112 protein-coding genes (2 of these 112 running past the window's edge) are annotated in these 112,525 nt (G+C 69.9%); 73 read left to right on the forward strand and 39 right to left on the reverse strand.

The window, feature by feature from the left end; translation table 11 throughout:
• The 4 genes in view from ACFUTX_RS05620 to ACFUTX_RS05635 are tightly spaced (at most 43 nt apart) and all read left to right on the forward strand, a layout consistent with a single transcriptional unit that may run on beyond the window.
• On the forward strand, nt 1-363 hold the 3' end of the coding sequence (locus tag ACFUTX_RS05620; RefSeq protein ID WP_378861307.1) for a hypothetical protein. Its footprint begins 606 nt before the window's first position; only the last 363 of its 969 coding nucleotides appear in the window; its start codon lies off the left edge, out of view; its stop codon occupies nt 361-363.
• Between the two features lie 5 nt (nt 364-368).
• On the forward strand, nt 369-1,670 hold the full coding sequence (gene hisD / locus ACFUTX_RS05625; protein ID WP_378861309.1) for a histidinol dehydrogenase: 1,302 nt from the start codon (nt 369-371) through the stop codon (nt 1,668-1,670).
• Nucleotides 1,671-1,701: 31 nt separating this feature from the next.
• Nucleotides 1,702-2,190, forward strand: a complete 489-nt coding sequence (gene nrdR, locus ACFUTX_RS05630) for a transcriptional regulator NrdR (protein WP_378861311.1) — start codon at nt 1,702-1,704, stop codon at nt 2,188-2,190.
• A gap of 43 nt (nt 2,191-2,233) precedes the next feature.
• Nucleotides 2,234-3,277 (forward strand): quinone-dependent dihydroorotate dehydrogenase, encoded by a 1,044-nt coding sequence (locus ACFUTX_RS05635; RefSeq protein WP_378861313.1) that lies wholly within the window; start codon nt 2,234-2,236, stop codon nt 3,275-3,277.
• Nucleotides 3,278-3,289: 12 nt separating this feature from the next.
• Here ACFUTX_RS05635 and ACFUTX_RS05640 read toward each other — a convergent pair whose 3' ends face one another.
• Nucleotides 3,290-3,877, reverse strand: a complete 588-nt coding sequence (locus ACFUTX_RS05640; RefSeq protein WP_378861315.1) for a DUF3043 domain-containing protein — start codon at nt 3,875-3,877, stop codon at nt 3,290-3,292.
• A gap of 48 nt (nt 3,878-3,925) precedes the next feature.
• On the opposite strand from ACFUTX_RS05640, the gene ACFUTX_RS05645 reads away from it, so the two are divergent.
• From ACFUTX_RS05645 to ACFUTX_RS05670, 6 genes are all read left to right on the forward strand, one after another.
• Nucleotides 3,926-5,329 (forward strand): dipeptidase, encoded by a 1,404-nt coding sequence (locus ACFUTX_RS05645; RefSeq protein WP_378861317.1) that lies wholly within the window; start codon nt 3,926-3,928, stop codon nt 5,327-5,329.
• Between the two features lie 85 nt (nt 5,330-5,414).
• The gene (locus ACFUTX_RS05650) at nt 5,415-5,780 is read left to right on the forward strand and encodes a HesB/IscA family protein (protein ID WP_378861319.1); all 366 of its coding nucleotides are present in this window, start codon (nt 5,415-5,417) and stop codon (nt 5,778-5,780) included.
• A gap of 159 nt (nt 5,781-5,939) precedes the next feature.
• On the forward strand, nt 5,940-6,833 hold the full coding sequence (gene coxB, locus ACFUTX_RS05655; protein WP_378861320.1) for a cytochrome c oxidase subunit II: 894 nt from the start codon (nt 5,940-5,942) through the stop codon (nt 6,831-6,833).
• Between the two features lie 2 nt (nt 6,834-6,835).
• Nucleotides 6,836-8,599, forward strand: a complete 1,764-nt coding sequence (gene ctaD, locus ACFUTX_RS05660; RefSeq protein ID WP_378861322.1) for a cytochrome c oxidase subunit I — start codon at nt 6,836-6,838, stop codon at nt 8,597-8,599.
• 1 nt (nt 8,600) lies between these two features.
• Nucleotides 8,601-9,065: a cytochrome c oxidase subunit 4 gene (locus tag ACFUTX_RS05665; protein ID WP_378861323.1), complete on the forward strand. Its 465-nt coding sequence runs from the start codon at nt 8,601-8,603 to the stop codon at nt 9,063-9,065.
• Nucleotides 9,066-9,136: 71 nt separating this feature from the next.
• Nucleotides 9,137-9,880 (forward strand): PP2C family protein-serine/threonine phosphatase, encoded by a 744-nt coding sequence (locus ACFUTX_RS05670; RefSeq protein WP_378862843.1) that lies wholly within the window; start codon nt 9,137-9,139, stop codon nt 9,878-9,880.
• Nucleotides 9,881-9,887: 7 nt separating this feature from the next.
• Here the strand turns inward: ACFUTX_RS05670 and ACFUTX_RS05675 are convergent, their stop codons facing one another.
• From ACFUTX_RS05675 to ACFUTX_RS05695, 5 genes are all read right to left on the reverse strand, one after another.
• The gene (locus tag ACFUTX_RS05675; protein WP_378861324.1) at nt 9,888-10,307 is read right to left on the reverse strand and encodes a rhodanese-like domain-containing protein; all 420 of its coding nucleotides are present in this window, start codon (nt 10,305-10,307) and stop codon (nt 9,888-9,890) included.
• Nucleotides 10,308-10,464: 157 nt separating this feature from the next.
• Nucleotides 10,465-12,273, reverse strand: coding sequence for a cytochrome bc complex cytochrome b subunit (locus ACFUTX_RS05680; RefSeq protein WP_378862846.1), 1,809 nt, complete (start codon nt 12,271-12,273; stop codon nt 10,465-10,467).
• Nucleotides 12,274-12,314: 41 nt separating this feature from the next.
• Nucleotides 12,315-13,394 carry a Rieske 2Fe-2S domain-containing protein gene (locus tag ACFUTX_RS05685; RefSeq protein ID WP_378861326.1) on the reverse strand — a complete coding sequence of 360 codons (1,080 nt, stop codon included), beginning with the start codon at nt 13,392-13,394 and terminating at the stop codon, nt 12,315-12,317.
• Nucleotides 13,395-13,428: 34 nt separating this feature from the next.
• Entirely contained in the window at nt 13,429-14,232 is an 804-nt protein-coding gene (locus tag ACFUTX_RS05690; RefSeq protein ID WP_378861328.1) for a c-type cytochrome, read from the reverse strand.
• 20 nt (nt 14,233-14,252) lie between these two features.
• Complete coding sequence (locus ACFUTX_RS05695; RefSeq protein WP_378861330.1) at nt 14,253-14,897, reverse strand: heme-copper oxidase subunit III; 645 nt, start codon at nt 14,895-14,897, stop codon at nt 14,253-14,255.
• A 186-nt stretch (nt 14,898-15,083) separates the two neighbouring features.
• Between ACFUTX_RS05695 and trpD the strand changes: the two genes are divergently transcribed.
• The 4 genes from trpD (at nt 15,084) to ACFUTX_RS05715 (ending at nt 19,063) form a co-directional block, all read left to right on the forward strand.
• Nucleotides 15,084-16,145 carry an anthranilate phosphoribosyltransferase gene (gene trpD / locus ACFUTX_RS05700; RefSeq protein WP_378861331.1) on the forward strand — a complete coding sequence of 354 codons (1,062 nt, stop codon included), beginning with the start codon at nt 15,084-15,086 and terminating at the stop codon, nt 16,143-16,145.
• An 83-nt stretch (nt 16,146-16,228) separates the two neighbouring features.
• A complete protein-coding gene (locus ACFUTX_RS05705; RefSeq protein ID WP_378861333.1) occupies nt 16,229-16,729 on the forward strand; it encodes an aromatic ring-opening dioxygenase LigA in 501 nt (166 codons plus the stop codon).
• Nucleotides 16,730-16,757: 28 nt separating this feature from the next.
• Entirely contained in the window at nt 16,758-17,753 is a 996-nt protein-coding gene (locus tag ACFUTX_RS05710) for a PHP domain-containing protein (RefSeq protein WP_378861335.1), read from the forward strand.
• 23 nt (nt 17,754-17,776) lie between these two features.
• Nucleotides 17,777-19,063, forward strand: coding sequence for a CynX/NimT family MFS transporter (locus tag ACFUTX_RS05715; protein ID WP_378861337.1), 1,287 nt, complete (start codon nt 17,777-17,779; stop codon nt 19,061-19,063).
• Nucleotides 19,064-19,114: 51 nt separating this feature from the next.
• On the opposite strand, the gene ACFUTX_RS05720 is transcribed toward ACFUTX_RS05715, so the two are convergent.
• Nucleotides 19,115-20,050: a 5'-3' exonuclease H3TH domain-containing protein gene (locus ACFUTX_RS05720; RefSeq protein WP_378861339.1), complete on the reverse strand. Its 936-nt coding sequence runs from the start codon at nt 20,048-20,050 to the stop codon at nt 19,115-19,117.
• A 152-nt stretch (nt 20,051-20,202) separates the two neighbouring features.
• Here ACFUTX_RS05720 and ACFUTX_RS05725 point away from each other — a divergent pair, with 152 nt between their 5' ends.
• Genes ACFUTX_RS05725 through ACFUTX_RS05740 form a run of 4 tightly spaced genes read left to right on the forward strand, consistent with a single transcriptional unit; the run spans nt 20,203 to nt 24,417 of the window.
• The gene (locus ACFUTX_RS05725; RefSeq protein WP_378861341.1) at nt 20,203-21,114 is read left to right on the forward strand and encodes a hypothetical protein; all 912 of its coding nucleotides are present in this window, start codon (nt 20,203-20,205) and stop codon (nt 21,112-21,114) included.
• Nucleotides 21,111-22,307, forward strand: coding sequence for a cytidylyltransferase domain-containing protein (locus ACFUTX_RS05730; RefSeq protein ID WP_378861343.1), 1,197 nt, complete (start codon nt 21,111-21,113; stop codon nt 22,305-22,307). Before ACFUTX_RS05725 ends, ACFUTX_RS05730 begins: the two co-directional genes overlap by 4 nt.
• Nucleotides 22,304-23,176: an N-acetylneuraminate synthase family protein gene (locus ACFUTX_RS05735; RefSeq protein ID WP_378861345.1), complete on the forward strand. Its 873-nt coding sequence runs from the start codon at nt 22,304-22,306 to the stop codon at nt 23,174-23,176. The genes ACFUTX_RS05730 and ACFUTX_RS05735 overlap by 4 nt, the downstream gene beginning before the upstream one ends.
• Nucleotides 23,173-24,417, forward strand: a complete 1,245-nt coding sequence (locus ACFUTX_RS05740) for a DUF6716 putative glycosyltransferase (RefSeq protein ID WP_378861347.1) — start codon at nt 23,173-23,175, stop codon at nt 24,415-24,417. The genes ACFUTX_RS05735 and ACFUTX_RS05740 overlap by 4 nt, the downstream gene beginning before the upstream one ends.
• 15 nt (nt 24,418-24,432) lie before the next feature.
• On the opposite strand, the gene ACFUTX_RS05745 is transcribed toward ACFUTX_RS05740, so the two are convergent.
• Together ACFUTX_RS05745 and ACFUTX_RS05750 are read right to left on the reverse strand one after the other, a co-directional pair.
• A complete protein-coding gene (locus ACFUTX_RS05745) occupies nt 24,433-25,215 on the reverse strand; it encodes a hypothetical protein (protein WP_378861349.1) in 783 nt (260 codons plus the stop codon).
• The gene (locus ACFUTX_RS05750; protein ID WP_378861350.1) at nt 25,215-25,742 is read right to left on the reverse strand and encodes a hypothetical protein; all 528 of its coding nucleotides are present in this window, start codon (nt 25,740-25,742) and stop codon (nt 25,215-25,217) included. Before ACFUTX_RS05750 ends, ACFUTX_RS05745 begins: the two co-directional genes overlap by 1 nt.
• A 398-nt stretch (nt 25,743-26,140) precedes the next feature.
• On the opposite strand from ACFUTX_RS05750, the gene ACFUTX_RS05755 reads away from it, so the two are divergent.
• The 6 genes from ACFUTX_RS05755 (at nt 26,141) to ACFUTX_RS05780 (ending at nt 31,224) form a co-directional block, all read left to right on the forward strand.
• Nucleotides 26,141-26,539 carry a TraR/DksA family transcriptional regulator gene (locus ACFUTX_RS05755; protein ID WP_378861352.1) on the forward strand — a complete coding sequence of 133 codons (399 nt, stop codon included), beginning with the start codon at nt 26,141-26,143 and terminating at the stop codon, nt 26,537-26,539.
• A gap of 1 nt (nt 26,540) precedes the next feature.
• Nucleotides 26,541-27,020, forward strand: coding sequence for a YchJ family protein (locus tag ACFUTX_RS05760; RefSeq protein ID WP_378861353.1), 480 nt, complete (start codon nt 26,541-26,543; stop codon nt 27,018-27,020).
• The gene (locus tag ACFUTX_RS05765; RefSeq protein ID WP_378861355.1) at nt 27,017-27,793 is read left to right on the forward strand and encodes an isocitrate lyase/phosphoenolpyruvate mutase family protein; all 777 of its coding nucleotides are present in this window, start codon (nt 27,017-27,019) and stop codon (nt 27,791-27,793) included. Before ACFUTX_RS05760 ends, ACFUTX_RS05765 begins: the two co-directional genes overlap by 4 nt.
• 41 nt (nt 27,794-27,834) lie before the next feature.
• Entirely contained in the window at nt 27,835-28,932 is a 1,098-nt protein-coding gene (locus tag ACFUTX_RS05770; RefSeq protein WP_378861357.1) for an FAD-dependent oxidoreductase, read from the forward strand.
• 128 nt (nt 28,933-29,060) lie between these two features.
• Nucleotides 29,061-30,503 carry an APC family permease gene (locus tag ACFUTX_RS05775; RefSeq protein WP_378861359.1) on the forward strand — a complete coding sequence of 481 codons (1,443 nt, stop codon included), beginning with the start codon at nt 29,061-29,063 and terminating at the stop codon, nt 30,501-30,503.
• Nucleotides 30,504-30,579: 76 nt separating this feature from the next.
• A complete protein-coding gene (locus ACFUTX_RS05780; protein WP_378861361.1) occupies nt 30,580-31,224 on the forward strand; it encodes an SDR family oxidoreductase in 645 nt (214 codons plus the stop codon).
• Between the two features lies 1 nt (nt 31,225).
• On the opposite strand, the gene ACFUTX_RS05785 is transcribed toward ACFUTX_RS05780, so the two are convergent.
• Nucleotides 31,226-31,519: a DUF503 domain-containing protein gene (locus ACFUTX_RS05785; protein ID WP_378861362.1), complete on the reverse strand. Its 294-nt coding sequence runs from the start codon at nt 31,517-31,519 to the stop codon at nt 31,226-31,228.
• A 69-nt stretch (nt 31,520-31,588) separates the two neighbouring features.
• On the opposite strand from ACFUTX_RS05785, the gene ACFUTX_RS05790 reads away from it, so the two are divergent.
• The 6 genes from ACFUTX_RS05790 (at nt 31,589) to ACFUTX_RS05815 (ending at nt 38,642) form a co-directional block, all read left to right on the forward strand.
• The gene (locus ACFUTX_RS05790; protein ID WP_378861364.1) at nt 31,589-32,638 is read left to right on the forward strand and encodes a zinc-dependent alcohol dehydrogenase family protein; all 1,050 of its coding nucleotides are present in this window, start codon (nt 31,589-31,591) and stop codon (nt 32,636-32,638) included.
• Between the two features lie 236 nt (nt 32,639-32,874).
• A complete protein-coding gene (rpsA, locus tag ACFUTX_RS05795; protein WP_378861366.1) occupies nt 32,875-34,323 on the forward strand; it encodes a 30S ribosomal protein S1 in 1,449 nt (482 codons plus the stop codon).
• Between the two features lie 123 nt (nt 34,324-34,446).
• Nucleotides 34,447-34,998 carry a GIY-YIG nuclease family protein gene (locus tag ACFUTX_RS05800; protein ID WP_378861368.1) on the forward strand — a complete coding sequence of 184 codons (552 nt, stop codon included), beginning with the start codon at nt 34,447-34,449 and terminating at the stop codon, nt 34,996-34,998.
• A 78-nt stretch (nt 34,999-35,076) separates the two neighbouring features.
• Complete coding sequence (locus ACFUTX_RS05805) at nt 35,077-35,736, forward strand: hypothetical protein (RefSeq protein ID WP_378861370.1); 660 nt, start codon at nt 35,077-35,079, stop codon at nt 35,734-35,736.
• A gap of 54 nt (nt 35,737-35,790) precedes the next feature.
• Nucleotides 35,791-37,479, forward strand: a complete 1,689-nt coding sequence (locus ACFUTX_RS05810) for a sensor histidine kinase (RefSeq protein WP_378861372.1) — start codon at nt 35,791-35,793, stop codon at nt 37,477-37,479.
• Nucleotides 37,476-38,642 (forward strand): hypothetical protein, encoded by a 1,167-nt coding sequence (locus ACFUTX_RS05815; protein ID WP_378861374.1) that lies wholly within the window; start codon nt 37,476-37,478, stop codon nt 38,640-38,642. The genes ACFUTX_RS05810 and ACFUTX_RS05815 overlap by 4 nt, the downstream gene beginning before the upstream one ends.
• A 25-nt stretch (nt 38,643-38,667) precedes the next feature.
• On the opposite strand, the gene ACFUTX_RS05820 is transcribed toward ACFUTX_RS05815, so the two are convergent.
• A complete protein-coding gene (locus ACFUTX_RS05820) occupies nt 38,668-39,411 on the reverse strand; it encodes a response regulator transcription factor (protein ID WP_378861376.1) in 744 nt (247 codons plus the stop codon).
• Between the two features lie 424 nt (nt 39,412-39,835).
• Between ACFUTX_RS05820 and coaE the strand changes: the two genes are divergently transcribed.
• Complete coding sequence (coaE, locus tag ACFUTX_RS05825; protein ID WP_378861378.1) at nt 39,836-40,450, forward strand: dephospho-CoA kinase; 615 nt, start codon at nt 39,836-39,838, stop codon at nt 40,448-40,450.
• A gap of 56 nt (nt 40,451-40,506) precedes the next feature.
• Complete coding sequence (gene uvrB / locus ACFUTX_RS05830) at nt 40,507-42,585, forward strand: excinuclease ABC subunit UvrB (RefSeq protein ID WP_378861380.1); 2,079 nt, start codon at nt 40,507-40,509, stop codon at nt 42,583-42,585.
• An 88-nt stretch (nt 42,586-42,673) separates the two neighbouring features.
• On the opposite strand, the gene ACFUTX_RS05835 is transcribed toward uvrB, so the two are convergent.
• Entirely contained in the window at nt 42,674-42,940 is a 267-nt protein-coding gene (locus tag ACFUTX_RS05835) for a hypothetical protein (protein ID WP_378861382.1), read from the reverse strand.
• A gap of 43 nt (nt 42,941-42,983) precedes the next feature.
• Here ACFUTX_RS05835 and ACFUTX_RS05840 point away from each other — a divergent pair, with 43 nt between their 5' ends.
• From ACFUTX_RS05840 to whiA, 6 genes are all read left to right on the forward strand, one after another.
• Nucleotides 42,984-43,418 carry a MarR family winged helix-turn-helix transcriptional regulator gene (locus ACFUTX_RS05840; protein ID WP_378861384.1) on the forward strand — a complete coding sequence of 145 codons (435 nt, stop codon included), beginning with the start codon at nt 42,984-42,986 and terminating at the stop codon, nt 43,416-43,418.
• 178 nt (nt 43,419-43,596) lie between these two features.
• Nucleotides 43,597-45,879 carry a 5'-nucleotidase C-terminal domain-containing protein gene (locus tag ACFUTX_RS05845; protein WP_378861386.1) on the forward strand — a complete coding sequence of 761 codons (2,283 nt, stop codon included), beginning with the start codon at nt 43,597-43,599 and terminating at the stop codon, nt 45,877-45,879.
• A gap of 59 nt (nt 45,880-45,938) precedes the next feature.
• Nucleotides 45,939-48,839: an excinuclease ABC subunit UvrA gene (gene uvrA, locus ACFUTX_RS05850; RefSeq protein WP_378861388.1), complete on the forward strand. Its 2,901-nt coding sequence runs from the start codon at nt 45,939-45,941 to the stop codon at nt 48,837-48,839.
• Nucleotides 48,840-48,844: 5 nt separating this feature from the next.
• Nucleotides 48,845-50,752 carry an excinuclease ABC subunit UvrC gene (gene uvrC, locus ACFUTX_RS05855; protein WP_378861390.1) on the forward strand — a complete coding sequence of 636 codons (1,908 nt, stop codon included), beginning with the start codon at nt 48,845-48,847 and terminating at the stop codon, nt 50,750-50,752.
• 22 nt (nt 50,753-50,774) lie between these two features.
• The gene (rapZ, locus tag ACFUTX_RS05860; protein WP_378861392.1) at nt 50,775-51,656 is read left to right on the forward strand and encodes an RNase adapter RapZ; all 882 of its coding nucleotides are present in this window, start codon (nt 50,775-50,777) and stop codon (nt 51,654-51,656) included.
• 65 nt (nt 51,657-51,721) lie between these two features.
• A complete protein-coding gene (gene whiA / locus ACFUTX_RS05865; RefSeq protein ID WP_378861394.1) occupies nt 51,722-52,699 on the forward strand; it encodes a DNA-binding protein WhiA in 978 nt (325 codons plus the stop codon).
• A gap of 3 nt (nt 52,700-52,702) precedes the next feature.
• On the opposite strand, the gene ACFUTX_RS05870 is transcribed toward whiA, so the two are convergent.
• Nucleotides 52,703-53,542, reverse strand: coding sequence for a PhzF family phenazine biosynthesis protein (locus ACFUTX_RS05870; protein WP_378861396.1), 840 nt, complete (start codon nt 53,540-53,542; stop codon nt 52,703-52,705).
• A 160-nt stretch (nt 53,543-53,702) separates the two neighbouring features.
• Here ACFUTX_RS05870 and ACFUTX_RS05875 point away from each other — a divergent pair, with 160 nt between their 5' ends.
• From ACFUTX_RS05875 to ACFUTX_RS05900, 6 genes are all read left to right on the forward strand, one after another.
• Complete coding sequence (locus ACFUTX_RS05875; RefSeq protein WP_378861398.1) at nt 53,703-54,329, forward strand: superoxide dismutase; 627 nt, start codon at nt 53,703-53,705, stop codon at nt 54,327-54,329.
• Nucleotides 54,330-54,432: 103 nt separating this feature from the next.
• Complete coding sequence (gene gap, locus ACFUTX_RS05880; RefSeq protein ID WP_378861400.1) at nt 54,433-55,437, forward strand: type I glyceraldehyde-3-phosphate dehydrogenase; 1,005 nt, start codon at nt 54,433-54,435, stop codon at nt 55,435-55,437.
• Nucleotides 55,438-55,446: 9 nt separating this feature from the next.
• Nucleotides 55,447-56,664: a phosphoglycerate kinase gene (locus ACFUTX_RS05885; protein WP_378861402.1), complete on the forward strand. Its 1,218-nt coding sequence runs from the start codon at nt 55,447-55,449 to the stop codon at nt 56,662-56,664.
• The gene (gene tpiA / locus ACFUTX_RS05890; RefSeq protein WP_378861404.1) at nt 56,652-57,443 is read left to right on the forward strand and encodes a triose-phosphate isomerase; all 792 of its coding nucleotides are present in this window, start codon (nt 56,652-56,654) and stop codon (nt 57,441-57,443) included. The genes ACFUTX_RS05885 and tpiA overlap by 13 nt, the downstream gene beginning before the upstream one ends.
• 59 nt (nt 57,444-57,502) lie before the next feature.
• Complete coding sequence (gene secG, locus ACFUTX_RS05895; protein ID WP_374312711.1) at nt 57,503-57,751, forward strand: preprotein translocase subunit SecG; 249 nt, start codon at nt 57,503-57,505, stop codon at nt 57,749-57,751.
• On the forward strand, nt 57,751-58,107 hold the full coding sequence (locus ACFUTX_RS05900) for an RNA polymerase-binding protein RbpA (RefSeq protein ID WP_378861406.1): 357 nt from the start codon (nt 57,751-57,753) through the stop codon (nt 58,105-58,107). Before secG ends, ACFUTX_RS05900 begins: the two co-directional genes overlap by 1 nt.
• A gap of 81 nt (nt 58,108-58,188) precedes the next feature.
• Here the strand turns inward: ACFUTX_RS05900 and pgl are convergent, their stop codons facing one another.
• From pgl to tkt, 6 genes are read right to left on the reverse strand one after another with little or no spacing between them, the layout of a single operon-like run.
• Nucleotides 58,189-58,968: a 6-phosphogluconolactonase gene (pgl, locus tag ACFUTX_RS05905; protein ID WP_378861408.1), complete on the reverse strand. Its 780-nt coding sequence runs from the start codon at nt 58,966-58,968 to the stop codon at nt 58,189-58,191.
• Between the two features lie 18 nt (nt 58,969-58,986).
• Nucleotides 58,987-59,946 carry a glucose-6-phosphate dehydrogenase assembly protein OpcA gene (locus tag ACFUTX_RS05910; RefSeq protein ID WP_378861410.1) on the reverse strand — a complete coding sequence of 320 codons (960 nt, stop codon included), beginning with the start codon at nt 59,944-59,946 and terminating at the stop codon, nt 58,987-58,989.
• Nucleotides 59,943-61,535, reverse strand: a complete 1,593-nt coding sequence (zwf, locus tag ACFUTX_RS05915; protein WP_378861412.1) for a glucose-6-phosphate dehydrogenase — start codon at nt 61,533-61,535, stop codon at nt 59,943-59,945. The genes ACFUTX_RS05910 and zwf overlap by 4 nt, the downstream gene beginning before the upstream one ends.
• Before the next feature lie 15 nt (nt 61,536-61,550).
• Nucleotides 61,551-63,173, reverse strand: a complete 1,623-nt coding sequence (locus ACFUTX_RS05920) for a glucose-6-phosphate isomerase (protein ID WP_378861414.1) — start codon at nt 63,171-63,173, stop codon at nt 61,551-61,553.
• The gene (gene tal / locus ACFUTX_RS05925) at nt 63,170-64,291 is read right to left on the reverse strand and encodes a transaldolase (RefSeq protein WP_378861416.1); all 1,122 of its coding nucleotides are present in this window, start codon (nt 64,289-64,291) and stop codon (nt 63,170-63,172) included. The genes ACFUTX_RS05920 and tal overlap by 4 nt, the downstream gene beginning before the upstream one ends.
• Before the next feature lie 12 nt (nt 64,292-64,303).
• Nucleotides 64,304-66,412 (reverse strand): transketolase, encoded by a 2,109-nt coding sequence (tkt, locus tag ACFUTX_RS05930; RefSeq protein ID WP_378861418.1) that lies wholly within the window; start codon nt 66,410-66,412, stop codon nt 64,304-64,306.
• Nucleotides 66,413-66,658: 246 nt separating this feature from the next.
• On the opposite strand from tkt, the gene ACFUTX_RS05935 reads away from it, so the two are divergent.
• Complete coding sequence (locus ACFUTX_RS05935; protein ID WP_378861420.1) at nt 66,659-67,600, forward strand: heme o synthase; 942 nt, start codon at nt 66,659-66,661, stop codon at nt 67,598-67,600.
• 15 nt (nt 67,601-67,615) lie between these two features.
• On the opposite strand, the gene ACFUTX_RS05940 is transcribed toward ACFUTX_RS05935, so the two are convergent.
• From ACFUTX_RS05940 to ACFUTX_RS05950, 3 genes are all read right to left on the reverse strand, one after another.
• Nucleotides 67,616-69,190, reverse strand: a complete 1,575-nt coding sequence (locus ACFUTX_RS05940; protein ID WP_378861421.1) for a Na+/H+ antiporter — start codon at nt 69,188-69,190, stop codon at nt 67,616-67,618.
• A gap of 81 nt (nt 69,191-69,271) precedes the next feature.
• Entirely contained in the window at nt 69,272-69,670 is a 399-nt protein-coding gene (locus tag ACFUTX_RS05945) for a dinucleotide-utilizing enzyme (RefSeq protein ID WP_378861423.1), read from the reverse strand.
• An 81-nt stretch (nt 69,671-69,751) separates the two neighbouring features.
• Nucleotides 69,752-70,756, reverse strand: coding sequence for a heme A synthase (locus tag ACFUTX_RS05950; RefSeq protein WP_378861425.1), 1,005 nt, complete (start codon nt 70,754-70,756; stop codon nt 69,752-69,754).
• A gap of 228 nt (nt 70,757-70,984) precedes the next feature.
• Here ACFUTX_RS05950 and sufB point away from each other — a divergent pair, with 228 nt between their 5' ends.
• The 12 genes from sufB to ACFUTX_RS06010 all read left to right on the forward strand — a co-directional run bounded on the left by sufB (nt 70,985) and on the right by ACFUTX_RS06010 (nt 82,551).
• A complete protein-coding gene (gene sufB / locus ACFUTX_RS05955; RefSeq protein ID WP_378861427.1) occupies nt 70,985-72,403 on the forward strand; it encodes a Fe-S cluster assembly protein SufB in 1,419 nt (472 codons plus the stop codon).
• A complete protein-coding gene (gene sufD / locus ACFUTX_RS05960) occupies nt 72,403-73,593 on the forward strand; it encodes a Fe-S cluster assembly protein SufD (protein WP_378861429.1) in 1,191 nt (396 codons plus the stop codon). The genes sufB and sufD overlap by 1 nt, the downstream gene beginning before the upstream one ends.
• A complete protein-coding gene (locus ACFUTX_RS05965) occupies nt 73,590-73,919 on the forward strand; it encodes a non-heme iron oxygenase ferredoxin subunit (RefSeq protein WP_378861431.1) in 330 nt (109 codons plus the stop codon). The genes sufD and ACFUTX_RS05965 overlap by 4 nt, the downstream gene beginning before the upstream one ends.
• A 14-nt stretch (nt 73,920-73,933) precedes the next feature.
• Complete coding sequence (sufC, locus tag ACFUTX_RS05970) at nt 73,934-74,728, forward strand: Fe-S cluster assembly ATPase SufC (RefSeq protein WP_378861433.1); 795 nt, start codon at nt 73,934-73,936, stop codon at nt 74,726-74,728.
• Between the two features lie 9 nt (nt 74,729-74,737).
• Nucleotides 74,738-75,067 carry a metal-sulfur cluster assembly factor gene (locus ACFUTX_RS05975; protein ID WP_194395576.1) on the forward strand — a complete coding sequence of 110 codons (330 nt, stop codon included), beginning with the start codon at nt 74,738-74,740 and terminating at the stop codon, nt 75,065-75,067.
• 74 nt (nt 75,068-75,141) lie between these two features.
• Complete coding sequence (locus tag ACFUTX_RS05980) at nt 75,142-76,299, forward strand: MalY/PatB family protein (protein ID WP_378861435.1); 1,158 nt, start codon at nt 75,142-75,144, stop codon at nt 76,297-76,299.
• Nucleotides 76,296-77,669, forward strand: coding sequence for an MFS transporter (locus tag ACFUTX_RS05985; RefSeq protein WP_378861437.1), 1,374 nt, complete (start codon nt 76,296-76,298; stop codon nt 77,667-77,669). The genes ACFUTX_RS05980 and ACFUTX_RS05985 overlap by 4 nt, the downstream gene beginning before the upstream one ends.
• A gap of 31 nt (nt 77,670-77,700) precedes the next feature.
• Nucleotides 77,701-78,645: a siderophore-interacting protein gene (locus ACFUTX_RS05990; RefSeq protein WP_378861439.1), complete on the forward strand. Its 945-nt coding sequence runs from the start codon at nt 77,701-77,703 to the stop codon at nt 78,643-78,645.
• Entirely contained in the window at nt 78,642-79,652 is a 1,011-nt protein-coding gene (locus ACFUTX_RS05995) for a FecCD family ABC transporter permease (RefSeq protein WP_378861441.1), read from the forward strand. The genes ACFUTX_RS05990 and ACFUTX_RS05995 overlap by 4 nt, the downstream gene beginning before the upstream one ends.
• A complete protein-coding gene (locus ACFUTX_RS06000) occupies nt 79,649-80,668 on the forward strand; it encodes a FecCD family ABC transporter permease (protein ID WP_378861442.1) in 1,020 nt (339 codons plus the stop codon). Before ACFUTX_RS05995 ends, ACFUTX_RS06000 begins: the two co-directional genes overlap by 4 nt.
• On the forward strand, nt 80,665-81,486 hold the full coding sequence (locus tag ACFUTX_RS06005) for an ABC transporter ATP-binding protein (protein ID WP_378861444.1): 822 nt from the start codon (nt 80,665-80,667) through the stop codon (nt 81,484-81,486). Before ACFUTX_RS06000 ends, ACFUTX_RS06005 begins: the two co-directional genes overlap by 4 nt.
• A gap of 24 nt (nt 81,487-81,510) precedes the next feature.
• The gene (locus ACFUTX_RS06010; RefSeq protein WP_378861446.1) at nt 81,511-82,551 is read left to right on the forward strand and encodes an ABC transporter substrate-binding protein; all 1,041 of its coding nucleotides are present in this window, start codon (nt 81,511-81,513) and stop codon (nt 82,549-82,551) included.
• A gap of 84 nt (nt 82,552-82,635) precedes the next feature.
• Here ACFUTX_RS06010 and ACFUTX_RS06015 read toward each other — a convergent pair whose 3' ends face one another.
• Entirely contained in the window at nt 82,636-83,268 is a 633-nt protein-coding gene (locus tag ACFUTX_RS06015; protein WP_378861448.1) for a biotin transporter BioY, read from the reverse strand.
• A gap of 157 nt (nt 83,269-83,425) precedes the next feature.
• Between ACFUTX_RS06015 and ACFUTX_RS06020 the strand changes: the two genes are divergently transcribed.
• Complete coding sequence (locus ACFUTX_RS06020; protein WP_378861450.1) at nt 83,426-85,024, forward strand: ABC-F family ATP-binding cassette domain-containing protein; 1,599 nt, start codon at nt 83,426-83,428, stop codon at nt 85,022-85,024.
• Between the two features lie 27 nt (nt 85,025-85,051).
• On the opposite strand, the gene ACFUTX_RS06025 is transcribed toward ACFUTX_RS06020, so the two are convergent.
• The 4 genes from ACFUTX_RS06025 to ACFUTX_RS06040 form a co-directional block, all read right to left on the reverse strand.
• On the reverse strand, nt 85,052-85,942 hold the full coding sequence (locus tag ACFUTX_RS06025; protein ID WP_378861452.1) for an SURF1 family protein: 891 nt from the start codon (nt 85,940-85,942) through the stop codon (nt 85,052-85,054).
• Entirely contained in the window at nt 85,939-86,163 is a 225-nt protein-coding gene (locus ACFUTX_RS06030) for a hypothetical protein (protein WP_378862849.1), read from the reverse strand. The genes ACFUTX_RS06025 and ACFUTX_RS06030 overlap by 4 nt, the downstream gene beginning before the upstream one ends.
• Nucleotides 86,163-86,531 (reverse strand): DUF3099 domain-containing protein, encoded by a 369-nt coding sequence (locus ACFUTX_RS06035; protein ID WP_378861454.1) that lies wholly within the window; start codon nt 86,529-86,531, stop codon nt 86,163-86,165. The genes ACFUTX_RS06030 and ACFUTX_RS06035 overlap by 1 nt, the downstream gene beginning before the upstream one ends.
• 84 nt (nt 86,532-86,615) lie before the next feature.
• A complete protein-coding gene (locus ACFUTX_RS06040) occupies nt 86,616-87,068 on the reverse strand; it encodes a DUF4190 domain-containing protein (protein WP_378861456.1) in 453 nt (150 codons plus the stop codon).
• A gap of 111 nt (nt 87,069-87,179) precedes the next feature.
• Between ACFUTX_RS06040 and fabG the strand changes: the two genes are divergently transcribed.
• Complete coding sequence (gene fabG, locus ACFUTX_RS06045; RefSeq protein ID WP_378861458.1) at nt 87,180-87,890, forward strand: 3-oxoacyl-ACP reductase FabG; 711 nt, start codon at nt 87,180-87,182, stop codon at nt 87,888-87,890.
• Nucleotides 87,891-87,906: 16 nt separating this feature from the next.
• Here the strand turns inward: fabG and ACFUTX_RS06050 are convergent, their stop codons facing one another.
• The 3 genes from ACFUTX_RS06050 to glgC are packed head-to-tail and all read right to left on the reverse strand — an operon-like array spanning nt 87,907 to nt 90,567.
• Nucleotides 87,907-88,599 carry an alpha/beta fold hydrolase gene (locus ACFUTX_RS06050; protein ID WP_378861460.1) on the reverse strand — a complete coding sequence of 231 codons (693 nt, stop codon included), beginning with the start codon at nt 88,597-88,599 and terminating at the stop codon, nt 87,907-87,909.
• A gap of 37 nt (nt 88,600-88,636) precedes the next feature.
• Nucleotides 88,637-89,278 carry a phosphoserine phosphatase SerB gene (gene serB / locus ACFUTX_RS06055; RefSeq protein ID WP_378861462.1) on the reverse strand — a complete coding sequence of 214 codons (642 nt, stop codon included), beginning with the start codon at nt 89,276-89,278 and terminating at the stop codon, nt 88,637-88,639.
• A 44-nt stretch (nt 89,279-89,322) separates the two neighbouring features.
• Nucleotides 89,323-90,567: a glucose-1-phosphate adenylyltransferase gene (gene glgC / locus ACFUTX_RS06060; RefSeq protein ID WP_378861464.1), complete on the reverse strand. Its 1,245-nt coding sequence runs from the start codon at nt 90,565-90,567 to the stop codon at nt 89,323-89,325.
• Nucleotides 90,568-90,644: 77 nt separating this feature from the next.
• On the opposite strand from glgC, the gene glgA reads away from it, so the two are divergent.
• The 3 genes from glgA to ACFUTX_RS06075 all read left to right on the forward strand — a co-directional run bounded on the left by glgA (nt 90,645) and on the right by ACFUTX_RS06075 (nt 93,007).
• Complete coding sequence (gene glgA / locus ACFUTX_RS06065; RefSeq protein ID WP_378861466.1) at nt 90,645-91,838, forward strand: glycogen synthase; 1,194 nt, start codon at nt 90,645-90,647, stop codon at nt 91,836-91,838.
• A 9-nt stretch (nt 91,839-91,847) separates the two neighbouring features.
• Nucleotides 91,848-92,633, forward strand: a complete 786-nt coding sequence (locus tag ACFUTX_RS06070) for an ABC transporter ATP-binding protein (RefSeq protein ID WP_378861468.1) — start codon at nt 91,848-91,850, stop codon at nt 92,631-92,633.
• A 122-nt stretch (nt 92,634-92,755) separates the two neighbouring features.
• The gene (locus ACFUTX_RS06075; RefSeq protein WP_378861469.1) at nt 92,756-93,007 is read left to right on the forward strand and encodes a type B 50S ribosomal protein L31; all 252 of its coding nucleotides are present in this window, start codon (nt 92,756-92,758) and stop codon (nt 93,005-93,007) included.
• Between the two features lie 53 nt (nt 93,008-93,060).
• On the opposite strand, the gene ACFUTX_RS06080 is transcribed toward ACFUTX_RS06075, so the two are convergent.
• Nucleotides 93,061-93,792 (reverse strand): 3'-5' exonuclease, encoded by a 732-nt coding sequence (locus ACFUTX_RS06080; protein WP_378861471.1) that lies wholly within the window; start codon nt 93,790-93,792, stop codon nt 93,061-93,063.
• 76 nt (nt 93,793-93,868) lie between these two features.
• Between ACFUTX_RS06080 and ACFUTX_RS06085 the strand changes: the two genes are divergently transcribed.
• Complete coding sequence (locus ACFUTX_RS06085) at nt 93,869-94,768, forward strand: alpha/beta fold hydrolase (protein WP_378861473.1); 900 nt, start codon at nt 93,869-93,871, stop codon at nt 94,766-94,768.
• On the opposite strand, the gene ACFUTX_RS06090 is transcribed toward ACFUTX_RS06085, so the two are convergent.
• Nucleotides 94,728-95,282, reverse strand: coding sequence for a CGNR zinc finger domain-containing protein (locus tag ACFUTX_RS06090; RefSeq protein ID WP_378861475.1), 555 nt, complete (start codon nt 95,280-95,282; stop codon nt 94,728-94,730). The genes ACFUTX_RS06085 and ACFUTX_RS06090 overlap by 41 nt on opposite strands.
• A 74-nt stretch (nt 95,283-95,356) precedes the next feature.
• Here ACFUTX_RS06090 and ACFUTX_RS06095 point away from each other — a divergent pair, with 74 nt between their 5' ends.
• Complete coding sequence (locus ACFUTX_RS06095; protein WP_378861477.1) at nt 95,357-96,352, forward strand: DMT family transporter; 996 nt, start codon at nt 95,357-95,359, stop codon at nt 96,350-96,352.
• Nucleotides 96,353-96,356: 4 nt separating this feature from the next.
• On the opposite strand, the gene ACFUTX_RS06100 is transcribed toward ACFUTX_RS06095, so the two are convergent.
• Complete coding sequence (locus ACFUTX_RS06100; protein WP_378861479.1) at nt 96,357-96,830, reverse strand: Lrp/AsnC family transcriptional regulator; 474 nt, start codon at nt 96,828-96,830, stop codon at nt 96,357-96,359.
• Nucleotides 96,831-96,997: 167 nt separating this feature from the next.
• Between ACFUTX_RS06100 and pdhA the strand changes: the two genes are divergently transcribed.
• The 3 genes from pdhA to ACFUTX_RS06115 are packed head-to-tail and all read left to right on the forward strand — an operon-like array spanning nt 96,998 to nt 100,553.
• The gene (gene pdhA / locus ACFUTX_RS06105; RefSeq protein WP_378861481.1) at nt 96,998-98,131 is read left to right on the forward strand and encodes a pyruvate dehydrogenase (acetyl-transferring) E1 component subunit alpha; all 1,134 of its coding nucleotides are present in this window, start codon (nt 96,998-97,000) and stop codon (nt 98,129-98,131) included.
• Nucleotides 98,128-99,189, forward strand: coding sequence for an alpha-ketoacid dehydrogenase subunit beta (locus ACFUTX_RS06110; protein WP_378861482.1), 1,062 nt, complete (start codon nt 98,128-98,130; stop codon nt 99,187-99,189). Before pdhA ends, ACFUTX_RS06110 begins: the two co-directional genes overlap by 4 nt.
• Complete coding sequence (locus tag ACFUTX_RS06115) at nt 99,186-100,553, forward strand: dihydrolipoamide acetyltransferase family protein (RefSeq protein WP_378861484.1); 1,368 nt, start codon at nt 99,186-99,188, stop codon at nt 100,551-100,553. The genes ACFUTX_RS06110 and ACFUTX_RS06115 overlap by 4 nt, the downstream gene beginning before the upstream one ends.
• A gap of 4 nt (nt 100,554-100,557) precedes the next feature.
• Here ACFUTX_RS06115 and ACFUTX_RS06120 read toward each other — a convergent pair whose 3' ends face one another.
• Nucleotides 100,558-102,399, reverse strand: a complete 1,842-nt coding sequence (locus ACFUTX_RS06120) for an alkaline phosphatase family protein (protein ID WP_378861486.1) — start codon at nt 102,397-102,399, stop codon at nt 100,558-100,560.
• A 28-nt stretch (nt 102,400-102,427) separates the two neighbouring features.
• Entirely contained in the window at nt 102,428-103,024 is a 597-nt protein-coding gene (locus ACFUTX_RS06125; RefSeq protein ID WP_378861488.1) for a TetR/AcrR family transcriptional regulator, read from the reverse strand.
• Between the two features lie 104 nt (nt 103,025-103,128).
• On the opposite strand from ACFUTX_RS06125, the gene ACFUTX_RS06130 reads away from it, so the two are divergent.
• From ACFUTX_RS06130 to ACFUTX_RS06150, 5 genes are read left to right on the forward strand one after another with little or no spacing between them, the layout of a single operon-like run.
• Entirely contained in the window at nt 103,129-104,733 is a 1,605-nt protein-coding gene (locus ACFUTX_RS06130; RefSeq protein WP_378861490.1) for a carboxyl transferase domain-containing protein, read from the forward strand.
• A 5-nt stretch (nt 104,734-104,738) separates the two neighbouring features.
• Nucleotides 104,739-106,709, forward strand: a complete 1,971-nt coding sequence (locus tag ACFUTX_RS06135; RefSeq protein WP_378861492.1) for an acetyl/propionyl/methylcrotonyl-CoA carboxylase subunit alpha — start codon at nt 104,739-104,741, stop codon at nt 106,707-106,709.
• A gap of 16 nt (nt 106,710-106,725) precedes the next feature.
• Nucleotides 106,726-107,877: an acyl-CoA dehydrogenase family protein gene (locus tag ACFUTX_RS06140; RefSeq protein WP_378861494.1), complete on the forward strand. Its 1,152-nt coding sequence runs from the start codon at nt 106,726-106,728 to the stop codon at nt 107,875-107,877.
• 5 nt (nt 107,878-107,882) lie between these two features.
• Nucleotides 107,883-108,377: a MaoC family dehydratase gene (locus ACFUTX_RS06145; RefSeq protein WP_378861496.1), complete on the forward strand. Its 495-nt coding sequence runs from the start codon at nt 107,883-107,885 to the stop codon at nt 108,375-108,377.
• Nucleotides 108,374-109,186: an HpcH/HpaI aldolase/citrate lyase family protein gene (locus ACFUTX_RS06150; RefSeq protein ID WP_378861498.1), complete on the forward strand. Its 813-nt coding sequence runs from the start codon at nt 108,374-108,376 to the stop codon at nt 109,184-109,186. The genes ACFUTX_RS06145 and ACFUTX_RS06150 overlap by 4 nt, the downstream gene beginning before the upstream one ends.
• A gap of 38 nt (nt 109,187-109,224) precedes the next feature.
• Here the strand turns inward: ACFUTX_RS06150 and ACFUTX_RS06155 are convergent, their stop codons facing one another.
• From ACFUTX_RS06155 to ACFUTX_RS06165, 3 genes are read right to left on the reverse strand one after another with little or no spacing between them, the layout of a single operon-like run.
• The gene (locus ACFUTX_RS06155; RefSeq protein ID WP_378861500.1) at nt 109,225-109,599 is read right to left on the reverse strand and encodes an iron chaperone; all 375 of its coding nucleotides are present in this window, start codon (nt 109,597-109,599) and stop codon (nt 109,225-109,227) included.
• Nucleotides 109,600-109,609: 10 nt separating this feature from the next.
• Nucleotides 109,610-110,212 (reverse strand): histidine phosphatase family protein, encoded by a 603-nt coding sequence (locus ACFUTX_RS06160; RefSeq protein ID WP_378861502.1) that lies wholly within the window; start codon nt 110,210-110,212, stop codon nt 109,610-109,612.
• A 26-nt stretch (nt 110,213-110,238) separates the two neighbouring features.
• On the reverse strand, nt 110,239-111,090 hold the full coding sequence (locus tag ACFUTX_RS06165; RefSeq protein ID WP_378861504.1) for a Sir2 family NAD-dependent protein deacetylase: 852 nt from the start codon (nt 111,088-111,090) through the stop codon (nt 110,239-110,241).
• A gap of 81 nt (nt 111,091-111,171) precedes the next feature.
• Here ACFUTX_RS06165 and ACFUTX_RS06170 point away from each other — a divergent pair, with 81 nt between their 5' ends.
• Nucleotides 111,172-111,969 (forward strand): TrmH family RNA methyltransferase, encoded by a 798-nt coding sequence (locus tag ACFUTX_RS06170; RefSeq protein ID WP_378862851.1) that lies wholly within the window; start codon nt 111,172-111,174, stop codon nt 111,967-111,969.
• A gap of 9 nt (nt 111,970-111,978) precedes the next feature.
• On the opposite strand, the gene ACFUTX_RS06175 is transcribed toward ACFUTX_RS06170, so the two are convergent.
• Nucleotides 111,979-112,525, reverse strand: the 3' portion of a protein-coding gene (locus tag ACFUTX_RS06175) for an SGNH/GDSL hydrolase family protein (protein WP_378861506.1). The gene runs 308 nt beyond the window's last position; only the last 547 of its 855 coding nucleotides appear in the window; the start codon falls outside the window, past its right edge; it ends in the stop codon at nt 111,979-111,981.

Genomic DNA, 112,525 nt, shown 5'->3' on the forward strand with positions numbered 1-112,525 from the left:
ACCGCGACCGGCCCGGCGCCCGTATCGTCGCTCTACGAGACGGCGCCGTTGACCACCCAGCGCGACTCGACCGTCGCGGCCGTCCCGTGGGAGCCCGCTCACTCGCGCGACACGTTCGAGCGCGTCGAGGAGCCGTCCACGACGGTCGAGCCCGCCGCCGAACCGTCGGCGCGCCATCAGGCCTTCTGGGCCCTGGTTCCCGAGGAGCGCGACGTCGTCGACGAGATCGGCATCCCCGTCTTCCGGATCGGCCCGACCGCGTGGGCGCTCGTCATCGAGGATCGCGGCGAGGCGTTCGTCGTGCGTCACGAAGACGGCCGCATCGGGTACCTCCACGACGTCTCCGACGTCACGCGCGGCTGATCCGGATGCTGCGCACCATCGACCTGCGTGGGCAGGTCCTGACTCCTGCCGAGCTTCTCGCGACCGTTCCTCGCGCCGTGGCAGCGCGCGAAGAAGCGCTGAGCACGGCGGCCCGCATCGTGGCCGACGTCGCCTCGCACGGTGAAACGGCGTTGCGCGACCAGGCGGAGCGGTTCGACGGCGTGACCGGGCACGACATCCGGGTTCCGGCGAGCCACCTCGACGAGGCCGTCGCACAGCTCGAACCGGCGGTGCGAGAGGCGCTCGAAGAGGCCATCGCGCGCGTGCGCGAGGCATCCGCGGCCCAGGTGCCGCCTCCGGCAACGACCGACCTCGGACCGGGGGCGCGCGTGACCCAGCGCTGGCAGCCCGTTCGCCGCGTGGGACTGTACGTGCCCGGTGGCAAAGCCGTGTACCCGTCCAGCGTCGTCATGAACGTGGTGCCCGCGCAGGTCGCCGGCGTCGCCGAGATCGTGGTGGCGTCTCCGCCGCAGCGCGAGCACGGCGGGCGGGTCCACCCCGTCATCCTCGGCGCGGCGCGGCTGCTCGGCGTCCAGGAGGTCTACGCGATGGGCGGCGCCGGCGCGATCGGCGCTCTCGCCCACGGTGTGAGCGCGATCGGACTCGAGCCGGTCGACGTGGTGACCGGCCCGGGCAACAATTTCGTCGCGGCGGCCAAGCGTGCCGTCGCCGGACAGGTGGGGACGGATGCCGAGGCCGGCGCCACCGAGATCCTCATCGTCGCCGACGACTCGGCCGACCCCCGCCTGGTCGCCGCCGACCTCATCAGCCAGGCCGAGCACGACGAGCAGGCGTCGGCCGTCCTCGTCACCGACTCGACACGCCTGGCCGAGTCGGTGGCCGACGCCGTCGACGCGCGCGCACGGTCCACACGTCATGCCGCTCGAGTCGCGGCCGCACTGGCCGGGCCGCAATCGGCCATCGTGCTCGTCGATGACATCGCCGCAGCGACGGCCTTCAGCAACGCCTACGCGCCCGAGCACCTCGAACTCCACCTGGCGGAGCCCCGCCCGCAGGACTTCGTCCATGCCGGCGCCGTGTTCGTCGGCCCCGACTCCCCGGTGAGCCTCGGGGACTACCTCGCGGGGAGCAATCACGTCCTTCCGACGGGAGGCCAGGCGCGTTACGCCGCAGGACTCTCGGCCTCGACCTTCCTCCGCCCCCAGCAGGTCATCGAGTACGACCGGACGGCGCTCGAGGCCGTGCGCGACGCGATCATCACGCTCGCCGAGGCCGAAGCGCTCCCGGCGCACGGCGAGGCCGTCGCCGCGCGGTTCGAGGCGTAGCCCCGACGCCGAGGCGTAGTCTGTCCCTGCCATGCACTGTCCTTTCTGCCGCCACCCTGATTCGCGCGTCATCGACTCCCGCACGAGCGACGACGGTCTCAGCATCCGCCGCCGGCGCCAATGCCCCCAGTGCGGCGGGCGCTTCACGACCATCGAGACGGCGAGCCTGAACGTGATCAAGCGCTCGGGGGTGATCGAGCCGTTCAGCCGCGAGAAGGTCATGTCCGGCGTCCGGAAGGCATGCCAGGGGCGGCCCGTCACCGAGGCCGACCTCGCCGTGCTCGCGCAGACCGTCGAAGAGACCGTGCGTCAGACCGGAGCGTCGCAGCTCGACACCAACGAGATCGGCCTGGCGATCCTCGGGCCGCTGAGAGAGCTCGACGAGGTCGCCTACCTGCGGTTCGCGAGCGTCTACCAGGCGTTCGATTCGCTGGAGGACTTCGAGTCGGCGATCGAGCAGCTCCGAGCCGATCATCACCGGCCGGAGCCCGCGGAGGCGGTGGCCGGTCCGGCGGACTGAGCCGCGGCGGGTCGGTGAGAACGGACCCGATACCCTGGACGGGATGTATCCCCTCCTCTTCCGGACCGTGCTCTCGCGCATGGATCCCGAGACCGCCCACCACGCGGCGATGGCCGTCATCCGCCTTCTCGGCGTCGCTCCGTTCTCGTGGCTGGCGCATGCCGTCGCGAAGCCCGACCCGGCGCTGGAGACGCGAGCCCTCGGTCTGCGATTCGACTCTCCGTTCGGCGTCGCAGCGGGCTTCGACAAGGACGTGAAGGGGGCAGCGGGCCTCTTCGCGCTCGGGTTCGGGCACGTCGAGGTCGGCACGCTCACCGCGATCCCGCAGGAGGGCAATCCGCGTCCGCGACTGTTCCGCTTGATCCCCGACCGGGCTGTCGTGAACCGGATGGGCTTCAACAACCACGGGGCACAGGCCGCCGCGGTCCGCCTGGAGCGGCTGCGCCGACGCCGCACACGGGGGATCATCGGCGTGAACATCGGCAAGAGCCGGATCGTCGACGTCGATCGAGCCACGGCCGACTACGTCACGAGCGCCTCTCTCCTCGCACCGCTCGCCGACTACCTGGTGGTGAACGTCTCCTCGCCGAACACCCCGGGTCTTCGCGGCCTGCAGGCGGTCGCGACACTGCGTCCGCTGCTCGAAGAGGTCCACCGGGCCGCCGGCGAGACGCCCCTCCTGGTGAAGATCGCACCCGATCTCCCCGACGACGAGGTGACGGCTGTCGCCGGGCTGGCTGTGGAACTGGGCTTGGCGGGACTCATCGCCACCAACACCACGATCTCGCGCGAGGGGCTGGTCACCGATCCCGCCGTCGTCCGAGCCGCGGGGGAGGGCGGCCTGTCGGGAGCCCCGTTGAGGTCGCGGGCCATCGCCGTGCTGCGCCTCGTGCGCGAGGCCGTGCCGTCGGACTTCTGCGTCATCTCCGTGGGCGGAGTCGAGACGGCTGAAGACGTGAAGGAGCGGCTCGATGCCGGCGCCACCCTCGTCCAGGGGTATACGGGCTTCCTGTACCGCGGACCGCTCTGGGCTCGCCAGATCAATCGCGGGCTGCGTAGAACGAGCGTGCCCGCCGGCGCACGCTAGCGACGCCGGGGCTCAGCTCGGACGCTGTCCGCGCTTCACCTGCGGCTTCGGCAGGCGCAGGAACCGCATCTGCACGGTCCGCATCGCCGCGTACCAGCCGAGGCCCTTCTCCATCCGGTCAGCGCCGAACTTCTGCTTGACGGCGCGCTTGGCCATGATCGACGTGAGGATCATGTCGCCGATCACGAAGAAGATGAAGATCCACAGCGCCACGAACGAGTAGAACTGCACCTCGCGCACGGGGATGAAGGTCGCCAGGATGACGACGACCATCGCCGGCATGACCGCTTCGCCGAGGTGCCAGCCCGCGTCTACGAAGTCCCGGACGAACTTGCGCTGGGGGCCCTGATCGCGAGCCGGGAGGTACCGCGGATCGCCTGCCGCCATCCCGACGCGGGCTTTCTCGCGGGCCGCCTGCAGCTCGGCGCGGGCACGGGCCTTGGCCTCCTTGGTGTCGGCGACGAGGGGGCGCTTGCGCGCGGCCTCGCGCTCGGCACGAGTCGGCGTCGCGCGGCCCTTGCCCGCATTCACCGGCGCCCCGTTGAGCGTCGTGCCTTCGGACGGTGCGTCGTTGGGCGCGGGTGCTGAGTTCTTGGCCACGGTGATCCTCGGAAGGTGCGGGAGATGGGTGCACTTAAGATTACCCGCATGACCTCTGAGCTCTCCCGACAGGATGCTGTGCGCGACGCGGCGGCATCCGGCATCCCCTCTGCCCTCGCCGACTTGGGCGCCCTTGTGCGCATCCCGTCCATCGCCTTCCCGGGATTCGACGAGGAGCAGGTGCAGCGCAGCGCCGAGGCGGTGGCCGCACTCGTCACCGGGACCGGGCTCTTCGAGTCGGTGGAGATCCGCCGTGCCGTCGTGCCGGGCACGGGGGAGCAGGGCAAGCCGGCGGTGCTCGCCACTCGGGCTGCCCGCAACGGACGGCCGACCATCCTGCTCTACGCGCACCATGACGTGCAGCCGGTCGGCGACGAGTCCCTGTGGGAGTCCGCGCCGTTCGAGCCGACCGTCCGTGGGGGACGGCTCTACGGGCGCGGTGCCGCGGACGACAAGGCGGGTGTGATGGCGCACATCGCCGCGCTGCGCGCGTTCCGCGACGCCGCGGGGGAGGACTTCGATCTCGGCGTCGCCCTGTTCTTCGAGGGGGAGGAGGAGGCGGGGTCCAAGTCGTTCGCGCAGTTCCTCTCCGACAACGCCGAAGCGCTCGAGGCCGACGTGATCGTCGTCGCGGACTCGGGGAACTGGGACGCGGAGACGCCCGCGCTGACGGTGTCCCTCCGTGGGAATGCGCGATTCACCCTCCGCGTGAAGACGCTCGAGCACGCATCCCACTCGGGCATGTTCGGCGGGGCGGTCCCCGACGCCATGATGGCGACGATCAAGCTCCTCGCGACGCTGTGGGACGACGATGGCGCGGTGGCGGTCGAAGGCCTGAGCGAGCGGGATGCCTCGACCCCGCCCTACACCGAGGAGACGTTGCGCGACGAGGCCGGGCTTCCGGCAGGAGTGTCGCCGATCGGCCGCGGCACCATCCTGAGCCGCATCTGGAACAAGCCCTCCATCACGGTGACCGGCATCGATGCGCCGAGCGTCGCGAACGCCTCCAACACCCTGAGCCCGGAGATCGCTGTGGTGATCAGCGCACGCATCGCGCCCGGGCAGTCCGCGCGCGACGCCTACGCGGCCATCGAGGCTCACCTGCGCAACCACGCGCCCTTCGGCGCTGAGCTCACCTTCAGCGATCAGGACTTCGGGGACGGGTTCCTCGTCGACACGTCGGGTTGGGCCGTCACGGCGGCGCGAGAGGTCCTCCACGAGGGCTATGGCGTGGAGCCCGTCGATATCGGAGTGGGCGGGTCGATCCCATTCATCGCCGACCTCGTCCGAGAGTTCCCCGCCGCTCAGATCCTCGTCACGGGGGTCGAGGATCCGCACGCGCGCGCGCACAGCCCGAACGAGTCCCTCCACCTCGACACCTTCCGCAAGGCGGTGCTGTCGGAGGCGCTCCTCCTCGAGCGCCTCGATCGGCGCGCCGAAGGTTCGGCGTAGACACGCCCCGGACGGAGCCCCCTTGCCGGCGGGCGGCGTAGAATCGCAGCATCCGCCGCTATCGCGGCCCGTCCCGAGGAGTGCCATGACCGACACCGCACTGTCGACCGATCAGTCCGTTCGCGAGCACGGCGTTCTGCTGACCGATGCCGCATCGCTCAAGGTGAAGAGCCTGCTGGAGCAGGAAGGCCGCGACGACCTGCGGCTGCGCGTCGCCGTCCAGCCGGGCGGATGCAGCGGTCTGATCTACCAGCTCTACTTCGACGAGCGCTACCTCGACGGCGACAAGACGGCCGACTTCGGCGGCGTCGAAGTGATCGTCGACGACATGAGCGTCCCGTACCTCGACGGAGCGACGATCGACTTCAAGGACACGATCTCCGAGCAGGGGTTCACCATCGACAATCCGAATGCCGCCGGCAGCTGCGCATGCGGCGACAGCTTCCACTGATCGGACCGGATTTTCCGCAGGCCCGGCGTGCTTCTCGGAGCGCCCGGGCCCGCGGTTTCTGCGCCCTTCGGGCGCGCTCCTACCTGGGCGGTTGGCCTGAATCGCCTGGGCGCTTGCCCTAGACTGACAGAGTCCGCTTCACGACCCGAAAGGTGCACCGTGCCCTCGAAACGTCGAATCCGCTGGGCCGTTCTCCCCATCGGGATCGCAACGGCCGCAGTACTGGCCGGATGCACCCCGACGGAGCTCCACGGTTACCTGCCCGGCTTCGTCGAGGACGGCACTCCGGCCACCGACCGCGTCGACATGGTCGCCGGTCTGTGGGTCAACTCCTGGATCGTCCTGCTCGCCGTGGGCGTCATCACGTGGGGCCTCATGGGCTGGGCGGCGATCGCCTACCGGCGTCGCCGCGGCCAGGTCGGCCTGCCCGTGCAGCTGCGCTACAACATGCCGATCGAGATCTTCTACACGGTCGTGCCGCTGATCCTGGTGATCGGGTTCTTCGCCTTCACCGCACGCGACCAGACGATCCTCGAGACGCAGTACGACGACCCCGACGTCGAGATCACCGCGATCGGCAAGCAGTGGTCGTGGGACTTCCAGTACGACGGCGACACCGAAGACGAGACCGTCTGGACCATGGGCGTCCAGGCGCAGACCGATGAGCGCGGCAACATCACCAGTGAGCTGCCCACCCTCGTCCTCCCGGTCGACCAGACAGTGAAGATCAAGCTGCAGTCGCGCGACGTGATCCATTCCTTCTGGATCATCGACTTCCTGTACAAGAAAGACATGTACATCGGCAAGGACAACTACTGGTCCTTCACGCCGACCCGCGAGGGCGAGTACGCCGGCAAGTGCGCCGAGCTGTGCGGTGAGTACCACTCGATGATGCTCTTCAACGTCGAGGTGGTCAGCCAGGCCGAGTACGAGGACTATCTCGCCGACCTGCGCGCCGCGGGTCAGACGGGCGACATCAACGACGAGTACGACCGCCTCCAGAACCTGCCGGGCACCGGCGGTACGCCCGAGGACGAAGAGGGAGACAACTGATCATGGCGACGACGCTTCCGCTTCAGGAGACGACACCGGGTCGCCCGACGACACTGCCGCCTCGCCAGGCAGCTCTGCTCAGCGCGTCGCGCGTCGAGCACAAGGGCAACATCATCGTCAAGTGGATCACCTCGACCGATCACAAGACGATCGGCTACCTGTACTTGATCTCCTCGGTGCTGTTCTTCCTGCTCGGCGGCGTGATGGCGCTGATCATCCGCGCTGAGCTCTTCGAGCCGGGGATGCAGGTCATCCCGACGAAGGAGCAGTACAACCAGCTGTTCACGATGCACGGCACGATCATGCTGCTGATGTTCGCGACGCCGCTGTTCGCCGGTTTCGCCAACGCGATCCTGCCCCTTCAGATCGGCGCTCCGGACGTCGCGTTCCCCCGTCTGAACGCCTTCGCCTTCTGGCTCTTCCTCTTCGGCTCCACGATCGCCGTCGCGGGCTTCCTGACCCCGCAGGGCGCGGCGTCGTTCGGCTGGTTCGCGTATCAGCCGCTCGCGAATGCCAGCTTCTCGCCCGGGGCCGGGGGCAATCTGTGGATGCTCGGCCTCGGCATGAGCGGTTTCGGGACGATCCTCGGTGCCGTCAACTTCATCACCACGATCATCACGATGCGTGCTCCTGGCATGACGATGTGGCGCATGCCGATCTTCTCGTGGAACACGCTGGTCACCAGCATCCTGGTGCTCATGGCCTTCCCGGTCCTCGCGGCGGCCATCCTCGCCGCGGCGGCCGACCGCGTGCTCGGCGCTCACATCTACGACCCGCAGAACGGCGGCGTGCTGCTCTGGCAGCACCTGTTCTGGTTCTTCGGTCACCCCGAGGTGTACATCATCGCGCTGCCGTTCTTCGGCATCGTGTCCGAGATCTTCCCGGTGTTCAGCCGCAAGCCGATCTTCGGCTACAAGACGCTCGTGTACGCCACGATCGCGATCGCCGCGCTGTCCGTGGCCGTGTGGGCGCACCACATGTACGTCACGGGGGCGGTGCTGCTGCCGTTCTTCGCGCTGATGACGATGCTGATCGCCGTGCCCACCGGAGTGAAGATCTTCAACTGGATCGGGACCATGTGGCGAGGCTCGGTCACGTTCGAGACGCCGATGGTCTTCGCGCTCGGATTCCTGGTCTCGTTCGTGTTCGGCGGGCTGACCGGCGTGATCCTGGCGTCGCCGCCGCTCGACTTCCATCTCTCCGACTCTTACTTCGTCGTGGCGCACTTCCACTACGTGGTGTTCGGCACGGTGGTGTTCGCGATGTTCGCGGGCTTCTACTTCTGGTGGCCGAAGTGGACCGGGAAGATGTTGAACGAGCGGCTCGGCTACGTGCATTTCTGGCTGCTGTTCATCGGTTTCCACATGACGTTCCTGATCCAGCACTGGCTGGGCGTGGACGGCATGGTCCGCCGCTACGCCGACTACGCCGATCAGGACGGATTCACCTGGCAGAACCAGGTATCGACGATCGGGGCGATGATCCTGGGCGCGTCCATGATCCCGTTCCTGCTCAACGTGTGGATCACCTCTCGCAAGGCACCGCGCGTGACGGTGAACGACCCGTGGGGGTACGGTGCTTCGCTGGAGTGGGCGACCTCCTGCCCGCCGCCGCGGCATAACTTCACGTCGATCCCGCGCATCCGCAGCGAGCGGCCCGCGTTCGACCTCAACCACCCCGAGGCCGGGCTTCCGGTGGGTGTGGGTCCCGCGAAGGATGCGCCTCAGGCTCCGGTTGTCGACCTCGCCGAGGGAGAGGTGAAGTAAGTTGCGCACCAATACCGGACTGTGGTGGCTGCTCAGCGGGTTCTTCCTGCTGATGGCGGTCGTCTACACGGCGTGGAACCTGCTCTCTCACTGGGACACCAACCTCACCGGCAGCCAGTCGTACTGGGACACGATCACACTGTCGATCGAGTGGGTCGGAAGTGTGGCGCTGCTGTTCACCGCCCTGATGGCAGCGCTGATCGCGTTCTACATCGGCAAGGTCCACAAGGCCCAGCGGGGCGAGCTCCCCGAAGACATCCTCACGGCCGACATCGATGACGGCGACCCCGAGCTGGGCGAGTTCAGCCCCTGGTCGTGGTGGCCCATCGTCCTCGCCTTCTCGGCGGCGATCGGCATGATCGGGCTGGCGGTCGGCGCGTGGATGTTCCCGATCGGCTTGGCGATCTTCGTGGTCGCGATCGTCGGCTGGGTCTACGAGTACTACCGCGGGTATTTCGCTCGCTGATCGTGCCGTTGAGGCATGCCCGCGTGCGGCTGCGCTCCGCAGCCGTCTCTGAAACCGGCGCGTACCGCGCCGTGAATCAGGACGCTGCGTTCGTAGCTCCGTGGGGATGTGCGGTTGCCGACGGTGTGGGTGGCGGACCTGCCGGCGACCTCGCGTCGGCGGCACTCGTCCACCGCCTCGCGGCGGGGCGTGCGGGACCCGTCGATGCCGAGAGCCTGGCTGTGAGTGTCCGCGCCGCGAACTGGGACCTGCGCGCACATGTAGAGAGGGATCCCTCCCTCCATGGAATGGCGACGACCTTCACGGGGCTCTTCGTATCGGACGACGACAGTCTGCTGTTGGCTCACACGGGCGACTCACGGGCGTATGTGCTTCGGGGTGGCCTGCTCACGCAGCAGACACGCGATGACTCGTACGTGCAGGTTCTGATCGACCGCGGGCTGGTGGCCCCGGACGCCGCGGCATCCCACCCTCGACGCAACCTCATCACTGCGTCGCTGAGCGGATCCGAGCGCGATGGGGTCGTCGTGGCCGAGCATGCGGCGTCCCACGGCGACCGTTGGGTGCTGTGCAGCGACGGGCTGAGCGACTATCTGCCGCAGGACGCCATCGCGGCCGCTGTGAGGGGCGGGGACGCCGCCGAAGCCGCCTCCGCGGCTGTCTCGCTCGCCCTGGAGTCCGGCACGCGCGACAACGTTACCGTGGTGGTCTGCGACGTCGAGCTCGGTCCTGCGCCCAGCCTCGGGTCGTCGCGCACCGTGTCGTTCTACGGGTCAGCGGCGGCGCGATTCACGGAGGACCTGGAGTCCGCCTGAGCGCCCGTCAGACGGTGAGCTGCGGGCGCACGACCATCACTCGGGGGTCGAACTCGCGGGGGAGCTGTCCTTCGTCGTTCTCGATCGGCTGGCCCTCTCGGATCCAGTACTCGTAGCCGCCGATCATCTCCTTGACGGTGTAGCCCAGTTTCGCGAACTCGAGGGCGCCGCGCGCACCGCCGTTGCAGCCGGGGCTCCAGCAGTAGACGACGACCGGGACGGCGGGGTCCAGCTCGGATTCTGCGCGGGCTGCGATCTCGCGGTGGGGGAGGTGGACGGCTCCCACGATCCGGCCCTGCGCCCACGCGTCGTCTCCGCGAACGTCGACGAGGACGAAGCGGTCGCCGGCCTTCTGGGCGGCGTACACGTCGGAGGCGTCGGTTTCGAGGGCGAGCTTCGCGGTGAAGTAGTCGAGCGGTGAAGTCATGCCCTTACGCTATGGCCGCGACGAACCCGCACCGAGATGCTCGCTGGTCATCGGGCGCGCTTTTCCTGCCGTTTCCTGCTGCCGAGGCTCGGTGCGGAACGACGAATGCCCCAGCACCACCCGCGAGGGTGAGCGCCGGGGCATCCGGTAGACAGGCTCAGCTGCCGCGTTCCTTCTCTCGGTTACGCGGCTTCTTCTCGTCGTCCTCGCGGACGATGACGTTCGACGGGCGAACCGCCGTCTCGGAGTTGGTGCCGTCATCGATCGGACGGTGGGGGGCGTCGGGCACACCGGCTCGCTCGTGCGCGCCCTGAAGCTCGGCGTCCTCTTCTTCGGCGATGTGCTCGAGGGCGTGCTGCTGGTGGGCCAGCGCGGCGTCGAGCTCGGCCTGGGTGACAGGCGACAGGCGGTCTTCGAAGAACCAGCGCGAGAGCGCGGCGCGCACGTTCTGGTGCCACGGGATGCGTCCCTGTGCGTTCGGGCGCACCACGAGGGGCTCATAGGTCTCGAAGTCGACCAGCTTGTACCGCTCGTACTCGTCGACGGGCTGGTGGACCTCGATGTACTCGCCGCCGGGCAGACGCACGATGCGTCCGGACTCGTAGCCGTGCAGTGCGATCTCGCGGTCCTTCTTCTGGAGCGCGATGCAGATCCGCTTGGTCACGAAGTACGCCACCACCGGGCCGACGAACAGCAGGGCCTGCAGCGTGTGGATGACACCTTCCATCGTGAGCCAGAAGTGGGTCGCGATGATGTCGGACGACGCGGCCGCCCAGAGCACCGCGTAGAACGTCACACCAGCGGCGCCGATCGCCGTGCGCGTGGCGGCGTTACGAGGGCGCTGCGCGATGTGGTGCTCGCGCTTGTCGCCGGTGACCCAGGCCTCGATGAACGGGTAGATCAGCACCACGAGGATGAACAGACCCAACCCGACGAGGGGAACGAGGATGTTGAACGACCAGGTGTGGCCGAGGAACACGACCTCCCAGCCCGGCGGGATGAGGCGGAGCGCGCCGTCGGCGAATCCGATGTACCAGTCGGGCTGCGTGCCCGCCGACACCGGCGACGGGTCGTACGGGCCGTAGTTCCAGATGGGGTTGATCGTGAACAGGGCGGCGATCAGGGCGATGAAGCCGAACGTGATGAACAGGAACCCGCCCATCTTGGTCATGTAGACCGGCATCATCGGGTAGCCCACCACGTTGCTGTTCGAACGGCCGGCGCCGGCGAACTGGGTGTGCTTGTTGATGACCATCAGCATGAGGTGGACCACGAGCAGGCCGACGAGGATCGCGGGGAGCAGCAGGATGTGCAGCGAGTACAGGCGACCCACGATGGCGGTGCCGGGGAACTCGCCGCCGAACAGGAGGAACGACGTCCACGTGCCGATCAGCGGGATGCCCTTGATCATGCCGTCGATGATCCGCAGACCGTTGCCCGAGAGCACATCGTCGGGGAGGGAGTAGCCCGTGAAGCCTTCACCCATCGCCAGGATGAACAGGACGAAGCCGATCACCCAGTTGAGCTCGCGGGGCTTGCGGAACGCACCGGTGAAGAACACGCGGAGCATGTGCACGCCGATGCCGGCGATGAAGACCAGCGCCGCCCAGTGGTGCATCTGGCGCACGAGGAGGCCGCCGCGCACGTCGAACGAGATCTCGAGGGTCGACGCCATGGCCGCCGACATCTCGATGCCCCGCATCGGCATGTACGCGCCGTCGTAGTGGGTCTCTGCCATCGACGCCTGGAAGAAGAACGTCAGGAAGGTGCCGGTGAGCAGCACGACGACGAAGCTCCACAGAGCGATCTCGCCGAGCATGAACGACCAGTGGTCGGGGAAGATCTTTCGACCGAGCTCTTTGACGAAGCCCGAGAGGCTCGTGCGCTCGTCGATGTAGTTCGCGGTCGCCCCGACGAACCGTCCGCCGAGCGGCTTGTCACGAGCTGCCAGCGGTGCATCTGTGATTGCCGGCTCCCGAGTGAGATTCTCGGTGGGATGTGTAGTGCTCAATGTCGCTCCCAGAAGCTCGGGCCGACGGGCTCGGTGAAGTCGCTGCGCGCGATCAGGTAACCCTCGTCGTCGACGGTGATGGGCAGCTGCGGCAGGGGCCGGGCCGCGGGGCCGAAGATGACCTTCGCGGCGTCGGTGACGTCGAACTGCGACTGGTGGCAGGGGCACAGCAGGTGGTGCGTCTGCTGCTCGTAGAGGGCGACGGGGCAGCCCACGTGGGTGCAGACCTTCGAGTAGGCGACGATCCCGTCGTAGGACCAGTCGGCGCGGTCGGGCGCCTCCTTGAGCTGCTCGGGGAGCAGACGCATGAGGAGGACGATCGCCTTCGCCTTCTCTTCGAGGTACCCCTCGCTGTGCGACAGGTCGGCGAGATCCTGCGGGATCACGTGGACGGCGGACCCGAGGGTGACATCCGCGGCGCGGATGGGCTCGCCGGTCGGGTCGTGTGCGAGCCGCGTGCCCTCCTTCCACATGGTGTGGCTGAGGAGGTAGACCGGGTCGCCCCCGTGGGGGTGCTCCGGGGAGTTCTGCGGCGCCAGGCCGCGGAACAGGATGATCGCGGGCGCCACCGAAGCGACGAGCGCGGCGATCATCGAGTTGCGGATCATGGTGCGGCGGCCGAATCCGGACTCCTCGTTCGCTTCGGCGAACGCCTGGATGGCGGCTGCCCGCGTGGAGTCGCGGCCGCGCGTCGCGTGACGCGGCTCGACGAACTCCTTGTCGGACATGACGGCCTTGGACCAGTGGATCGCGCCGATGCCGATAGCCAGGAGCGCGAGCGCGATCCCGAGACCGATGAAGAGGTTGTTGTTCCGGATGTCGATCATCCGGCCGCTCTCGATCGGGAAGAGCCAGTAGGCGGCGATCGCCCAGATGCTCGCGGCGACCGAGATGTAGAAGAGCGTGTAGACCGTGCGGACGGCGCGCTTCATCGCGTCCGGGTCCTTGTCGGTCATCCGCTCGCGGTGCGGCGGGAGCTCGGGACTGCGGACCGGGTCGGGGACCGCGACGGCGAGCCCGGGGGAGGGCTTCCAGGAAGCCCTCTCGTGCTCGAGCGGGTCGTCCTCGTGGGCCATGCTGCTCCTCGTCAGTTCTTGCGTGTCAGTGTGTTCAGTTGGATTTCGCCGTGATCCACACGGTGATGGCGATCAGAGCGCCGATGCCGAAGATCCAGATGAAGAGCCCTTCCGAAACCGGACCCAGCGAGCCGAGCGTGAAGCCGCCGGGCGACGTGGTGTCTTGCAGGAAGAGCAGGTACGTGATGATGTCCCGCTTCTCTTCGGTCGTCAGCGTCATGTCGTTGAAGACCGGCATGTTCTGCGGGCCGGTGACCATCGCCGCGTAGATGTTGAGCGGAGAGGTGTCGTAGAGCGCGGGTGCGTACTTGCCCTCGGTCAGGGCGCCTCCCGCGCCGGCGACGTTGTGGCACATCGCGCAGTTGATGCGGAAGAGCTCGCCGCCTTCGGACGCGTTGCCCTCGCCGTCGAGCACTTCCGGCTCGGGGAAGGTGGGGCCGGGAGCGATGCTCTGGATGTACGCGCCGATCGCGGCGATCTGCTCGTCGGTGAACTGCACCGGCTTCTGGGGCGCCTGCGGTCCCTGCATCTGCAGGGGCATGCGGCCGGTGCTCATCTGGAAGTGGACGGAGAGCTCGCCGACGCCGTAGAGCGAGGGGCCGTCGTCGGTGCCCTGCACGTCGAGGCCGTGGCAGGTCGCGCAGTTGGCCTGGAAGAGCTTCTCGCCGTCCTCGACGGTCGCGGCGCTGACGACGGTCGACTCGGTGCTCGTGGCGGCGACGGCCGCCGAAGCGCCGGCGTACACGCCGCCGGTGATCAGGAGTCCGATGCCGATGAGCGCTGCCGCAGCCCACGGACTGCGCCGGCCCTTGGAGCGGCTCGGGGTCTCACGTGCCATGTCGGGAATCAGCTCCGCTCTTATTTCAGGAAGTAGATGACGAGGAAGAGGGCGATCCAGACCACGTCGACGAAGTGCCAGTAGTACGACACCACGATCGAGGAGGTCATCTCTTTACGCCCGAAGTTCTTGACCGCGTAGGCCCGGCCGATGACCAGGAGGAACGCGATGAGGCCGCCGGTGACGTGGAGGGCGTGGAACCCGGTCGTCAGGTAGAACGCCGAGGCGTAGGCGTTGGCGTCGATGGGCATGCCCTCGGCGACGAGCTGGGCGTACTCCCACACCTGGCCGGACACGAAGATCGCGCCGAGGGCGAAGGTCAGCCAGAACCACTCCACCATGCCCCAGCGCTGCCAGAACGAGTTGGACTTCACGCTGTACGGCTGGAAGCGCTCCGCCGCGAAGACGCCCATCTGGCACGTCACGGAAGAGAGCACGAGGATCAACGTGTTCACCGTGGCGTACGGGATGTTGAGCAGCTGCGTCTCTTGCGCCCACAGGTCGGGGGACGTGCTGCGCAGAGTGAAGTAGATCGCGAAAAGACCCGCGAAGAACATCACTTCGCTGCCGAGCCACACGATGGTGCCGACGGCGACCGGATCGGGCCGCTTGACGGACCGCATGGCCTGGGCGTAGGTCGCTGAGGAGGTCGTCACGCTCCCCATTATGGCCGATCCGGAGGGGTCGGATTCGCATCGGCGGCATGTATTTGACCGCCTGCTCATTTAGGTCCACCTAAGAACCACCGGCGAATGACCCGTGAACACGCGGGGAAGACGCCGAACCGGCCGCCGCGGGACGCCGTGTCACGAAAATGTTCCGATTCGTGCACGCGGCTAGGCTTTCTCGGTATGGCGGAGCTGTACACCTGGCCGGGCATCCTCTCGACGCTGCTGGAGCGGCGCGACCTCAGCGTCTCGGAGTCGACGTGGGCGATGCGGCAGATCATGTCGGGCTCCGCGACGCCTTCGCAGCTGGGCGGATTCCTCATCGCGCTGCGGTCCAAGGGCGAGACGGTCGACGAGATCGTCGGCTTCCGCGACGCGATCCTCGAGGCGGCGCTGCCGCTGAACGTCGACCCGGCGGTGCTCGACATCGTGGGAACGGGCGGCGACCGGTTCGGGACCGTGAACGTCTCCACCATGTCGGCGCTCGTGGCCGCGGCATCCGGAGTTCCCGTCGTCAAGCACGGCAACCGGGCGGCCAGTTCGTCCTCCGGCTCGTCGGACGTGCTGAGCGCTCTCGGCGTCGACCTGAGCCTTCCCCCCGAGGCGGTGGCCGAAGCACTCTCGCGGGCGGGGATCACCTTCGCGTTCGCCGCGGCCTTCCACCCGGGATTCCGACACGCCGGTCCGACCCGCAGCGAGCTCGGAGTGCCGACGGTCTTCAACTTCCTCGGGCCGCTGTGCAACCCGGCCCGGGCCGAGGCCAACGCGGTGGGCGTGGCGCACCTCGATCGCGTGCCCCTCATCACGGGCGTCTTCCGCACCCGGGGGGCGACGGCGCTGGTCTTCCGCGGCGATGACGGCCTCGACGAGCTCACGACCACCGGTCACAGCCGCCTCTGGGAAGTCAGCCGCGGCGACATCCACGAGCACGACCTCGACCCCCGCGACCTCGGCATCCCGCTCGCGGAGATCGATGATCTCCTCGGGGGCGATCCGGCCCACAACGCGGGGGTGGTCCGGAGGGTGCTGGCAGGAGAGGAAGGTCCGGTGCGCGACATCGTCCTCCTCAATGCCGCCGCCGGCATCGTCGCCTACCGCCTGTTCCGCGACGCCGCCGAGGTGCAGCGGCCGATCCTGGAGCGTCTCGCCGAGGCGCGCGATGTCGCTGCCGAGGCGATCGACTCCGGCGCGGCGATCGCCACGCTCGACCGCTGGGTGGATGTCACCCGACAGCTGGCGCCCTGACGCGCGTCCGGATCGTCGGGGTACCGGAGCCCGGGGGCCGGCGCTAGCGTTGCGCCGTACGCCCTACTCGCCAGGAGGTCGCCATGAGCCAGGAAACCGTCCCCGCCACCGCGGATGTCGTCGAACCGCCGGTGAAGAGCGTGGGGATCGTGAAGGCCGCGGGCATCCTGGGCATCGTCGGCGGCATCCTGCTGATCGTCGTCGCGATCATCGCCTGGATCGCCGTGACCGCCCAGCTGACGGCCGAGAACATCACGATTCCGGACGATGCCGCGGCCTTCGCGGGGGAGCAGGTCACCGGACCGGTGACGGCGTACATCCAGGCCGACGTGATCAACAAGCACGCGCTCGAGGCGTCGGGCGGTCAGACCTACGCCGAGCTGCCGCAGGACGACCCGGTCCGCGCGACGGTGATGCAGGCGTCCTTCCTCCGCGCCTCGCTCTTCACCTCGGTGGTCGCGTACGGCGTCGCCCTCTTCGCGGCGGGCGTCGGCGTGCTGTCCGTCCTCTTCGGCTGGGCGCTTCTCCGGCTGGCGAGCGTCCCGGTCGTGGTGCGCAGATCGACCGTGGCGGCCGCTCCGTGATGCCGTCGGCGACGGGCTCCGCAACCCGATGAAGCCCCACGACGCCCTCACCGAGATCGCGACGCTCCTCGAGCGCGAACGCTCGTCGCGGTACAAGTCGAAGGCATTCCGGGCGGCCGCGGACGCGATCGCGGGTCTGTCCGACGAGCAGTTGCGGGATGCCGCATCCCTGCGCCGCCGCAAGGGAATCGGCGACTCGACCTTCGGCGTGATCCAGGAGGCTCTCGCCGGAGACGTGCCGCAGTACCTGGCCGACCTGCGCGAGCGGGCGGGTGTGCTGGTGTCGTCGACCCTGCGAGCCGCACTCCGCGGCGACCTCCACTCGCACAGCGACTGGTCGGACGGCCTCACGTCGATCGACTTGATGGTGGACGCGGCGCGGTCGCTCGGTCACGACTATCTGGCGCTGACCGATCATTCGCCGCGACTGAGGGTCGCGAACGGGCTCTCGTCCGAGCGGCTCCTCGAACAGCTCGGCGTTGTGGCGACGATGAGCGGCGACGGGTTCACGCTCCTGTCCGGCATCGAGGTCGACATCCTCGACGACGGCGCGCTCGACCAGTCGCCCGAGATGCTGGACCGGCTGGACATCGTGGTCGCGTCGGCGCATTCCAAGCTCCGCATGGAGAGAGCCCCGATGACGCGGCGCCTGGTCGCCGCGGCCTCGAATCCGCACGTCGACGTGCTGGGCCATGTGACCGGGCGGCTCGTCGAGGGATCGCGCGGCACGAGGCCGCAGTCGACCTTCGACGCGCGAGCCGTGTTCGAGGCCTGCGAAGCGCACGGGGTCGCCGTCGAGATCAACTCGCGTCCGGAGCGGCAGGATCCGCCCGACGAGCTGCTGGCGATGGCGCTGGAGATCGGATGCCTCTTCTCGATCGATTCGGACGCGCACGCGCCCGGTCAGCTTTCGCTCATCGACCACGGGGCGGCCCGAGCCGAGCGGATCGGCGTGCCGCCGGAGCGCATCGTGACGACGTGGCCACTCGAGCGCCTGCGCGAATGGACGAACCGGCCGCGCTGATCGGCTGCGCCTAGACTCGACGGGTGACGCCGGACCCCGCCAGAGCAGCGAGGTCGCCGATTCCGTGGCTGGTGATCGCCGGGGTGATGACGGCGGCGCTGAGCCTGCGAGGTCCGATCGTCGCCCCGACGCCGGTGCTCGCCGAGATCGAGGCCGACCTCGGAATCGGCTCTGCGACCGCGGGCCTGCTGACGACCGCACCGGTGCTGATGTTCGCCCTTCTCACGCCGGTCGCGGCCCTCGTGATCCGCCGTGCTGGCGCCGAGGTCGCCCTGCTGGTCTCACTGTGCGGTGTGCTCGTCGGCACCTTCGTGCGCGCGCTGCCGGGGTTCGGCTGGATGCTCGCCGGGATGCTCGTGATCGGCGCTTCGATCACCATCGGCAACGTCGTGATCCCCGTCATCATTCGGCGGGATGTCGCGCCCGCACGCGTGGCGCTCGTGACCGCGGCGTACGCCGCGATGCTCAACGCCGGATCGCTCATCACCTCGCTCCTCACCGCTCCGCTCGCGGCGTGGATCGGCTGGCCGGCCGCGCTGCTGACGTGGTCGACGATCACGGTCGCGGGCATCCTCGTCTGGGGCGCTCACCTGCGGCGGACCCGCGGAGGCGGGGACGACGTCGATCGCTTCTCCGGTCCCGCGCCCGAGGCGTCGGCGAACCGTCGCCCGGGGGAGCTGGATCCGACGACGATCACGGGACCGCTTCCCGTGGTCGCCGGCGGCCGACGCGAGCGGGCGATCCTGAGGAGGCCGGTGGTGTGGCTCCTGCTGGTCGCCTTCGGCCTGCAGTGCCTGATGTACTACGGGCTGTCGACCTGGCTGCCCACGTTCGCCGCCGAAGAGCTCGGCCTCGGTCCGTCCGCGGCGGGGGCGATGGCGTCGGTGTACCAGGGCGTCGGGATCGCGGGCGCGTTCCTCGTTCCGGTGCTCCTGCGCTTCACCCCGCGGATCGTCACCCCCGTGGTGATCTGCGTGTCGTGGCTGACGGTGACCGCAGGACTCGTGTTCGCTCCGGGGCTGCTCTGGGTCTGGCTGGCGGTGGGCGCCATCGGACATGCCGGCGGCTTCGTGGTGATCTTCTCTGCCCTCGTCTCCGTCGCGCGGAACGACGCCGAGGCGGCGGGCATGTCCGCGCTCGTCCAGGGCGGCGGCTACGCGATCGGTGCGGTCGGAGCGCCCCTGATGGGCGCCCTGCACGAGTCGACGGGCGGGTGGGAGGCGCCCCTCGTCGTGGTGCTCGTACTGGCGCTGGTGTACTGCGGTGCGCTCCTCGCCGCCGTCGCCGCGTCCTGGCGCGCCGCCCGCTGACGAGGTCGAACGGGTGACCCCGGGAGCCGCTCAGACCGGTCCCCGGCGCTGTCAGGCCGAGTTGCCCGTCCGGTCGAGCGCTTCGACGATCCTCGTCATCGCGGTGCCCAGGGCCCACCGTTCGGCGATGGCCGCGGCATCCGTCTTCGCTTTCTCATCGAGCGGTCGCAATCGTGAATCCACCGCGGGCAGCGGAAGGTCGCGGACGACGGCGACCACGCGCGGTGCGACCTCGAGGTACGGAGCGCCGGCGAGGATCTTGTTGCGGATGCCGGCGGTCATGCCCTCGCCGGCCTCTGCGGCGGCGATGATGCCCGCAAGATCGCCGTGGGCCGCGAGCAGTCCGGCCGCGGTCTTCTCGCCGATCCCCGCGACACCCGGGAGACCGTCGGACGAGTCGCCGCGCAGGGTGGCGAAGTCCGCGTACTGGGAGGGCAGGACCCCGTACTTCGTCGCGACCGTGCTGTCGGTGACGATCTCGAGATTGCTCATGCCGCGAGCGGTGTAGATGACGCGGACGTCGCGCGCGTCGTCGACGAGCTGGAAGAGATCCCGGTCGCCGGTGACGATGTCGACCGGAGCGGTCGCGGTGGTGGCGAGAGTGCCGATCACGTCGTCGGCCTCGTGGTTCGCGGCCCCGACGATGACGATGCCGAGGGCGTCGAGGGTCTCGCGGATGATCGGCACCTGCGCCTCGAGCGGGTCGGGGACGACCTCGACATCCGGACCGACCTCGACGACCTCGGCGACCCGGTGCGTCTTGTAGGTGGGGATGAGGTCGACCCGCCACTGCGGCCGCCAGTCGTCGTCCCAGCAGGCGACGAGGTGCGTGGGCCGGTAGGTCGTGACGAGCTTCGTGATGATGTCGAGGAATCCGCGGACCGCGTTCACGGGCGTGCCGTCGGGCGCCTTCACGGTGTCGGGGACCCCGTAGAAGGCCCGGAAGTACAGCGAGGCGGAGTCGAGCAGCATGAGGCGGTCGGTCACGGCCTTCATCCTGGCACGTCCGCCCGACGTCGCGGAGAGTGCGCCGGCGCCACCACTCGTTCACCTTCTCGCCCCCAGCCGGACGCCGAGGGGTTCCCGGCTCGTTCACCCCCGAGGCTCACCGTGAGGAGACGGTCTGAGCAGGAGGTGTCATGGCCCGCAACGATGTGCTCGCGTGGGTCGAGTCGCCGCTGCAGCTGGTCGGCGCCGCCGAATGGGCCCACGCCCACGGTGTGACGGTGCCCGTGGCGGGTCGTCTGACGCCCCAGATGGGCGAGACCGCCGACGCGCTGCTCGCCCGCGGTGCGCGCTTCCGCGACCTCGAGCCCTACCTGGGCGTGCCGTTCTCACTGCTCGCCCGTCACGGTCACTGGCTGGTCGGCGACGGCTTCTCGGGACAGTTCCGTCTCGCCGCGACGCTGCTCCGCCCGCACCGCGTCACCTTCCTCGACGACGGCGCCAACACCCTCCCGTACGCTGACGCGCTTCTGGGACGCCGCCCCTACGCCCGCCCGGCCGTCGCCGAGCGGGGCTGGACGACCCGGCTCGCACCCCTGGCCCACGAGCTCGTCCTCCGGCGGGCCGCCGCCCGCCGCGCCTCGTTCTTCACGGCGTTCGACCTCGGACCCGACCGCGCCGACGCGCTCGGCGACCGCGGCTTCGAGATCCGTCGGCACCGGTTCGAGTGGACGCGGGCCACGGCGCCTCTCAACCCCGACGTGCAGGGACGGGTGGTGCTGGGCAGCGCGCTGCCGGTGGACGGCCGTCTGCCGCTTGCGGACTTCCTGTCGTGGGTGACGGATGCCGCAGCCCCCGGTCCCGCGCTGTACCTGCCGCATCGCCGCGAGACGCGCGAGCAGCTCGACGCGGTGGCGGCGATCCCCGGGATCAGGGTGCTGCGCACCGAACTGCCGGTCGAGCTCGTCCTCGCCGGCGCGCACGGGCCGCTCGACATCCGCACGCTCCCGTCGAGCACGACGACCACGCTGCCGCTGGTGCTGGAGGGCACCGGCTCCAGCCTGCGGGTCGGACAGCCCCGGGCCGTCACGGGGGCCGCCGCATGAGCGAAGCAGTGGCGATCATTCCCGCCCGAGGCGGGTCCAAGGGCGTCCCCCGCAAGAATCTGCGTCGAGTCGGGGGCATCCCGCTCGTCGCGCGCGCCGTAGACGCGGCGCGCCGATGCCCGTCGATCGACCGCGTCGTCGTGTCGACCGACGATCCGGACATCGCCGCGGTCGCCGCGGAATGGGGCGCCGAGATCATCGTGCGACCCGCGGAGCTCGCCGGCGATTCGGCGTCGTCTGAGAGTGCGCTGCTCCACGCCATGGCGGTGCTCGAAGAACGCGGGGTCGACGTCGGCGTGATCGCCTTCCTGCAGGCGACGTCGCCCTTCATCGACTCGGAGGCGCTCGACGAGGCCGTGCTCCTGGTGCGCTCGCGGCGCCGCGACAGCGTCTTCTCCGCCGTGGAGACGTACGGGTTCCTGTGGGCGAAGGCCGCGGGAGACGCCGCCGAGGCCGTGAACCATGACGCCGAGGTGCGCCCCCGCCGGCAGGATCGCGACCCCCACTACCTGGAGACCGGTGCGTTCTACGTGATGAGGGCGGCCGGCTTCCGTGCCTCCGGTCACCGCTTCTTCGGCAGCATCGGCATCGCGGAGGTGCCGGAGCGCACTGCGATCGAGATCGACACGCCGAGCGAGTTGCAGGTGGCTCGCGCCATCGCGCCACTGATCGACGTGCCCGGCCCGGTCCTGGTCGACGCGGTGGTGACGGACTTCGACGGCGTGCACACCGATGACTCCGTCACGGTGGGCGAAGACGGCACCGAGTCCGTCGTGGTGAGCCGGTCCGACGGCATGGGGGTGGCGCGACTTCGCGAGGCCGGCGTTCCCGTCCTCATCCTCTCGACCGAGGTGAATCCGGTCGTCACCGCGCGGGCTCGCAAGCTCCAGGTCGATGTCGTGCAGGGGCTGACCGACAAGAGCGAGGCTCTGCGCGAATGGGCCGCGGACCGAGGCATCCCGCTGTCACGCATCGCCTACCTGGGCAACGACGTCAACGACCTCGCGTGTCTCGAGCTGGTCGGGTGGCCGGTCTCCGTTCCCGAGGCCCATCCTCTCGTGCTCGCCGCCGCCCGGGTCGTGCTGAACCGCCCCGGCGGCGCCGGCGCCGTGCGCGACCTCGCCGAGCGCGTGCTCTCCGGCCGGGCTGCAGCATCCGTCCACCCTCGCATCGCCACACAGGAGGCACAGTGACCGTCACCATCGGATCCCGCGTCGTCGGAGGCGGTCGTCCCGCCTACGTGATCGCGGAGATCGGCCTGAATCACAACGGCGACGTCGAGCTCGCCAAGCAGCTCATCGACGTGGCCGCGGATGCCGGCGCCGACGCCGTGAAGTTCCAGAAGCGCACTCCCGAGATCGCGACTCCGGAGCACATGCGCGATGTGCCGCGCGAGACGCCGTGGGGCACGATGAGCTACCTCGACTACCGGCGCCGGGTGGAATTCGACCGCGACCAGTACATCGAGATCTCGGACCATGCTCTGCTTCGCGGGCTGGAGTGGTTCGCGTCGCCATGGGATGAGCCCAGCGTCGCTTTCCTGGAGGACCTCGGTGTGACGGCGCACAAGGTGGCGTCGGCCGCTCTGACCGATCTCGGTCTGCTGCGTGCGCTCCGCGACACCGGCAAGACCGTGATCCTGTCAACGGGGATGTCGACGATCGAGCAGATCGACACCGCCATCGACGTGCTGGGGACCGAGCGACTCCTCCTGATGCACGCGACGTCGACGTATCCGATGGAGCCCGCGGAGGCGAACCTCCGCATGATCCCGGCTCTCCGCGACCGCTACCCGGGGGTCCCCGTCGGCTACTCGGGGCATGAGCGGGGGTTGCAGATCTCGCTCGCGGCCGTCGCGCTCGGCGCCGTGGCGGTCGAGCGGCACATCACCCTGGACCGGACGATGTGGGGATCGGATCACGCTGCGTCGCTCGAGCCCGCGGGGCTGCAGCATCTTGTCCGCGACATCCGCATCATCGAGGCCGCGCTGGGCGACGGTGTGAAGCGCGTTTACCCCGGCGAGCTCGCACCGATGGCGAAGCTGCGCCGCGTCCCCGCGTGAGTCCCCGGCGGCGACTCGTCGCGCTCGCCGACACCGACTCGTACGTGAAGTGGGCCGCGGCCCTGATCTCGACGCTCGACCCGGAGTGGCAGGTGTCGCTGCTGGTCGTGCAGACGCCGCTCGCGGTGTCGGATGCGCAGCTGGACGCGGCGCTGAACGGCAGCGACCTCGACGTGTCGGGTGTCGAGCGGGTGGGCTGGTCGGATCTGCGGGACCGGCTCGAACGGGAGCGCCCCGATGCGGTGCTGCTGGCCGCGCGGGGACCGCTCGTGCGCGTGCTCGCCCGGGAGGTCGCCACGCTCTCGCCCCGGCCGGTGCTGGCAACGGGTCTGCCCGGCATCTCGATACCGGCGACTCGCAAGGCGATCGCCTACCGCACCCAGTGCGACTTGTTCGTGCTGCATTCGCGCCGCGAGCGTCGGGACTTCACCGCGTTGGCCGAGGAACGGGGGATGCCGCAGCTATTCGGGCTCGCGACGCTTCCGTTCGCGCGGGGCGGGGCGGTTGCGCCTGCCCGGGCGGCAGGCCGGGACCTGGTGTTCGCGGCGCAGGCGAAGGTTCCGGCGGAACGGAGGGATCGCGAGCGGATCGCCGCCCTGCTCGTGAGGGCGGCGCGGGCCGATCCTGCCCGCCGAGTGGTCGTGAAGCTGCGGGCCGCGACCGGAGAGCATCAGACGCACCTCGAGCGCGACGCGTACCCGGACCTGCTCGAGGCGTTCGCGCCGCTCCCCGAGAACCTCGTGATGTCGACGGCGCCCATGGGACGCGCGCTCGCGTCGGCCGAGGGGCTGGTGACCGTCAGCTCGACGGCGGCGATCGAAGCGGTGGCGCGGGGCGTGCCGGTCATCGCCCTCGATCTGTTCGGGGTGTCGCCCGAGCTGATCAACGAGGTGCTCGCGGAAGCGGGACTGCTCGGAGGCGAGGAGGATGTCGTGCACCGCCGCTTCCGGCGGCCCGACGCCCGCTGGATGGACGACAACTACTTCCACGATCCCGCGCAGGACGACTGGTCGGCGGCGCTCGCCGATCTGGTGGAGGCTCGGCGGGCCGGCTCGCTGCCTTCGAAGCCGCCCCTCGCGCGCCGGGGAGGAGCGCTGCGCGACGTGTGGGAGCGAAAGTCGGTGCTCGGGGCGGAGGACCGGTCGCTTCGCGGCTTCGTCGCGCTCGCCGTCGCGGTGCCGGCCAGGGCGGGGCTGCGTCTGGTCCATCGCCTGCGCCGCAGGAGTGCGGTCGCTCGCTGACGGCTCCGGTCGTGGTCAGCATCCCGGACCGTCCGGCCTCTCCGTGCAGGTCCGCTCGACGAGCGCCGTGAGCGCCTCGACGACGCGCACCTGATAGGCGCCGGCTGACGCGGTGATGTGTCCCGGGATCTGCCGCCACCTCCCGCTCCCGAAGTCGACGGCCGCCTCGTAGCGCACGGTGACCGTCGCGCGGAACGTGCCGCGCTCGCGGTAGGTGTGACTCGTGGCGGTCGGGGTGAACTGGGGCTGACCGAGCCCACCCCACGACGTGCCCCCGGAGGTGGTGACCGTCGACGTCCCGTCGCCGTAGGCGAACTCGAACGCGACCGGGGTGAAGCGCACGCGCACGTCCCAGTCGAGGACCGTGCCGGTGAGCACCTGCTCCGACGCCGTCGCCACGATGTTCGCCGGCATGCCCACCACCGCGAAACCTTCCGGTTCTCCGGACAGCGTCGGCGTCGTCGGCCGGAACGACGCGAGGTCTTCAATGGTCAGCTCCGGTGGCATCGCGACGGTGTAGTTGCCGCGGCATCCGAGTCGCCCGCACTCCTGCGGTTCGTCGTCGCCGTCACCCGACGTGGAGGCGCCGGGGCCGGAGGGTCCAGCCCCCGATGAGCCACCGGCCGGCGGACCGCCGTGGTCCTGGCGGCTGGCGCCGATGTCGACCTGAGAGACAGTTGACCCAATCGTGCACTTGTCCTGCCATCCGCTGAACCCGCAGTCATCGCTAGCAGAGGCAGGGCTGGTGTGGCTCGAGATCAGGATCCCGACGATCAGCGCAACGCGAAGGTGACCCATTAGGCGCATTTAGGTTCTCCCTCTCGCCCAGCGAAGTCGCTAATGAGCAGGTCTGATCCCCGCGACTTCGATGCTTGTAGCGTGATGAGCATGCTCTGGATATCGGGGCGGTCCTCGCTCACCGCAGACTGCCGAGAGTGATCCAGGAGGAGCACTTTAGACACGTCAAGGCACACGGCAAGGCGCACCATCCGGTCCGAAACGTCCTCCAGCTCCACAGCCGTTACCGTGCTCGTTCCCGAGACATTCCAGTTGTCCGCGTGCATTCGACTGAATGTTTCCCTTGCTTCCGCGTTCGCGTCGCCCGTGGTCCAGGCGTACACCGCCTCGAACGTCTCCGGGTCGCTCAGATCGACCTCGTTCAGAGCATCGACGTACGCGCGGTAGGTCTTCTCGGCGGCGGCGAAGGCCTCCGCCTCCGTGGCGAACGCGGGCTCGGGATCAGGGGCGGCGGGGGGCGCGCAGCCGGTGAGGGCGAGGGCGAGCAGCGCGGACAGGGCCGCCGGCCACCGGTGTGTGGAGGTCATGGCCTCACGGTAACCAGAGTGGCGGGAGGGCCCCTCGGGTTATCCACAGGCCCCCAGGCGGACCGCGGCGATGGCGGATCGGAGGTGTGCCGTGGAGGAGCCGACGATCGCGTGGGGGGCCGCGACCGCCGGCTCTGGGCGACTCGGATGAGGCCGCCCCTCGTGCCCCTGGGGGTGGGCACGAGGAGGGGTCCCGGTTCGGGTGCCTTCGGCGGGTCCGCGTCGCCGGCCGGGGGGTGGCCGACCCGCCGCGCGGAGCCCCTCCAGGATCCCACCCGGACCTGGGAATCGCCTGGCGTCACGTCCCGGCGCGAACCTTTCGCCCGACGCTGGAAGGGGGCGCCGCTGCCTCAGCGTGCAGCGTCCCGGTGGGGTTGGCCGAAGGTACGGTCGTCGGTATGCCCGAATCCGCTCACGACGCGCCCGACTCCCGACCTCCGGAGGCGGACGCAGGCGACAGGCGCGCGCAGCTCGCCCACCTGCGGGCCGACGCGCTGGCCCGGGCGGACCGTCTCGATGCCGAGATCCGTGCGCTTCGCGTCGACCGCGGCTCCGACAACGCCGACGACGAGCACGACCCCGAAGGGGTGACGCTCTCGACGGAGTGGGCGCGGCTCGCCGGCCTGCGCTCGGCCGCGGACCGCGAGCTCGCCGAGGTCGATGCTGCCCTGGCACGCGTGGCGGACGGCGACGACGGCCGGTGCGTCGACTGCGGCCGAAGCATCCCGGCAGCCCGTCTGCTCGTCCGACCGTCAGCAACCCGGTGCGTCGAGTGCGCCACCCGAGCGGGGGTGTGAGGTGTCCTCCGCAGGCTCCTCCGCGCCGCGCGGCTTCGTCCGCCCCGCAGGCCACGCGCCGTGCCCGTGCGGCAGCGGGGATCGCTTCGACGGATGCTGCGCCCCACTGCTCGCCGGAGAGGCGGCCGCGTCGGCCGAGATTCTCATGCGTTCCCGGTACACGGCGTTCGTCGTGGGGGACCGGCGCTACCTGACGGAGACGTGGCACCCGGGCACGCGACCGCCTGACCTGCAACTCGATCCGTCACTGCGCTGGAGCGGACTCGACGTCGTCGCCGTCGAGGCGGGGACCGGGGACTCGAAGCGGGGGATGGTGGAGTTCCGCGCGCGATGGCGCCAAGGCCGAGAACGCGGGGAACTCCACGAGAGGAGCCGATTCGTGCGTCAGAGCGGGAGGTGGTGGTACGTCGACGGCGTCGTCCGTGAGCCGCATGACGACACCGCCCCGCCCGTCTCCAGCGCCGATAGCGTGGAGCCATGACCACGCAGGTTGAGAAAGCCCAGTCCCTCGAAGCCCTCCACTCCGCACCCGAGATCCTCCAGGTCGTCAACGTGTGGGATGCCGTGTCCGCCCGCACGATCGCCGCTCTCCCCGAGACCCGGGCCATCGCCACCGCGGGCCACTCCATCGCGGCGACCTACGGGTACGCCGACGGGCAGATCCCCATCGAGACGATGCTCGACATGGTCGGCCGGATCGTGGAGGCCGCGGGCGATCTGCCGGTCACCGCCGACCTCGACGACGGTCACGGCGACGCGGGCGAGACCGTCCGCCGGGCGATCGGCAAGGGCGTCGTCGGCGCGAACGTCGAGGACCGGCTCAAGCCTCTCGACGAATCCGTGGCGGTCGTGCGGGCCATCGTCGCGGCGGGGGAGGCCGAGGGGGTTCCGTTCGTGCTCAACGCGCGCACCGACGCCTTCGTGCGGGCAGGTGGGCGGCCCCTCGCCGAATCTGTCGCCGACGCGATCGAGCGCGGCCGGGCATACCTCGACGCGGGGGCAAGTCTCGTGTTCGTCCCCGGCATCCTGGATGCCGAGGTGACACGCCAGCTCGTGGAGGGCATCGGAGAGCGCAAGATCAGCGTCATCGGCCTGCCGGGTGCCCTCAGCGCCCGCGAGTACGAGAGCCTCGGTGTGGCCCGGATCTCGTACGGCCCCACGACGCAGCGGGTCGCGCTCACGGCGCTCCAGGATGTCGCGGCCGACCTCTACGGCGGGGGCGTCATCCCTTCCTCGACGCGCGCGCTGAACTGACCGCCGGGAATCACTCGGCACGCGTCCGCGTTACCGCCGGCATGGATCCGGTGCCCGTCGACGTGGTCGTGATCGGCGCCGGGCAGGCGGGCCTCTCGGCCGCCTATCACCTCCGGCGGCGTGGCTACGAGCCCGTCAGCCGCGCCGCCGGAGAGTCGCCCTCGTTCGTCGTGCTCGACGGCGAAGAGCGCCCCGGCGGAGCGTGGCAGCACCGTTGGGCGTCGTTGCGCATGGCCACCGTCAACGGCATCCACGAGCTTCCCGGCTACCCGGTGCCGCCGGCGGACCCGACGGCCGCCAGCCGCGACGTCCTGCCGGCCTACTTCGCCGAGTACGAGGAGCGATTCGCCCTCGACGTGCGGCGTCCCGTGCGGGTCGCGGCCGTGCGCCGCGCCGACGATGATCCCGCCGGTCGCCTCATCGTCGAGACGCGCGAGGGATCGGCGTGGGCGGCGCGATACGTCATCAACGCCACGGGGACGTGGACGCGCCCGTTCTGGCCGCGCTACCCCGGTCAGGAGCGGTTCCGCGGACGCCAGCTGCACGTGGCCGACTACGTGTCGCGCGACGAGTTCGCGGGCAGACGCGTCGTCATCGTCGGTGCGGGGGTCTCGGCCGTGCAGCTGCTCGACGAGATCTCCCATGTGGCGGACACCTACTGGGTGACCCGTCGCGAGCCCGAGTGGGTCGAGGAGGACTTCGACATCCCGGCGCGCGTTGCCGCGATCGCCGGTGTCGAGGAGCGCGTCCGGCAGGGTCTGCCGCCCGGGAGCGTCATCTCGGTCACCGGGATGCACTGGACGCCGTGGGCGCGGGCTGCGGCCGCGCGCGGGGTGCTCACGAGGCATCCGATGTTCTCGGCGATCGAGGAGGACGGCGTGCGCATGCCGGACGGCACCTTCGTCGCCGCGGACGTCATCCTCTGGGCGACCGGGTTCCGTCCCGCGCTCGACCACCTCGCTCCGCTGCGATTGCGCACGTCGGCGGGCGGCATCCGCGTCGCCCAGGGGCGAGCGCTCGACGAACCGCGGCTGTTCCTCATCGGGTACGGTCCGTCGCAGTCCACCGTGGGCGCCAACCGGGCCGGGCGCGACGCCGTCCGGGCGATCCTCGCGGACACGGCCGCCCTCGCCGCCTGAAGCGTCGGTGCTCGCCGCCTGAAGGGCCGGCGAAGACCGTCCCACCGGCAGAGCTGCCCGGCCGGGGCGGGCCGAGCGGGTAGCGTGGCTTGACGGCCGGGCCCCCACTGCCGGCCGGAGGGATCCCCATGAGCACGACGAGCCAGCTGTTCCGCCGCAAGCCGGTGAGCGCGCCGGACACCGAGCCGAGCGGCCTCACCCGCCGGATCGGCACCTTCCAGCTCGCGATGCTCGGCGTCGGAGCCACCATCGGAACCGGAGTGTTCTTCGTGATGCACGAGGCGGTGCCGCTTGCCGGCCCCGCCGTCGTGCTCGCCTTTCTGGTCGCGGCGCTCGCCGCGGGTCTCTCGGCGGTGTGCTACGCCGAGATGGCGTCGGCCGTGCCGGTCTCGGGCTCGACGTACTCCTACGCCTACGCGACTCTGGGTGAGATCGTCGCGGTCGGCGTGGCCGCCTGCCTCGTCCTCGAGTACGGCGTCTCGACAGCGGCGGTGGCGTCGGGGTGGAGCGGATACCTCGACCGGCTCGTCGGCGACCTCTTCGGGTGGCACATCCCGGCGGCGCTGACCGTGGGCCCGCTCGAGGGCGGCATCGTCAACCTCCCCGCCGTCGTGCTGGTCGGCGCATGCGCGCTGCTGCTGATCGGGGGAACCCGCGAATCGGCGACGGTCAACACGATCATGGTCATCATCAAGATCGGTGTGCTGCTCATGTTCGGCGCGATCGCGATCACGGCCTTCCAGGCCGACAACTTCGCCGACTTCGCGCCGCACGGAGCGGCGGGTGTCACCGCGGCCGCCGGGACGATCTTCTTCACCTTCATCGGCCTGGACGCGGTCTCGACCGCGGGCGACGAGGTCCGCGACCCGCAGCGGTCGCTGCCGCGCGCCATCCTGGTCGCCCTGGCCGTTGTGGTCGCCGTCTACCTGTTCGTCGCCGTCGCGGCGGTCGGGGCGCAGCCATGGCAGGCCTTCGAGGACCCCGATCAGCAGAGTGCAGGTCTCGCCGTCATCCTCGGCGATGTGCTGGGTGCGACGTGGCCCGCCACGGTCCTCGCCGCCGGCGCCGTCATCTCGATCTTCTCGGTCACGCTCGTGACGCTGTTCGGGCAGAGCCGGATCCTCTACTCGATCGGCCGAGACGGACTGCTGCCGCGGGCGTTCGCGCGAGTCGCGCCCCACACGCACACCCCGGTCTTCTCCACCGTGGCCGCCGCCGTGGTGATCGCCCTGCTCGCGGGATTCATCCCGCTGTCGAACCTGTGGGACATGGTGTCGATGGGGACGCTGGTCGCCTTCATCGTGGTGTCGATCGCCGTGATGGTGCTGCGCCGCACCCGCCCCGACCTGCCGCGGGCGTTCCGTGTGCCCGGCTACCCGGTGACACCCATCCTGTCGATCCTGGCGTGCGGGTACCTCATCACCGGGCTCGGGTGGGAGACGTACGGCTGGTTCGCCGCGTGGCTGCTCGTCGTCCTCGCCTTCTACCTGCTGTGGGGGCGCCATCACAGCCATCTGAACCACGCGAGCACAGCGGATGCCTCGACCACAGGGTCCGGCGAGAGCCGCTGATCCGCTGTCGGGCGTCAACCCCTCGGTGGCTCCGCGTCGCGCGGGTTAGCGTGGAGGCTGCGACGGAAGGAAACCCATGGCGCGCATCCTCATCTTCGGCGGACACGGCAAGGTCGCGCTCCTGCTCGAGCCGCTGCTCGCGGCCGCGGGGCACACGGTCACCGCGGTGATCCGCAATCCCGAGCACGAGGCCGACGTCGCGGCCACCGGTGCGCAGCCCGTCGTGGCCGACATCGAGACGTTCGACCTCGACCAGCTCACCAACCTCGTGAGCGGCAACGACGTCGTGGTGTGGTCGGCGGGAGCGGGCGGCGGCAACCCCGCGCGCACGTACGCCGTCGACCGGGATGCCGCGATACGAGCGATGGACGCCGCCGAGGCGGCCGGCGTGGACCGCTTCGTCATGGTCTCGTGGATCGGCTCGCGCGCCGATCACGGCGTCTCGACGGATTCCTCGTTCTTCCCGTACGCCGACGCCAAATGGGCCGCCGACCAGCACCTCGCCGCCAGCGGCCTCGACTGGACGATCCTGGCGCCGGGAACGCTCACTCTCGACGAGCCCACGGGCCGGATCGAGATCGATCCCCAGGGCCGTGGCGAGGTCTCTCGCGCGGACGTCGCCAGTGTCATCGCCGCGGTCATCGACGACGACTCGACGATCGGCCGCACCATCCGCTTCGGCGCGGGCGACGAGCACATCGGTCACGCCATCGCGGGCTGAGTCAGTCCTCACTCGAGTGCAGGCCGCGGCGCGCGGACAGCAGCGTCACGTCCGGCCGGTCGGCCATCACCCGTTCCGCCCGATCGATCACGTCGCGGACGTGCGACGAGCCGGACGCGACGACGGCCACCCCGATGGTGGCCCGCCGGTGCAGGTCGTGATCGCCCACCTCGGCGACGGCCGCTTCGGTGCGTCGGCTGAGTTCCGCGACGATCGGGCGCAGCACCCCGCGCTTCTCCTTCAGCGAGTGGACGTCACCGAGCAGCAGGTCGAACTCGATCCATCCGATCCACATGTCTCCATCGTGCCAGCGCGGTCGGGTTGGTGCGGGCCACCCGGTCGCTTCGCGCCGTAGGCTCGACCCATGCTCGCAACCGTCATCCACGCTCCCCGCGACATCCGCGTCGAGGAGGTCCCGGAACCCGCGCTCTCCACCGGAGCCGATGCGATCGTCCGCGTCGTCGCGGCCTGCGTGTGCGGTTCCGACCTCTGGCCCTACCGCGGCGTCACGCCGACCGACCGCCCTCACCGCATCGGACACGAGTTCGTCGGGGTGGTCGAAGAGACCGGCCCCGACGTCCGCACGGTGAAGGCCGGCGACTTCGTGATCGCGCCGTTCTACGTCTGCGACGGAACCTGCGCGAACTGCCGCAACGGCGTCAGCACCTCCTGCCTATCGGGCGGATGGTGGGGCAGCGACGATCGATTCGGCGGCTTCGCGGACGGCGGGCAGGGCGAGCGCGTGCGCGTGCCGCTGGCGGACGGCACGCTGGCCGTCGTCCCCGGTCCCGTCTCCGACGAGGAGATCCCGGGGTTGCTCACACTGAGCGATGTGATGGGCACCGGTCACCACGCCGCGGTGTCCGCGGGCGTCGGACCGGGCGACTCGGTCGTCGTCGTCGGCGACGGCGCCGTCGGGCTGTGCGCCGTCATCGCCGCGCACCGGCTCGGCGCCACGACGATCATCGCGATGTCCCGTCACCCGCAGCGCCAGGCACTCGCCCGCGAATTCGGGGCGACGCACGTCGTGGCGGAGCGCGGCGACGACGGTGTCGAGCGGGTGCGCGAGCTGACGGGCGGCATCGGCGCCGACCGCGTGCTGGAATGCGTCGGCACCAAGGAGTCCATGGATCAGGCGCTGCGCTCGACCCGTCCGGGGGGCCGGGTGGGGTTCGTCGGAGTCCCCAACGGAGGGCCCGAGCTGCCGATCCGCCCGATGTTCAACAACAACGTCGGCGTCGCCGGCGGCGTCGCCCCGGTGCGGGGGTACATCGAGGAGCTCCTGCCCGACGTGCGGTCGGGCGCGATCCGTCCTGGTCGGGTGTTCGACCTCGAGCTGCCCCTCGCGGAGGCGGCCGAGGCCTACGCCGCGATGGACGAGCGCCGCGCGATCAAGGTCCTGCTGCGCCCCTGATCCCCCGTAGGCGGGCGTCCGGCGGCCTGTGCAGGAATATCGCGGGCCCCCGCCCCGTTCTGTTACCCTGGAGTGTCACTCGTGTGGCTATCTCGTCACGCCTCGGCTCCGGCCGGTGACATCGCATCACAGACAATCCGCTTCGCTTCGGCCTGAGGCATCCGTTCACCATCGCGCGCGCGGGAGTCGACGAAGGCCGAGCCCGAGACCCCAACCCAACAAGGACAACCCACTACATGACTACCGCAACGACCGCCCCGGCCACCAAGCAGGTCGCGATCAACGACATCGGATCTGCCGAGGACTTCCTGGCAGCGGTCGAGAAGACCCTCAAGTTCTTCAACGACGGAGACCTCATCGAAGGCACCGTGGTGAAGATCGACCGCGACGAGGTCCTCCTCGACGTCGGCTACAAGACCGAGGGCGTCATCCCCTCGCGCGAGCTCTCCATCAAGCACGACGTCGACCCCAACGAGGTCGTCAAGGTCGGCGACGCCGTCGAGGCGCTGGTTCTCCAGAAGGAGGACAAGGAAGGCCGCCTCATCCTGTCGAAGAAGCGTGCGCAGTACGAGCGCGCGTGGGGCGACGTCGAGAAGATCAAGGAGAACGACGGTGTCGTCACCGGCTCCGTGATCGAGGTCGTCAAGGGTGGCCTCATCGTCGACATCGGCCTCCGCGGCTTCCTCCCGGCCTCCCTCATCGAGCTGCGTCGCGTCCGCGACCTCACGCCGTACCTCGGCCAGGAGATCGAGGCGAAGATCCTCGAGCTCGACAAGAACCGCAACAACGTCGTGCTCTCGCGCCGCGCACTGCTCGAGCAGACGCAGTCGGAGTCGCGCACCACGTTCCTCAACAACCTGCACAAGGGCCAGGTCCGCAAGGGCGTCGTCTCGTCGATCGTCAACTTCGGTGCGTTCGTCGACCTCGGCGGCGTCGACGGTCTCGTGCACGTCTCCGAGCTCTCGTGGAAGCACATCGAGCACGCGTCCGAGGTCGTCGAGGTGGGCCAGGAGGTCACCGTCGAGATCCTCGAGGTCGACCTCGACCGCGAGCGCGTCTCGCTGTCGCTGAAGGCCACGCAGGAAGACCCGTGGCAGGTCTTCGCCCGCACCCACGCGATCGGTCAGGTCGCCCCGGGCAAGGTCACCAAGCTCGTTCCGTTCGGTGCGTTCGTGCGTGTCGCCGATGGCATCGAGGGTCTCGTGCACATCTCGGAGCTCTCCGGCAAGCACGTCGAGCTCGCCGAGCAGGTCGTGTCGGTCGGCGAAGAGGTCTTCGTCAAGATCATCGACATCGACCTCGAGCGTCGCCGCATCTCGCTGTCGCTGAAGCAGGCGAACGAGTCGGTCGACCCCTTCGGCACCGAGTTCGACCCCGCCCTCTACGGCATGGTCACCGAGTACGACGAGAACGGCGAGTACAAGTACCCCGAGGGCTTCGACCCCGAGACCAACGCCTGGCTCGAGGGCTTCGATGCTCAGCGCGAGAAGTGGGAGCAGGAGTACGCCGCCGCCCAGGGTCGCTGGGAGGCTCACAAGGCCGCCGTCGCCAAGGCTCTCGAGGCCGAGGCTGCCGCCCCGGTCGAGACCGGCGCGTCGACCTTCTCGTCCGACAGCGGTCCCGCGGGCACGCTGGCCGACGACGAGGCCCTCGCCGCTCTGCGCGAGAAGCTGTCGGGCCGCTGATCCGTCAGCGGTGACCGGGGGCGCGCGGCGCTCCCGGCATCCGGTTCGAAAGGGCCGGGACCTTCGGGTCCCGGCCCTTTCCGCGTCCACGGGCATGTCGGCACCTGCTCGTACACTCGCGGTGTGCCCGGTTCCTGTGTCATCGCGAGCGGATGCCGCGGCACAGTGCCGCCCGAAGCCCCGGTGCCGCTGTGCGAGTGGCATCTCGCCGCGGCATCCGAGTGGGACCAGCGGCTCAACGGCGTGACGGATGCGCTGCCGTCGCCGTGCGTGCTGTGCGGATCCCGGCTGGGCACGAGATACCCCAGCGGATGGCTGTGCGCGGTGTGCGAGTGGCGTCATGGAGACGTCGTCGACGGCGAGCTCCCGCCGCCCCGCGTCGACGTCGTGTACTACCTGCGCTACGACGACCGCATCAAGATCGGCACCACCGCCAATCCGCGGCAGCGACTCGGTGCGATCTGGCACGAGGAGCTCCTCGCGTTCGAGCGAGGGGATCGAACGGTCGAGCGCCGTCGGCACGAGCAGTTCGCGGCCGACCGGTTCGGCGGCACCGAGTGGTTCCGGCGGTCGGATGCGCTGCGGTGCCACGTCGCCGGTCTCGCGGCCGGCGTCGACGACCCCTGGGCTCTTCATGCCCGGTGGGTCAGCGAGGCGGTGGCCCGCTCGGTCTGACGGCCGCAGCAACTCCGCTCAGGCCGCTCCAAGGATCGACGTCTACGTTCGGAGTCCCATTCGGACGGAGGAACGCACATGGGATTCCTTGACCGCCTGTTCGGCGGGGACGACGCCGGCCGTCAGTCGCCGCCCGTTCCGCAGCACGGTTCCGCGCCGGGCCTGCAGCCACCGCGCAGCGAGGACGAGGTCGCGATCGAGCGGTACCGATATCTGCTTCGCACCGCGCCGCCCGAGACCATCGAGCAGGTGCACGCCGAAGCGTTCGCCAAGCTCACTGAAGCCCAGCGCCAGCAGGTGCTCGCCGACCTCTCCGCGGGGCTCCCCGCATCCGAGCGACCGCAGTCCTCCGACCCGCAGGCGCTGGCGCGGGCGGCGACCCGCGGCGAATACACCCAGCCCGGATTCATGGAGCGGACGCTCGGCGGGCCCCGGCAGCAGGGCGGGCCGTCGTTCGGGGCGATGGTCGGTTCGTCCATCCTCGGCACCGTCGCGGGATACGTCATCGGGTCGGCGCTGGTCAGCGCCTTCCTCGCTCCGTCCCTGGCATACGACCAGGGATACGACGACGGGTCGGGGGATGCCTCCTCCGACGGTTCGACGACCGAGGGGGACGCGGGCGGCGGCGACGCCTGGGGCGATTCGGGATCCGGCTGGGGCGGCGACGCAGGCTCGGCGGACGCGGCCGGCGACTTCGGCGGGTTCGGGGGAGACTTCGGCGGCGACTTCGGGTTCTGATCCGCCGCGCGAGCCGCCCGGGCGCGGGCCGCGGCATCCGTTACCGTCTCGACTATGGTCGGCGCGGTCAACGAGCGGCGTCGTGCCCTGCGCGCACCCGACGCGCGGTCGGCACGAGCGCGCGCGACGTGGTTGCGCGAAGACTTCTCCGATCGCACGCGGGCACGCACCGCGACGCTGAACCAGCTGCTGCTGGCGTCGGTCGTCTTCGTGCTGGGCGCCCTCGTGGCGGTGGGTCCGTTCGGCGGGGATCACGTTCTCTTCTTCGCCGGGGTGGTGATCATCATCGTCGTGACCGGCGCGACGTTCGTCATTCCGTGGAATCGGATGCCGTTCGGGTGGGTCGCCGTCGTGCCCGCGGTCGACATGGTCGCGATCACCCTGCTGCAGCTCGCCGCCCCCGGGTCGGCGATGGGCCTGCTGTGGATCTTCCCGACCACGTGGCTCGCCTCGGGATTCGGGCTCCTGGGGCTGTTCGCCGTGATCGCCGCGATCGCGGTCATCCTCGGGCTGCTCGTCGCCATCACCCCGCAGCCCCTGACCTACACCACGTTCCTGCTGCCGCTCGTGCTCGTCGCCCTCGCGGCCACGAGCCACCTCACGGCGCGTCGCTCCGACGCCCAGCGCACTCTTCTCGCGAAGCAGGCTCTTCTGCTGCGGCGTGTCCTCGAGCACACGCGGCGCCAGGAGCAGGTCGTCACCGAGGTGCTCGACGCGGTCGACTTCGGCGTCGTCCGCATCGACCCGGACGGCAGCGTCTCGGTCACGAACGAGGCTCACGGCAGACTTCAGCAGGCGATCCGGGCGGGTGACGGCGGGGGCGCCTCGGCCTTCCGCGACGATGGGGTGACACGCCTTCCGCCGGACGAGCTTCCGGTCGAGCGGGCACTGCGGGGCGAGGCCTTCGACTCGCAGATCGTGTGGTTCGGCGAGGACCCGGATCCGCGCCAAGCGCTGAGCGTCACAGCGAGACGGCTCATCGACCCCGACGGCCGCGATGCCGGTGCCGTCGTCATCTCGCGCGACGTCACGAGCGAGCTGGAGGCGCTGCGCGCCCGCGACGAGCTCGTGGCGTCGGTGTCGCACGAGCTGCGCACTCCGCTGACGTCGATCCTCGGCTACCTCGACCTGGTGATCGAGGAGCCCGACATCCCCGACCACGTCCGGGCCAATCTCGACATCGCGGAGCGGAACGCCGAGCGCCTCCTGCGGATCGTCGCCGACATCCTCGCGGCGTCGAGCTCGTCGTCGTCGTCGATCGAGGCGACCATGACCCCGCAGCTCCTCGACGCCCGCGACATCGTGCGCGCGTCCGGCGTCGCCCTCGTGCCCCGTGCGGCCAGCCGGGCCGTGACCATCGACACGACCGGACTCGAGGAGGCCACCGCGTGGGCAGACCCGGTGAGGCTGCGCCAGGTCGTCGACAACCTGGTCTCGAACGCCATCACGTACAACAAGGACGGCGGGACGGTCTTCCTCGGCACCACCACGGACGGCACTTCGACGTGGATCCTCGTGCGCGACACCGGCATCGGGATCAGCGAGGCCGACCGGTCGCGCCTGTTCCAGCGCTACTACAAGGCCGGGGCCGAGCGTCGTGCCGGCACCGGTCTCGGACTCGCCATCACCCGCGACATCGTCCGCGCCCACGGCGGTGAGCTGGGGCTCCACACCTCGCCCGGGGTCGGTTCGACGTTCATCGTCAAGCTTCCCGCCGTCCCTCCGGAAGGACTCCCCACGTGAACCTCGACCTCGCCAGCGTCGTTCTCATGACCGCACTCGTCGTGAACGTCAGCGGAGTGCTGTTCATCCTCGAGACGCTGCTGCGCCGCGACGAGGGCGCGGGCCGCATCTGGGCCCTGGGCTTCCTCGCCGCCATGCTGACCACCCTGGCCTACACGATGTGGGCGCAGGAGCCGGAGGCCTGGTGGGCGATCGCCGTCGGGAATGCCGCCTTCGTCGCGGGAACCGGCTGCATGTGGCTGGGATGCCGCCGGTTCAACCGTCGCAGGATGGACTGGGCCGCGGGGCTCGTCGCCGCGGCTGTCCTGGCAGCAGCGCTGTCCGTGACGCTCGAAGGGCCGGGGGGAGGCGACTGGGCCGGCGCGCTGTGGATGTTCGTCCCGCTCGTCGGATTCGCCGGCGCGGGGGCGGTCGAGTGCCTCCGCGGCGCGATGCGCGAGTCGCGCACGGCGTGGGTGCTCGGCGCCGTCCTCGGCGTGCAGTCGCTGTACTACGTGTCGCGCACCACCGCCTTCCTCACGTCCGGTCCCGACAGCCCGCTGTTCCAGAACGTCTTCGGGAGCATCCCGATGAGCTTCCTGACGGTGATCCTCACGATCGTGGCCGTGGTCGTGACCTCCGTGCTGCGGGCGTCGCGCGCGCCGATGCGGGGCGAAGTCCGCCCGGCGCCGTCGCCGAGTTCGGGAGACGCAATCCTCGGGCGGGAGCAGTTCGCGCAGGACCTCGCCGCGCTGTGCGAACGGGCGTCGTGGCGGTCCGAGCTGGTGGGGGTCATCGCCGTCCGCGTCGACGACCTTGATCAGATCTCGACCGCGTTCGGCAGCGAGGTGGCCCGCTCGGTGACCGAGACCTGGCGCACCGGGGTGCGTCGTCACGCGCCCGCCGACGCGCTGGTCGCCGAGGACGGCCCGAACGGCCTGTTCGTCGGCGTCCTGGTCGATTCCGCCGCCGACGCCCGGCGCCAGGCGGGCGCCATCTACCGCGGTCTGTTCGAGGATCTCGGGAAGGTGGGCGGGGGAGTGATCCCCGTGGTCGGCGTGGGCATCGGGCTGAGTGACGCCGCGGGATACGACGCCGACGCGCTGAAGAGCCTGGCCCGCGAGACTGCGCGTCGGGCGGCCGCGAACGTCGAGACGTCCGTCCTGCTCGGCGACGCCGAGTAGCGGCATCCGCTCTTCTGCGGCGGGATCAGGGAGCGGTCAGGCGGTAGCCGACGCCGCGCACGGTCTCGATCCACCGCGGGTTGGTGGGCGACTCGCCGAGCTTGCGCCGCAGGTTGGCGACGTGCACCTCGATCGCGCGCGCGTCGCTGTCGCTGACGAACTCCACGCCGGTGAACTGCTCGCCGCGGAGCATCAGGGCGAGATCCGACTTGCCCCGGACGCGGCGGCCCGCCGCCAAGAGGTCGGCCAGGATGTCGAACTCGCTGCGGGTGAGATCGAGGTCCTCTCCGTCGACCGTGACGACCCGCATGTCGGTGTTCAGGCGCAGACCCTGGTGCTCGAGCCACGTGGGTGCGCCGTCGGATGCCTCGGGCGTCGCCGGCGGTGCGGCCACGTGGTGGCGCGGACGACGGAGCATCGCGTCGATTCGCGCCCGCAGCTCGCGCGGACGGAACGGCTTGGCCACGTAGTCGTCGGCGCCCGCCTCGAGTCCCTGCAGTGCATCGATCTCCTCGGTGCGGGCGCTCAGCATGACGATGTAGGTGCCGCTGAACGCGCGAATGCGCTTCGCGGTCTCGAAACCGTCGATCCCCGGCATGTTGACGTCCAGGGTCGTGACGAGCGGGTCGTGCTGGCGGACCAGTTCGAGGCCGTCATAGCCGTTCGCCGCGCCGTGGACCTCGAACCCGGCCTGCGTGAGGACGGCAGAGAGGAGCGAGCGGATGTCTTCCTCATCCTCGATCACGACGGCAACGCGCGCTTCTTCCACCGATTCACCCTCCGGTGCCGGTGAGAGGACGGCCGGCTCCTGGACGACGGTCAGAATATCCCAGAATGCAGTCTGAAAGCCGCGTCCCGCGCCGGTCATCAGGGCGTGTCCGCGGTCGGAACCCCGCGGGATGCGCGGGGAGGGGCGGCGGTCGCCCCCACGGCCGCCACCCCACCGCACCGAACACGGGCCCACGTGCGTCGCGTCGCGAGGATGCGGAGCGAGGCGGATGGGTGGCTCGGCGACGTTTCGGGTTGCCGTCGCTTCACGCCCCATCCTCCCCACACGCCCCTTGCACGGGCCCCGTTTTCACTTTCGGGTAGCTCCGACGGTAGCGGGACGGCCTCAGCCCGGGCTCAGGTCGACCTCAGGAAAGCCCAAGGTTCGGCGGCCGGGCCGGGGAGGCTCGTGGCATCCTCGATGCATGCCTCTCGTCGCTCTCACCGGGGGAATCGCCTCGGGCAAGTCCACGATCGCCCGGCGCCTCGCCGAGCACGGCGCCGTGGTCGTCGACGCGGATCAGATCGTCCGCGACGTCCAGCAGCCCGGGTCGCCCGTGCTGGTCGACATCGCCGAGGCGTTCGGGTCCGACGTCATCGGGCCGGACGGGAGCCTGGACCGCGCCGCTCTGGGCGCACGGGTGTTCGGCGACCCGGATGCGGTGACACGGCTGAACCGCATCGTCCATCCGGCGGTGCGCGCGGAGTCCGCCCGACGCTTCGCCGAGGCGTTCGCCGCCGATCCGGGGGCGGTGGTGGTCTACGACGTGCCCCTGCTCGCCGAAGCGCGCCTGAACGACCCGTGGGAGCTGGTGGTGGTCGCCCACGCTCCCGCCGAGGTGCGCAGGCAGCGGCTGAGGGACCTGCGGGGCATGAGCGAGGCGGATGCCGAGGCCCGCCTCGCCTCTCAGGTCTCGGACGAGGCGCGACTGGCGATCGCCGATGTCGTGATCGACACCGCGGGGACGATGGCCGACACGCAGCGGCAGGTCGACGACCTCTGGGAGTCGCTGCCGGATCGGGTGGGCCGACGGGCGTAGCGTCCGCCGCGCGCGAACGCGCCCCCGGTGTCGGAGGGCCCGCCTACGCTGGAATGGTGCAAGCCACCCGTTCCGTCCGTCCCTTCGAGGTCGTCAGCGAATACGCGCCGTCGGGCGACCAGCCTCAGGCGATCGCCGAACTGGCTGCCCGCATCAACGCCGGCGAGACCGATGTCGTCCTGCTCGGCGCCACCGGCACGGGCAAGTCGGCCACGACCGCGTGGCTCGTCGAGGCGGTGCAGCGCCCGACACTGGTGCTCGCGCACAACAAGACCCTCGCCGCGCAGCTGGCCAATGAGTTCCGCGAGCTGATGCCGAACAACGCCGTCGAGTACTTCGTCAGCTACTACGACTACTACCAGCCCGAGGCGTACGTCCCGCAGACCGATACGTTCATCGAGAAGGACTCCTCGATCAACGCCGAGGTCGAGCGCCTGCGTCACTCCACCACCAACTCGCTGCTGAGCCGACGCGATGTGGTCGTGGTCAGCACGGTGTCGTGCATCTACGGCCTCGGCTCGCCCGAGGAGTATCTGCGCGCGATGGTGGCGCTGCAGGTCGGCGAGCGGTACGACCGCGACGCGCTGATCCGCAAGTTCATCGCCATGCAGTACAACCGCAACGACGTCGACTTCTCCCGCGGCAACTTCCGCGTGCGCGGCGACACGATCGAGATCATCCCGGTCTACGAGGAGTACGCGATCCGGGTCGAGATGTTCGGCGACGAGATCGAGGCGCTGTACATGCTGCACCCCCTGACGGGCGACGTGATCCAGCGCATGGACTCCGTGCCCATCTTCCCGGCGACGCACTACGCCGCCGGTACTGAGACGGTGCAGCGGGCGATCGGCACCATCGAGCACGAGCTGGAGCAGCGGCTGAAAGAGCTCGAGTCTCAGAACAAGCTGCTCGAGGCGCAGCGGCTGCGGATGCGCACGACGTTCGACCTCGAGATGCTCCAGCAGCTCGGGTTCTGCTCGGGCATCGAGAACTACTCGCGACACCTCGACGGCAGAATGCCCGGCGAGCCCCCGCACACGCTCCTCGACTTCTTCCCGGACGACTTCCTCATGGTGATCGACGAGTCCCACGTCACGGTGCCTCAGATCGGTGCCATGTACGAGGGGGATGCCTCGCGCAAGCGCACGCTCGTCGAGCACGGGTTCCGGCTCCCCAGCGCACTCGACAACCGCCCGCTGCGGTTCGACGAGTTCAAGGAGCGGATCGGGCAGACCGTCTATCTTTCGGCCACCCCCGGGCGGTACGAGATGGGGATCGCCGACGGCGTCGTCGAGCAGATCATCCGTCCGACCGGCTTGGTCGACCCGCAGATCATCGTCAAGCCCTCGAAGGGCCAGATCGACGACCTGCTCGAAGAGATCCGCGTGCGCGTGTCGCGCGACGAACGCGTCCTCGTGACGACGCTGACCAAGAAGATGGCCGAAGAGCTCACGGACTTCCTCGGCGAGCACGGCGTCCGAGTGCGCTATCTCCACTCCGACGTCGACACGCTGCGCCGCGTCGAGCTGCTGAGCGAGCTGAGATCGGGGGTCTACGACGTCCTCGTCGGCATCAACCTCCTCCGAGAGGGTCTCGACCTTCCCGAGGTCTCGCTGGTCTCGATCCTCGACGCCGACAAGGAAGGCTTCCTGCGTAGCGGCACGTCGCTCATCCAGACGATCGGTCGCGCCGCCCGAAACGTCTCGGGCGAGGTGCACATGTACGCCGACACCATCACCGACTCGATGCGGAACGCCATCGAAGAGACCGATCGTCGTCGCGAGAAGCAGATCGCGTACAACACCGCCAACGGGATCGATCCCCAGCCGCTGCGCAAGCGGATCGCCGACATCACCGAGGTGCTCGCACGCGAGGCATCCGACACCAACGCGATGCTGTCCCGCAAGGATTCGCGCCTCAAGTCCGGCAAGGGCAAGTCACCGACTCCGCAGCTGCGTCGCGAGGGCATCGCCGCAGAGGGCGCCGAGCAGCTGGAGGCGACGATCAGCGACCTCAGCAACCAGATGCTGGCGGCCGCCGGCGAGCTCAAGTTCGAACTCGCTGCCCGGCTGCGCGACGAAGTTCAAGACCTGAAGAAAGAGCTCCGAGCGATGGAGCGCGCCGGTCACGCGTGATCGCCGGCGCCGGCGTCTGGCTTGTGAGTGTCCTTCGGAGACCATCGAGCCGACGATCGCGTGGGCATCGCACGGGACCGTTTGGGTGTCACTCTCCGCGCGCGGGTGCCGGGCAGTGCATGAGCGGCTTCGGGCCGGACCGGTCGAACGTGTGCGACGCGATCGGGGCGCCGCACAGCGGACACGCCCTCTCGGCGCGCTCCTGGGCCGAGGGCGGGGGAGTCGCCTCGTAGGGCCCGACCGCGGCCGGGCCGGCCATCCGGATGAGGCGCGAGTTCCAGTACGCGTACCAGCCGCCGGCCTCGCGAATCCGCTCGCGCAAGGGGCGGCGGGCAGCGGCATCCTTCTCGGTCATGTTTCTTAGTGTACTAATGATTCGCGCACGATAGACTCGCCCGGTGACCACTACGCCCGACGACCTTCTCGCGCTCGACAACCAGGTGTGCTTCGCCCTGGTGACAGCGGCGCGCAACGTGGTGTCGATCTACCGGCCCGTCCTCGAGCCGTTGGGACTGACGCACCCGCAGTATCTCGTGATGCTCGCACTGTGGGAGGAGTCGCCCCGCTCGCTGCGCGAGCTCGCCGCGGAACTCGCCCTCGATTCGGCGACGCTCTCGCCCCTCGTGAAGCGGCTCGAGTCCCAGGGGCTCGTCACCAGGCGGCGCCGCGACGACGACGATCGGGTGCTCGCGGTCGCGCTCACCGAGGCCGGCACCGCTCTCCGCGAACGCGCTCTCGAGGTGCCAGGTCAGGTCATGGCGAGCGTGGGGACGGATGCCGCCGCTTTGGTCGCGCTGCGCGACGCTCTGGCGCCCTTCGCCGGCCGACGCTGAGCCCGGTCGGTCGACCTGGTTCGCCGACCCGGACGCCCCGCGGTAACCGCCGGATGAACTCTTTCTCATCCGGATCCTTCCGGCAGCCGTGGCCCATAGGCTCGTGCCACGGCCTGTCGGACGCGCTGACACGCGCGCCGCGGCGCAAGTCCCCACCCCTGGAACAAGAGGAACCCCGATGCGAACACCGCCTCATCCCGGTCGCCTGCACAGACGTGTCGTCGGCGCAGCGCTCGCCTCCACCGTCGTCGTCGCCGCAGGCGCCGTCGTGGCGCCGGCTGCCCACGGCGCCGATCCCGTGGCGATCAACCTCGTGACGATCAACGACCTGCACGGGCGACTGGAGTCCGCGTCCCCGGCCGGCGGTGTCGCGGCACTGACGACGGCGGTGGAGCAGATCCGCGCGAGCAACCCGAACACGATCTTCGCTTCCGCCGGCGACAACATCGGCGCGTCGACGTTCACGTCCTTCATCCAGAACGACACGCCCACCATCGATGCGCTCAATGCTGCGGGGCTCGACGTCAGCGCCGTCGGCAACCATGAGTTCGACCGCGGCTTCGCGGACCTCGCGGACAGGGTGATCCCGGAGTCCGAGTTCCCCTGGCTGGGTGCCAACGTCTATCGCGAGGACGGCACGCGGGCGCTCGACCCCTGGGAGATCGTCACCGTCGCGGGCGATGTGGATGTCGCGTTCGTAGGCGCGGTGACCGAGGAGATGCCGTCGCTCGTGAGCCCCGCCGGCATCGAAGGACTCGAGTTCCGTGACATCGCGACCGAGGTCAACACCGCCGCGGACGAGGCGATCGCCGCCGGCGCCGAGATCGTCGTCGCTCTGGTCCACGAGGGCGGTTCGTCCAACCCGGCCGACGCCAGCGACCCGGCGACCCCGCTCGGCTCGATCGTCGCTGGACTCGGCGCCGATGTGGACATGCTCGTGACCGCCCACACGCACGCGACGTACGCGTACGACGTGAACGGGCTGCGCGTGACCCAGGCCGGGCAGTACGGCGAGAGGTTCCAGAACACCTCGCTGACCTACGACCGCGACACGGATGAGGTCACTTTCGCACCCACGACGACGACCGCGATGTGGAACACGGCGGTGAACCCGCCTACGCGCAACGTCGTCGCGGATCTCACCAACCCGGTGGTCGCCGAGGTCAATGGGATCGTGACCGCCGCGGTCGCCTTCGCTGCGGTCGAGGGCGGCAAGAGCGTCGGCCAGATCACGGCCGACTTCCGCCGCGAGCTGCAGCCTCGCACGCCCACGGCTGACAACCCGGCCACCACCGAGGAAGCCCGCGGGGCGGAGTCGACGCTCGGCAACTTCGTCGCCGACATCCAGCTCTGGGCCGCGCAGCAACGGTTCCCCGAGACACAGGTGGCGCTCATGAACCCGGGCGGGTTGCGCGCGAACCTCGTCTACGCGAGCAGCAACGCGAACGACCCCGACGGCAACGTCACCTATGCCGAGGCGGCAGCCGTGCAGCCCTTCGCCAACACGCTGTTCACGATGACGCTGAGCGGCGTCCAGCTGAAGGCCGTTCTCGAGGAGCAGTGGCAGCCCGCAGGGGCGTCCCGGCCGTTCCTGAAGCTCGGCGTCTCCGACGGGCTGACGTACATCACCGACTACGACGCTCCGGTGGGATCGCGGATCACGCACCTCGAACTCGGCGGCGTCGCCGTCGACCCGGCGGGTCAGTATCGGATCGTCACGAACTCGTTCCTGGCGGCCGGCGGCGACAACTTCCGGACGCTCGCCCAGGGCACCGATCGCGCCGACTCCGGACTGGTGGACCTGCAGGCTCAGGTCGACTGGTTCGCCGCGAACGGCCAGGCGACTCCCGACCTGGCTCAGCGGTCGATCGGCGTGGAGCTCTCCCCGCCGGCGAGCGAGCGCGGATACGAGGTCGGATCGACGATCGACGTGTCGCTGTCGTCGCTCGACTTCACCCAGACCGCCACGGCGGCCGGCACGGTCGAGGTCGCGATCGACGGCCAGCAGGTCGGCACGGCCGCGATCGATCGGTCGCTCGTGGCGCTGACGGACCAGGCGGGACGCGCGCAGCTGACAGTCACCGTGCCGGAGGGCGTCTCCGGCGAGGTCGCGCTGTCGATCTCGACTCCGACCGGAACGTCCTTCGACGTCCCGATCACCGTGTTCGAGCGGGCGGACTCGGCCGTTGTCGGCATCCCCGGCAAGCTCCTCGTCAAGGCCGGCAAGTCGTTCACGTACACCGCGATCGTGGTGGCCGACGGGGAGCGCAACCCGACCGGCACCGTCACCGTCTACGACGGTTCGACCCCGGTCGCGAGCGCCGAGCTCGGAAAGAAGGGCGTCGCCAAGCTCACCGTTCCGGGACTCGACCGCGGCGTCCACCGCCTGTGGGTCGAGTACTCGGGGAGTGACACCGTCAAGGGCTCGGTGAGCCCGAAGGTGCCTGTCCTCGTCTGGTAGGAACCCGTGAGGGCGGGGTCTCCGGCGCCGATGTCGGAGGCCCCGCCTAAACTTGTCTGGTGCCCATCGTCCCTGTCGCCATGCCCGGAAACACCAGCGGAAAACTCAGTGTCCGCGGTGCTCGCGTGCACAATCTCAAGAACGTCGATCTCGACATCCCGCGCGACTCGCTCGTGGTCTTCACGGGGCTGTCGGGCTCCGGAAAGTCCAGCCTCGCCTTCGACACGATCTTCGCCGAGGGGCAGCGCCGCTACGTCGAGTCGCTGAGCGCCTACGCCCGGCAGTTCCTCGGACAGGTCGACCGGCCCGACGTCGACTTCATCGAGGGTCTGAGCCCGGCCGTCTCGATCGACCAGAAGTCGACCAACCGCAACCCGCGATCGACCGTCGGCACGATCACCGAGATCCACGACTACATGCGTCTGCTGTGGGCCCGGATCGGCGTCCCGCACTGCCCCGAGTGCGGCGAGGTCATCCAGCGCCAGACCGTCCAGCAGATCGCCGATCAGCTCATGGAGCTCCCCGAGCGCACGCGGTACCAGATCGTCGCTCCCGTGGTCACGCAGAAGAAGGGCGAGTTCGTCGACCTCTTCAAAGAGCTGTCCGCGAAGGGGTACGCGCGTGCGGTCGTCGACGGAGAGCTGATCCAGCTCGCCGAGCCGCCGGCGCTCAAGAAGAGCTACAAGCACGACATCGCGGTCGTCGTCGACCGACTCGTGGCGAGTCCCGACATCCTGAGCCGCATCACCGACTCGGTCGAGACCGCGCTCGGGCTCGCCGGCGGCGTGATGCAGGTCAACTTCGTCGACATCGAGGGCGACGACGCGTGGCAGTCGTTCTCCGAGAAGCTCGCCTGCCCCAACGGGCATCCCCTCCAGCTCACCGAGATCGAGCCGCGCACCTTCTCGTTCAACGCGCCGTTCGGAGCGTGCCCCGCCTGCTCCGGGCTGGGCACGCGCATGTCGGTCGACGTCGACCTCATGATCGGCGACGAGGACCTCTCCATCCGCGAGGGCGTCCTCATTCCCTGGACGACCCAGGGCAAGGGACTGTTCCAGTACTACGAGCGCCTGCTGGAGGGTCTCGCCAGCGACCTCGGCTTCTCGCTCGACACCCCGTGGCGGATGCTGCGAGCCGAGGTCCGCGAGGCGGTTCTCCGGGGCGAGAACTACAAGGTCACGGTCAAGTGGAAGAACCGCTACGGCCGCGAGATGCGCTACTCGTCGGGGTTCGAGGGGGTCGTCCCCTACATCGAGCGCCAGTACATGCAGGCCGAGACCGACACGCAGCGCCAGCGCTGGGCCGAGTTCCTCCGCGAGGTGCCGTGCCCGGTGTGCGACGGCGCGCGACTGAAGCCCGAGGTGCTGGCGGTGCTGGTGCACGGACATTCGATCGCGGATGCCTCGCGCCTGAGCCTCGCCGACGCACAGAAGTTCTTCGCCGGACTGCAGCTCACCGAGCGCGAGGCCAAGATCGCGGCACAGGTGCTCCGCGAGATCCGCCTGCGACTCGACTTCCTCATCCAGGTCGGCCTGACCTACCTCAACCTCAGCCGGTCCGCCGGATCGCTCTCCGGCGGTGAGGCCCAGCGCATCCGTCTGGCGACGCAGATCGGGTCGGGACTGACCGGCGTGCTCTACGTCCTCGACGAGCCCTCGATCGGGCTTCATCAGCGCGACAACCGCCGCCTCATCGAGACCCTCATCACCCTCCGCGACCTCGGCAACACGCTGATCGTGGTCGAGCACGACGAAGAGACGATCCACGCCGCGGACTGGATCGTCGACATCGGGCCGCGTGCGGGAGTCGACGGCGGCGCCGTCGTGCACTCCGGGCCGCTCGAGCAGCTCCTCGCCGAAGGCGACTCGATCACCGGCGACTACCTCGCCGGCCGCCGCGAGATCCCGACGCCGAAGAAGCGGCGCAAGATCGACAAGAACCGCAAGGTCACGGTCGTCGGTGCGCGCGAGAACAACCTGAAGAACGTGACGGTGGACTTCCCGCTGGGCGTTCTGACGGCCGTCACGGGGGTGAGCGGGTCGGGGAAGTCGTCGTTGGTCAACGACATCCTCTACGAGGTGCTCGCCACGCGACTCAACGGGGCGCGCCGGGTGGCAGGCAAGCACACCCGGGTGACCGGGACCGAAGAGCTCGACAAGGTCGTGCACGTCGACCAGGGGCCCATCGGCCGCACGCCGCGCTCCAACCCGGCGACCTACACCGGCGTCTTCGACCGCATCCGCACGCTGTTCAGCGAGACCCCCGAGGCCAAGGCACGCGGCTACCAGCCGGGTCGCTTCAGCTTCAACGTCAAGGGCGGTCGCTGCGAGGCGTGTTCGGGCGACGGCACGATCAAGATCGAGATGAACTTCCTGCCCGACGTCTACGTCGACTGCGAGGTGTGCCACGGCAAGCGGTACAACCGCGACACGCTCGCGGTCCACTACAAGGGCAAGAACATCGCCGAGGTGCTCGAGATGCCGATCTCCGAGGCGGCGGAGTTCTTCGAGCCGATCCAGGCGATCCACCGCTACCTCCGCACGCTCGTCGACGTCGGCCTCGGGTACGTCCGGCTCGGTCAGTCCGCGACGACCCTCTCCGGAGGCGAGGCGCAGCGCGTCAAGCTCGCGACCGAGCTGCAGCGTCGCTCCAACGGTCGCTCGATCTACGTGCTGGACGAGCCGACGACGGGCCTTCACTTCGAGGACGTCCGCCGGCTCCTCGAGGTGCTCGGCGGGCTCGTCGACAAGGGGAACACGGTCATCGTGATCGAGCACAACCTCGACGTCATCAAGAGTGCGGACTGGATCATCGACCTCGGCCCGGAGGGAGGATCGGGCGGCGGACAGGTCATCGCGACGGGCACGCCGGAGCAGGTCGCGCGCACCGAGGGGAGCCACACCGGGGCGTTCCTCGCCGAGATCCTGGGCGGGTCGCAGGCGGTCCGCAAGGCCGGCTGACCCCGATGGCACGCTCCGCGCCCACCGTCTCGTACAAGCCGAAGCCGGGGGAGATCCCGACCAACCCCGGCGTGTATCGATTCCGCGACGCGGACGGACGCGTCCTCTACGTCGGCAAGGCGAAGAATCTCCGCGCGCGCCTGTCGAACTACTTCGCCCCGTTGCACACGCTGCACGAGCGCACGCGCCGGATGGTCACCACCGCGGCGTCCGTGGAATGGACGGTGGTGGCCAGCGACGTGGACTCGCTGCAGCTCGAGTACATGTGGATCAAGGAGTTCGATCCGCCCTTCAACGTGCGCTACCGCGACGACAAGTCCTACCCGTTCATGGCCATCACGCTCGCGGACGAGGCCCCGAGGGTCATCGTCACGCGGAACCGCCGGATCAGGGGGGCAAAGTACTTCGGCCCCTATCCCAAGGTGTGGGCCGTGCACGACACCATCGACCTGCTCATCAAGGTCTTCCCGATCCGCACCTGCAGCGACTCCTCGTACAAGAAGGCGATGGCTTCCGGGCGTCCGTGCTTCCCCGGTCAGATCGGCCGGTGCGGGGGGCCGTGCTCGATGAAGGTCTCGATCGAAGAGCATCGCGCGATCGTCGACGACTTCGTGGCCTTCATGGCGGGCGGCGACGAGCGGTTCAAGAAGGAGCTGACCGCGCGCATGCGCGAGGCATCCGCCGCCATGGACTACGAAGCTGCCGCGGTCTATCGTGACCGCCTGCAGGCGATCGACGCGGTGCTCAACAAGAGCGCCCTCGTCCTGGCGCCCGACACGGACGCCGACCTGTTCGGCATCGCGGAGGACGAGCTGGCAGCCGCCGTCCAGCACTTCGTCATCCGAGGCGGCCGGGTGCGAGGCGTACGAGCGACCACGATCGAGAAGGAGCTCGACATCACGGGCGGCGATCTCGTCGACCAGGTGATCCAGCGCACCTACGGGAACGCCGAGAGCATCGACATCCCTCGCCAGGTGCTCGTGCCCGCGCTGCCCGACGACGCCGACGACCTCGAGGAGTGGCTCAGGGAGCGGCGGGGCAAGGCGGTCACGATCCAGGTCGCGCAACGGGGGCGCAAGGCGGAGCTCATGAAGACGGCGACCCTGAACGCCCAGCAGGCGCTGATGCTCTACAAGACGCGTCGAACGAGCGACTACGTGGCCCGCACGCAGGCTCTCACCGATCTGCAGGAGGCCCTGGACCTCGCCGAGGCTCCGCTGCGCATCGAGTGCTTCGACGTGTCGCACCTGGGCGGCACGAACGTCGTCGCCTCGATGGTCGTGTTCGAGGACGGGCTGCCGCGAAAGGATCAGTACCGGTCGTTCAAGGTCGAGGACACGACGGATGACACCGACTCGATGTACCAGGTGCTGCGTCGTCGGCTGGCATACCTCGACCGGCCCGAAGAGGAAGAGGCCGAACGACCGGAGGCGACCGCCGACGGCGAGGTCGTGACCGAGCGGCGCCGTCCTCGCTTCGCGTACCGTCCCCAGCTCCTCGTCGTGGACGGCGGGAAGCCGCAGGTCGAGGCGGCGGCACGCGCACTGCGGGATGCCGGACACGAAGAGGTGGCGCTGTGCGGCATCGCCAAGCGCCTCGAGGAGGTGTGGCTGCCGGGAGAGGAGTTCCCGGTCATCCTGCCCCGGACCTCGGAGTCGCTCTACCTGCTGCAGCGGCTGCGCGACGAAGCGCACCGATTCGCGATCACGCACCAGCGCCGTCGCCGCCGTCGCGACATCCAGAGCGTCCTCGCCGAGGTGCCCGGCCTCGGCGACGCGAGGATCAGGGCCCTGCTGCGTCACTTCGGCTCGGTCTCGGCGCTCAAGAAGGCCACACCCGACGAGATCGCGCAGCTGCCGGGCGTGGGCCCGAAGCTGGCGGCGTCGATCCACGGGCATCTCTCCTCTGGGTAGGGTTGTTCCGACGGGGGTGGTCATGGCCGAGGTGGAGCGCCGTGAGAGCGGCGAGGTGCTGATCGTGACCGGCATGTCCGGCGCCGGTCGCTCGACCGCGGCGAATGCGCTGGAGGACCTGGGCTGGTACGTCGTCGACAACCTGCCCCCGCAGATGCTCAAGCCCCTGCTCGAGCTCACGGAGCTGGCCGCCGGTGTGCTCCCGCGGGTCGCCGTCGTGGTGGACGTGCGAGGCCGCGACCTGTTCTCCGACCTGCCCGAGGCGCTCCGGGCGATCCGCGAGCGTCGCCAGATCCGGCTGATGTTCCTCGACGCGTCCGACGACGTGCTGGTGCGCCGGTTCGAGGCGGTGCGCCGACCGCACCCGCTCCAGGGCGAGGGCACGATCCTCGACGGCATCCGTCTCGAGCGGGATCGCCTCGCCGGCGTCCGCGAGAGCGCGGACGTGATCATCGACACCTCGTCCTACAACATCCACCAGCTGGCGACACAGGTGAGCGAGCTGTTCACCGAGATCGATGCGGCCCGCCACGCGCTGACGATCCTGAGCTTCGGATTCAAGTACGGGCTTCCCCCCGACGCCGACCTCGTCGCCGATATGCGCTTCCTGCCCAACCCGTTCTGGAACGAGAACCTGCGCCCGCTGACCGGCGAAGACCCGACCGTGCGCGACTTCGTGCTCGCGCAGGAGGGCGCCGCGGAGTTCCTCGACGCGTACGCGGCCGCCCTCCGCCCGATCCTCGAGGGGTATCAGCGCGAGAACAAGCGGCACTCGGTCGTCGCCGTCGGCTGCACCGGCGGCAAGCACCGGTCCGTCGTGATGGCACGTGAGCTGGCGGAGCGGCTGGCAGTCGTGCCCGGTGTGGCCGTGCGCGTGAAGGACCGCGACCTCGGTCGCGAATGAGGTCCGCGCAGATCGTCCGCCACGACTAGGCTGGAGCGTCGTTCCCCATCCCGCGAAGGAGTCCCGTGTCGCTGACCGCTGACGTGAAGGCCGAGCTGATCACCGTGCGCGACCCGCGCCCGACGGCCCGGGTGGCCGAGCTCACCTCGCTCCTGCGGTTCTCGGGCGGTCTGCACTCCATCGCGAACCGCGTCGCCGTCGAGGCCGAGGTCGACTCCGACCTGCTCGCCCGTCGCACGGCGCGCGATCTCGTGGAGCTCTACGGGGTCCGCCCCGAACTCGTCCACGTGCAGGGGTCGGGTGCCCGCGGCGGCAGCCACTACGCGGTCCGCGTCATCGAGGGCGGCGAGACTCTCGCACGGCAGACCGGCCTGCTCGATCAGCGGCGCCGCCCGGTCCGCGGGCTGCCGAACAAGCTGACGACCGGTTCGCGAGCCGATCTGGCCGCCATCTGGCGCGGCGCGTTCCTGGCGGCGGGCTCGCTCTCCGAGCCGGGGCGGTCGGCGGCGCTCGAGATCACGTGCCCCTCCTCGGAGGCCGCGATGGCGCTCGTCGGTGCGGCGCACCGCCTCGGCATCGCCGGAAAGGCCCGGGAAGTGCGCGGCATCCCCCGGGTGGTGGTGCGGGAGGGCGAGGCGATCCGTGCTGCGCTGGCGGCCATGGGCGCCGAGAAAGCCGCGGCCGAATGGGACCAGCTCCGCCAGCGCCGTGAGGTGCGCGCGGGCGTCAATCGCCTGGTGAACTTCGACGACGCGAACCTGCGCCGGTCCGCGCAGGCGGCGGTGGCGGCGTGCGCGAGGGTCGAGCGCGCGCTCGAGATCCTCGGCGACGAGGTGCCCGAGCACCTGCGCGAGGCCGGAGCGCTCCGGCTCGCTCACCGCGACGCAAGCCTGGACGAACTGGGTCACCACGCCGATCCGCCGTTGACGAAGGACGCGGTGGCGGGACGCATCCGTCGTCTGCTGGCGATGGCTGACAAGAAGGCCGAGACCGAGGGCATCCCCGGCACCGAGTCCGCCGTCCCGGCGGGCATGGAGGACTGAGCGTCAGTCGATCCGCACGGCCGCGCCCGAGACGGTGATCCCGCCCCGCGCGGGGATCCGCACGTGGAGCGTGCCGGCTCTGCCCACGTGACGACCCTGCTCGATGCGCACCGAGCCGGGCGTGGACACGGCGCCGGTGTGCCTCAGGTATGCCCCCGTCGCCGCTGCGGCGGCGCCGGTCGCGGGGTCTTCGACGATGCTGCCAACCGGGAAGATGTTTCGCGACTCCCAGACGCCCCCGCCCGCTTCCCGCAGGACGATGATGGTGGCCGGCCAGCCCGCGTCATCCATCAGCCGTCGCGCGTCGCCGGCATCGAAGCGGAACCCGTCGAACACCTCTCGGTCGCGGAACACCACGAGGGGATGCGCGTTGCCCGCGAAGACGAGACGGGGCGGATGCCGCGGATCGAGGTCGTCCCTCGCGCATCCGATGAGAGCGAGGACGGCGTCGAGCCGGCGCTCGTCGAGCGGGCGCACCCAGGGCTCGACACTCGTGAACTCCGCGTGCCGCCCGCCCGCCGATGACGTGGTCGTGATCTCGATCGGCCCGACCGTCGCATCGAAGACGAAGACGCCGTCGCCGAGCGTCTGGGCCAGCGCGACGGCGGATGCCACGGTCGCGTGCCCGCAGAAGGGCACCTCGGCCACGGGGGAGAAGTACCGGATGCCTCGCCGACGACCGCGTCCCGAGATGAACGCCGTCTCGGCGTACCCCACGTCCGCCGCGACGCGCTGCATGTCCACTGCGGAGAGCGCGTCCGCGTCGAGTACGACACCGGCGGGGTTCCCGCCCGACGGATCGTCGGTGAACGCCGCCCATCTCTGGATCGCCGGGGAGGTCATCCGCCGATCGTACCCTCGCCGTCGCGGTCGGGAGCCGCGCCGGTAGATCGCGTCACGGAGGGAAGCAACCCCCTCGCCGCGGCGTTGTCGCTCAGTAGGATGAACCCGTCACCCTCGCTGCGCCGGGGCACTCGGCGCGCGCCGACAGGAAGAAGAGAACATGGCGAAGTACACCTTGCCCGACCTCCCTTACGACTACGCCGCGCTGGAGCCGCACATCAGCGGCAAGATCATGGAGCTGCACCACAGCAAGCACCACCAGGCGTACGTGACCGGGGCGAACACCGCTCTCGAGCAGCTGGCCGAGGCCCGTGAGAGCGGCAACCTCGCGAACGTGAACAAGCTCGAGAAGGATCTCGCGTTCAACCTCGGCGGTCATGTCAACCACTCGATCTTCTGGACGAATCTGTCCCCGAACGGCGGCGGCGAGCCCGAGGGCGAGCTGCGGGCCGCGATCGACGAGTTCTTCGGAGGCTTCGACAAGTTCCAGGCCCACTTCACCGCGGCGGCGACCGGCATCCAGGGCTCGGGCTGGGCGGTGCTCAGCTGGGATCCCATCGGGGAGCAGCTCATCGTGCAGCAGCTCTTCGACCAGCAGAGCAACACCGCGCAGGGCACCATCCCGGTGTTCCAGCTCGACATGTGGGAGCACGCCTTCTACCTCGACTACCTCAACGTCAAGGCCGACTACGTCAAGGCGGCGTGGAACATCGTCGACTGGCAGAACGTCGCCCAGCGGCTCGACGCCGCCCGCCAGAAGACCTCGGGCCTGCTGGTACTGTCATAACAGGCGAGGCGTCCCGGCGGGACCGCCCGCCGGGACGCCGTTGTCCACTGTCTGATTCGCACCAACCGCGCACTCGCGCACGACACATCTCAGGAGACACTCCGTGGCTGTCAAGATCGGCATCAACGGCTTCGGCCGCATCGGACGCAACTACCTCCGCGCGGCACTCGCGCAGGGCAGCGACCTCGACATCGTGGCGGTGAACGACCTCACCGACAACAAGACCCTCGCGCACCTGCTCAAGTACGACTCCGTCACCGGCCGACTCGCCGAGGACGTCTCGTACACCGAGGACTCCATCACGGTCGGCGGCAAGACGATCAAGGTGTTCGAAGAGCGCGACCCCGCCAACCTGCCCTGGGGCGAGCTCGGCGTCGACATCGTCATCGAGTCCACCGGTCGCTTCACCAAGGCCGAGGACGCCAAGAAGCACATCCAGGGCGGCGCCAAGAAGGTCCTGATCTCGGCTCCCGCTACGGGCGACGACGTCACCATCGTCATGGGCGTGAACGAAGACCAGTACGACCCGGCGAACCACGTCATCATCTCGAACGCCTCCTGCACCACGAACTGCCTCGCCCCTCTCGCGAAGGTCTTCAACGACGCGTTCGGGATCGAGAAGGGTCTGATGACTACGGTCCACGCGTACACCGCCGACCAGAACCTGCAGGACGGCCCGCACAGCGACCTCCGCCGGGCCCGTGCGGCGGCGATCAACATCGTCCCCACCTCGACCGGTGCCGCCAAGGCGATCGGTCTCGTGCTGCCCGAACTGAAGGGCAAGCTCGACGGCTTCGCCCTCCGCGTGCCGATCCCCACCGGCTCGATCACGGATCTCACCGTCGAGGCCTCGCGCGAAGTGACGGTCGACGAGATCAAGGCCGCGTACAAGGCCGCCGCCGAGGGCCCGCTCAAGGGCATCCTCAAGTACACCGAGGACGAGATCGTCTCGAGCGACATCGTGACCGACCCGCACTCGTCGATCTTCGACGCCGGGCTGCTCCGTGTGATCGGCAACCAGGTGAAGCTCTCGAGCTGGTACGACAACGAGTGGGGCTACTCGAACCGCCTCGTCGACCTGACCGAGTACGTCGCCGAGCGCCTCTAAGCCCCGATCATGGCTCTGCGCACCCTCGACACGCTGGGTTCGCTGGCCGGCAAGCGCGTCATCGTCCGTGCTGATCTCAACGTCCCCCTGAAGGACGGAGTCATCACGGACGATGGCCGTGTGCGGGCCACGCTCCCCACGCTCAACACTCTGATCAACGCCGGCGCCCGCGTCGTCGTCTGCTCGCACCTCGGTCGCCCCGACGGTGCGCCCGACCCGAAGTACAGCCTCGAGCCGGTCGCGCAGCGGCTGTCGGAGCTGCTCGGCAAGCCTGTCGCGTTCGCCCGCGACACGGTGGGCGAGTCGGCCCACGAGGCGGTCGCGGCGCTCGAAGACGGTGACGTGGCGGTGATCGAGAACCTCCGCTTCCACTCCGGCGAGACGGCCAAGGACGACGCCGAGCGTCGCGCCTTCGCCGAACAGCTGGCCACGCTCGGGGACGTGCTGGTCTCCGACGGGTTCGGCGTGGTGCACCGCAAGCAGGCGTCGGTGTACGACCTCGCGCAGCTGCTGCCTTCCGCGGCCGGCACGCTGATCGAGAAGGAGCTCGAGGTCCTCGACCGGCTGACCGAGAGCCCGCAGCGGCCGTACACCGTCGTGCTCGGCGGTTCGAAGGTCAGCGACAAGCTCGGCGTCATCGAGCACCTGCTGCCCCGGGTCGACCGCCTGCTGATCGGCGGCGGAATGATGTTCACTTTCCTCGCGGCGGAAGGGAACAAGGTCGGGTCGAGCCTGCTGGAGCAGGATCAGATCGAGACCGTGAAGGGCTACATCGCCACGGCGAAAGAGCGCGGTGTCGACCTCGTGCTTCCGGTCGACGCCGTGGTCGCGGCGTCCTTCGCCGCCGACGCCGAGCACGTGGTGGCGCCGGCGACCGCGCTCGAAGACACTCCGTTCGGCGCGTCGGGCCTCGGCCTCGACATCGGGCCGCAGACGGCTGAGCAGTTCGCGTCGGTCGTGCGCGGTTCCACGACCGTGTTCTGGAACGGTCCGATGGGCGTCTTCGAGATGCCCGCGTTCGCCGCCGGCACGCGCGCGGTCGCCGAGGCGCTGACCGAGGTGGACGGGCTCTCCGTCGTCGGTGGCGGCGATTCGGCCGCCGCCGTCCGCCAGCTCGGGTTCGCGGACGACCGATTCGGTCACATCTCGACGGGCGGAGGCGCGAGCCTCGAGTTCCTCGAGGGCAAGAAGCTCCCCGGACTGGAGGTCCTCGGATGGCAGCAGTGAGCCGTACCCCGCTCATCGCGGGCAACTGGAAGATGAACCTCGACCACCTTCAGGCGGTCGCGTTCGTCCAGAAGCTCCATTGGACGCTGAAGGATGCGAAGCACGAGGACGGTTCGGTCGAGGTGGCGGTCTTCCCGCCCTTCACCGACCTCCGCACGGTGCAGACGCTCCTCGACGCCGACAAGATCCCCTTCGCTCTGGGCGCGCAGGACGTCTCGGCCCACGACTCGGGCGCCTACACGGGTGAGGTGTCGGGTGCCTTCCTCGCGAAGCTCGACAACCGCTACGTGATCATCGGGCACTCCGAGCGCCGTCAGTACCACGGCGAGACCGACGAGCTCGTCGGCGCGAAGGTGCAGGCGGCGCTGCGGCACGGCCTCGTGCCGGTGATCTGCGTGGGCGAGACGCTGGAGCAGCGCGAGCAATCGGGACCGACGGCCGTGTCCGTGTCGCAGCTGCGCGTGGCCCTCGACGGCGTGCCCGCCGATGCCGACATCGTGGTGGCGTACGAGCCGGTGTGGGCGATCGGCACCGGTCAGGTGGCGTCGCCCGATCAGGCGCAGGAGGTTTGCGCCGCGGTCCGGGAGGTCGTCGCCGAGAAGCTGGGCGACGATGCGGCGGCGCGGACTCGCATCCTCTACGGCGGCTCCGTGAAGGCCGCGAACATCGCGAGCTTCATGCGCGAGCCCGACATCGACGGCGCGCTCGTCGGTGGCGCCAGCCTCGTCGTGGACGAGTTCGCGGCCATCATCCGGTACCAGAAGCACGTCGGCGTCTGACCGGTATACTCGACCTTTGTGCGATCCGCAGAAGATCGCGGCGAAAGGCTTCAACGACTGTGCAGATCCTCGAGTTCGTCCTGCAGGTGCTCCTGGGCATCACCAGCCTCCTGCTGACCCTTCTCATCCTGCTCCACAAGGGGCGTGGCGGCGGCCTGTCCGACATGTTCGGCGGCGGCATGACCTCGGCCCTGGGGTCGTCCGGCCTGGCCGAGCGCAACCTCAACCGGTTCACGGTGATCCTCGCGCTCGCGTGGTTCGTCGCGATCGTCGCCCTCGGTCTCATCACGAAGTTCCAGAGCATCTGATGGCTACCGGAGGCAACGCGATCCGCGGCACCCGCGTCGGTGCCGGACCGATGGGCGAGCAGGACCACGGGTTCCACGCGGACCGCATCGCTATCTCGTACTGGGACGCGCTCGGCAACGAGACCGTCCGCTACTTCGCCGCGGGAATCCCCGAAGAGGAGATCCCCGAGACCATCGACTCTCCGCATTCCGGGCTCCCGGCGGGCCGTGACAAAGACAACCCGCCCGCGGTCGCCAAGACCGAGCCGTACAAGACGCACCTCGCCTACGTGAAGGAGCGCCGCACCGAAGAAGAGGCCGACGCCCTCCTCGACGACGCGCTCAAGCAGCTCCGTGAGCGGCGCGGCCCGCACTGACGCCACCCACACCCCTGAGCCGCGCGGTGGCCTCGCCACCCCCTCTTCTCATCTGTCGGCTGCCGCCTCGCGGCTCGTGCCTCAGTACTCCTGGTCGATGAGCTCGGGCGGCACCTTCGCGGCCGCCTCCTGGTCGACGAAGAACACGGTGCGCTTGCGGCCCTTCGCGCCCGCCGCCGGGACGCTCGCGTAGCTGGCGCCCGCCAGCGCGAGGCCCAGCGCCGACGCCTTGTCGGCACCGGACAGCACCATCCAGACCCGCTTGGATCCGTTGATCACGGGTCGTGTCATCGAGATGCGGTCGGGCGGCGGCTTGGGGGAGTCGCGGACTGCGAGCACCGCCCGGTCCGTGACCTGGATCTCCGGCCGGTCGGGGAAGAGCGACGCGATGTGGGCATCCGGGCCGACGCCCAGGAAGCACACGTCGAACGCCGGCCACGGTCCGTCGGCGCCGGCGAATCGCGCCAGCTCGGCCGCGTACGCGTCGGCCGCGGCATCGAGCCCGATGCCGTCGTCGCTCGCGGCCGCGCCGTGGATGTTCTCCGTGGGGACGTCGAGGCGGTCGAGCAGCGCGGAACGCGCCTGACGCTCGTTGCGGTCATCGCTTTCGCGCGGCACGAATCTCTCGTCGCTCCACCAGAAATGCACGCGCGACCAGTCGATGCGCTCGAGACGAGGATGCCGGGCGGCGGCGGCGAGCACGGCCGAGCCCATCGAACCGCCGGTGAGCGAGATGTGAGCGAGCTTGCCGTCATCCACACGCTTGGCGACGCGGCTGAGGAAGCGCGCGGCGACCGAGTCGGCAAGGGTCGAAGGGTCGGGACTGATGACGACGCGCTTCTCGGCCCAGGCTTCAACCATGAGACTCGTTCACCTTGGTCATGCGCCTTGCGTCTCCTTCGTCGCCGGAGGGTCGAGCAACTGCCAGCCCTCGGTGATCACTCGACCATACAGGACGTCCGGGTCGAGCCTGCGGAGCTCCTCGGCGAGGCACTCCCGCAGTGTACGGCGAGGGAAAGCGAGCTCGTGGCTCGGCTGCCCGGGCTGCCGCAGGATCGCCGATGCGGAGTTGGGTCGCTCCAGCACGATCTCGCCGCTCGGGCGCGCGAGCGTCACGGACTTGATGCCGTGCGGCCACTCCTCGGGGTCGAGGTAGCCCCAGTCCACGGGCACATCGAGAGCGAGGCGCAGCCACGCGGCCAGCAGCGCCGTCGAGGGGGAGTCGGAGGCGCCGCGGACCGTGACCGCCGTCACCGGGTCGTAGGGCGGCTGGTCGAGAATGGCGGCCAGCTGCTCCCGCCAGCGGGTGAGCCGCGTCCAGGAGAGATCGGTGTCACCGGGGGCGTACTGGTCGCCGAGACCGGCGACGAAGGCCGACGGATCGCGCTTGGTCGCGGCATCCGTGATGCGCCGCTGAGCGATCCGGCCGATCGACGTCTTCGAGATGTTGTCGGGCGTCGTGTTCGGCCACCACACCACGACCGGGGCGTCGGGGAGCAGCAGTCCCGTCACGAGCGACTCGAGGTTGGAGCGGCCGGCCTCGCCCACGACGCGGAGGGTGATCACCTCGCTGGCGCCGGCGTCGCCGCCGACCCGGATCTGGGCGTCCAGACGGGGATCGGAGTCGTCCGGGTCAGAGATGAGGAGGACGATGACGCGCATCGGATGCTCTCGCGAGGCATCGTTCGCCGCTTCGATCACCTCTTCCATGGCTTTCTCACGGGTGAGGATCACGAGTGTGAGCACGCGTCCGAGGGCGACCGCGCCGCCCTCCTCGCGAACGCTCACGAGCGCACGGGAGATCTTGCTGACGGTGGTGTCGGGAAGGTCGACGATCACGGGCGCCTCCAGCTGCGGCCATCGCGGGCGAGCATCTCGTCCGCGGATGCCGGGCCCCACGACCCGGGTGAGTACTGTTCGAGCGGTCCGCCCTGAGCTTCCCAGAAGTGCTCGATCGGATCGAGGATCTTCCACGACAGCTCGACTTCCTCGTGCCGTGGAAAGAGCGGCGGATCGCCGAGCAGGACGTCGAGGATGAGCCGCTCGTACGCCTCCGGGCTGGCCTCGGTGAATGCGTGCCCGTAGCCGAAGTCCATGGTCACGTCACGCACCTGCGCGGCAGCACCGGGCACCTTCGACCCGAAACGGATGGTCACGCCCTCATCGGGCTGCACGCGGATGACGAGGGCGTTCTGGCCCTGGCCCGACGTCTGATTGCGCGAGAAGAGCAGCTCCGGCGCGCGCTTGAACACGACGGCGATCTCGGTGACGCGGCGGCCGAGCCGCTTGCCGGTGCGCAGATAGAACGGCACGCCCGCCCATCGCCGGGTGTTGATCTCGAGCGTGATGGCCGCGTAGGTCTCGGTCGTCGACTGCGGATCCATGCCTTCCTCTTCGAGGAAGCCGAGCACCTTCTCGCCGCCCTGCCAGCCGCCGGCGTACTGCCCGCGCGCGGTCGACCGCGACAGGTCGTCGGGCAGGGTGACCGCGGCGAGCACCTTCTCCTTCTCGGCCCGCAGATCCTTCGCGTCGAACGAGATCGGCTCTTCCATCGCCGTGAGAGCCAGCAGCTGCAGGAGATGGTTCTGGATGACGTCTCGCGCCGCTCCGATGCCGTCGTAATAGCCCGCCCGGCCGCCGACGCCGATGTCCTCCGCCATCGTGATCTGCACGTGGTCGACGTAGTTGCGATTCCAGATCGGCTCGTACAGCTCGTTGGCGAAGCGGAGCGCCAGGATGTTCTGCACCGTCTCCTTGCCGAGATAGTGGTCGATGCGGAAGATCGAGTCGGTCGGGAACGTCGAGCGGAGAGCGTCGTTCAGCTCGCGCGCGGACTGCAGGTCGTGTCCGAACGGCTTCTCGATGACCACGCGGCGCCAGCGGTCGGGCTGGTCGGCCGTGTCGTCGACGAGGCCCGAGGCGCGGAGCTGCTCCGCGACCAGCGCGAAGTCCTTCGGCGGGATCGACAGGTAGTAAGCGTGGTTGCCCATGGTCCCGCGCTCGACGTCGAGCTTCTCGACGGTCTCGCGCAGTCGGCGGAAGGCATCGGGATCGCCGAACTCGCCCGAGACGAACCGGATGCCCTGGAGCAGCTGCTGCCACGTCTCGTCGCGGAACTCGGTGCGCGAGTGCTGACGGACGGCGTCGTGGACCACTTCGGCGAAGTCCTGGTCCTCCCAGTCGCGGCGGGCGAACCCGACCAGCGCGAAGCCCGGGGGCAGCAGCCCTCGGTTGGCGAGGTCGTAGACCGCGGGCATGAGCTTCTTGCGCGACAGGTCTCCCGTCACGCCGAAGATGACCAAGGCGCTCGGGCCGGCGATGCGGTTGAGGCGATGATCGTCGGGGTCGCGCAACGGGTTGTGCCCGCGCGAGATCTCGACGCCGGGGGCCGAGGCGGCACTCGATCCAGGGGTTGCCTGATCTGTCATCGGGTGGCGTGTCTCCTACTGTGCCGCTTCGAAGAGCGACAGCACTTCGATGCGCGGGTCGGTGAGGGTGAGCGTGACCACCGGCCGACCGTGGCCGTCGGCGAGGACGCTCGCGTCGCCCGCAGCCTGGGCCTGGATCAGCTGGCCGAACGTGAACGGGCGCCCGGGGATCTCGAGGTCGACGTCGGTCTGCTCGAGGATCTGCAGGAAGACTCCGTTGGCAGGGCCGCCCTTGTGGAACTGCCCCGTCGAGTGCAGGAATCGCGGGCCCCAGCCGAAGGTCGTCGGCCGGCCCGAGTCCGCGGCGACGAGTTCACGGAGGCCCGTCAGCTGGCTCAGCTCGAGACGGTTGACGTACGCCTGGATCGAGACGTACCCGTCTTCGGGCAGACGCGCCCACAGGGCGTCCAGGACACCGGCGATCGTGCCGGAGGAGGCGAGAGCGGGATCCGAGACGCGAACCTCGACGCCGTCGACGATGAAGGCCGGAGCGGTGGGCTCGGGCCGGGCGTCGAGAAGCCCGCGCGCCGCCACCTTGGCCGACTCGACATCGGGCTGATCGAACGGGTTGATCCCCAGCATCCGTCCGGCGATCGCCGTCGCGTACTCCCACACCACGAACTGGGCGCCGAGCGAGCCGCTCACGAGCACCTCGTCCTGGTGCCGCTCGAACAGGTGGAAGCGGCTGGCTTCGTCGACGAGGCGCACGATCTGCAGGTCGGCGGGCCGGTTCTCCACTTCCGGTGAGACCGGAAGGAGGACGACGGGCAGGATGCCGGTGGCGTTCTTTCCGGTCGACTCGGCGACGAGCTGCTCGATCCAGTCCGGCAGACCCACGATGTGCGTGCCGTCGGTGACGAGGCCCAGCTTGTCGCGGCGCGGGTCGCCTCCGGCGATGGCGGCGGCGAGGACGAGAGCCGGATTGTCGGGACTGTCGATCGCGACCTCGAGCAGCGTCGCCTCCGCTTCGTCGAGGATCTCGGCGATGTCGACACCCGCCAGTCCGGCCGGGACGAGCCCGAAGGCCGTCAGTGCGGAGTAGCGGCCGCCCACGGTCGGGTCGGCGTTGAACACTGTGTAGCCGTCGGCGCGCGCCGCCTGGTCGAGGGGCGAACCCGGGTCCGTCACGACGACGATCCGCTCGACCGGGTCGATGCCCAGATCGCGGAACGCCGCCTCGAAGGCGCGCTTGGCGGAATCCGTCTCGACGGTCGAGCCGGACTTCGACGACACCACCAGCACGGTTCTGCTGAGATCGCCCTGCTTCGCGTCGCCGTCGATGGCGGCGAGCACCTGGCCGGGAGCGGTCGAGTCGAGGATGACCAGCGGCACGCCCGCCGTCTGCGCGATGACCTCGGGTGCAAGGGACGAGCCGCCCATGCCCGCGAGGACCACGCGCGTGACGCCCTTCGCCGCCAACTGCTGGCGAAGGGCCTCGATCTGCGGCACGAGCGGGCGCGATACGCTCACGGCCTGCACCCACCCGAGACGCTTGGACGCCTCTTCTTCGGCGGCCGGACCCCACAGCGAGGCGTCGCCGGCCGTGATGCCCGAGGCGACGAGACCGGCGACGAGTCCCGGAAGGGTCTCGTCGACGACCGACTTCACATGACCGCTGAGGTGGATGTCGAAGCTCATCGCGACACCTCGGGCGCCTTCTCGAGCGCGGCGCGCACCGTGGCCTGAAGGTCGTGCCACGAGGCGATGAACTTGTCGACGCCCTCGTCTTCGAGCACCTGGGTGACATCGGCGAAGTCGACGCCCACCTGGGCGAGGTCGGCGAAGACCTTGTGCGCGGCCTCGTACGTGCCGGTCACGGCGTCGCCGGCGATCTCGCCGTGGTCGAAGGTCGCTTCCAGCGTCTTCTCGGGCATGGTGTTCACCGTGCCCGGCGCGACCAGCTCGGTCACGTAGAGGGTGTCGGGGAGCGAGGGGTCCTTGACACCGGTGGACGCCCACAGCGGACGCTGCGGGTGGGCTCCGGCATCGGTCAGAGCCTTCGCGCGGCTCGACGCGAACTCCTTCTCGTAGAGCTCGTAGGCGAGGCGTGCGTTCGCGACGCCCGCGAGCGACTTCAGGGCGGCGGCCTCGTCGGTGCCGATCGCGGTCAGCCGCTTGTCGACCTCGGTGTCGACACGCGACACGAAGAACGAGGCGACCGAGTGGATCTGCGAGATGTCCTTGCCGTCGGCCTGGGCCTTCTCGATGCCCGAGAGGTAGGCGTCGATGACCTCGGCGTAGCGCTCGAGGCTGAAGATGAGAGTGACGTTCACCGAGATCCCTTCCGCCAGCACGGCGGTGATCGCCGGGAGGCCCGCCTTGGTGGCGGGGATCTTGATGTGCACGTTCGGGCGTCCGACCGTGGCCCACAGCTCCTTGGCCTGGGCGATGGTGCCCTCGGTGTCGTGGGCGAGGTCGGGGGAGACCTCGATCGACACACGTCCGTCGACACCGCCGGTCGCGTCGTAGACGGGACGGAAGATGTCGGCCGCGTCGCGGACGTCGTCGGTGGTGGCCGCGAAGATCGCGTCGTCGACGGATGCGCCCTGGGCGGCGAGCTGGGCGATCTGGTCGGCGTACGCGTGGCCGCCGCCGCCGATCGCGCCCTGGAAGATCGTGGGGTTCGTGGTGACGCCGGTGACGTTGCGCGAGCTGATGAGCTCGGTGAGGTTGCCGGAGGTGATCCGCTCGCGCGACAGGTCGTCGAGCCAGATGCTCACTCCGTACGCGGAGAGCTTTTCGGTGGGGGTGCTCATGGTGCTGTCTCCTTAGCTCGCTGCGGCGGATGCTGCCGCGAGGGTCTCACGGGCCGCCTCGACGACCGCGTCGGCGGTGATGCCGAACTTCTGGAAGAGGGTCTTGTAGTCGGCGGAGGCGCCGAAGTGATCGATCGCGACCGACCGGCCGTGGTCGCCGACGATGCCGCGCCAGGTGAGGGGCGAACCCGCCTCGACCGAGACGCGCGCCGTGACCGCGGCGGGGAGCACCGACTCGCGGTACTCGGCGTCCTGCTCCTCGAACCATTCGAGCGACGGTGCCGACACGACGCGCGCGTTCACGCCCTCGGCGGCGAGCGTCTTTCGGGCCTCGACGGCGAGCTGCACCTCCGAGCCCGTCGCGACGATGATGACGTCCGGGCTTCCGCCCGGTGCTTCGGCGAGCACGTACGCGCCGCGGACGGCCTGGTCGGCGGACGCGAGCGTGTCGCCGGCCGCCTCTCCCTCGCCTCGGTCGAACACCGGGATGTTCTGGCGCGTCAGCGCGAGACCGGCCGGTCCGCGGTGACGGCGCAGCAGTTCGAGCCACACCACTGAGGTCTCGTTGGCGTCCGCAGGGCGGACCACCGTGAAGTTGGGGATCGCCCGGAGCGTGGCGAGCTGCTCGATCGGCTGGTGGGTCGGGCCGTCTTCGCCCAGCGCGACGGAGTCGTGCGTCCACACGAAGATCGACGGGATGTCCATGAGGGCGGCCAGACGCACCGAGGGGCGCATGTAGTCGCTGAAGATCAGGAACGTGCCGCCGAAGGCGCGGGTGGGCCCGTGGAGCACGATGCCGTTCACGATCGCGCCCATGGCGTGCTCGCGGATGCCGAAGTGGAGCACACGGCCGTAGGGGTCGCCGGACCACTCGTGCGTCGACCACTCCGACGGGATGAAGGACTTGGCCTCCTTGATCGTGGTGAGGTTCGACTCGGCGAGATCGGCCGAGCCGCCCCACAGCTCCGGCAGCTCGGCGGCGAGGGCGTTGAGCACGACCCCCGACGCGGCTCGGGTCGAGACGTCCTTCCCGGCCTCGAAGGCCGGCAGCGCCGCTTCGATCCCCGCGGGGAGCTCACGGGCCTGCACGCGGTCGAGCAGCGCCTTGCGCTCGGGGTTCGCCTGCGCCCACGCGTCGAACGACTCCTGCCAGGCGGCACGGCTCTCGGCAGCGCGGTCGGCGAGCGCCCGCGTGTGGGCGAGGATCTCGTCGTCGACGACGAAGGACTGCTCCGGATCGAACCCCAGCACCTTCTTCGTGGCGGCGAGCTCGTCGGCACCGAGCGCGGAGCCGTGGATCTTCCCGGTGTTCTGCTTGCCCGGCGAGGGCCAGCCGATGATCGTGCGCAGGATGATGAGCGACGGCTTGGCGGTCTCGCCCTTCGCCGCCTCGATCGCCGCGTAGAGCTCGGCGACGTCCTCGACGTACTCGCCCGACTTCTTCCAGTCGACGGTCTGCACATGCCAGCCGTAGGCCTCGTAGCGCTGGGCGACGTCCTCGGTGTAGGCGACGTTCGTGTCGTCCTCGATGGAGATCTGGTTCGAGTCGTAGATGGCGATCAGGTTGCCGAGCTGCTGGTGACCGGCGAGCGAGGATGCCTCGCTCGTGACGCCCTCCTGCAGGTCGCCGTCTCCGGCGATCACGTACACGAAGTGGTCGAACGGCGACTGGCCGGCGGGTGCCTCCGGATCGAACAGGCCGCGCTCGTAGCGTGCGGCATACGCGAAGCCGACCGACGAGGCGAGCCCCTGCCCGAGGGGACCGGTGGTGATCTCGACGCCGTCGGTGTGCCCGAACTCCGGGTGCCCGGGCGTCTTCGACCCCCAGGTGCGCAGCGCTTTGAGGTCGTCGAGCTCCAGCCCGAACCCGCCGAGGTACAGCTGCACGTATTGCGTGAGGGAGGAGTGGCCCGCAGACAGGATGAACCGGTCACGGCCGATCCAGTGGGTGTCGCGCGGATCGTGGCGCAACACGCGCTGGTAGAGGAGGTAGGCGGCGGGGGCGAGGCTCATCGCGGTGCCCGGATGCCCGTTCCCGACCTTCTCGACGGCGTCCGCCGCGAGCACTCGAGCGGTGTCCACCGCGCGCCGATCGATTTCGTCCCAACGCAGTTCCGACACCCGGACCGCCTCTCTGATGAAGGTGCGCCCGGACGAGGGCCGTGCCGCAGCCTCGTCCGGAACGGAGAGGGGGATCGGCGCGGGGCGCGCGTGTGCATTCAGCATAGCGAAGGGGCATGCCGTCGAGGCCATGCGAGCCGCTGTGTGACGCACTCTTGCGGGGGTCGCCGGCAGTCCCGGCGCCCGGGGCCGGGCAGGCGATGGCATAGACTTGGCGGAGGTCTGCAGGCGGCGATTGCGGGGGCGATGGACATCACCACGACGGCGGGGCACGAGGCATCCGCTTCGGCACGACGCGAGTCCCGCCAACCCCTGGGCCGCACGATCCGCGCCTACGTCGCGCTCATGAAGCCTCGCGTGCTCGAGCTCCTGCTGGTCACCACCGTGCCGGTGATGATCCTCGCGCAGGGCGGCTTCCCCGACCTGTGGCTCGTGCTCGCCACCGTCATCGGCGGCACCGCGAGTGCGGGTTCGGCCGCGGCCTTCAACATGTACCTCGATCGCGATATCGACGCGCACATGCAGCGCACGGTGAACCGGCCGCTCGTGACCGGCGAGGTCTCGCCTCGGGGGGCGCTGGTCTTCGCCTGGACCCTCGCCGTGTTCTCCACGCTCTGGCTGGGCGCCACCACGAACTGGCTGGCCGCCGCACTGTCGGCGGGGGCGATCTTCTTCTACGTCGTCATCTACACGATGATTCTCAAGCGGCGCACCGAGCAGAACATCGTGTGGGGTGGCATCGCCGGCTGCTTCCCCGTGCTGATCGGGTGGACGGCGGTGACGGGATCGCTGGCGTGGCCGCCGGTCATCCTGTTCGCCCTCGTCTTCCTCTGGACGCCCCCGCACTACTGGCCGCTGTCGATGAAGTACCGGGAGCAGTACGAAGACGTCCACGTGCCGATGCTGGGCGCGACCCGCAACGGCTCGCAGGTCGGGCTCCAGGTGATCCTCTACGCCTGGGCCACGGTCGCCTGCTCGCTGCTGCTCATCCCGGTCGCGGGGATGGGGCTGGTCTACTCCGTCTCGGCGCTCGTCTTCGGCGGCTGGTTCATCTACGAGTCGCACCGCCTCTACAACCGGGCAGTCCGCGGCACCGAGCCGCGGCCGATGCGCGTGTTCCACGCCTCCATCACGTACCTCACGCTGCTCTTCGTGGCGATCGCGGTCGATCCGCTGCTGCCCTTCTGACACCCGCGGCAGTGCTCAGTCCTGCTTTGGGTCCTGGGCTCTGAGGGCCGTCTCCTCCGCGTCGATGGCCTGAAGGGCGGCCACGATGGCAGGCTCCTGATACCGACCTTCGCGGCGCGCCCGCAGCACCGCGTCCCGCTCCGCGCCGAGCATCGCCCGCCGCAGCCGCAGCTTCGACTCCAGCTGCGGGATCGAGGCGTCGGGTCCGTAGAGCTCCAGGGTCTCGCCGAGGAATCCGGCGTCCGTGCGCAGCAGGTCGACGATGCGCGCTTCGTCGTCGGGCGTGACCTCGTCGTCGAGGCGCTCGATGCCCGCCTGTCGCGCCTCGGCCAGAAGCATCCGCCGCTCCATGAGCTCCTGGGTCTGGCTCGGGGCCGGGAGGCGCAGACGCCGGATGATCCACGGCAGCGCCAGGCCGCCGACGAGACTCGCCACCACCACCACGAACGCGAGGAACTGCAGATACTCGCGCCCGGGCGTCTCCGGGGGCAGGAGGAACACCGCCGCAAGCGTCACCACGCCGCGCACGCTCGCCGACGCCACCGCGACTCCGTTGCCCCAGGCCCAGCTGCGTTCCCGCAGTCGCCTCGGACCCTTTCGGTAGAGCAGCGTCGTGCCCATCACCCAGGCGAAGCGAGAGGCTGCGAGGGCGAGCAGGATGCCGAGGCAGATGAGCACCGTCGGCCAGAAGCCGGGACCGGTCTGAACGGCACCCTCGAGGATTCCCCGCAGGTTCAGCCCGATGAAGAGGAAGACGGCGTTCTCGAGCAGGAACTGGATCGTCTTCCAGTTGACCCGCTCGGCGACGCGCGCCTCGGCCGAGGCCACCGTCGGTGCGCGGAATCCGAGATAGAGCCCGGCGATGACCACCGCCAGCACCCCCGACGCGTGAACCAGCTCCGCCAGGAGGAACGCGCTGAACGGGGTGACCAGGATGATGCTCGTGTCCAGCACGGGGGAGTGGAGCATCGATCGCACGCGCGACACGACCCACCCCACCAGGAGCCCGACGGCGAGCCCGCCCACCACCGCGATCATGAAGTCGATCGCGATGTCGGCGGGGGTCACGACGCTGACGATCGCCGCGATGGACGCGTTCAGGGCGACCAGCGCCGTGGCGTCGTTGAGAAGGCTCTCGCCCTCGAGGATGGTGACCACCCGCCGGGGGAGACCCACCCGACCGGCGATGGCCGTCACGGCGATCGCGTCCGTCGGCGCGACCACGGCAGCGAACGCGAAGGCCGCGGCGAGAGTGATCGCCGGAACGAGCAGGAAGGTCGCGAAGCCGACCGTCACCACCGTGAACGCCACGAGACCGACCGAGAGCAGCAGGATGCTGTCGTTGCGGGCACGGACGTCGACGACGGACGTGCGGATCGCCGCCGCGAACAGCAGAGGGGGGAGGATCCCGTAGAGGATGAGGTCGGGGTCGACCGTGACCGGCGGGATCCCCGGCACGAACGACACCGCGCCGCCCACCGCGACCAGCGCGACGGGCGCCGACCATCCGATGCGGCCCACCACGCCCGTGACCGTGACCGTGGTGAGGACGAAGAGAACGATCCAGGTGATGGATTCGACGGGGTCCACGGCTTCAGTATCGGCCCCCGACAGAGGCCGAGGCACCCGCGACGATCAGCCACGTCGGGGGTGCCTCGGACGAGAGCGGCCTCAGCGGGCGGTCGCGACCTCCGCGGGACGGTCGTCGAGGGTCGGCGCGTCGTCCTCCTGCGCCGCCGACGGGGCGGCCGCGGCGTCGTCCTCGACCGGCGATCCGTCGACGGGTTCGACGACCACTGCCGGCGGGTGGGGGCGGAGAGTCGACACGGCGGCGATTCCCAGCGCGAGCAGAAGACCCACGACCCCCGCGCCCAGAAGCGTCGCGCCCAGGCCCGCCAGCGACTGGCCCACGTACACGTCGACGCCGGTAGCGGTGCCGTCGTTCAGAGTGGTCGTCATCGCGCCGAGCTTGTCGGCGAGCAGCGCGGCGCCGGTGAGGATGGTCGCGAGGGAAAGGGCCACGAGGGCCCAGAAGGGGATGCTGCGAACCAGGCGGGGACGGGTGGGCATATGTTCACTCCTCATGCGCGACCGGGCGGCCGCGGCATCCGTCACCTTGCCAAGCGCATCCGAGCAGAGTCGGTGCGTGGCCTATGAGTCCGCTGAGCGGGCCATCTCGGCCACAGGTGCCTTGAGGTGCAGGACGACCGCGGTCATCGCGGCCACGAGCACGACCGCGAGCACCATGTGGATGTTGACGAGGACGATCGGCAGTCCCGTGCGTGCCTGCCACAGCCCCACGACGATCTGCACGACCTCGACTGCCAGCAGCAGGCCCGTCCACAGTCGCAGGCGCAACGCGGGTGGGGTGCGCACTGCGCCCGCGACCAGCGCGAGGGTCAGGGCGAGCGTGATGTACGCCGGCCAGGAGTGCACGTGCTGCATCAGCTCGGGATCGAGGTCGTTCCGCGCTGCGCCGCCGTCGCCGGCGTGCGGTCCCGATCCCGTCACGAGGATGCCGACGACCACGGTGAGGAGGACGAACGCGCTGGTGAGGTGCGTCGTGACCGCGTACCACACCGGAACGGCCCGGACGCGGGGCCCGGGCTGCGCGTACACGCGGACGACGAAGGCGGCCGACAGTGCCACGAGCACGACCGAGGCGAAGTAGTGGAGGCCGACCACGTAGGGGTTCAGTCCGGTGAGCACCGTGATCCCGCCGATCACCGCCTGCACCGGGACGTAGAGGCCGATCGCCAGGGCGAGCCAGAACAGGTCGGGCCGCGATCGCCGCATGCGCACGACGAACAGGAACGTCACGATCGCCACGGCGACGAGTACGAAAGTGAGAAGCCGGTTGCCGAACTCGATCACGCTGTGGACGACGGGCAGTTCGGGCGTCGGCACGAAGGATCCCTCGGAGCACTGCGGCCAGGTCGGGCAGCCGAGCCCCGACCCGGTCAGCCTGACGAGGCCGCCGGTCGCCACGATCCCGATCTGCACGACCAGCGTGGCCCACGCCATGACGACCACCCGTCGGCCGACGGCGTTCGGGAGCCGGTCACGCACGCGGCGGCGCGCGGGCGTGGGGGTCGTGGTGGATGTCGCGGACACGTCGTCTCCCGGGGGCGGTTCTGCGCCGGTCATCCGCGTCATGCGAACCCGTGGTCGGGGCAGAGCCTGTAGAATCGAGGGGTCGGTCACGCGCGCACAGAACCGTTGCTGAAACAGTCGGCTGCGGGCGCTGCGACCACTGACAGTCTAGGCGCGATGCACAGCGTCGAATGAGAGGGCCCGCGAGCGGCATCCCCCTCCGGTAACTCCACCGGAGGAGCCGGAATGCCGGGGCGGATGAACCGTCAGGACCCGGAGGAGAACGAGACGATGTCTGATGTGCTGATCGACCGCCCGGAGCTCGAAGGCCTGGGTGTCTACGAGTTCGGCTGGCACGACCCCGACGCGGCGGGCGCGAGCGCGAAGCGCGGACTGAACGAGGCCGTGGTGCGCGACATCTCGGCGCTCAAGGCCGAGCCCGAGTGGATGCTCAAGACCCGTCTGAAGGGTCTGCAGCTGTTCGGCCGCAAGCCGATGCCCACCTGGGGGGCCGACCTCTCGGAGATCGACTTCGAGAACATCAAGTACTTCGTCCGGTCCACCGAGAAGCAGGCCGGATCGTGGGAGGAGCTCCCCGAAGACATCCGCAACACCTACGAGCGGCTCGGGATCCCCGAGGCGGAGCGTCAGCGGCTCGTGGCCGGCGTCGCGGCCCAGTACGAGTCCGAGGTGGTCTACCACCAGATCAACGAGCAGCTCGAGGCTCAGGGCGTCATCTTCATGGACACCGACACGGCGCTGCGCGAGCACCCCGAGTTCTTCGAAGAGTACTTCGGCACCGTCATCCCGGCGGGCGACAACAAGTTCGCGGCACTCAACACCGCCGTCTGGTCGGGAGGGTCGTTCGTCTACGTGCCCCCGGGCGTGCACGTCGAGATCCCGCTGCAGGCCTACTTCCGCATCAACACCGAGAACATGGGCCAGTTCGAGCGGACGCTGATCATCGCCGACGAGGGATCGTACGTGCACTACATCGAGGGCTGCACCGCCCCGATCTACAAGAGCGACTCGCTGCACTCCGCCGTGGTCGAGATCATCGTCAAGAAGAACGCGCGCGTTCGCTACACGACGATCCAGAACTGGTCGAACAACGTCTACAACCTCGTCACCAAACGGGCCGTCGCCCACGAAGGTGCGACGATGGAGTGGATCGACGGCAACATCGGCTCGAAGGTCACGATGAAGTACCCGTCGATCTTCCTCATGGGCGAGCATGCCAAGGGCGAGACCCTCTCGGTCGCCTTCGCCGGCCCCGGCCAGCACCAGGACGCCGGCGCGAAGATGATCCACATGGCGCCCTACACGCAGTCGTCGATCGTCTCGAAGTCGATCGCCCGCGGTGGCGGCCGAGCCGGCTATCGCGGTGAAGTGCGCGTCGACGCGAACGCCCACCACTCCGCCAACACGGTGCGATGCGACGCCCTGCTCGTCGACACGATCTCGCGGTCCGACACGTACCCGGCGATCGACATCCGCGTCGACGACGTGCAGCTCGGCCACGAGGCCACCGTCTCGAAGGTGAGCGAGGAGCAGCTCTTCTACCTGCAGTCCCGCGGCCTCCCCGAGGACGAGGCGATGGCCATGATCGTCCGCGGCTTCATCGAGCCCATCGCCCGCGAACTCCCGATGGAGTACGCGCTCGAACTGAACAAGCTCATCGAGATGGGCATGGAAGGATCCGTCGGCTAGTGAGTTCCGTGACCCAGGCCCCCGTCACCGTCCCCGGTGCGAAGGGCCACACCGATGGTGCCGGTGCCTTCGTCCCGGTGCAGACCCGCTCCGAGCGCTTCACCTCATACGACCCGGCCGAGTTCGACGTGCCGACCGGTCGCGAGGTCAACTGGAAGCACACGCCGATCGACCGCATCCGGTCGCTCTTCGCCGACGACACCGGTCGCCACGGCGTCATGGAGGTCGACGTCCGCGCCCCCGGTGAGCTCGTCCAGGAGCGTCTTCGCCACGGCACGGCGCCTCGCGGCGAGGTGTTCCGCCCCGAGGATCTCCCCAGCGCCATCGCGTGGAAGCAGGAGACCGAGGCCCCGCTCCTGCGCATCCCGGCCGGTGTGGAGCTCACCCAGCCTGTGCTCGTCGACCTCCGCGGAACCGGCGGCCTCGCGCATGCGCATGTCGTCGTCGAGGCGCAGGCCAACTCCCACGCGACCGTGGTCTTCCGGCACCGCGGCACGGCCGAGCACGTGCAGAACGTGGAGATCATCGTCCGCGACGGTGCGCATCTGACCCTCGTGACCGTGCAGGAATGGGACGACGATGCCGTCCACGCGGCATGCCATCAGGCCCGCGTCGACCGCGACGCGACCCTCCGTCACGTCGTCGTCAGCTTCGGCGGCGCCGTCGTGCGGGTGAACCCCAGCGTCGAGCTCGCGGGGACCGGCGCACGGGGCGAGCTCTACGGCCTGAGCTACAGCGACGCCGGCCAGCACCTCGAGAGCCAGGTGTACCTGCACCACAAGGGCGGCGAGACCTCGGGCGACGTGCTCTACAAGGGCGCCCTCCAGGGCGCCGAGGCGCGCAGCGTCTGGATCGGCGACGTCCTCATCGGGCCCGACGCCGTCGGCACCGACTCCTACGAGGCGAATCGCAACCTCGTGCTCACCGACGGAGCCCGCGCCGAGTCCATCCCGAATCTCGAGATCGAGACCGGTGACATCCGCGGCGCCGGGCACGCGAGTGCGACGGGCCGCTTCGACGACGAGCAGCTGTTCTACCTGCAGGCCCGCGGCATCCCCGAAGACGAAGCGCGGCGCCTGGTCGTGCTCGGGTTCCTCGCCGAGGTCGTGCAGAAGATCGGCGTCCCCGAGCTGGAGGGCGCGCTCTTCGCCGCGATCGAGGAGGAGCTCGCGCGGGAGGTCGTCCGATGACCGCTCAGCGCGCATGCGCCCTCAGCGAGCTCGTGCAGGACGAGGCGCGCCGCGTCGAGATCGACGGGGTCGCGATCGCGGTGGTGCTCGACGGCAACGGCGAGGTGCACGCGATCGGCGACACCTGCACCCACGGCGACATCTCTCTCTCCGACGGGTTCGTCGAGGGCGAGACGCTCGAGTGCTGGGCGCACGGCTCGGCGTTCTCGCTGCGCACCGGAAAGCCCCTGAACCTCCCCGCGTACGAGCCGGTTCCGGTGTTCGCGGTCACCATCGACGGCGATGACGTGCTCATCGACCCGGCCGTCACGCTCGATCTGAACTGAAGAAGGTATTCGACATGTCTGTCCTCGAGATCCGCGACCTCCACGTGACGGTCGAGACGGATGCCGGCACCACGCCCATCCTCAACGGTGTCACGCTCACGATCCGCACCGGCGAGACCCACGCCATCATGGGACCCAACGGGTCGGGCAAGTCGACGCTGGCCTACACGATCGCCGGTCACCCCAAGTACACGGTGACGAGCGGGTCCATCTCGCTCGACGGCGAGGACGTGCTCGCGATGTCGGTCGACGAGCGTGCGCGCGCGGGCCTGTTCCTCGCGATGCAGTACCCGGTCGAGATCCCGGGCGTCACCGTCACGAACTTCCTCCGCACCGCGAAGACCGCGATCGACGGCGAGGCGCCGTCCATCCGGACGTGGACCAAGGACGTCAAGTCGTCCATGAAGAACCTGCGCATGGACCCCAAGTTCGCGCAGCGGAACGTCAACGAGGGGTTCTCGGGCGGAGAGAAGAAGCGCCACGAGATCCTTCAGCTCGAATTGCTCAAGCCGCAGATCGCGGTCCTCGATGAGACCGACTCCGGCCTCGACGTCGACGCCCTGAAGATCGTGTCGGAGGGCGTGAACCGTGCGAAGGCCGAGACCGACCTCGGCGTGCTGCTGATCACGCACTACACCCGCATCCTGCGTTACATCCGTCCGGACTACGTGCACGTCATGGTCGGCGGACGGATCGTAGAGGAGGGCGGCCCGGAGCTCGCCGACCGCCTCGAGGACGAGGGTTACGACCGCTTCCTCCCCGCGGGCGTGGAAGAGCCGGCCGATGCCCCCGTGGGCACCGACGCCTAGAATCGTTACATGACCGCAACGCTTACACCCGAGAAGTACGACGAGGTCACCGAAGCTCTCAAGGACGTCATGGACCCCGAGCTGGGGATCAACGTCGTCGACCTGGGTCTCATCTACGACCTCGGGTGGGATGACGAGAACGATGCCCTCGTCATCCACATGACCCTGACGTCGGCCGGCTGCCCGCTGACCGACGTCCTCGAAGAGCAGACAGCGCAGGCCCTCGACGAGGTCGTCGAGCGCTTTCGCATCAACTGGGTGTGGATGCCGCCGTGGGGGCCCGAGCGGATCACCGACGACGGTCGCGACATGATGCGGGCGCTCGGCTTCGCGATCTGACCGGGCGGCGGCGACGCCTGCAACACAAGGTCACGGCGGGATGAGGCATCCGTGGCCCTGGATACGCTCGTGACGTGAGCGTCGTTCCCCTTCAAGCCCTTCCGATCGAGCAGTTGCGGCAGCGCTCGAGCACGAAGTGGCGGAAGTACGGCGACGACGTGCTGCCGTTTTTCGTCGCCGAGACGGACTATCCCGCGGCGCCCGCCATCACGGAGGCGCTGAGCAGGGCCGTCGCCCTCGGCGACACCGGGTACACGCCGCCCGATCCGGGCGTCGCGGCCGCATACGCGGAGTTCGCCGAGCGGAGATTCGGCTGGCACGTCGACCCGGCTCGCGTGCGCACGACGTGCGACGTCATGATGGGGATCGTCGAGATCCTGCGGCGCGTGACCGAGCCGGGAGACCGGGTCATCGTAACCACCCCGGTGTATCCGCCGTTCTTCGAGTGCGTCCCCGAGGCCGGTGCCGTCGTCGAGCGGGTGCCACTGCTCGACACCGGAACCGAGTGGCGCCTCGACCTGGGCGCGATCGAGGCGTCTCTGGCAGCCGGGGCGAGGGCGATCCTGCTGTGTAATCCGCACAACCCGACCGGCACGGTGCATGCGCGGGAGACGCTGGCGCAGCTCGCCGATCTGGCGGCGGCCCATGGCGCGGTCGTGATCAGCGACGAGATCCACGCCCCGCTGACCCACCGCGGGTCTCACTTCACTCCGTTCCTCGACGCCTCACCCGTCGCGGCCCGCATCGGATACGCCGTCGTGAGCGCGAGCAAGGCGTTCAATCTCGCCGGTCTCAAGTGCGCGCTGATGGTGACGGCCGACGACGCCACGTCGCGAGTCGTCCGGTCGCTGCCGGACGAGGTCGAGTGGCGGACGGGGCTGTTCGGCGCCATCGCGGCGGTTGCGGCCTTCTCGCCGGCCAGCGATCCCTGGCTGGACGCGCAGCTCGCCGCGCTCGACGAGAACCGCGAGCTGCTGTCGTCGCTGCTCGCCGAGCACCTCCCCGGGGCGCGCTACCGCATCCCCGACGCGGGCTTCCTCGCCTGGGTCGATCTGCGGAGCCTGGGGTGGGGCGACAACCCGGCCGTGAAGATCCGCCGCGAGGCCAAGGTGGCTTTCCACCTCGGCCCGTACTTCGGCGAGGAGGGGCGCGGACACGTGCGCATCAACTTCGGCTGCGCCCCCGAGCTGCTCGCCGAGGCCCTCGCACGGGTGGGTAGCCTGGTTCGATGAGCACCGCGCCCGTCGACACTGCGGCGGGCATCTGGCACCCCCGGTTCGTCTGGGTCACGGTGGGGTCCATCGCGCTCATCTTCCTCGCCGCGATTCAGTCGCTGGCGGTGACGACGGTGATGCCGATCGTGAGCGCCGATCTGGACGGCGACGCGCTGTTCGCCGTCGCGTTCGCCGGCACGTTGGCGACGAGCGTGATCGGGATGGTCGCCGTGGGCGCCTGGTGCGACCGCGGGGGAGTGCTCGCACCTCTGACGACCGCCGTCGTCCTGTTCGTGGGCGGGCTCCTTCTCGCGGGTCTCGCTCCCACCATGGGATGGCTGGTCGTGGGGCGACTGATCCAAGGGCTCGGCACGGGCGGGCAGACGGTCGCGCTCTACGTGGTGGTGGCGCGCGTCTACCCTCCGCTTCTCCACGGGCGCGTGTTCGCGGCGTTCTCGGCCGCGTGGGTCATCCCGTCGGTCATCGGTCCCTCCCTCGCGGGGCTGGTGACCGAGCTGATCGATTGGCGGTGGGTCTTCCTCGGTGTCGCGGCACTCACTATGGCGGCCTTCGTCATGGTGGTCGCGAGGCTGCACGGCCTGCCCCTGCGCACCGACGAACCGGCGACGGCCCGGGTCGCTCCCAGGCTGCTGTGCGCCGTCGCGGTCGCGGCGGGCGCGCTGGCGCTGAGTCTCGCCGGGGAGCTCGGGGGATACGCCGGCGTGGTGATCGCGGCATCCGTCGTCGTCATCGTGATCGCGTCCCGCCCGCTCCTTCCGCGCGGAACCGTTCGCGCTCAGCGCGGCCTGCCCAGCGTCGTGCTCATGCGAGGCCTCATCGCCGGATCGCTGTTCGGGGCGGAGATCTACGTGCCGTACCTGCTGATCGATCAGTACGGCTTCTCGCCCACCTGGGCCGGGCTCGGGCTGACCGCGGCAGCCCTGACATGGGCCGTCGCCGCCGACGTGCAGGGGCGCTTCGGCGACCGTCTGGGCAATGCGCGGATCACGCTGCTCGGGACCGCGATGCTGATGGCGGCCACGCTGGTCGCGGGCGCGGTGGCGCTGTTCTCGCTCACGCCCCTCGTGCTGATCGGCGGATGGGCCTTCGCCGGTGCCGGGATGGGTCTGATGTACCCGCGGCTGACCGTGCTGACGCTCGCTTACTCCACTCCGCAGAATCAGGGCTTCAACTCGGCGGCGCTGTCGATCTCCGATGCGGTCGGCTCGGCGACCGCCATCGCGGCGATGGGCCTCGTCTTCACCGCGCTGCGGCAGACGGATGCCGCGTTCCCGGTGGTCTTCGCGTTGGCAGCCGGCCTCGCCGCACTGGCGATGGTCCCGGGCCTTCGGCTGGGGCACGCCCATGAGACACGAGCCCCGATTTGAGGTCGAAGGCAGGTAAGGCTAGCCTAACTGCGTGAGCTTCTCGAGCGCCGTCGTCACCCGCCCCGCGTACCGTCCCTACGCTGCGACCGTCGCCGAGGTCCACCGGCTCTCGCCCCACTTCGTGCGCATCACCTTCACCGGCCCCGATTTCGACGTGTTCGGGACCGCAGGCCTCGACCAGCGGATCAAGCTCATCCTGCCGCTCGCCGACGGCACCCTCAGCGACATCGGACAGAACGACGAAGCCGTCATCGCCGCGGGCGACTGGTACACGATCTGGCGCGAGCTGCCCTCCGCCGCCCGGGGAGCGCTGCGCACCTACACCGTCCGCCGCATCGACGCCGAGTCGCGTCGCCTCACCGTCGACTTCGTCGTGCACCACGATGCCGGGCCGGCCGGGTCGTGGGCCGAGTCCGCGTCGGTCGGGCAGGAGCTGGTGATCGTCGGACCGGACCAGCGCAGCGACGGCTTCCGGCTCGGTCTGGACTGGCACCCGGGGACGGCGCGTCGACTGCTCCTCGCGGGAGACGAGACCGCTGCGCCGGCCATCTCGGGCATCCTCGAGTCGCTCGACGCCTCGCACGACGTCGATGCGTTCATCGAGGTCCCTACAGCCGCCGACCGCCTCACCCTCGACCTTCCTCCCTCGTTCCGGGTGACGTGGCTCGCCCGCGACGAGCGGGAGCACGGCGCCGCTCTCGCGGAAGCCGTCGCGGCATGGAGCACAACCTCACCCGAGGTTCTGGAGCGGGCGGCTGCACCGCGCCCCCAGGAACTGGCCGATGTGAACGTCGATGTCGACATCCTGTGGGACAGCCCCGACGACTCCGAGGGGGAGTTCTACGCCTGGATGGCCGGGGAGGCCGCCATGGTCAAGGGCCTCCGGCGTCATCTCGTCCAGGGCTGCGGCGTCGACCGCAAGCGCGTCGCCTTCATGGGCTACTGGCGGCTCGGCCAGTCCGAGCGACAGGGATGACGAACGCTCGGGATCGGCGCGGGCGCCTGCTGCTCGTCGCCGCCATCGGGGTGCTCGCCGTCATGGTGGTCGTGAGTCTGATGGTCGGCGCCCGGCCCGTCGCCCCCGCCGTGGTGGTCGACGCCCTGTTCCGTCCCGATCCATCCTCGGCGGACCACACCGTGATCCTCACGCAGCGCGTGCCTCGGACCGTGATCGGGATCCTGGCGGGCGCGGCGCTCGCCCTCGCCGGAACCCTGATGCAGGGACTCACCCGCAACCCGCTGGCCGACCCCGGGCTGCTCGGCGTCAACGCCGGCGCCTCCGTCGCCGTCCTCGCGGCCATCACGGTGTGGGGGATCACCTCTCCGTCCGGGTTCGTGTGGTTCGCCTTCGCCGGGGCCGCCGCGGCTTCCGTCGTCGTCGCCCTGATCGGCACGCGGGGACCCGACGCCACCAACCCCGCGAAGCTCGCGCTCACGGGCGCCGCCGTGACGGCAGGGCTGACCGCGGTCACCACCTTCATCCTCACCACGTCCATCAGCGCCTTCGACGTCTTCCGCTACTGGCAGGTCGGCGGTCTGACGGCGCGCGGCCTCGACACCGTCGCCGTCGTGACGATCCCCATCGTCGTGGGGGCCATCATCGCCTTCGCGTCGGCGAGGGGTCTGGACGTCATGGCGCTCGGCGACGAGACCGCCGCGGGACTCGGCCACAGCGTCGGGCGCACGCGCGCGCTCGGCATCGTCGCGACCGTGCTGCTCTGCGGTGCCGCGACCTCGATCGCCGGTCCGATCGTCTTCGTCGGCCTGCTCGTGCCGCACGCGCTGCGAGCGCTGGTCGGCGGAGACTACCGCTGGCTGCTGGCGATCGGCGCGCCGGCGGGTGCGATCCTGCTGCTGGCGGCCGACGTCGTCGGGCGCGTGATCGCCCTGCCCGGCGAGGTGCAGGCAGGACTCGTCGTCGCCTTCGTCGGCGCGCCCGTGCTCGTGTCGCTGGTGCTGCGGCCGGGGAGGGTGGCCCTGTGACCTCGTCCGTCGTAGAGATCCGCTCCCGCGTCCGGCGCCGGCGAGTCCTCGTGGTCTCCGCGGTGCTCGTCGCGACGCTCACCGTGTCGATCGTCGCCCTGTCGGTCGGCGACTATCCCATCGCGCCCGCCGAGCTGTGGCAGACCATCTGGGGAGCCGGCGATCGGGCGCAGTCGTATGTCGTCTTCCAGGTTCGCGCGCCACGGCTCGTGATGGGACTCCTGGTCGGAGCCGCCCTCGGCATCGCGGGAGCGCTGCTGCAGTCGCTGCTTCGGAACCCGCTCGCCAGCCCTGACCTGCTCGGGATCAGCGGCGGCGCCGGTGCCGCCGCCGTCTTCGCTCTTCTCATCCTCGGCCTGGGCGGACCCCTGCTCGCTCTCGCCGCATTCGTCGGCGGAACGGTCGTGGCCGCCTTCCTCCTGCTGGCGGGCCGGCACCGCGCGGACGGCGGGTACCGACTCATCCTCGCGGGCGTGGGCGTGGCCTTCCTCTGTGTCGCGATCACGAACTACCTCCTCGTCCGCGCCCAGGTGGAGCTCGCCCAGGCCGCGCTGATCTGGCTGACGGGCAGCCTCGCGTCCACCCCGTGGTGGAACGTCCTGACGGTGGGAGTGGTCGTGCTCGTGTGCGTGCCCGCCGTGGTGGCGTGCGCCCGGTGGCTGCCCCTGACCCAGATGGGGGCGGCGACGGCCGCCTCGCTGGGCGTGCGTGCGTCGACGGTGCGTGTGGTCGGCATCATGACGGCGGTGCTCCTCACCGCGGTGACGTGCGCCTTCGTGGGTCCGATCTCCTTCATCGCGCTCTGCGCGCCCGCGATCGCGCGCCCCCTTCTCGGCCACGGTGCCGTCGGGATCGGGACGAGCGCGGGCGTCGGGGCGGGGCTCCTCGTCTCGGCGGATCTCGTGGCGCAGTTCGCGTTCCCCGGCTTCTCCCTGCCCGTCGGCGTCGTCACGGGCGCCATCGGCGCGGTCTTCCTGCTGTGGCTGCTCGCCACGTCGAAAGGACGGAACCTGTGACTCCCGCTTCCGCCACCCGTCTCAGCGCTCGCAATCTCGCTGCCGGCTATCCCGGACGCCGCGTCATCGAAGGCCTCGACCTCGACATCGCGCCCGGCCGGATCACCATGATCATCGGGGCGAACGCCTGCGGCAAGTCCACCCTGCTCAGCGTCCTCGCCCGCGTGAACGAGCCTCTGGGCGGCCGGGTCGAGATCGACGGCGCCGACGTCACGACGATGCCCCGCCGCCGCTTCGCGCAGAGCGTCGGACTTCTGCCGCAGCATCCGATCGCCCCCGATGGACTCACTGTCGCCGAGCTCGTCTCACGTGGCCGCCATCCGCACCGGGGCATCTTCCAGCGGTGGACGGCGGCCGACACCGCGAAGGTCGACGACGCGATGGCCAAGACGGGCGTCGCGGCTCTGGCCGACCGGCCGGTGGGCGACCTCTCGGGCGGGCAGCGCCAGCGGGTGTGGATCGCCATGGCGCTCGCGCAAGAGCCGCGAGTGCTCCTGCTGGACGAGCCGACCACGTTCCTCGACCTCAGTCACCAGATCGAGGTGCTGGATCTGCTGCGCGCCCTCAATCGCAGCGAGGGCACGACGATCGTGGTCGTCCTGCACGAGCTCAACCTCGCGGCCAGGTACGCCGACGACCTCGTGGTCATGAGCGGCGGCCGCATCGTCGCCCACGGCACACCCGACGACGTCCTCACGCGCGAGGTGGTCGCACGGGCCTTCGGTCTCGACGCTCTCGTGATCCCCGACCCTCTCACCTCCACCCCCCTCGTCATCCCCGTTCCCGGCGGCGCTCACGCCGCGGCGGACGAGGCGTGACGTCACCCGAAAGGAAGAAACCAGATGCCCGCACACAAGTCCCGACTGAGCGCACTCGCCGCGCTGACCGTGGTCGGCGGACTCGCGCTCTCCGGCTGCGCCGGCGGCGCCGCGCAACCCGACACTTCGGCACCGGCCGGCGGAGAAGCAGCGGCCGACGCCTTCCCCGTCACGTTCGAGCACATCTACGGCGAAACGGTCATCGAAGAGGCCCCGGAACGCATCGCGACCTGGGGATGGGGCGCGACCGACGCCGTCCTCGCGCTCGGCATCGTGCCCGTCGCGATCCCGTCGTCCGTGTACGGCGGAGGCGACGACCTCATCACACCGTGGGTCTCCGACGCACTCGACGAGCTGGGCGGCGAGGAGCCCGTGCTCCTCGACAACTCGACCTTCGAGCTGTCCGTCGAGGAGCTGCTCGCGACCGACCCCGACGTGCTCATCGCCTCGTACTCGGGCCTCACGCAGGAGGAGTACGACGCCGTGACGGCCGCCGGCATCCCGGTCGTCGCGCCGGAGGAGGCGCTGTGGGCGACGCCGTGGCGCGATGTGATCACCGACACCGGCCGGGCGCTGGGCCTCGAGCAGGAGGCCGAGGACATCCTCACGGGTCTCGACGAGCAGATCGCCGACGCGGCCGCGGAGCACCCCGAGTTCGAGGGCACGACCATCGCCTACGCGGATGACGACGTCGACACGTTCTACCTCTACCTGCCCGCTGACCCGCGGGTGGAGATCCTCGAGGACCTCGGATTCGTGAGCGCCCCGGCCGTGACCGAGCTCGACACGGGCGAGTCGACGTTCTACACCACGGTGAGCGCGGAGAACCTGGACCAGGTCGACGCCGAGGTGCTGTTCACGCAGGCGGAGAGCCAGGACGACCTCGATGCGTTCCTCGCGTCGGACCGCGGCCAGCTGATCCCCGCGGTCGTCGCGGGCGCCGTCGCCCCCATCGTCGGCGAGGAGAACGTCGCCGCCGTGTCGCCGACGGCCCTCACGCTGCCGTGGCTGCTGCCGGAGATGGTGGACCAGCTGGCAACGGCGACCGCCGCAGCCCAAGGCTGAGACCCGGCCCGCGCGCGAAACCGAAAGCCCCGGCGGCGACGCCGGGGCTTTCGTCTGCTCCGATGCCGCGCGGCGGCGGAGCGGTCAGTCCTTCGTCGCGTCTGCCCGGCGGACGAGCGCCCAGGCACCGGGGATGATGAGGGCCGCGAGACCGGCCTTGATGAGGCCGCCCACGATGAACGGGAACAGCCCGAACTCGAGCAGCTGCCAGAACGTGAAGTCGCCGCCGCCGACGACGTTGAGGATGAGGGCCATGTAGGGGATGCCGAAGACGAATGGCACCGCGCTCGCTGCGGCGAAGCCGACGAAGGCCAGTGCGGGGCGACGGTCCCAGTGCCGTTCGGCGAACCAGCCTGCGACGTACGCCGAGACGATGAAGCCGATCACGTAGCCGAAGCTCGGCTTCGCGATCGCTGCGATGGTCCCGGTGAAATCGGCGAAGACGGGCAGACCTGCCAGGCCGACCAGCATGTACGTGGTGAGCGCCGCAGCGCCGCGGCGCGATCCCAGCGCGGCGCCGACGACGATCACGCCGAGGGTCTGGCCGGTGATCGGGACGGGCTGCAGCGGAATGGAGACCTGCGCGAGGATCGCCACGACGGCGGCGCCCGCGACCACCAGTCCGGCGTCGAGCGCGAAAGCGCGTGCCCGATCAGACGGGCGGGCGATCAGATCGGCAAGGACACGGCGAGGCGAGGATGCGGCGATGGCTGACATGGAACTCAGCCTAGGGGTCGCGGTGGACGCGATCTTGGATGGAGTCCACGAAATGCCGTCGTCCGCTTGTGGGATCTTCCCAACCGACGGCGATCTATACTGGGGGGCTGGCCGATCGGCCACCCTCCCCATCCACCGACGGAACGGACGTTTCGCTGTGCTCGCCGTGCACGACCTCGAGATCCGCGTGGGCGCCCGCGTGCTCATGTCCGACGTGTCGTTCCGGGTGTCCGCCGGCGACAAGATCGGCCTGGTCGGGCGCAACGGGGCGGGAAAGACGACGCTGACCAAGGTGCTGGCGGGCGACGTCCTCCCGTCCGAGGGGCGGGTCGACCGCTCGGGCGAACTCGGGTACCTGCCGCAGGATCCCCGTTCCGGTGATCCCGACATGCTGGCCCGCACCCGCATCCTCGACGCGCGCGGCCTCGGCACGCTGGCGCTCGGCATGCAGGAGGCGTCGCTGGCGATGGCGGACGACGATCCGGATGCCGCGGCCCGCGCCATGCGCAAGTACGCCAACCTCACAGAGCGGTTCGAGGCGCTCGGCGGCTACGCGGCAGAGGCCGAGGCGGCCTCCATCGCCCACAACCTCTCTCTGCCCGATCGGATCCTCGACCAGCCGCTGCGCACTCTTTCGGGCGGCCAGCGACGGCGGATCGAGCTCGCGCGGATCCTCTTCTCCGACGCCCAGACGATGATCCTCGACGAGCCGACGAACCATCTCGACGCCGACAGCGTCGTCTGGCTCCGCGAGTTCCTCAAGGGATACCGGGGCGGCCTGATCGTGATCAGCCACGATGTGGAGCTCGTCGGCGAGACCGTCAACCGCGTCTTCTATCTCGACGCGAACCGCCAGGTGATCGACGTCTACAACATGAGCTGGAAGAACTACCTGCGCCAGCGCGTGGCCGACGAGGAGCGCCGCAAGAAGGAGCGCGCCAACGTCGAGAAGAAGGCGACCGTGCTCCAGCAGCAGGCCGCGCGATTCGGCGCCAAGGCGTCGAAGGCGGCCGCCGCCCATCAGATGGTCGCCCGCGCCGAGAAGATGCTCGCAGGGCTCGAGGACGTGCGCCAGGAGGACCGCGTGGCGAAGCTGCGGTTCCCCAAGCCCGCACCCTGCGGGAAGACGCCGATCACGGCATCCGGTCTCTCGAAGTCCTACGGATCACTCGAGATCTTCACCGATGTCGACCTGGCGATCGACCGCGGCTCGAAGGTCGTCGTGCTCGGACTGAACGGCGCCGGGAAGACGACCCTGTTGCGCATCCTCGCCGGGGTCGACCGCCCCGACACCGGCCAGGTCGAACCCGGTCACGGCCTGAAGATCGGGTACTACGCCCAGGAGCACGAGAATCTCGACGTCTCGAGATCCGTCCTCGAGAACATGATGTCGGCCGCACCCGACATCAACGCGACCGAGGCTCGCAAGGTGCTCGGCTCGTTCCTCTTCACGGGTGACGACGTCCTCAAGCCCGCGGGAGTTCTCTCGGGCGGTGAGAAGACCCGGCTGTCGCTGGCGACCCTCGTCGTCTCGAGCGCCAACGTGCTCCTGCTGGACGAGCCGACGAACAACCTCGATCCGGCATCGCGCGAGGAGATCCTCGGCGCCCTCGCGCATTACGAGGGAGCGGTCATCCTGGTGTCCCACGACGAAGGAGCCGTGGAGGCGCTCAATCCCGAGCGCGTCCTCATCCTCCCCGACGGCGTGGAAGACATCTGGGGCCGCGACTACGCCGACCTCGTGAGCCTCGCCTGACACGAGGCGTCGGAGCGTCTGGCGACCTCAGCGTCCGGCGGCGTCGAGGAGCGCGTCCTCGTCTTCCGCGTCGCGGTCGCGACGCCGGGCACCCCCCACCCGCGGGGCCCGGCTCTGTTGCGCCTCCGAGGCTTCGGCGGCCTCTTCCGCTTCCTCGCGCCGGTGCCTCCGCTCGGTGCGGATGACATAAGCGATGAAGATGAATCCCATGATCGCGAACAGGATCCACTGGATCGCATAGGAGAGGTGAGGACCCGGATCGGCCGACGGCGCTTCGAGCGGTTGGGGCGCCGCGGCGGGCGCCGGGCTCTCCGAGACGAGCACACCATACGCGCCGAGCTCGAGCTCGTCGCCGATGTCGGGGGCGACAGCCCCTGCGACGAGGGGCAGGTTGATCGTCGCCACCTGACCGTCCGGAGCCGACCTGCCGGAGGATGGCGCCTGCTCGCCGGGCTTGAGCCGCGCGACGACCGTGATCTCGCCCTCCGGTGGAGAGGGCACCGCGTCCGGGTCGGGCTGGTCGTCGCCGGGCGGGACCCACCCTCGGTCGATGAGCAGCACGCGTCCGTCGTCGAGACGGAACGGGACGAGCACTTCGAACGCCGCGGTGCCGCCGTGCGGGCGATTGCGCACCAGCAACTGGTCGTCATCGACGTATCGGCCGATCAGCTCCACCGGGCGCCACTGGTCGTCGGGGTCGAACGCGCCCCCCGGGGGGATGAGCTCCGCCAGCGGCACGGGCGCAGCGTCGTAGTTCGCCTCCACCAGCGCGAGCTGACGCGAGCGCTCCTCGTTGCGCGAGAACTGCCAGTTCGACAGGAAGGCGCAGGCGATCGCGAAGACGATCGCCAGCGAGATGTAGATCGCCCACCGGCCCGCCCGGGGGAGCCGCTGCATGCTCACCTCGCGGCGAGTCATCGCAGCGCCCCCGCCGACGTCGCCGGGAGCTCGGAGACCGAGACGGGAAAGCTCCGGGCGGCCAGGAAGTCGCGCAGATAATCGCGATGGTCGTCACACGCGACCCAGGTCTTCACGCGTTCCTCCGCATGAATGCGCGGGTTGCGCCAGTCGATCCGCCATCGCGCGGCATGCCGGCAGCCGGCGCGGGAACAGGTCGCCGCCCCCTCTTGGTCGGGCATCATGCGTCGCGGTCTCGGCGGTCGTCGAGCGCCCGGGTCTCTTGGATGCGGATGACGGTGGGCGATGCCGACGGCATGGGGAGTGGGGCGTTCGGCGCTGCGGGCAGCGCGCGTTCCGGATCCTCTCGCCGATTGCGTCGAGCCTCTTCGCCGACGTTGGCGAGCACGACGGCGAAATAGGGCAGGAAGATCGCTCCCGCCCCGAGCACCCAGGTGTACCAGCCGTAGGGAGTGATGACGACCATCAGGATGAAGCACAGGATGCGCACGCCCATCAGGGCCAGATATCGGGCCGAACGCGCGCCCGCGTCGTCGCGCGGCGCCTGCGGCAGCGACGTGGCGGACTGTGCCCTGCTCGAACTTTTCACGGTGCTTCCAGGGTACGCCGCGCGGCCCCCACCGGCGCCGTTTCGGGGCGCCGAGGGGACCGCTCGGAAGAATGCCGCGCAGGGTCAGTACGAGTAACCCGGGGCGACGCTCGCGACGAACCCGAGGAACGCGAAGAGGGCGATGATGCCGAAGATCGTCAGACCCAGCCCGACCCAGCCGACGATGGTGCCCGCGAGGGCAAGGCCGCGACCCTCTTCACCGCTCGTCTTCAGCTGGTTGAGCGCCATGTGCCCCGTGATCACGCCCACGATCGAGCCGATGAGCGGCACGATGATGAAGCTGGCGAGCGACGCGACCAGCGAGACGATCGCGAGCGTGTTGGTCTTGGTGGGAGCGCCGTACCCGTAGCCCTGGCCTCCGCCGTACTGCGGCGCTGCACCGTAGGGCTGCTGCGGCGCCGCACCGTAGGGCGGCGGCGCGGCGGCGTAACCGGGGGGCGGGGCGCTGTAGCCCGCCGCGGGCGGCGGGTAGGCGCCGGGTTCGGGGGCCGGGGGAACGGGCGGGTTGTCGCTCACGAAGAACCTCTTTCGGATGTCGACCCCAGCGTTCCAGCGAGCGCCGCCGGCTGTCAAACGCGGCGCCGCTAGGCTGGTGCGGATCCGTCACACACCGCTGGGAGCTGCACCATGACCACCGATCGCGTCGTCCTCGTCACCGGCGGAAACCGCGGCATCGGCCGAGCCATCGCGGAACGATTCGTGGCGGAAGGGTACCGTGTGGCCGTGACCGCCCGTTCGGGGGAGGGTCCGGAGGGCACGCTGACGGTACGCGCGGATGTCACGGATGCCGCGGCCGTCGATGCCGCCTTCTCCGAGGTCGAGCGTGAACTCGGCCCCGTCGAGATCGTGGTCGCGAACGCCGGTGTCACGAAGGACACGCTGCTGCTTCGCATGACGGAGGACGACTTCGACAGCGTCGTGGCCACGAACCTCGGCGGCGCCTTCCGCGTCGTGAAGCGCGCATCGAAGGGGATGCTCCGAGCGAAGTGGGGCCGCGTCATCTTGATCTCGAGCGTGGTCGGCCTCTACGGATCGGCAGGTCAGATCAACTACGCGGCGTCGAAGTCCGCCCTGGTGGGATTCGCGCGGTCGCTCACGAGGGAGCTCGGGGGGCGCGGCATCACCGCGAACGTGGTCGCTCCGGGCTTCATCGAGACCGACATGACCGCGGCGCTGCCGGACGAAACCCAGGCGGAGTACAAGAAGAACATCCCCGCCGGTCGATTCGCCACGGCGGACGAGGTGGCCGGAGTGGTCACCTGGGTCGCGTCAGATGACGCCGCCTACATCTCGGGCGCCGTGATCCCCGTCGATGGCGGCCTCGGGATGGGCCACTGAACGGCTGCCCTTCGCGTCAGCGCAGAGCCTCGAGAATCGCCTGCGCCACCGCATCCGGCTGCGAGAACTGCGGCCAGTGCCCTGAGCCGAGACGCACCACCTCGGCCTCGCCGATCGCGGCGAACTCTTCGCCCCATGGCCCCCACTGTGCGACCGCCTCGCGGAACTCCGACTCGTCCATGCCGCCCATGAGGAGCGTCACCGGCACCCCGTGCCGGCGGGTGCCGTCGAGGCGGAGCGGATCGGTGGGGACGCGGGCCGGCACGGAATGGGTGCGCGCGGACCAGCGACGACGTGTCTCGGCATCGAGATCGGCCACATCCGGCTCGTCGAAGGAGTCCCAGCCGGGGAAGGGGACCACGCCGTCGACGACGGGGAACTCTGAGATGCCCTGACCGTCGGGAGCGGGGATCGTGTCGAGCAGGATGACGCGGGCGAGCGAATCGGCTCGGGCCTCGGCCGCGCCCCACACCACGTTGCCGCCGCCGCTGTGCCCGACGAGGGCCACCGGAGCGGAAGCGGCGTCGATCTCGGCGACGACGGCGTCGACCCAGTCCTGGATGCCGATGCCGGCGGATCTCTCGGCCGGCTCGCCCACGCCGGGCAGGGTCAGGGGGCGAGGCGTGTGGCCCGCCCGCTCGAGTGCGGGAGCGACGCCCTCCCACGAAGAGGCGTCGAGCCACAGGCCGGGAACGAGGATGATGTCCATGGGTCGACGCTAACGGTCGCCGCCGACATCGACCGGGTCAGGGGAGCAGTGCGATGACCTCGGCGAGATCGACCGGTCCGATCACCAGGTCGGCCTGCGCCCGGACCGCCGGCTTGGCGTTGAACGCCACTCCGAGACCCGCCGCGGCCATCATCAGCAGATCGTTCGCCCCGTCGCCGATGGCGATGGTTCGCTCAGTCGGCACCCCGCACTCCGCCGCCCACTCGCCGAGCGCCTCCGCTTTCGCCGCGGCGTCGACGATGTCGCCGTCGACCTGTCCGGTCAGCACGCCGCGGTCGGTGGCGAGCCGGTTCGCGCGCCACGTGTCGACGCCCAGCGACGGAGCGACGCTGTCGAGGATCTCGTGGAAGCCGCCCGAGACGACTCCCACACGTCCGCCGCGGTGGTGGGCCGCTCGGATCAGATCGACGACGCCCGGCGTGGGCTCGACCCGCGCCCTCACCCGATCGAACGCCGTGAGGGGCACGCCGGCGAGAGCGTCGACCCGCGAGCGGAGGCTGGTTGCGAAGTCGACCTCGCCTCGCATGGCGGCCTCGGTCGCGGCCGCCACCTCGGGGCCGCGGCCCGCTTCATCGGCGATGAGCTCGATGACCTCGTTGCGGATCAGGGTCGAGTCGGCGTCGAGGACCACGAGGAAGCGCGCGGGGGCAAGGGGCATCCCTCCACGCTAGCGGCGCCCGACGCCTCGACCCGAACCCGTGTTCACGGTTCGACGCGGACGCCCTTGCCGACGACCGTGATCCCGCTGTCGGTGACGGTGAAGCCGCGCGCGAGGTCCTTCTCGCGGTCGACGCCGACCGTGGCGCCGTCGGTCAGGACCACGTTCTTGTCGAGGATGGCCCGGTGGATGCGCGCGCCGGCACCGACGTGCACATGGTCGAAGAGCACCGAGTCGGTGATGGTCGAGCCGCCCCCGGCCAGGGTCCACGGGCCCACGACACTGCGCTCGAGATGCGTTCCCGACAGCACGGATCCGAGCGACACGATGGAGTCGATCGCGTTGCCGATGCGGCCGACCGAGTCCCGCACGAACTTCGCCGGGGGCGAGTTGACCGCCTGGGAGTGGATGGGCCAGTCGGTGTTGTACAGGTTGAAGACCGGTAGCGTCGAGATGAGGTCGCGGTGCGCGTCGAAGAACGAGTCGATGGTCCCCACGTCGCGCCAGTAGTACCGGTCGCGATCGGTCGAGCCCGGGACGTCGTTGCGGTTCATGTCGTATACGCCCGCCTCGCCGCGCCCGACGAAGTACGGGATGATGTCGCCGCCCATGTCGTGGTTGGAGGTCGGCAGCTCACCGTCCGACTCGACCGCCTCGATGAGGGCGTCGGCGTCGAAGATGTAGTTGCCCATCGACGCCAGGACCTCACCGGGGGAGTCGGCGAGGCCCGTCGGGTTGTGCGGCTTCTCGAGGAAGTCGTGGATTCGGGTGGCGTCGTCCTTCTCGACGTCGATGACGCCGAACTGATTGGCGAGGGAGATGGGCTGGCGGATGCCGGCGACCGTCGCCCGCGCGCCGGAGTCGATGTGAGCGGCCAGCATCTGCCGGAAGTCCATGCGGTAGACGTGGTCGGCGCCGATGACGACGACGATGTCGGGCTGCTCGTCGTTGATGAGGTTGAGGCTCTGCAGGATGGCGTCGGCGGATCCGGAGAACCAGCGCTTGCCCAGCCGCTGCTGCGCCGGAACCGAGGTGACGTACGAGTCGAGGAGAGCCGACATGCGCCAGGTCTGCGAGATGTGCCGGTCGAGGCTGTGCGACTTGTACTGGGTGAGCACGACGATCTGCCGGAGGCCGGAGTTGATCAGGTTCGAGATCGCGAAGTCGATGAGCCGGTACTGACCCCCGAAGGGAACGGCCGGTTTCGCCCGATCGGCCGTCAACGGCATCAGGCGCTTGCCCTCGCCGCCGGCGAGGATGATTCCGAAGACCTTCGGCGCTGCAGGCATGCCACCACCATACGGGGGTGCGTCGGCGCCGGGGTAGCGGCTATCCGCGTTCGTGGAGGTGTACTAGGTTTCGTCCCATGCGCGTCGACATCGTGACGAAGGAGTACCCGCCCGAGATCTACGGCGGCGCGGGGGTGCACGTGACCGAGCTGGTCAAGGCCCTGCGGTCGGGTCTGGACGTGCGGGTGCGGGCGTTCGGGGCCGACCGGGACGAACCCGGGACGACGGCGTACGGCGTCCCGCAGGAGCTCCGGGCGGCGAACGCGGCCGTTCAGACGCTCGGCACCGACCTCGAGATCGTCGGAGACGTCGCCGGCGCGGACGTCGTGCACAGCCACACCTGGTACGCGAACTTCGCCGGGCACCTCGCCTCTCTGCTCCACGGCATCCCGCACGTCGTCACTGCGCACAGCCTCGAGCCCCTCCGGCCGTGGAAGGCCGAGCAGCTCGGCGGCGGGTATGCCGTCTCGAGCTGGATCGAGAAGACCGCGTACGAAGGAGCGGCGGCCATCGTCGCGGTGAGCGACGGGATGAGACAGGACATCCTGCGCAGCTACCCGGCGCTCGACCCGGCCAAGGTGCGCGTGATCTACAACGGCATCGACGTCGAGTCGTGGCATCCGGTCGACGACCCGGCGCTGCTGACGGAGCTGGGAGTGGATGCCGCGCGACCCTCCGTCGTCTTCGTCGGCCGCATCACGCGCCAGAAGGGCCTGCCCTACTTCCTGCGCGCTGCCGAGCAGCTGCCGCCCGACGTGCAGGTGATCCTGTGCGCGGGAGCCCCGGACACCCCCCAGATCCTCGCGGAGGTGGAGGGTCTCGTGCGCCGTCTGCAGGAGACCCGGGACGGTGTGGTGTGGATCGACCGCATGCTCTCGCGTCACGAGCTGTGCACCATCCTGAGCGCGGCCACCACGTTCGTCTGCCCGTCGGTGTACGAGCCGCTCGGGATCGTCAATCTCGAGGCGATGGCGTGCGGGGCCGCGGTGGTCGGCACCGCCACCGGCGGGATCCCCGAGGTCGTCGTGGACGGGGTCACCGGCCGGCTGGTCCCGATCGAGCAGGTGCAGGACGGAACCGGCACGCCCACGGACCCCGAGCGCTTCGTCGCGGACCTCGCGCGCGTGCTCACCGAAGTGGTGTCCGACCCGGAGCGCGCCCGCGAGTACGGGCGTCGCGGGCGCGAGCGGGCCACGGCGGACTTCAGCTGGCAGAGCATCGCCGAGCAGACCGCGGCGCTGTACACGGAGGTCGCTGCGCGCGGCCGATAGGCTGGACGCATGCCGCAGGTGCTCGAGTTCTCCGACGTCGTCGTCCGCAGGAACGCCAGGGACATCGTCGACCACCTCGACTGGTCGGTGAGCGACGACGAGCGCTGGGTGATCCTCGGTCCCAACGGCGCAGGCAAGACCACGCTGCTGCAGCTCGCCGACACTCTCATGCACCCGACGTCGGGCGTCGTGACGATCCTCGGCGAGCGGCTGGGCCGCACCGATGTCTTCGAGCTCCGCCCGCGCATCGGTTTCGCCTCGTCGGCGATGGCACGGCGGGTCCCGCCCGAGGAGACCGTGCTCAACGTCGTCCTGACCGCAGCGTTCTCGGTGCTCGGCAGATGGCGCGAGGACTACGAGGACATCGACGAGCGCCGTGCCCTGCGGGTGCTCGCCGAGTGGAAGCTCGACCACCTGGCCGACCGCACCTTCGGGACGCTCAGCGACGGCGAGCAGAAGCGCGTGCAGATCGCGCGGGCGGTCATGACCGACCCCGAGCTGCTGCTGCTCGACGAGCCCACCGCCAGCCTCGACCTCGGCGCTCGCGAAGAGCTGCTCACCCTCCTCGGGGGTTACGCGCAGGCGCCGACCACACCGGCGATGATCATGGTGACGCACCATGTCGAGGAGATCCCGGTCGGATTCACGCACGTGCTCCTTCTCGCGGACGGCAGGGCCGTGGCATCCGGTCCGCTGCGCGAGACCCTCACGGCCGAGGCGCTCACCGAGACGTTCGGCGTCCCCATCGAGCTCACCGAGAGCGGCGGCCGGTACGCGGCCCGCGCGGCCCACTGATCCGCGCACCCGCCGATTCCGTCTCCCGCGCGCGGACTGGTAAGATCGTTCTTTGGTGCGCTCGCACCTCAGACTTTGTCCGTCCTGGCAAAATCCAGGACACCACTTCCAAAGGACTTCCCATGAAGACTGACATCCACCCCGAGTACCGTGCCGTCGTGTTCCGCGACCTCGGTTCCGGCGAGACCTTCCTCACCCGTTCGACGGTGACCAGCGACAAGACGATCGAGCTCGACGGTGTCGAGTACCCCGTCATCGACGTCGAGATCTCGTCGGCCTCGCACCCGTTCTACACGGGCAAGCAGCGCATCATGGACTCGGCCGGTCGCGTCGAGAAGTTCAACCAGCGCTTCAAGAACTTCGGCTCCAAGTAAGAGCCGCGAGAGGGCCCCGCTTCGGCGGGGCCTTCGTCGTTGCCGCACGAGCTTCAGCGGATCGGCCAGCTGCCGTCCAGGCGCTCGTCGGCGTCGAGCCGCCCGATGCTCACGAAGTACTCGGTGAGGCTCGCGGCCTGCGCCCGCGCCCAGGCGATCTGCCGGGTGTGCAGCTCGCGCGCGTCGTCCGGCAGCCACGCCGCGAAGCGCTCCGCCAGCGCCTGCGCCACGCGTCCGGCTGCCACGGCGTCGGCCGACGCCTGGTGCGCCCCGTCGAGCCGCACCGCGTAGTGCGCCGCGACGACGGAGAGCGTCCGTTTGCCGCGACGCCACCGGTCGTAGGCCTTGTCGACCACAAGCGGGTCGATGACGGGGAAGGGATCGAGGATCGCCGGCACCCCGTGGCGGATCGCCTCGTGCTTGAGGAGCGAGAAGTCGTACGGAGCGTTGTACGCGACGACCGGGATGCCGGCGTCCAAGAGCTCGCGGACGGCGCACACCACCTCCTCGACGACCGTCGCGGCCGGCGCCCCGTCCCGTCGCGCCACCTCGGTGGAGATGCCATGGATCGCCGCGGCGCCGTCGGGGATGGGAATGCCGGGATCAGCGAGCCAGTCGCGCGCCCGGATGACCGAGCCCGAGGCATCCAGCAGTCCCACGTGCGCCGTGACGATCCGGTCGTTCGCGACATCGACCCCCGTCGTCTCGAGGTCGAAGACCCCCATGACCTTCACCCACTCCGGAGTGGCGAACAGAGGGAGCGTCTCGGGCTGCCACTGTTCCATGCCGATCACGGTATGCGTCCCCTCCGACACCGACGCGGCGACGCACCGGCGAGGCGCCGCCTCGTAGACTCGGAACGTGTCCGCCGCGAACCCCTACGCCGCTCTTCTCGGAGAGATCCCGGTCGAGCGGCGGGAGATCGCGGTCCGCGGCGGCGTCACCGCGTACTGGGTCTACGGACCGGCGGACGCCGCGATCACCCTGGTCGCGGTGCACGGCTTCCGGGGCGAGCATCACGGGCTCGAGCCCGTCGTCGCGCACCTGCCAGGCATACGGGTGATCTCACCCGACCTGCCGGGGTTCGGTGAGACCGCGCCGCTTCCCGGCGTCCGGCACGACCTCGGCGCCTACGCGGACTGGCTCCGTGAGTTCGCCGGCGCGGTCGCGCCCGGGGCGCCGGTGCTCGGTCACTCCTTCGGCTCGATCGTGGTCGCGGCGTCGGTCGCCGGCGGACTGCAGACGCCGCGAGTGATCCTCGTGAACCCGATCGGCGCGCCGGCGCTCGAAGGTCCGCGCGGGCTTCTCACACGGCTGGCCGTCTTCTACTACTGGGCCGGTGCGCGTCTGCCGAAGCGAGTCGGCGACGCGGTGCTGCGCAACGGGCTCATCGTCCGGGTGATGAGCGAGGCGATGGCCAAGACGAAGGACACCGACCTGCGGCGGTTCATCCACGACCAGCACGACACGTACTTCTCGCGTTTCGCCGACCGCGACGTGCTGCACGACGCCTTCGTCGCGTCCGTTTCGCACGATGTGCGCGAGTTCGCGCCGCGCATCGTCCAGCCCACGCTGCTCGTCGCCGCCGAGCGCGACGACATCACGCCCATCGAGGCGGAGCGGCATCTGGCGACACTGTTCGCCGACGCGACGCTCGTCGAGATCGGCGACGTCGGGCACCTGATCCACTACGAGACGCCGGCCCCTGCCGCAGCGGCGATCAGGCGGTTTCTCTCGCCTTCCGGGCGCGATACGCGATGACGTTCATGCGGTTGCCGCAGTTGCCGGTGTCGCAGTAGCGCTTGGAGCCGTTCTTCGAATAGTCGATGTACACCGATTCGCAGTCGTCGGCTGAGCAGACCCGCACGCGCTGATACTCGTCCGCGCGGATCACGTCGACGAACGCCATCGCGGCCTCGACCATCATGCGGGTCGCCAGCGGGGACTCGTCGGACGTGGCGTGGATGTGCCAGTCGTATCCGTCGTGGATGACCAGCCGGGGGAGCGCCTCGCCGTCGGCGAGCATGCCGTTCACGAGCGGCACCGCCCCGACTCGGTCCACGCGCCACAGCGCCTGCAGGCGCTCTCGCAGCGCCCGGACGGCTTCGAGCTCCTCGGCGTCGTGCCGGATGACCCCGGTGTACGGGTGCCGGGTGAGGAACTCCGCGAACTCGTCAGGGGTCTGCAGGGTGTCGGTGCCGTCGAATCCGGGCAGCGTGTTCACGAGGTCGACGACCATCATGAGGGTGCGCTTCGTGTCATGGATGAAAACCATGTTGACTCCTGACATCCGCTTGGATACTGTCACCAGTGTAAGCAACATTCACTCCTGACAGCCGGATGCCGCACATGACCGCCACCGCGCCCATTCCCGTGATCGCCCCGATCCCGTCCTCCTCGAGAGTGCGCAGCGTCGGGCTGGTGATGGCGGTGGCGTCGGCACTGGCGTTCTCTTCGAGCGGCCCGTTCATCAAGCCGCTGCTCGAAGAGGGGTGGTCGCTCGGTGCGTCGCTGCTTGTGCGCATGGGCGTGGCGGGTCTCATCCTCTCCCCGGCGATCTTCCGTGCGATGCGCCGCCAGCCCGGCTTCCTCCGTCGGCACTGGCGCATCATCGTCGCGTTCGCGGTGTTCCCCGTCCTCGGGTGCCAGCTCTTCTTCTTCTCGGCGATGCAGCGGATGCCGGTGGCCGTGGCGCTGCTCATCCAGTACCTGGCGCCGATCATGCTGGTCATCTACGTCTGGCTGCGCACCCGCCGAGCGCCGTCGGGCCTCGTCCTGTGGGGGTCGGCGGTCGCCGTCGTCGGGCTGGTCCTGGTGGTGGACATCTCGGGCGCGTCGTTCGACCTGATCGGAACCCTCTTCGCGCTGGCCGCCGCCGTCTGCGTCTGCGCGTACTTCGTGATCGCCGAGCGCGCGGGCGACGACCTCCCGCCGATCGCACTGGCGGCGAGCGGGCTGCTCGTCGGAGCCCTCATGATGGGGGTGCTCTGCCTCACCGGCCTCATGCCGTTCCACGCGCCGCCGGTCAGCGTGTCCCTCGCGGGCGCCGAGGTGGCGTGGATCGTGCCGCTGCTGTGGGTGGCCGCGGTGGCGACGCCGGTCGGATACGCGCTCGGGGTGATGGCGGTGCCGAGGATCGGCTCCCGCGTCGCCTCCTTCGTCGGGCTCTCGGAGGTGCTGTTCGCCCTCGGGTTCGCCTGGGTGTTCCTCGCCGAGGTTCCCGCGCCGATCCAGTTCCTCGGGGGAGCGCTGATCCTCGCGGGGGTGGTGCTGGTGAAGATCGACGACCTGCGGACCGCCACGCCGGCGGGCGCGGCGCGGGCGGCGGCATCCGCTCTTCCCTGACGCCTCAGGAGTCGCGACGTGCGAGCTCCATCAGGGGCTTCACCCGGTGGGGGATCACCTCTCCCATCACGAGCGATGTCTCGGTGCGCTCGACGCCCTCGATCGAGAGGATGCGGGCGTCGGTGTCGAAGAGGTGCTGCGTGTCGCGGCAGGCGACGCGCACCAGCAGATCGACCTGACCCGACAGGCCGTGGGCCTGCACGATCTCGGGCACGCGGATCAGCTCGGCCGTGATCCGCGGCAGATCCGCTTGGCGCACGATGACGCTGATGAAGGCTTCGATGGGGTAGCCGAGCGAGGACGACGAGATGGCGCGTTCGTACGAGAGGAAGACGCCGGAACGCTCCAGCCGCGCCATACGGGCCTGGACGGTGTTCCGCGACATCCCCAGCCTCTCCGCCAACGCGACGACCGTCGCGCGCGGGTCTGCCGAGAGCGCGGCCAAAAGCTCCAGGTCGACGTGATCGAGGGCACTCATAGTGCGAAACGTTAGCAGGTGATGGCGGCATCGGATTTGTCAACATGCTCAAGCAAAGCGTGAATGCTTGAGCGAGGTGCGACGCGGACGTAGCCTCGGGCATGTCGGCGACGCAGCCGGCGACCTACGACGCCCCTCCTCACGAGGGAGGGTGGCACCGAGGAGTGATGACGATGACGCACACCCTGACCCCGACCGCCGAACCGGCGACCGATATCGAGTCCGTCGCCAGGCTGGTGAGCCCCGAAGGCGAGCGGATCCCCGATCCCGAACTGGACCGCTGGGTGGCCGATGTGGATGCCGCAGCCCTGCGCTCGCTCTATCGGGACATGGTGCTCCTCCGCCGCATCGACACCGAGGGCGTCGCACTGCAGCGCCAGGGCCAGCTCGCGCTGTGGCCCCCGTGCCAGGGCCAGGAGGCGTCGCAGATCGGCACTGCTCGCGCGCTGCGTCAGGACGACTTCGCCTTCCCGAGCTACCGCGAGGTCGGGGTCGGATTCGTCCGCGGCGCTCAGCCGGCCGACTACGTCCTGGCCTGGCGCGGCGAGGAGCACTCCACCTACGACCCGTACGACATCAACACCGCGACGCCCCAGATCATCATCGGGGCGCAATCGCTTCACGCGGTCGGCTACGCCATGGGGATCCAGCGCGACGGCACCGACCAGGTGGCGGCCGCCTACTTCGGCGACGGCGCGACCAGCCAGGGCGACGTCAACGAGGCGATGATCTTCGCTTCGTCCTACGGCGCGCCCGTCGTCTTCGTGTGCACGAACAACCAGTGGGCCATCTCCGAGCCGGTGTCGGTGCAGGCGAAGTTCCCCATCGCCGGTCGTGCGCCGGGGTTCGGCATTCCCAGCATGCGCGTGGACGGGAACGACGTGCTGGCGTGCCTCGCCGCCATGCGGTGGGCCGTCGATCACGCGCGCCGGGGGCGCGGCCCCGCCTTCATCGAGGCGGTGACCTATCGGATGGGGCCGCACACGACATCGGACGACCCTACCCGCTACCGTGACAAGGCCGAGGTCGAGCGCTGGCGAACCCGCGACCCGCTGTCGCGGATCGAGGCGCTGCTGCGCGCTCAGGGGGAGTTCGACGACGAGTTCGTCGCATCGGTCGCAGCTGACGCGGACGCGCTGGCAGCGCAGGTGCGTGCAGCCGCGCAGGGCGCCGTGACCCGCGAGCCGATCACCGTCCTCGACCACGTCTACGCCGAGCCTCACAGCGGTCTCGAGGAGCAGCGCGCGTGGTTCGGCGCGTATCTCGAGGGTTTCTCGGTCGACGAGGAGGCGGCGCGATGACGCAGCTGACGATGGCGAAGGCCATCAACGAGGGTCTGCGCCGCGCGATGGCCGACGACCCGAAGGTGCTCGTCATGGGCGAGGACATCGGGAAGCTCGGCGGGGTCTTCCGGATCACCGACGGCCTGCTCGACCAGTTCGGCGCGCAGCGGGTGGTCGACACGCCGCTCGCGGAGGCGGGGATCATGGGCACGGCCGTCGGCCTGGCGTTCCGCGGCTACCGCCCGGTGGTCGAGATCCAGTTCGACGGGTTCGTGTACCCCGCGTTCGACCAGATCGTGTGCCAGGTCGCCAAGCTGCACTACCGCACCCGTGGCAACGTGCAGATGCCCATCACCATCCGCATCCCGTGGGCCGGCGGTGTGGGCGCCGCCGAGCATCACTCCGAGTCGCCCGAGGCGTACTTCGTGCACACCTCCGGCCTGCGCGTCGTGGCGGTGTCCAACCCTCAGGACGCCTACGTGATGCTGCGTCAGGCCATCGCCTCGAACGATCCCGTCGTGTACTTCGAGCCGAAGCGCCTCTATCACAGCAAGGGCGACGTCGACCTCGACGTCGATCTCGCCGACGCGCCGCCGATGGGGCTCGCGCGCGTCGCCCGCGAGGGCAGCGACGTGACGCTGCTGACCTACGGCGCGCAGGTCGCGACGGCCATGGACGCCGCCACCGCCGCCGAAGACGAGGGAGTCTCCATCGAGGTCATCGACCTGCGCTCCATCTCTCCGGTGGACTATCGCACGGTCACCGCCTCGGTGCGCAAGACGGGTCGCGTCGTCGTGACCCACGAGGCGGCCCGCGAGGCCGGGGTCGGAGCCGAGCTCGTGGCCAGTGTGACCGAGCGCTGTTTCAACTATCTCGAGGCCGCTCCGCAGCGCGTCACGGGACACGACATCCCCTACCCGCCGGCGAAGCTCGAGAAGCACCACATCCCCGACCTGGACCGGATCCTCGACGCCGTCGACCGGGTGATGGACCGCCCGAACAGCCTCAGCGGGTTCGAGGAGCTGGGCATGCCCGGGTCTGAGCGCGGCGCGGCGACGAGCGGAGGCCTGCTGTGATCGAGGACTTCCGGCTCCCGGACCTCGGGGAGGGTCTTCCCGAGGCGGAGATCGTCGCCTGGCTGGTCGCCGAGGGCGACACGGTCAGCCTGAACCAGACCATCGCCGAAGTAGAGACGGCGAAGGCGGTCGTCGAGCTGCCGTCGCCCCACGCCGGCACGATCGCCAAGCTCCATGCCGCGGCGGGGGACGTCGTGGCCGTGGGGTCGGTGCTCGTCTCGTACGAGCTCGGCGCGGCCGTCTCCGCGACTCCCGCCGATCGCGCGTCCGCCGAGGCGGATCTCGGCGAGAAGGCGGAGCCGAATCTCGTCGGCTACGGCGCGGCGCCCCGCACGGGCGCCCGTCCGCAGCGTCGTGCGCGCTCCACGGCGAGTCGCGCGGACGCCTCCGACACCGCGGTGCTGGAGGCGGCGCCGCACGATGCGATCCACGTCGCCGAGGTCGACCGTCCCGTGGAGCGACCCCGGTCGACGCCGCCGGTGAGGCTCTTCGCCAAGCAGCTGGGGGTCGACCTGGCGCTCGTCGAGGCGACCGGTGCCGGCGGCATCATCACGCGCGCCGATGTCGAAGCGTACGCCTCCCGTGTGGGGGTGGCTCCGGCTGCGGCAGTGCCGTCGCGCGCTCCCGCGTCCGATCGGACCGCGGACGTGACGGCCTCCCGCGAGCGCACCACGCGGACGCCTATCCGCGGCGTGCGCAAGCACACGGCGGACGCCATGGTGCGCAGCGCCTTCACCGCACCGCACGTGACGACCTTCCTCACCGTCGACGTCACGGCGACGACGGAGCTCATCGCATCGCTGAAGGCCGACCGGGCTCTCCAAGACCACAGGATCGGCGTGATGGCCGTGGCGGCGAAGGCCGTGTGCCTCGCCCTCGCCCACCACCCCGGACTCAACTCGAGCTGGGACGAGGAAGCTGGCGAGATCGTCGCGCACCACTACGTCAACCTCGGCATCGCGGCGGCCACCGGGCGCGGACTCGTCGTCCCCAACATCCGGGATGCGCAGGATCTGACCCTCGTCGAGCTCGCCGACGCCATCCGCGTCCTGGCCCAGACCGCTCGGGCGGGGAAGACGCCCCCCGCGGACATGATGGGCGGGACGTTCTCGATCACGAACGTCGGTGTCTTCGGCGTGGATGCCGGCACCCCGATCATCAACCCGGGCGAGGCGGCGATCCTGGCGCTCGGCGCGGTTCGGCGTCAGCCGTGGGAGCATCGGGGCGAGATCGCGCTGCGGGACGTCATGACCCTCGCGCTGTCGTTCGACCACCGGCTCGTCGACGGGGAACAGGGATCGAGGTTCCTCGTGGACGTGGGCGACGTGCTGCGCGAGCCCGGGCGGGCCATGCTGCTTCGCTGAGCGATCAGGCCTCGGCTCGCTTCGGGTAGAAGAGGCCGAGACCGTGGGTCTGCAGCGTTTCGTAGGCGTCCGCATAGGTCTGCGGCTCGGGGGCGTCCGGGGGACCGTACCGCGAGAGCAGGAGACCGAGCAGACCTCGGCCGGGGTTGCTGAGGGGCTTGTCCTTGTGGGGGCCGCTGTGGAGCTGACTGATGTCGGCCTCGGGCGGATTGGGCGGCAGATACATCGGGTGCACCGACGGCCAGGTCGACGGGTCGCGGGGCGTGGCGAGGTTGACGACCCCGAAGAGATCGGCCGCGGCGGCATCCCGCCTCGTCAGAGGCTTGAGCCCGTGAAGCCGTGAGAGCGTCGCGATCACGGTCCCGTGGTGGTGCTCGTCGTGCACGATGGTCCCCGCCCGGGTATAGGCCGACACCGCGATGGCGGGGACGCGGAGGCCGAGCCGGTCGAAGCCGAAGCCCATCTCGCCGGGCGCGTCGTCGGCGACGGGAGGTGTGGCTGCCGGGGGCGGGACGTGATCGTACGTGCCCCCGTGCTCGTCGAACGTGATGAGCAGCAGCGTGTTCAGGGCGTGGGAGCCGTTCGGCGTGGCGCTGGTGCGGATCGCGTTGTACACGTCCGCGATGAGCTTCTCGCCCGCGCGAACGTCGGAGATCGCGGAGTCGATGACGGGCTCACCCTCCACATCGCTCTCGCGCAGGGCTCCCACGGGCGGATGGAAGTCGTTGTGGTTGTAGACGAGTCTCGGTTCGATGAACGAATAGGCGGGCAGCGACCCGGAGGCGGCATCTGCGAAGAATTCCGACATGTGCCCGAAGCGGCCGGTCCGCCAGTACTTCTCAAGAACGGGAGCGTGCATCATCCCCGTCAGCGAGACCAGCTGGAGCTCGTCGAAGTAGATCTTCCATGAGATCCCGGCGTCCTCGAGACGGTTGAAAATCGTGGGGGTCGCAGGGGCGTCGAGCCACTTGTCGTACCCACCGCCGTCCTTGTTCGTGACGTAGCCGTGCGAGGTCGAGGCATGGAAGAAGGATCGGTTGCAATAGGTCTGCGACGGCACGGCGGCGAACCACGCGTCGAAGACCGCGAACCCTTTCGCGAGGGTCGAGAGCACGGGCAGCTGCTCGGGTGAGAAGCCGCCCATGATGTGCGAGACCTCGTCGAGAGTGGGGTCCTCGCCCTTGAGGCGCGCGAAGTCGTTCCAGTAGTCGCGCACGAAACCATCCATGGTCGGCCGCGTCCCCGCGGGAGGGGCATTGAACGGGGGCGCCATGCTGCCCACCTGACTGCGGGCGTTCGCGGGCGGATCGACGAGGCCGAAGAGCTGTGTGTTGACGTGCGGGAACTCCTCGCCCGGGTCAGGGTCGGGCCTGCCCATCACCTCATCCGTGGGACCGGTGTAAGCGTGTGCCGGGATCGACTCCCCGGTCGGCGCGGGGTTCGAGTAGTCGCCGAACGCCAGGCCGTCGAAGGTCTCCCCTGAGGGGAGGTCGTCCGGCGTGTAGAGCCAACCGAGCAGGTTGTCGAAGGACCGGTTCTCGCCCATCACCACCACGAGATGGTCGAAACCCGGTTCGCTCCGCGCGGGAAGCGCGGGCAGGTCGAGGGATCCCTCCCGATAGCCGATGCGGTGCCCGATCGCGGCACCGGCCGCCGCGCCGATGCCGCCGCCGACCACCAGCCCGGCCGCGGCGATACCGCCCATTTTGAGGAAGTCGCGACGCGACCTGCGGTCGTCATCGGCGGCCTCGTCCGGTCCATGCGGGGCCGCGCTCGATCGCGGTGCGTGGGATTCGGCAGCGGGATCCGCCACGTTCTCGTCGCTGCCCTGCCGCGGCCGGCGCATGGTGCGATCAGACTAGACCATCACCCGCTCAGGCGGTGAGGGCCGCCAGTGCCATGGTCTCGAGGATGCCTCGGACCTCCTCGTCACCGGGATCACCGGTCGTCCGCCGCAGGCTGTGGGGAGTGGAGTTGATGAGACCGAAGCAGGCCTGCGCCCGCACGCGCAGCTCGTCGGCCGTGCGGTCGGGATGCAGCGCCGAGAGGATCCCGATCCACACCTCGACGTACTCGCGCTGCAGGCGGCGCACGCTGCGGCGGTCCTCGTCGGCGAGACTCGCGAGGTCGCGGTCCTGGACCCGGATGACGTCGGCATCGGTCAGCGCGAAGTCGACGTGGAACGCGATGAGCGCGCGCAGTCGATCGACGGGTCGCCCCGGATGCGAGACGACCCGGCGGCCGCCCGCGAGCAGCCGTTCGCTGACGCCGACGAGGATGGCGGCGAGGAGGGCCTGCTTGTTGGCGAAGTGGCGGTAGAGGGCAGGGCCGCTCACGCCGACGGCGCCGCCCAGGTCTTCCAGGCTCACCCCGCTGAACCCGCGCTCGGCGAAGAGCCGTGCGGCCTCCTGCAGGATCGCGGCCTGGCGGTCCGCCTTCGCGCGGTCGCGCTCGGTCACCCCGCTTGTCATCTCAGTTAATCCTCGCTAACCTGGACTCCAGTTAGTGAACACTAACCACTCGAGATCGCGTTCGACAACGAACGTGATCCGATCGTGACGTCGACGGAGATGACATGGCCGCGCTCACCACGTCGGTGCTGCATGACGACGCATTCGCCCGCACCCAGAAGGCGCAATCGGAGCTGTCGACTCGGTTGCGCGAGCGCCTCGCCGCCGTCGCGGCGGGCGGTCCCGAGTCCTCGCGGGAGCGGCACATCGCCCGCGGCAAGCTCCTCCCGCGCGATCGCGTGACCCGCCTGCTCGACCCGGGAAGCCCGTTCCTGGAGATCTCGCCGCTGGCGGCCGAGGGGCTGTACGGCGGTGAGGCGCCGGCCGCGGGAGTGATCGCCGGCATCGGCCTCGTGCACGGTCGCCATGTGATGGTGGTGTGCAATGACGCCACGGTCAAGGGCGGGACGTACTATCCGATGACCGTCAAGAAGCATCTCCGCGCGCAGGAGATCGCCCTCGAGAACCGGCTGCCGTGCGTCTACCTGGTGGATTCCGGAGGCGCCTTCCTCCCGATGCAGGACGAGGTGTTCCCCGACCGCGACCACTTCGGGCGGATCTTCTTCCATCAGGCCCGGCTGTCCGCGGAGCGCATCCCGCAGATCGCCGCCGTCCTCGGATCGTGCACGGCGGGGGGCGCCTACGTTCCGGCGATGAGCGACGAGACCGTCATCGTGCGCGGGCAGGGCACGATCTTCCTCGGGGGTCCGCCGCTGGTGAAGGCGGCGATCGGCGAGGTCGTCACCGCCGAGGAGCTCGGCGGAGGAGAGTTGCACGCCCGGCGATCGGGCGTCGTGGACCATCTCGCGGAGGACGACGAGCACGCCCTCGAGATCGTGCGCGACATCGTCGCCACACTTCCACCGCCGGCTCAGCCGGCTTGGGACGTGGTCGACGCGGTGCCGCCGGCCGTCGACCCGACCGACCTGTACGGAGCGGTCCCGGTCGATGTCAACCAGCCGTACGACGTCCGCGAGGTCATCGCGCGCCTCGTCGACGGCAGCGACTTCCACGAGTTCAAGCGCGAGTACGGCGACACGCTGGTGACCGGCTTCGCCCGGCTGCACGGGCACCCCGTCGGGATCGTGGCGAACAACGGCGTGCTCTTCGCCGAGTCCGCTCAGAAGGGCGCGCATTTCATCGAGCTGTGCGATCAGCGCGGCATCCCCCTGCTCTTCCTTCAGAACATCTCCGGGTTCATGGTGGGTCGCGACGCCGAGGCGGGAGGAATCGCCAAGGACGGAGCGAAGATGGTCACCGCCGTCGCCACGACCCGTGTCCCCAAGATCACGGTGGTGATCGGGGGCTCTTTCGGTGCCGGCAACTACTCGATGTGCGGGCGCGCCTATTCGCCGCGCTTCCTGTGGACGTGGCCGGCGAGCCGCATCTCCGTGATGGGCGGCGCTCAGGCGGCGTCGGTCCTCGCGACGGTCAAGCGCGATCAGATCGAGGCGCGGGGCGACGACTGGACGGCTGACGATCAGGCGGCGTTCGAGGCGCCCATCCGTGCCCAATACGAAGAGCAGGGCAATCCGTACTACGCGACCGCCCGCCTGTGGGACGACGGGATCGTGGATCCTCTCGACACGCGCGCTCTGCTCGGGCTGGCGCTCGACGTCGTCTCGCGCACTCCGCTCCCCGAACCCCGCTTCGGCGTCTTCCGGATGTGAGGCCCGTGCACACCTCCGACACCACCGCTCCGTTCTCGAGCGTGCTGGTCGCCAATCGGGGCGAGATCGCGCGGCGGGTGATCCGCACCCTGCGGCGGCTCGGCATCCGTTCCGTCGCCGTCTACTCCGACGCCGACGCCGGCGCGCCGCACGTCCGGGAGGCCGACGTCGCGGTGCGGATCGGGCCGGCCGCGGCATCCGCCTCCTACCTCGACATCGACGCCGTGATCGGCGCCGCCCGCCAGACCGGCGCCGAGGCTGTCCATCCGGGATACGGCTTCCTCTCCGAGAACGCCGACTTCGCGCGGGCGTGCGAGCGAGCGGGGATCGTGTTCATCGGGCCGGGAGAGCGCGCGCTGCAGGTGATGGGCGACAAGATCCGAGCGAAGGAGCAGGTCGCCGCGCACGGGGTTCCCACCGTTCCCGGCTTCAGCGCCCTCGGCATGTCCGACGACGACATCGCCGCCGCGGCGGCCGAGACGGGGTTCCCGGTCCTCGTCAAGCCGTCCGCCGGGGGCGGAGGCAAGGGCATGCAGGTCGTGCGGTCGGCCGCGGAGCTGCCCGAGGCGCTCGCCACAGCGCGGCGCGTCGCGGCAGCCGCGTTCGGCGACGACACCCTGCTGCTCGAGAGGCTCATCGAGCGTCCCCGGCACATCGAGGTGCAGGTGCTCGCCGACACCAGAGGGAACGTCCGGCACCTCGGCGAGCGCGAGTGCACGCTGCAGCGCCGCCACCAGAAGGTCATCGAAGAGGCGCCGTCGCCGGTGATCGACGCCGCCACGCGCGCACGGCTCGGCGAGGCCGCCTGCGCGGCCGCGGCGAGCGTGGATTACGTCGGCGCGGGCACCGTCGAGTTCCTCGTGGCAGGCGACCGCCCGGACGAGTTCTTCTTCATCGAGATGAACACGCGCCTGCAGGTCGAGCACCCGGTCACGGAGCTCGTCACGGGGGTCGACCTCGTCGAGCAGCAGCTGCGGATCGCCGCGGGCGACCCGATCCCGTTCGAGCAGGCCCAGGTGCGCCTGAACGGTCACGCCATCGAAGCGCGCGTCTACGCCGAGAGCCCGGCACGCGGATTCCTTCCCGCCACCGGCGACGTCCTCCTCTGGGCGGCGGCCGACGGAGTGCGAACGGATGCCGCGGTCGAGACCGGTTCCGTCGTCTCGGCCGACTACGACCCCATGATCGCGAAGGTGATCGCGCACGGCGTCGATCGCGCGCAGGCTCTCTCCCGCCTGGACGCGGCTCTCGCCGACACGGTCCTGCTCGGGGTCGACACGAACATCGGCTTTCTTCGCGGCCTCCTCGCCGATCCCGGTGTCCGCAGCGGCGACATGGACACCGGGCTGATCGACCGGATGCCCGCCTTCTCCGCGCCGGTCGCTCGCGCCGAGGTGCTGCGCGCGGCGGCGGTGGCGGTCCCGCCCGAGCCTCAGGCGCGCAGCGGCGCGTTCGCTTCGACGCTGTGGTCGAGCGGCTCGGGCTGGCGTGTGGGCGGCGAGCCGCAGCATCCGGTCTCGTCCTTCGAGACCGAGGACGGCGGGGTGGTGTCGTCGGATCCGGTACCGGGCCGCACGTCTGCGGCAACTCCCTCACCGCACGCGCTCGACGGCGACGGCTGGCTCTGGATCCACGCCGACGGCGAGACCTATCGCTTGCGTCCGCTGACCCGCCGGGCGGCGATGGAGAAGCGTCTCGCGGCCCGTGAGCGCGCCGCATCTGCATCCGATCCTGAGCTGCGCGCTCCCATGCCCGGCGCCGTCGTCGCCGTGCACGTCGCCGCGGGTGCCGTCGTGCAGGCGGGCGACCGCGTCGTGACCATCGAGGCGATGAAGATGGAGCACCCGGTGCTCGCCCCGCACGCGGGGATCGTGCGCCTCGACGTCAGCGTGGGGGATCAGGTGCGCCGAGACCAGGTGCTCGCGCACGTCACCGAAGACCCTGACGCCCACAAGGCTCCCACCCCCGACTCCTGACATCCGAGGAGAGACCATGGACCACTTCGACCTCAGCGACGATGAGCAGCAGCTCGCGCAGATGGTGCGCGACTTCGCGGACCAGGTCGTCGCCCCGCGTGCCTACGAGGCCGATCGCACGAAGACGCTGCCGATGGACGTGGTCGCGCAGATGGGGGAGCTCGGCCTCTTCGGCCTGCCGTTCCCCGAAGAGCACGGCGGCCAGGGCGGCGACTACTTCGCGCTCTGCCTGGCCATCGAGGCTCTCGGCCGCGTCGACCAGTCGATCGCGATCACCCTCGAAGCCGGTGTGAGCCTCGGGGCCATGCCGGTGTATCGGTTCGGCACGGAGCAGCAGAAGCGCGAGCTGCTTCCGTCGCTGCTCGCCGGCGAGGCGCTGGCGGGCTTCGGGCTCACCGAGCCCGAAGCCGGGTCGGATGCCGGGGCGACCCGCACCACGGCGCGCCTGGACGGGGACGAGTGGGTCGTGAACGGCTCGAAGCAGTTCATCACGAACTCGGGGACCGACATCACCCGCTTCGTGACCGTCACCGCCGTCACCGGCGAGCGCGACGGCCGCAAAGAGATCTCGACGATCATCGTTCCCACAGGGACACCAGGCTTCACCGTCGAGCCCGGCTACGACAAGGTCGGCTGGCACGCGTCCGACACGCATCCGCTGACGTTCCAGGATGCTCGCGTCCCCGCGTCGAATCTCCTGGGGGAGCGGGGCCGCGGCTTCGCGAACTTCCTGCACATCCTCGACGAGGGGCGGATCGCGATCGCGGCGCTGTCGACGGGAGCCGCGGAGGGATGTCTCGAAGCCGCCGTGGACTATGCGGGCAAGCGCACCGTCTTCGGCGAGCCGCTGTCGAGCCGGCAGGGCATCCAGTTCACCCTCGCGCGCATGCAGCTGCGCGTCCACAATGCCCGACTCGCGTGGCACCACGCCGCACGACTGCGGGACGCGGGCAGACCCTTCAAGACGGAGGCCGCGATCGCCAAGCTGACCGCGAGCGACGCCGCCATGGACAATGCCCGCGATGCCACCCAGATCTTCGGCGGCAACGGGTTCATGAACGAGTATGCGGTGGCACGTCATTACCGCGACTCGAAGATCCTCGAGATCGGCGAGGGCACCAACGAGGTGCAGCTGCTCGTCATCGCCCGGGCGCTGGGGGTAGCGTGACAGCCGTGGGCGGTGATGGGTCGGCGATCGAGCAGCGGGGGCGGTACTTCGACGAGCTCGACGTCGGGGCGCGGTATCTGCACCGACCCGGTCGCACGGCAACCGAGGCAGACAACGTCCTCTTCTCGTCGCTGACGATGAACACCCAGGCGCTGCACCTCGACGCCGCATTCTCCGAGGGCCAGCCCTTCGGGCAGCGGCTGATGAACTCGATGTGGACCCTGGCGACCATGGTCGGGGCATCCGTGTCGCAGATCACTCAGGGCACGCTCGTCGCCCAGCTCGGGCTCACCGACGTCTCCTTCCCGGCGCCGCTCTTCCACGGCGACACCCTGTATACAGAGACCGAGGTGATCGACAAGCGGCTCTCGTCGTCGCGGCCCGGTCAGGGGATCGTGACGCTTCGCCACACCGGGCGCAATCAGCGCGGCGACGTCGTCGCGACGGCGACGCGCGTCGCGTTGATGTGGTGCGCGCCGGAGCGCGAGGACGAGCGATGAGCGAGTTCGGCCTCGGTCCCGCCATCCTGTTCTGCCCGGCAGACCGGCCCGAGAGGTTCGCGAAGGCTCTGGAGCGCGCCGACGCGGTCATCCTCGACCTGGAGGATGCCGTCGCCCCTGGCCGCAAGGCGGCCGCCCGGGGTGCTCTCATCGAAACCGATCTCGACCCGGATCGCGTCATCGTCCGCGTGAATCCGCTGGGCTCCGGCGAGGACGTGTCGGATCTCGCCTCGCTGTCGCAGACCGATTTCCGTCGGATCATGGTCGCGAAGGCGGAGTCGCCGAAGCGCTTGGCCCAGATCGATCGCCGATTCGAGGTCGTCGCCCTCTGCGAGACGGCCAAGGGCGTCTCCCAGGCCGACCGCATCGCCGAACTCGACAACGTGAGCGCCTTGATGTGGGGAGCTGAGGATCTCGTCGCGAGCATCGGTGGCACCTCCAGCCGCAAGCCCAACGGTCGATACCGCGACATCGCGCGGTATGCCCGTGCGCGCGTGCTGCTGGCTGCGGGGTCGCGCGGGAAAGCGGCGATCGACGCCGTGCACCTCGACATCGCCGATGTGAAGCGCCTCGCCATCGAGGCGGCGGATGCCGCGGCATCCGGTTTCCGTGCGACGGCCTGCATCCATCCCAGCCAGGTCGCCGTCATCCGGGATGCGTACCGCCCCGACGCGAAGACCGTGGCGTGGGCTCGGGCGGTGCTCGCAGCAAGTGAGCGCGAGCAGGGTGTGTTCACCCACGACGGCCGGATGGTCGACGAGCCAGTGCTCCGGCATGCGCGCGGAGTGCTCCGACGAGCGGCGGACTGACCGCGCCGCCGGCACCCGTGGCACGGCAGCCGGCGAGGTCAGTCCGCGGCCGCCGCGCGCTGGTGGGCGACGTCCTCGGCGATCGCGCGCACGAGGTCGTACGGCACCTCCCGCGAATGCGGGAAGACGACGGAGTCCTTCTCGGAGCGATACGGTGCCACCCTGGCTTCGAGTGGGTCGTCGAACCTGGGCACCGGGTAGAGCCCGATGTGCTTCCTCCACGCGGCGTAGTGGAGCGCATAGCGTCCGTCGAGCATGACCGCCGGCATCCCGTAGCGGATCTTCTCCTCGGGCGACGAGCCGAACGCGTGCGAAACAGCCGCGACGATCGTCGTCCTGATGCGGCCCAACCTTTCGGCGATGTCGGCGTCGAAGCCTGCGATGTACTCGTCGGGTGTCGCGGGGCCGGGCATGGCGCCGATCCTATGCGACCGCCCCGGCGTAGGACAGGAGGCGGATGCGGTCGCGCTCGAAGAGGAGATCGTACGCCGACCCGTTGGCCAGCCGGGTTCCCGCGGGCGGGAGCTCGCCGCCCGAGACGTGGCGCAGCACTTCGCGGATGAGCGCTCCGTGCGTCACCACGACGAGGGATGCCTCGGCCGGCGCCGTCACCGAGCGGTGATCGCGCACCGCCTGCGCGAGGGTCGCCACCGCCCGACGCCGGAGCTTTCCGAGGGGCTCGGCGCCGGGGACCTCGGCCGTGTGCCAGTCGCCCCAGCGGCGGAAGAACTCATCGGCGTCGAGGCCCTCGGCTTCCCCGTAGTACCGCTCGCGCAGGCCGGGGTACAGCAGCGGCTCGCCGACGCCCAGCTCGGCGGCGATGATCTCGGCGGTCTCACGCGCGCGCGACAGATCGCTCGCGGCGACCGTGACCGGGCCCTCGGCGGCGCGGCGCCGGAGTGCGTCGGCCGCGGCGCGGGCCTGTTCCCGGCCCACCTCGTTGAGCGGGATGTCGGTCGACCCCTGGATGCGCCGTTCGCGGTTCCAGTCGGTCTCACCGTGGCGGATGAGGGTCAGGAGGGTCACTGTGCGAGCCTAGGGGTGTCGGCCTGTCAGAGCGCTGAGGGCAGCGTGTCGGCGAAGACGCGCAGCACCTCGCTCGTGCCCGCATCGATCTTCACGGTCGCACGCGCGTCGGCGCGCGTGACGCCGCGGTTGATGATGACGACGGGGAGCCGGCGGCGGCGCGCCCGTTCGAGCAGACGGATGCCGGAATTGACGACGAGAGACGACCCGGCGATGACCAGCGCGTCACTGGCGTGGACGAGCTGCTCGGCCTCGCGGAATTTCTCCGCGGGGATGAACTCCCCGAAGAAGACGACGTCGGGCTTCAGCACACCGCCGCAGACGGTGCACTCGGGGATGACGAAGCCGTCGCTGCTCTCGGGGAGGACGTCGCCGTCCGGCCCCAGCGCGACGTTGTCGGGCACCAGAATCCAGGGATTGTCGGCCTCGACGCGGCTGGCGAGGTCGCGGCGGTCGAAGACTTGCCCGCAGTGCGTGCAGAAGACGCGGCGCATCGTGCCGTGGAGTTCGACGACCCGGCGGCTTCCCGCCCGCACGTGCAGGCCGTCGACGTTCTGGGTGACGACCCCCGTGGCGACCCCGCGCCGTTCGAGCTCGGCTGCCGCCAGATGTCCGTCGTTCGGCTCGGCGGCGGCGAAGGCCCGCCAGCCGAGGTGGCTGCCCACCCAGTACCGCCGCCGCGCAGCCTCGCTGGAGAGGAACTGCTCTACGGTCATCGGCGTGCGCACGGGTGCGCCCTTGCCGCGATAGTCCGGGATGCCGGAATCGGTGGAGATGCCCGCTCCCGTGAGGACGGCGATCTTCCGCCCGGCGAGAGCGTCGATCGCGCGGGATACGGCGAGGGTGCTACCGGCGTCCGGCTCTGTCGCGATCGACACGCGATCACCCCCTTCGGGTCAGAGTGTAGGCGGCGAGGTTTACCGGGATGTTACGCCGCGTGCGAGAGTGGGGGCGTGGGTATGGAGCGGATCGCGTCAGCTGACGACCCGCGCCTCCGCGACTACCGGGATCTGACCGATGTCGCGCTCCGCCGCGTCCTCGAGCCGCAGGGCGGGCTCTACATCGCCGAATCCGCGAAGGTGATCGCGCGCGCCGTGGCGGCGGGGCACAGGCCCCGCTCCGTCCTCATCCAGGAGAAGTGGGTCCCCGACGTCGAGGCCCTCGGTCTGGCGCCGGAGACGCCGGTCTACATCGTGGACGCGGACGTCGCCGAGCACCTCACCGGGTACGCAGTGCACCGGGGTGCCCTCGCCGCCATGCACCGACCCGAGCCCGCTTCCGTCGAGTCCGTCATCGCGGGCGCGCGGCTGGTCGTGGTTCTCGAGGACATCGTCGACCACACGAATGTCGGCGCGATCTTCCGTGCGGCGGCGGGATTGGGAGCCGACGCCGTCCTTGTGAGCGCGCGCTGCGCGGACCCGCTCTACCGGCGGAGCGTGCGCGTGAGCATGGGCACCGTCTTCCAGGTGCCGTGGACGCGGCTCCCCGAATGGCCGGAGGCACGCGGCATCCTCCACGGCGCGTCTTTCCATCTCGCCGCGCTCGCCCTCGCCGACGACGCCGTCGCGCTCGACGTCTTCGCGGCCACCGCCCCGCAGCGCGTCGCGCTGATGCTGGGAGCGGAGGGGGACGGCCTCAGCCGCGCGGCCCTGGCGGCAGCCGACACCGTCGTGACGATCCCGATGGCCGGCGGCGTGGACTCGCTGAACGTCGCCGCGGCGAGCTCCGTCGCGCTGTGGGAACTGCGCGCGCGGTGACGGGTCCGTTCAGGCGACCGGGTGGCTCCCCGAATCACGTCCCGGTGCGATCGTGATCACCGGGAGCGGGTCGGGGCGTTTGGCCGTGACCGTGTCGCCCGACGACTGATGGCGCAGGCGCCGCAGCACCCACGGCATCAGGTACTCGCGAGCCCACACGAAGTCGACGGCGCGGGCCTCGCGCCACGTGCGCGTCGGCAGCGGGTCGGGCTGCATCGGCTGCAAGTCGTTCGGCACGTTGAGTGCCCGCAGCACCATGCGCGCGACCTCGTGATGACCCAGCGCGTTGTAATGCAGCCGGTCGTCATCGAAGAAGCGCATGTCCTGCACTTCCTTGAGCGCCCACTGGTCGGCGACGATGCAGTCGTATCGGTCGGCGATCGCACGGATGTTCTCGTTGTAGATCGCGACACGCCCACGGATGCCGCGGAAGACGGGCGTGAAGTTCGTGTCGATGCCGGTGAACACCACCACCGTGGCGCCCTCGCTCGACAGCCGGACCACGGCGTCTTCGAAGCGCTGCGCCACGGCGTCCGGATCCGCGCCAGGGCGAATG

This window comes from Microbacterium sp. NPDC057407, assembly GCF_042803895.1.
Lineage (GTDB): Bacteria > Actinomycetota > Actinomycetes > Actinomycetales > Microbacteriaceae > Microbacterium.

Bases quoted from the DNA above. Each gene is read 5' to 3' on its own strand.
- hisD (WP_378861309.1), top strand. From the start codon at position 369: ATGCTGCGCACCATCGACCTGCGTGGGCAGGTCCTGACTCCTGCCGAG.
- nrdR (WP_378861311.1), top strand. From the start codon at position 1,702: ATGCACTGTCCTTTCTGCCGCCACCCTGATTCGCGCGTCATCGACTCC.
- ACFUTX_RS05635 (WP_378861313.1), top strand. From the start codon at position 2,234: ATGTATCCCCTCCTCTTCCGGACCGTGCTCTCGCGCATGGATCCCGAG.
- ACFUTX_RS05645 (WP_378861317.1), top strand. From the start codon at position 3,926: ATGACCTCTGAGCTCTCCCGACAGGATGCTGTGCGCGACGCGGCGGCA.
- ACFUTX_RS05650 (WP_378861319.1), top strand. From the start codon at position 5,415: ATGACCGACACCGCACTGTCGACCGATCAGTCCGTTCGCGAGCACGGC.
- ctaD (WP_378861322.1), top strand. From the start codon at position 6,836: ATGGCGACGACGCTTCCGCTTCAGGAGACGACACCGGGTCGCCCGACG.
- ACFUTX_RS05675 (WP_378861324.1), bottom strand. From the start codon at position 10,307: ATGACTTCACCGCTCGACTACTTCACCGCGAAGCTCGCCCTCGAAACC.
- ACFUTX_RS05685 (WP_378861326.1), bottom strand. From the start codon at position 13,394: ATGGCCCACGAGGACGACCCGCTCGAGCACGAGAGGGCTTCCTGGAAG.
- ACFUTX_RS05690 (WP_378861328.1), bottom strand. From the start codon at position 14,232: ATGGCACGTGAGACCCCGAGCCGCTCCAAGGGCCGGCGCAGTCCGTGG.
- ACFUTX_RS05695 (WP_378861330.1), bottom strand. From the start codon at position 14,897: ATGGGGAGCGTGACGACCTCCTCAGCGACCTACGCCCAGGCCATGCGG.
- trpD (WP_378861331.1), top strand. From the start codon at position 15,084: ATGGCGGAGCTGTACACCTGGCCGGGCATCCTCTCGACGCTGCTGGAG.
- ACFUTX_RS05705 (WP_378861333.1), top strand. From the start codon at position 16,229: ATGAGCCAGGAAACCGTCCCCGCCACCGCGGATGTCGTCGAACCGCCG.
- ACFUTX_RS05710 (WP_378861335.1), top strand. From the start codon at position 16,758: ATGAAGCCCCACGACGCCCTCACCGAGATCGCGACGCTCCTCGAGCGC.
- ACFUTX_RS05725 (WP_378861341.1), top strand. From the start codon at position 20,203: ATGGCCCGCAACGATGTGCTCGCGTGGGTCGAGTCGCCGCTGCAGCTG.
- ACFUTX_RS05730 (WP_378861343.1), top strand. From the start codon at position 21,111: ATGAGCGAAGCAGTGGCGATCATTCCCGCCCGAGGCGGGTCCAAGGGC.
- ACFUTX_RS05745 (WP_378861349.1), bottom strand. From the start codon at position 25,215: ATGGGTCACCTTCGCGTTGCGCTGATCGTCGGGATCCTGATCTCGAGC.
- ACFUTX_RS05750 (WP_378861350.1), bottom strand. From the start codon at position 25,742: ATGACCTCCACACACCGGTGGCCGGCGGCCCTGTCCGCGCTGCTCGCC.
- ACFUTX_RS05755 (WP_378861352.1), top strand. From the start codon at position 26,141: ATGCCCGAATCCGCTCACGACGCGCCCGACTCCCGACCTCCGGAGGCG.
- ACFUTX_RS05765 (WP_378861355.1), top strand. From the start codon at position 27,017: ATGACCACGCAGGTTGAGAAAGCCCAGTCCCTCGAAGCCCTCCACTCC.
- ACFUTX_RS05770 (WP_378861357.1), top strand. From the start codon at position 27,835: ATGGATCCGGTGCCCGTCGACGTGGTCGTGATCGGCGCCGGGCAGGCG.
- ACFUTX_RS05775 (WP_378861359.1), top strand. From the start codon at position 29,061: ATGAGCACGACGAGCCAGCTGTTCCGCCGCAAGCCGGTGAGCGCGCCG.
- ACFUTX_RS05780 (WP_378861361.1), top strand. From the start codon at position 30,580: ATGGCGCGCATCCTCATCTTCGGCGGACACGGCAAGGTCGCGCTCCTG.
- ACFUTX_RS05785 (WP_378861362.1), bottom strand. From the start codon at position 31,519: ATGTGGATCGGATGGATCGAGTTCGACCTGCTGCTCGGTGACGTCCAC.
- ACFUTX_RS05790 (WP_378861364.1), top strand. From the start codon at position 31,589: ATGCTCGCAACCGTCATCCACGCTCCCCGCGACATCCGCGTCGAGGAG.
- rpsA (WP_378861366.1), top strand. From the start codon at position 32,875: ATGACTACCGCAACGACCGCCCCGGCCACCAAGCAGGTCGCGATCAAC.
- ACFUTX_RS05805 (WP_378861370.1), top strand. From the start codon at position 35,077: ATGGGATTCCTTGACCGCCTGTTCGGCGGGGACGACGCCGGCCGTCAG.
- ACFUTX_RS05810 (WP_378861372.1), top strand. From the start codon at position 35,791: ATGGTCGGCGCGGTCAACGAGCGGCGTCGTGCCCTGCGCGCACCCGAC.
- coaE (WP_378861378.1), top strand. From the start codon at position 39,836: ATGCCTCTCGTCGCTCTCACCGGGGGAATCGCCTCGGGCAAGTCCACG.
- ACFUTX_RS05835 (WP_378861382.1), bottom strand. From the start codon at position 42,940: ATGACCGAGAAGGATGCCGCTGCCCGCCGCCCCTTGCGCGAGCGGATT.
- ACFUTX_RS05845 (WP_378861386.1), top strand. From the start codon at position 43,597: ATGCGAACACCGCCTCATCCCGGTCGCCTGCACAGACGTGTCGTCGGC.
- uvrC (WP_378861390.1), top strand. From the start codon at position 48,845: ATGGCACGCTCCGCGCCCACCGTCTCGTACAAGCCGAAGCCGGGGGAG.
- rapZ (WP_378861392.1), top strand. From the start codon at position 50,775: ATGGCCGAGGTGGAGCGCCGTGAGAGCGGCGAGGTGCTGATCGTGACC.
- ACFUTX_RS05870 (WP_378861396.1), bottom strand. From the start codon at position 53,542: ATGACCTCCCCGGCGATCCAGAGATGGGCGGCGTTCACCGACGATCCG.
- ACFUTX_RS05875 (WP_378861398.1), top strand. From the start codon at position 53,703: ATGGCGAAGTACACCTTGCCCGACCTCCCTTACGACTACGCCGCGCTG.
- ACFUTX_RS05885 (WP_378861402.1), top strand. From the start codon at position 55,447: ATGGCTCTGCGCACCCTCGACACGCTGGGTTCGCTGGCCGGCAAGCGC.
- tpiA (WP_378861404.1), top strand. From the start codon at position 56,652: ATGGCAGCAGTGAGCCGTACCCCGCTCATCGCGGGCAACTGGAAGATG.
- ACFUTX_RS05900 (WP_378861406.1), top strand. From the start codon at position 57,751: ATGGCTACCGGAGGCAACGCGATCCGCGGCACCCGCGTCGGTGCCGGA.
- pgl (WP_378861408.1), bottom strand. From the start codon at position 58,968: ATGGTTGAAGCCTGGGCCGAGAAGCGCGTCGTCATCAGTCCCGACCCT.
- zwf (WP_378861412.1), bottom strand. From the start codon at position 61,535: ATGACAGATCAGGCAACCCCTGGATCGAGTGCCGCCTCGGCCCCCGGC.
- ACFUTX_RS05920 (WP_378861414.1), bottom strand. From the start codon at position 63,173: ATGAGCTTCGACATCCACCTCAGCGGTCATGTGAAGTCGGTCGTCGAC.
- tal (WP_378861416.1), bottom strand. From the start codon at position 64,291: ATGAGCACCCCCACCGAAAAGCTCTCCGCGTACGGAGTGAGCATCTGG.
- ACFUTX_RS05935 (WP_378861420.1), top strand. From the start codon at position 66,659: ATGGACATCACCACGACGGCGGGGCACGAGGCATCCGCTTCGGCACGA.
- ACFUTX_RS05945 (WP_378861423.1), bottom strand. From the start codon at position 69,670: ATGCCCACCCGTCCCCGCCTGGTTCGCAGCATCCCCTTCTGGGCCCTC.
- ACFUTX_RS05950 (WP_378861425.1), bottom strand. From the start codon at position 70,756: ATGACGCGGATGACCGGCGCAGAACCGCCCCCGGGAGACGACGTGTCC.
- sufB (WP_378861427.1), top strand. From the start codon at position 70,985: ATGTCTGATGTGCTGATCGACCGCCCGGAGCTCGAAGGCCTGGGTGTC.
- ACFUTX_RS05965 (WP_378861431.1), top strand. From the start codon at position 73,590: ATGACCGCTCAGCGCGCATGCGCCCTCAGCGAGCTCGTGCAGGACGAG.
- sufC (WP_378861433.1), top strand. From the start codon at position 73,934: ATGTCTGTCCTCGAGATCCGCGACCTCCACGTGACGGTCGAGACGGAT.
- ACFUTX_RS05975 (WP_194395576.1), top strand. From the start codon at position 74,738: ATGACCGCAACGCTTACACCCGAGAAGTACGACGAGGTCACCGAAGCT.
- ACFUTX_RS05985 (WP_378861437.1), top strand. From the start codon at position 76,296: ATGAGCACCGCGCCCGTCGACACTGCGGCGGGCATCTGGCACCCCCGG.
- ACFUTX_RS05995 (WP_378861441.1), top strand. From the start codon at position 78,642: ATGACGAACGCTCGGGATCGGCGCGGGCGCCTGCTGCTCGTCGCCGCC.
- ACFUTX_RS06010 (WP_378861446.1), top strand. From the start codon at position 81,511: ATGCCCGCACACAAGTCCCGACTGAGCGCACTCGCCGCGCTGACCGTG.
- ACFUTX_RS06015 (WP_378861448.1), bottom strand. From the start codon at position 83,268: ATGTCAGCCATCGCCGCATCCTCGCCTCGCCGTGTCCTTGCCGATCTG.
- ACFUTX_RS06025 (WP_378861452.1), bottom strand. From the start codon at position 85,942: ATGACTCGCCGCGAGGTGAGCATGCAGCGGCTCCCCCGGGCGGGCCGG.
- ACFUTX_RS06030 (WP_378862849.1), bottom strand. From the start codon at position 86,163: ATGCCCGACCAAGAGGGGGCGGCGACCTGTTCCCGCGCCGGCTGCCGG.
- fabG (WP_378861458.1), top strand. From the start codon at position 87,180: ATGACCACCGATCGCGTCGTCCTCGTCACCGGCGGAAACCGCGGCATC.
- ACFUTX_RS06050 (WP_378861460.1), bottom strand. From the start codon at position 88,599: ATGGACATCATCCTCGTTCCCGGCCTGTGGCTCGACGCCTCTTCGTGG.
- serB (WP_378861462.1), bottom strand. From the start codon at position 89,278: ATGCCCCTTGCCCCCGCGCGCTTCCTCGTGGTCCTCGACGCCGACTCG.
- glgC (WP_378861464.1), bottom strand. From the start codon at position 90,567: ATGCCTGCAGCGCCGAAGGTCTTCGGAATCATCCTCGCCGGCGGCGAG.
- glgA (WP_378861466.1), top strand. From the start codon at position 90,645: ATGCGCGTCGACATCGTGACGAAGGAGTACCCGCCCGAGATCTACGGC.
- ACFUTX_RS06070 (WP_378861468.1), top strand. From the start codon at position 91,848: ATGCCGCAGGTGCTCGAGTTCTCCGACGTCGTCGTCCGCAGGAACGCC.
- ACFUTX_RS06075 (WP_378861469.1), top strand. From the start codon at position 92,756: ATGAAGACTGACATCCACCCCGAGTACCGTGCCGTCGTGTTCCGCGAC.
- ACFUTX_RS06080 (WP_378861471.1), bottom strand. From the start codon at position 93,792: ATGGAACAGTGGCAGCCCGAGACGCTCCCTCTGTTCGCCACTCCGGAG.
- ACFUTX_RS06090 (WP_378861475.1), bottom strand. From the start codon at position 95,282: ATGGTTTTCATCCATGACACGAAGCGCACCCTCATGATGGTCGTCGAC.
- ACFUTX_RS06095 (WP_378861477.1), top strand. From the start codon at position 95,357: ATGACCGCCACCGCGCCCATTCCCGTGATCGCCCCGATCCCGTCCTCC.
- ACFUTX_RS06100 (WP_378861479.1), bottom strand. From the start codon at position 96,830: ATGAGTGCCCTCGATCACGTCGACCTGGAGCTTTTGGCCGCGCTCTCG.
- pdhA (WP_378861481.1), top strand. From the start codon at position 96,998: ATGACGATGACGCACACCCTGACCCCGACCGCCGAACCGGCGACCGAT.
- ACFUTX_RS06110 (WP_378861482.1), top strand. From the start codon at position 98,128: ATGACGCAGCTGACGATGGCGAAGGCCATCAACGAGGGTCTGCGCCGC.
- ACFUTX_RS06120 (WP_378861486.1), bottom strand. From the start codon at position 102,399: ATGCGCCGGCCGCGGCAGGGCAGCGACGAGAACGTGGCGGATCCCGCT.
- ACFUTX_RS06125 (WP_378861488.1), bottom strand. From the start codon at position 103,024: ATGACAAGCGGGGTGACCGAGCGCGACCGCGCGAAGGCGGACCGCCAG.
- ACFUTX_RS06130 (WP_378861490.1), top strand. From the start codon at position 103,129: ATGGCCGCGCTCACCACGTCGGTGCTGCATGACGACGCATTCGCCCGC.
- ACFUTX_RS06140 (WP_378861494.1), top strand. From the start codon at position 106,726: ATGGACCACTTCGACCTCAGCGACGATGAGCAGCAGCTCGCGCAGATG.
- ACFUTX_RS06150 (WP_378861498.1), top strand. From the start codon at position 108,374: ATGAGCGAGTTCGGCCTCGGTCCCGCCATCCTGTTCTGCCCGGCAGAC.
- ACFUTX_RS06155 (WP_378861500.1), bottom strand. From the start codon at position 109,599: ATGCCCGGCCCCGCGACACCCGACGAGTACATCGCAGGCTTCGACGCC.
- ACFUTX_RS06170 (WP_378862851.1), top strand. From the start codon at position 111,172: ATGGAGCGGATCGCGTCAGCTGACGACCCGCGCCTCCGCGACTACCGG.